This window comes from Mesorhizobium sp. WSM4816 (assembly GCF_055811535.1).
Genome location: NZ_JBVVQR010000003.1, coordinates 55,758 through 168,291 on the forward strand (window position 1 = coordinate 55,758; position 112,534 = coordinate 168,291).

The 112,534-nt window shown below is 63.7% G+C and carries 105 protein-coding genes, 1 pseudogene and 1 riboswitch (2 of these 107 only partly in view); of the genes and pseudogenes, 54 read left to right on the forward strand and 52 right to left on the reverse strand.

Going from position 1 to position 112,534, the window contains the following annotated elements:
* Positions 1-249: pseudogene (locus AC0L3H_RS04520) on the reverse strand (dioxygenase family protein); its annotated part reaches 18 nt to the left of the window's first position; the annotation flags it as partial.
* Between AC0L3H_RS04520 and AC0L3H_RS04525 the strand changes: the two are divergent.
* The 6 genes from AC0L3H_RS04525 to AC0L3H_RS04550 all read left to right on the forward strand — a co-directional run bounded on the left by AC0L3H_RS04525 (position 133) and on the right by AC0L3H_RS04550 (position 6,710).
* A complete protein-coding gene (locus AC0L3H_RS04525) occupies positions 133-528 on the forward strand; it encodes a hypothetical protein (RefSeq protein ID WP_473584648.1) in 396 nt (131 codons plus the stop codon). The pseudogene AC0L3H_RS04520 and the gene AC0L3H_RS04525 sit on opposite strands and share 117 nt — an antisense overlap.
* Before the next feature lie 139 nt (positions 529-667).
* On the forward strand, positions 668-1,711 hold the full coding sequence (locus AC0L3H_RS04530; protein WP_473584649.1) for a CobW family GTP-binding protein: 1,044 nt from the start codon (positions 668-670) through the stop codon (positions 1,709-1,711).
* Between the two features lie 259 nt (positions 1,712-1,970).
* Positions 1,971-2,945, forward strand: coding sequence for a WD40 repeat domain-containing protein (locus AC0L3H_RS04535; RefSeq protein ID WP_473584650.1), 975 nt, complete (start codon positions 1,971-1,973; stop codon positions 2,943-2,945).
* Positions 2,946-3,083: 138 nt separating this feature from the next.
* Positions 3,084-4,466, forward strand: coding sequence for an aspartate aminotransferase family protein (locus AC0L3H_RS04540; protein ID WP_473584651.1), 1,383 nt, complete (start codon positions 3,084-3,086; stop codon positions 4,464-4,466).
* Positions 4,467-4,479: 13 nt separating this feature from the next.
* On the forward strand, positions 4,480-5,901 hold the full coding sequence (locus AC0L3H_RS04545) for a glutamine synthetase family protein (protein WP_473584652.1): 1,422 nt from the start codon (positions 4,480-4,482) through the stop codon (positions 5,899-5,901).
* Positions 5,902-5,987: 86 nt separating this feature from the next.
* The gene (locus AC0L3H_RS04550; RefSeq protein ID WP_473584852.1) at positions 5,988-6,710 is read left to right on the forward strand and encodes a UdgX family uracil-DNA binding protein; all 723 of its coding nucleotides are present in this window, start codon (positions 5,988-5,990) and stop codon (positions 6,708-6,710) included.
* A gap of 3 nt (positions 6,711-6,713) precedes the next feature.
* On the opposite strand, the gene AC0L3H_RS04555 is transcribed toward AC0L3H_RS04550, so the two are convergent.
* The 4 genes from AC0L3H_RS04555 to AC0L3H_RS04570 form a co-directional block, all read right to left on the reverse strand.
* Positions 6,714-7,979 (reverse strand): glycerate kinase type-2 family protein, encoded by a 1,266-nt coding sequence (locus tag AC0L3H_RS04555; protein WP_473584653.1) that lies wholly within the window; start codon positions 7,977-7,979, stop codon positions 6,714-6,716.
* Complete coding sequence (locus AC0L3H_RS04560; RefSeq protein WP_473584654.1) at positions 7,976-8,479, reverse strand: heme-degrading domain-containing protein; 504 nt, start codon at positions 8,477-8,479, stop codon at positions 7,976-7,978. The genes AC0L3H_RS04555 and AC0L3H_RS04560 overlap by 4 nt, the downstream gene beginning before the upstream one ends.
* A 75-nt stretch (positions 8,480-8,554) precedes the next feature.
* Positions 8,555-9,868 (reverse strand): guanine deaminase, encoded by a 1,314-nt coding sequence (gene guaD / locus AC0L3H_RS04565; RefSeq protein WP_473584655.1) that lies wholly within the window; start codon positions 9,866-9,868, stop codon positions 8,555-8,557.
* 2 nt (positions 9,869-9,870) lie between these two features.
* Positions 9,871-11,088: a urate hydroxylase PuuD gene (locus tag AC0L3H_RS04570; RefSeq protein ID WP_473507813.1), complete on the reverse strand. Its 1,218-nt coding sequence runs from the start codon at positions 11,086-11,088 to the stop codon at positions 9,871-9,873.
* A gap of 341 nt (positions 11,089-11,429) precedes the next feature.
* On the opposite strand from AC0L3H_RS04570, the gene AC0L3H_RS04575 reads away from it, so the two are divergent.
* On the forward strand, positions 11,430-12,350 hold the full coding sequence (locus AC0L3H_RS04575) for a LysR family transcriptional regulator (RefSeq protein WP_473584853.1): 921 nt from the start codon (positions 11,430-11,432) through the stop codon (positions 12,348-12,350).
* Between the two features lie 21 nt (positions 12,351-12,371).
* Here AC0L3H_RS04575 and xdhC read toward each other — a convergent pair whose 3' ends face one another.
* The 4 genes from xdhC to uraH all read right to left on the reverse strand — a co-directional run bounded on the left by xdhC (position 12,372) and on the right by uraH (position 17,646).
* Positions 12,372-13,361 (reverse strand): xanthine dehydrogenase accessory protein XdhC, encoded by a 990-nt coding sequence (xdhC, locus tag AC0L3H_RS04580; protein WP_473584656.1) that lies wholly within the window; start codon positions 13,359-13,361, stop codon positions 12,372-12,374.
* Positions 13,362-13,438: 77 nt separating this feature from the next.
* Complete coding sequence (gene xdhB, locus AC0L3H_RS04585) at positions 13,439-15,787, reverse strand: xanthine dehydrogenase molybdopterin binding subunit (RefSeq protein ID WP_473584657.1); 2,349 nt, start codon at positions 15,785-15,787, stop codon at positions 13,439-13,441.
* Positions 15,787-17,268 carry a xanthine dehydrogenase small subunit gene (gene xdhA, locus AC0L3H_RS04590; RefSeq protein ID WP_473584658.1) on the reverse strand — a complete coding sequence of 494 codons (1,482 nt, stop codon included), beginning with the start codon at positions 17,266-17,268 and terminating at the stop codon, positions 15,787-15,789. Before xdhA ends, xdhB begins: the two co-directional genes overlap by 1 nt.
* Before the next feature lie 3 nt (positions 17,269-17,271).
* Positions 17,272-17,646 carry a hydroxyisourate hydrolase gene (gene uraH, locus AC0L3H_RS04595; protein WP_236377917.1) on the reverse strand — a complete coding sequence of 125 codons (375 nt, stop codon included), beginning with the start codon at positions 17,644-17,646 and terminating at the stop codon, positions 17,272-17,274.
* A gap of 192 nt (positions 17,647-17,838) precedes the next feature.
* On the opposite strand from uraH, the gene puuE reads away from it, so the two are divergent.
* The 13 genes from puuE (at position 17,839) to AC0L3H_RS04660 (ending at position 32,354) form a co-directional block, all read left to right on the forward strand.
* Positions 17,839-19,272 (forward strand): allantoinase PuuE, encoded by a 1,434-nt coding sequence (puuE, locus tag AC0L3H_RS04600; RefSeq protein WP_473584659.1) that lies wholly within the window; start codon positions 17,839-17,841, stop codon positions 19,270-19,272.
* Between the two features lie 44 nt (positions 19,273-19,316).
* Positions 19,317-20,165, forward strand: coding sequence for a bifunctional allantoicase/(S)-ureidoglycine aminohydrolase (locus AC0L3H_RS04605; RefSeq protein WP_473584660.1), 849 nt, complete (start codon positions 19,317-19,319; stop codon positions 20,163-20,165).
* The gene (locus tag AC0L3H_RS04610) at positions 20,162-20,665 is read left to right on the forward strand and encodes an ureidoglycolate lyase (protein ID WP_473584661.1); all 504 of its coding nucleotides are present in this window, start codon (positions 20,162-20,164) and stop codon (positions 20,663-20,665) included. Before AC0L3H_RS04605 ends, AC0L3H_RS04610 begins: the two co-directional genes overlap by 4 nt.
* Positions 20,665-21,258 carry a nucleoside deaminase gene (locus tag AC0L3H_RS04615; RefSeq protein ID WP_473584662.1) on the forward strand — a complete coding sequence of 198 codons (594 nt, stop codon included), beginning with the start codon at positions 20,665-20,667 and terminating at the stop codon, positions 21,256-21,258. The genes AC0L3H_RS04610 and AC0L3H_RS04615 overlap by 1 nt, the downstream gene beginning before the upstream one ends.
* Before the next feature lie 84 nt (positions 21,259-21,342).
* Positions 21,343-23,328 (forward strand): CocE/NonD family hydrolase, encoded by a 1,986-nt coding sequence (locus AC0L3H_RS04620; RefSeq protein ID WP_473584663.1) that lies wholly within the window; start codon positions 21,343-21,345, stop codon positions 23,326-23,328.
* 156 nt (positions 23,329-23,484) lie between these two features.
* Positions 23,485-25,071, forward strand: a complete 1,587-nt coding sequence (locus tag AC0L3H_RS04625; RefSeq protein ID WP_473584664.1) for an ABC transporter substrate-binding protein — start codon at positions 23,485-23,487, stop codon at positions 25,069-25,071.
* A gap of 16 nt (positions 25,072-25,087) precedes the next feature.
* Positions 25,088-26,047, forward strand: coding sequence for an ABC transporter permease (locus AC0L3H_RS04630; protein ID WP_473492662.1), 960 nt, complete (start codon positions 25,088-25,090; stop codon positions 26,045-26,047).
* 10 nt (positions 26,048-26,057) lie between these two features.
* Entirely contained in the window at positions 26,058-26,882 is an 825-nt protein-coding gene (locus AC0L3H_RS04635; protein ID WP_473584665.1) for an ABC transporter permease, read from the forward strand.
* Positions 26,882-28,534, forward strand: coding sequence for an ABC transporter ATP-binding protein (locus AC0L3H_RS04640; RefSeq protein ID WP_473584666.1), 1,653 nt, complete (start codon positions 26,882-26,884; stop codon positions 28,532-28,534). Before AC0L3H_RS04635 ends, AC0L3H_RS04640 begins: the two co-directional genes overlap by 1 nt.
* A gap of 8 nt (positions 28,535-28,542) precedes the next feature.
* A complete protein-coding gene (locus AC0L3H_RS04645; protein ID WP_473584667.1) occupies positions 28,543-29,382 on the forward strand; it encodes an alkaline phosphatase family protein in 840 nt (279 codons plus the stop codon).
* 272 nt (positions 29,383-29,654) lie between these two features.
* Entirely contained in the window at positions 29,655-30,221 is a 567-nt protein-coding gene (locus AC0L3H_RS04650) for a sigma-70 family RNA polymerase sigma factor (protein WP_027151444.1), read from the forward strand.
* Complete coding sequence (locus AC0L3H_RS04655; RefSeq protein ID WP_473584668.1) at positions 30,218-30,886, forward strand: anti-sigma factor; 669 nt, start codon at positions 30,218-30,220, stop codon at positions 30,884-30,886. The genes AC0L3H_RS04650 and AC0L3H_RS04655 overlap by 4 nt, the downstream gene beginning before the upstream one ends.
* Positions 30,876-32,354, forward strand: a complete 1,479-nt coding sequence (locus AC0L3H_RS04660; protein ID WP_473584669.1) for a S8 family serine peptidase — start codon at positions 30,876-30,878, stop codon at positions 32,352-32,354. The genes AC0L3H_RS04655 and AC0L3H_RS04660 overlap by 11 nt, the downstream gene beginning before the upstream one ends.
* Positions 32,355-32,483: 129 nt before the next feature.
* Here AC0L3H_RS04660 and AC0L3H_RS04665 read toward each other — a convergent pair whose 3' ends face one another.
* A complete protein-coding gene (locus AC0L3H_RS04665; protein WP_473584670.1) occupies positions 32,484-33,506 on the reverse strand; it encodes a substrate-binding domain-containing protein in 1,023 nt (340 codons plus the stop codon).
* 361 nt (positions 33,507-33,867) lie between these two features.
* Here AC0L3H_RS04665 and AC0L3H_RS04670 point away from each other — a divergent pair, with 361 nt between their 5' ends.
* The 5 genes from AC0L3H_RS04670 (at position 33,868) to AC0L3H_RS04690 (ending at position 40,430) form a co-directional block, all read left to right on the forward strand.
* The gene (locus AC0L3H_RS04670; protein WP_473584671.1) at positions 33,868-35,223 is read left to right on the forward strand and encodes an ABC transporter substrate-binding protein; all 1,356 of its coding nucleotides are present in this window, start codon (positions 33,868-33,870) and stop codon (positions 35,221-35,223) included.
* 230 nt (positions 35,224-35,453) lie between these two features.
* Complete coding sequence (locus AC0L3H_RS04675; protein WP_023796848.1) at positions 35,454-36,467, forward strand: carbohydrate ABC transporter permease; 1,014 nt, start codon at positions 35,454-35,456, stop codon at positions 36,465-36,467.
* Between the two features lies 1 nt (position 36,468).
* Positions 36,469-37,623 carry a carbohydrate ABC transporter permease gene (locus AC0L3H_RS04680; RefSeq protein WP_027151438.1) on the forward strand — a complete coding sequence of 385 codons (1,155 nt, stop codon included), beginning with the start codon at positions 36,469-36,471 and terminating at the stop codon, positions 37,621-37,623.
* Positions 37,624-37,627: 4 nt separating this feature from the next.
* Positions 37,628-39,292 (forward strand): beta-galactosidase BglA, encoded by a 1,665-nt coding sequence (gene bglA, locus AC0L3H_RS04685; protein ID WP_473584672.1) that lies wholly within the window; start codon positions 37,628-37,630, stop codon positions 39,290-39,292.
* Positions 39,293-39,317: 25 nt separating this feature from the next.
* Positions 39,318-40,430 carry an ABC transporter ATP-binding protein gene (locus AC0L3H_RS04690; protein WP_473492676.1) on the forward strand — a complete coding sequence of 371 codons (1,113 nt, stop codon included), beginning with the start codon at positions 39,318-39,320 and terminating at the stop codon, positions 40,428-40,430.
* A 189-nt stretch (positions 40,431-40,619) separates the two neighbouring features.
* Here the strand turns inward: AC0L3H_RS04690 and AC0L3H_RS04695 are convergent, their stop codons facing one another.
* From AC0L3H_RS04695 to AC0L3H_RS04705, 3 genes are all read right to left on the reverse strand, one after another.
* Entirely contained in the window at positions 40,620-40,856 is a 237-nt protein-coding gene (locus AC0L3H_RS04695; RefSeq protein WP_023796852.1) for a DUF680 domain-containing protein, read from the reverse strand.
* Positions 40,857-40,930: 74 nt separating this feature from the next.
* The gene (locus AC0L3H_RS04700) at positions 40,931-41,155 is read right to left on the reverse strand and encodes a DUF680 domain-containing protein (RefSeq protein WP_023796853.1); all 225 of its coding nucleotides are present in this window, start codon (positions 41,153-41,155) and stop codon (positions 40,931-40,933) included.
* 67 nt (positions 41,156-41,222) lie between these two features.
* On the reverse strand, positions 41,223-41,429 hold the full coding sequence (locus tag AC0L3H_RS04705) for a DUF680 domain-containing protein (protein ID WP_473584673.1): 207 nt from the start codon (positions 41,427-41,429) through the stop codon (positions 41,223-41,225).
* 506 nt (positions 41,430-41,935) lie between these two features.
* Positions 41,936-42,137, forward strand: a riboswitch (cobalamin riboswitch).
* 113 nt (positions 42,138-42,250) lie between these two features.
* Between AC0L3H_RS04705 and AC0L3H_RS04710 the strand changes: the two genes are divergently transcribed.
* Together AC0L3H_RS04710 and AC0L3H_RS04715 are read left to right on the forward strand one after the other, a co-directional pair.
* Positions 42,251-43,498 carry an aromatic ring-hydroxylating oxygenase subunit alpha gene (locus AC0L3H_RS04710; RefSeq protein ID WP_473584674.1) on the forward strand — a complete coding sequence of 416 codons (1,248 nt, stop codon included), beginning with the start codon at positions 42,251-42,253 and terminating at the stop codon, positions 43,496-43,498.
* A gap of 23 nt (positions 43,499-43,521) precedes the next feature.
* Positions 43,522-44,652: an FAD-binding oxidoreductase gene (locus AC0L3H_RS04715; protein WP_473584675.1), complete on the forward strand. Its 1,131-nt coding sequence runs from the start codon at positions 43,522-43,524 to the stop codon at positions 44,650-44,652.
* A gap of 113 nt (positions 44,653-44,765) precedes the next feature.
* On the opposite strand, the gene AC0L3H_RS04720 is transcribed toward AC0L3H_RS04715, so the two are convergent.
* The 5 genes from AC0L3H_RS04720 to AC0L3H_RS04740 form a co-directional block, all read right to left on the reverse strand.
* Positions 44,766-45,512, reverse strand: coding sequence for an FAD-binding oxidoreductase (locus tag AC0L3H_RS04720; protein WP_473584676.1), 747 nt, complete (start codon positions 45,510-45,512; stop codon positions 44,766-44,768).
* Positions 45,509-46,120 (reverse strand): molybdopterin-dependent oxidoreductase, encoded by a 612-nt coding sequence (locus AC0L3H_RS04725; RefSeq protein WP_128170384.1) that lies wholly within the window; start codon positions 46,118-46,120, stop codon positions 45,509-45,511. The genes AC0L3H_RS04720 and AC0L3H_RS04725 overlap by 4 nt, the downstream gene beginning before the upstream one ends.
* 95 nt (positions 46,121-46,215) lie before the next feature.
* Positions 46,216-46,935, reverse strand: coding sequence for an MBL fold metallo-hydrolase (locus tag AC0L3H_RS04730; RefSeq protein ID WP_473584677.1), 720 nt, complete (start codon positions 46,933-46,935; stop codon positions 46,216-46,218).
* A 32-nt stretch (positions 46,936-46,967) separates the two neighbouring features.
* A complete protein-coding gene (locus tag AC0L3H_RS04735; RefSeq protein ID WP_473584678.1) occupies positions 46,968-48,134 on the reverse strand; it encodes a diphosphate--fructose-6-phosphate 1-phosphotransferase in 1,167 nt (388 codons plus the stop codon).
* Positions 48,135-48,253: 119 nt separating this feature from the next.
* Positions 48,254-49,021 (reverse strand): L,D-transpeptidase, encoded by a 768-nt coding sequence (locus tag AC0L3H_RS04740; RefSeq protein ID WP_473584679.1) that lies wholly within the window; start codon positions 49,019-49,021, stop codon positions 48,254-48,256.
* 187 nt (positions 49,022-49,208) lie between these two features.
* Between AC0L3H_RS04740 and AC0L3H_RS04745 the strand changes: the two genes are divergently transcribed.
* From AC0L3H_RS04745 to xylB, 3 genes are all read left to right on the forward strand, one after another.
* On the forward strand, positions 49,209-49,832 hold the full coding sequence (locus tag AC0L3H_RS04745) for a LysE family translocator (protein ID WP_023796862.1): 624 nt from the start codon (positions 49,209-49,211) through the stop codon (positions 49,830-49,832).
* 9 nt (positions 49,833-49,841) lie between these two features.
* Positions 49,842-51,164 (forward strand): tetratricopeptide repeat protein, encoded by a 1,323-nt coding sequence (locus tag AC0L3H_RS04750; protein WP_473584680.1) that lies wholly within the window; start codon positions 49,842-49,844, stop codon positions 51,162-51,164.
* Positions 51,165-51,244: 80 nt separating this feature from the next.
* Positions 51,245-52,699 carry a xylulokinase gene (xylB, locus tag AC0L3H_RS04755; RefSeq protein WP_473584681.1) on the forward strand — a complete coding sequence of 485 codons (1,455 nt, stop codon included), beginning with the start codon at positions 51,245-51,247 and terminating at the stop codon, positions 52,697-52,699.
* A 29-nt stretch (positions 52,700-52,728) separates the two neighbouring features.
* Here the strand turns inward: xylB and AC0L3H_RS04760 are convergent, their stop codons facing one another.
* Positions 52,729-53,091 carry a nuclear transport factor 2 family protein gene (locus tag AC0L3H_RS04760; protein WP_236377944.1) on the reverse strand — a complete coding sequence of 121 codons (363 nt, stop codon included), beginning with the start codon at positions 53,089-53,091 and terminating at the stop codon, positions 52,729-52,731.
* 113 nt (positions 53,092-53,204) lie between these two features.
* On the opposite strand from AC0L3H_RS04760, the gene xylA reads away from it, so the two are divergent.
* On the forward strand, positions 53,205-54,530 hold the full coding sequence (xylA, locus tag AC0L3H_RS04765) for a xylose isomerase (RefSeq protein WP_473584682.1): 1,326 nt from the start codon (positions 53,205-53,207) through the stop codon (positions 54,528-54,530).
* 185 nt (positions 54,531-54,715) lie between these two features.
* Positions 54,716-54,922, forward strand: coding sequence for a hypothetical protein (locus tag AC0L3H_RS04770; protein ID WP_023796867.1), 207 nt, complete (start codon positions 54,716-54,718; stop codon positions 54,920-54,922).
* Positions 54,923-54,983: 61 nt separating this feature from the next.
* Here the strand turns inward: AC0L3H_RS04770 and AC0L3H_RS04775 are convergent, their stop codons facing one another.
* The gene (locus AC0L3H_RS04775) at positions 54,984-55,964 is read right to left on the reverse strand and encodes a GlxA family transcriptional regulator (RefSeq protein WP_128244558.1); all 981 of its coding nucleotides are present in this window, start codon (positions 55,962-55,964) and stop codon (positions 54,984-54,986) included.
* A gap of 111 nt (positions 55,965-56,075) precedes the next feature.
* Here AC0L3H_RS04775 and bcoG point away from each other — a divergent pair, with 111 nt between their 5' ends.
* From bcoG to AC0L3H_RS04810, 7 genes are all read left to right on the forward strand, one after another.
* Entirely contained in the window at positions 56,076-56,987 is a 912-nt protein-coding gene (gene bcoG / locus AC0L3H_RS04780; protein WP_023796869.1) for a 3-dehydrocarnitine:acetyl-CoA trimethylamine transferase BcoG, read from the forward strand.
* A 28-nt stretch (positions 56,988-57,015) separates the two neighbouring features.
* Complete coding sequence (locus AC0L3H_RS04785; protein ID WP_473584683.1) at positions 57,016-57,645, forward strand: HD domain-containing protein; 630 nt, start codon at positions 57,016-57,018, stop codon at positions 57,643-57,645.
* The gene (locus tag AC0L3H_RS04790; protein WP_091592618.1) at positions 57,642-58,715 is read left to right on the forward strand and encodes a carnitine 3-dehydrogenase; all 1,074 of its coding nucleotides are present in this window, start codon (positions 57,642-57,644) and stop codon (positions 58,713-58,715) included. Before AC0L3H_RS04785 ends, AC0L3H_RS04790 begins: the two co-directional genes overlap by 4 nt.
* Before the next feature lie 4 nt (positions 58,716-58,719).
* Positions 58,720-59,883, forward strand: coding sequence for an acyl-CoA dehydrogenase family protein (locus AC0L3H_RS04795; RefSeq protein ID WP_128170375.1), 1,164 nt, complete (start codon positions 58,720-58,722; stop codon positions 59,881-59,883).
* Positions 59,884-59,886: 3 nt separating this feature from the next.
* Positions 59,887-61,956: an acetate--CoA ligase family protein gene (locus AC0L3H_RS04800; protein ID WP_473584684.1), complete on the forward strand. Its 2,070-nt coding sequence runs from the start codon at positions 59,887-59,889 to the stop codon at positions 61,954-61,956.
* Position 61,957: 1 nt separating this feature from the next.
* On the forward strand, positions 61,958-62,740 hold the full coding sequence (locus AC0L3H_RS04805) for a carnitinyl-CoA dehydratase (protein ID WP_473584685.1): 783 nt from the start codon (positions 61,958-61,960) through the stop codon (positions 62,738-62,740).
* A 216-nt stretch (positions 62,741-62,956) separates the two neighbouring features.
* A complete protein-coding gene (locus AC0L3H_RS04810) occupies positions 62,957-63,898 on the forward strand; it encodes an alpha/beta hydrolase (RefSeq protein WP_027152011.1) in 942 nt (313 codons plus the stop codon).
* A gap of 5 nt (positions 63,899-63,903) precedes the next feature.
* Here the strand turns inward: AC0L3H_RS04810 and AC0L3H_RS04815 are convergent, their stop codons facing one another.
* The 3 genes from AC0L3H_RS04815 to AC0L3H_RS04825 all read right to left on the reverse strand — a co-directional run bounded on the left by AC0L3H_RS04815 (position 63,904) and on the right by AC0L3H_RS04825 (position 67,716).
* A complete protein-coding gene (locus AC0L3H_RS04815; protein WP_473584686.1) occupies positions 63,904-65,562 on the reverse strand; it encodes an FAD-binding dehydrogenase in 1,659 nt (552 codons plus the stop codon).
* Between the two features lie 39 nt (positions 65,563-65,601).
* Complete coding sequence (locus AC0L3H_RS04820; RefSeq protein ID WP_473584687.1) at positions 65,602-66,588, reverse strand: Gfo/Idh/MocA family protein; 987 nt, start codon at positions 66,586-66,588, stop codon at positions 65,602-65,604.
* Positions 66,589-66,795: 207 nt separating this feature from the next.
* Positions 66,796-67,716 carry a LysR family transcriptional regulator gene (locus AC0L3H_RS04825; protein ID WP_473584688.1) on the reverse strand — a complete coding sequence of 307 codons (921 nt, stop codon included), beginning with the start codon at positions 67,714-67,716 and terminating at the stop codon, positions 66,796-66,798.
* Positions 67,717-67,812: 96 nt separating this feature from the next.
* Between AC0L3H_RS04825 and AC0L3H_RS04830 the strand changes: the two genes are divergently transcribed.
* Positions 67,813-68,808 carry an aldo/keto reductase gene (locus AC0L3H_RS04830; protein ID WP_473584689.1) on the forward strand — a complete coding sequence of 332 codons (996 nt, stop codon included), beginning with the start codon at positions 67,813-67,815 and terminating at the stop codon, positions 68,806-68,808.
* Positions 68,809-68,975: 167 nt separating this feature from the next.
* On the opposite strand, the gene pheT is transcribed toward AC0L3H_RS04830, so the two are convergent.
* The 8 genes from pheT to infC all read right to left on the reverse strand — a co-directional run bounded on the left by pheT (position 68,976) and on the right by infC (position 75,826).
* Positions 68,976-71,384: a phenylalanine--tRNA ligase subunit beta gene (pheT, locus tag AC0L3H_RS04835; protein ID WP_473584690.1), complete on the reverse strand. Its 2,409-nt coding sequence runs from the start codon at positions 71,382-71,384 to the stop codon at positions 68,976-68,978.
* Positions 71,381-71,803: a GFA family protein gene (locus AC0L3H_RS04840; RefSeq protein WP_027152017.1), complete on the reverse strand. Its 423-nt coding sequence runs from the start codon at positions 71,801-71,803 to the stop codon at positions 71,381-71,383. Before AC0L3H_RS04840 ends, pheT begins: the two co-directional genes overlap by 4 nt.
* Positions 71,800-72,885 carry a phenylalanine--tRNA ligase subunit alpha gene (gene pheS, locus AC0L3H_RS04845; RefSeq protein WP_473584691.1) on the reverse strand — a complete coding sequence of 362 codons (1,086 nt, stop codon included), beginning with the start codon at positions 72,883-72,885 and terminating at the stop codon, positions 71,800-71,802. Before pheS ends, AC0L3H_RS04840 begins: the two co-directional genes overlap by 4 nt.
* 95 nt (positions 72,886-72,980) lie before the next feature.
* Positions 72,981-73,382, reverse strand: coding sequence for a 50S ribosomal protein L20 (gene rplT, locus AC0L3H_RS04850; protein WP_023796882.1), 402 nt, complete (start codon positions 73,380-73,382; stop codon positions 72,981-72,983).
* Between the two features lie 37 nt (positions 73,383-73,419).
* Complete coding sequence (rpmI, locus tag AC0L3H_RS04855; RefSeq protein WP_006201248.1) at positions 73,420-73,623, reverse strand: 50S ribosomal protein L35; 204 nt, start codon at positions 73,621-73,623, stop codon at positions 73,420-73,422.
* Positions 73,624-73,797: 174 nt separating this feature from the next.
* Complete coding sequence (locus AC0L3H_RS04860) at positions 73,798-74,454, reverse strand: methyltransferase family protein (protein WP_128244572.1); 657 nt, start codon at positions 74,452-74,454, stop codon at positions 73,798-73,800.
* A gap of 51 nt (positions 74,455-74,505) precedes the next feature.
* Positions 74,506-75,150 carry a methyltransferase family protein gene (locus AC0L3H_RS04865; protein WP_473584692.1) on the reverse strand — a complete coding sequence of 215 codons (645 nt, stop codon included), beginning with the start codon at positions 75,148-75,150 and terminating at the stop codon, positions 74,506-74,508.
* 139 nt (positions 75,151-75,289) lie between these two features.
* Positions 75,290-75,826 carry a translation initiation factor IF-3 gene (infC, locus tag AC0L3H_RS04870; RefSeq protein WP_077374810.1) on the reverse strand — a complete coding sequence of 179 codons (537 nt, stop codon included), beginning with the start codon at positions 75,824-75,826 and terminating at the stop codon, positions 75,290-75,292.
* 211 nt (positions 75,827-76,037) lie between these two features.
* Here infC and AC0L3H_RS04875 point away from each other — a divergent pair, with 211 nt between their 5' ends.
* The 4 genes from AC0L3H_RS04875 to AC0L3H_RS04890 all read left to right on the forward strand — a co-directional run bounded on the left by AC0L3H_RS04875 (position 76,038) and on the right by AC0L3H_RS04890 (position 79,411).
* A complete protein-coding gene (locus AC0L3H_RS04875; protein WP_473584693.1) occupies positions 76,038-76,814 on the forward strand; it encodes an alpha/beta hydrolase in 777 nt (258 codons plus the stop codon).
* A 3-nt stretch (positions 76,815-76,817) separates the two neighbouring features.
* On the forward strand, positions 76,818-77,960 hold the full coding sequence (locus tag AC0L3H_RS04880) for a benzoate/H(+) symporter BenE family transporter (RefSeq protein ID WP_236377961.1): 1,143 nt from the start codon (positions 76,818-76,820) through the stop codon (positions 77,958-77,960).
* Between the two features lie 117 nt (positions 77,961-78,077).
* Complete coding sequence (locus tag AC0L3H_RS04885; protein WP_023796888.1) at positions 78,078-78,548, forward strand: DUF2852 domain-containing protein; 471 nt, start codon at positions 78,078-78,080, stop codon at positions 78,546-78,548.
* Between the two features lie 104 nt (positions 78,549-78,652).
* Positions 78,653-79,411, forward strand: coding sequence for a M48 family metallopeptidase (locus AC0L3H_RS04890; RefSeq protein WP_027152023.1), 759 nt, complete (start codon positions 78,653-78,655; stop codon positions 79,409-79,411).
* A gap of 9 nt (positions 79,412-79,420) precedes the next feature.
* Here AC0L3H_RS04890 and AC0L3H_RS04895 read toward each other — a convergent pair whose 3' ends face one another.
* Positions 79,421-79,639, reverse strand: a complete 219-nt coding sequence (locus tag AC0L3H_RS04895; protein ID WP_023796889.1) for a hypothetical protein — start codon at positions 79,637-79,639, stop codon at positions 79,421-79,423.
* Between the two features lie 140 nt (positions 79,640-79,779).
* Between AC0L3H_RS04895 and AC0L3H_RS04900 the strand changes: the two genes are divergently transcribed.
* The 6 genes from AC0L3H_RS04900 to AC0L3H_RS04925 all read left to right on the forward strand — a co-directional run bounded on the left by AC0L3H_RS04900 (position 79,780) and on the right by AC0L3H_RS04925 (position 85,520).
* Entirely contained in the window at positions 79,780-80,439 is a 660-nt protein-coding gene (locus AC0L3H_RS04900) for a phosphoribosylanthranilate isomerase (RefSeq protein WP_473584854.1), read from the forward strand.
* A 33-nt stretch (positions 80,440-80,472) separates the two neighbouring features.
* Complete coding sequence (gene trpB / locus AC0L3H_RS04905) at positions 80,473-81,723, forward strand: tryptophan synthase subunit beta (protein WP_473584694.1); 1,251 nt, start codon at positions 80,473-80,475, stop codon at positions 81,721-81,723.
* A gap of 2 nt (positions 81,724-81,725) precedes the next feature.
* Positions 81,726-82,565, forward strand: a complete 840-nt coding sequence (gene trpA, locus AC0L3H_RS04910; protein ID WP_023796892.1) for a tryptophan synthase subunit alpha — start codon at positions 81,726-81,728, stop codon at positions 82,563-82,565.
* 95 nt (positions 82,566-82,660) lie between these two features.
* The gene (gene accD, locus AC0L3H_RS04915) at positions 82,661-83,587 is read left to right on the forward strand and encodes an acetyl-CoA carboxylase, carboxyltransferase subunit beta (protein WP_023796893.1); all 927 of its coding nucleotides are present in this window, start codon (positions 82,661-82,663) and stop codon (positions 83,585-83,587) included.
* Between the two features lie 125 nt (positions 83,588-83,712).
* Positions 83,713-85,038, forward strand: a complete 1,326-nt coding sequence (locus tag AC0L3H_RS04920; RefSeq protein WP_473584695.1) for a bifunctional folylpolyglutamate synthase/dihydrofolate synthase — start codon at positions 83,713-83,715, stop codon at positions 85,036-85,038.
* 62 nt (positions 85,039-85,100) lie between these two features.
* On the forward strand, positions 85,101-85,520 hold the full coding sequence (locus tag AC0L3H_RS04925) for a VOC family protein (protein WP_473584696.1): 420 nt from the start codon (positions 85,101-85,103) through the stop codon (positions 85,518-85,520).
* Between the two features lie 38 nt (positions 85,521-85,558).
* Here the strand turns inward: AC0L3H_RS04925 and AC0L3H_RS04930 are convergent, their stop codons facing one another.
* The 13 genes from AC0L3H_RS04930 to AC0L3H_RS04990 all read right to left on the reverse strand — a co-directional run bounded on the left by AC0L3H_RS04930 (position 85,559) and on the right by AC0L3H_RS04990 (position 103,823).
* Positions 85,559-85,840, reverse strand: coding sequence for a cupin domain-containing protein (locus AC0L3H_RS04930; protein WP_023796896.1), 282 nt, complete (start codon positions 85,838-85,840; stop codon positions 85,559-85,561).
* 215 nt (positions 85,841-86,055) lie between these two features.
* Complete coding sequence (gene trxA / locus AC0L3H_RS04935; RefSeq protein WP_091592579.1) at positions 86,056-86,379, reverse strand: thioredoxin; 324 nt, start codon at positions 86,377-86,379, stop codon at positions 86,056-86,058.
* 74 nt (positions 86,380-86,453) lie between these two features.
* Positions 86,454-89,963 (reverse strand): double-strand break repair helicase AddA, encoded by a 3,510-nt coding sequence (gene addA / locus AC0L3H_RS04940; protein ID WP_473584697.1) that lies wholly within the window; start codon positions 89,961-89,963, stop codon positions 86,454-86,456.
* Positions 89,960-93,079 carry a double-strand break repair protein AddB gene (addB, locus tag AC0L3H_RS04945; protein ID WP_473584698.1) on the reverse strand — a complete coding sequence of 1,040 codons (3,120 nt, stop codon included), beginning with the start codon at positions 93,077-93,079 and terminating at the stop codon, positions 89,960-89,962. The genes addA and addB overlap by 4 nt, the downstream gene beginning before the upstream one ends.
* Positions 93,076-93,846 (reverse strand): nucleotidyltransferase family protein, encoded by a 771-nt coding sequence (locus AC0L3H_RS04950; RefSeq protein WP_473584699.1) that lies wholly within the window; start codon positions 93,844-93,846, stop codon positions 93,076-93,078. Before AC0L3H_RS04950 ends, addB begins: the two co-directional genes overlap by 4 nt.
* Positions 93,843-95,354, reverse strand: a complete 1,512-nt coding sequence (gene tsaE, locus AC0L3H_RS04955; RefSeq protein WP_473584700.1) for a tRNA (adenosine(37)-N6)-threonylcarbamoyltransferase complex ATPase subunit type 1 TsaE — start codon at positions 95,352-95,354, stop codon at positions 93,843-93,845. Before tsaE ends, AC0L3H_RS04950 begins: the two co-directional genes overlap by 4 nt.
* 8 nt (positions 95,355-95,362) lie before the next feature.
* Complete coding sequence (locus AC0L3H_RS04960) at positions 95,363-97,942, reverse strand: sensor histidine kinase (RefSeq protein WP_473584701.1); 2,580 nt, start codon at positions 97,940-97,942, stop codon at positions 95,363-95,365.
* Positions 97,943-98,129: 187 nt separating this feature from the next.
* Complete coding sequence (gene ahcY / locus AC0L3H_RS04965) at positions 98,130-99,530, reverse strand: adenosylhomocysteinase (RefSeq protein ID WP_128168861.1); 1,401 nt, start codon at positions 99,528-99,530, stop codon at positions 98,130-98,132.
* Positions 99,531-99,721: 191 nt separating this feature from the next.
* Positions 99,722-100,018 (reverse strand): HPr family phosphocarrier protein, encoded by a 297-nt coding sequence (locus AC0L3H_RS04970; protein ID WP_023796904.1) that lies wholly within the window; start codon positions 100,016-100,018, stop codon positions 99,722-99,724.
* Entirely contained in the window at positions 100,015-100,416 is a 402-nt protein-coding gene (locus tag AC0L3H_RS04975) for a PTS sugar transporter subunit IIA (RefSeq protein ID WP_027152037.1), read from the reverse strand. The genes AC0L3H_RS04970 and AC0L3H_RS04975 overlap by 4 nt, the downstream gene beginning before the upstream one ends.
* 162 nt (positions 100,417-100,578) lie before the next feature.
* Positions 100,579-101,040 carry an HPr kinase/phosphorylase gene (locus AC0L3H_RS04980; protein ID WP_473584702.1) on the reverse strand — a complete coding sequence of 154 codons (462 nt, stop codon included), beginning with the start codon at positions 101,038-101,040 and terminating at the stop codon, positions 100,579-100,581.
* 158 nt (positions 101,041-101,198) lie between these two features.
* Positions 101,199-102,980 (reverse strand): sensor histidine kinase, encoded by a 1,782-nt coding sequence (locus AC0L3H_RS04985; protein ID WP_023796908.1) that lies wholly within the window; start codon positions 102,978-102,980, stop codon positions 101,199-101,201.
* Positions 102,981-103,121: 141 nt separating this feature from the next.
* Positions 103,122-103,823 carry a response regulator transcription factor gene (locus AC0L3H_RS04990; protein WP_023796909.1) on the reverse strand — a complete coding sequence of 234 codons (702 nt, stop codon included), beginning with the start codon at positions 103,821-103,823 and terminating at the stop codon, positions 103,122-103,124.
* Positions 103,824-104,166: 343 nt separating this feature from the next.
* Between AC0L3H_RS04990 and AC0L3H_RS04995 the strand changes: the two genes are divergently transcribed.
* From AC0L3H_RS04995 to AC0L3H_RS05010, 4 genes are all read left to right on the forward strand, one after another.
* On the forward strand, positions 104,167-105,777 hold the full coding sequence (locus AC0L3H_RS04995) for a phosphoenolpyruvate carboxykinase (RefSeq protein ID WP_473584703.1): 1,611 nt from the start codon (positions 104,167-104,169) through the stop codon (positions 105,775-105,777).
* Positions 105,778-105,869: 92 nt separating this feature from the next.
* Entirely contained in the window at positions 105,870-106,307 is a 438-nt protein-coding gene (arfB, locus tag AC0L3H_RS05000; protein WP_023796911.1) for an alternative ribosome rescue aminoacyl-tRNA hydrolase ArfB, read from the forward strand.
* Positions 106,308-106,487: 180 nt separating this feature from the next.
* Positions 106,488-106,967, forward strand: coding sequence for a peptidoglycan-binding protein LysM (gene lysM, locus AC0L3H_RS05005; RefSeq protein WP_287253950.1), 480 nt, complete (start codon positions 106,488-106,490; stop codon positions 106,965-106,967).
* A gap of 112 nt (positions 106,968-107,079) precedes the next feature.
* Positions 107,080-107,697, forward strand: coding sequence for an alpha-ketoglutarate-dependent dioxygenase AlkB (locus tag AC0L3H_RS05010; protein WP_473584704.1), 618 nt, complete (start codon positions 107,080-107,082; stop codon positions 107,695-107,697).
* Positions 107,698-107,927: 230 nt separating this feature from the next.
* Here AC0L3H_RS05010 and coaA read toward each other — a convergent pair whose 3' ends face one another.
* The 7 genes from coaA to hisH form a co-directional block, all read right to left on the reverse strand.
* Entirely contained in the window at positions 107,928-108,887 is a 960-nt protein-coding gene (coaA, locus tag AC0L3H_RS05015; protein ID WP_287051301.1) for a type I pantothenate kinase, read from the reverse strand.
* Between the two features lie 24 nt (positions 108,888-108,911).
* Positions 108,912-109,238, reverse strand: coding sequence for a phosphoribosyl-ATP diphosphatase (locus AC0L3H_RS05020; RefSeq protein WP_023796915.1), 327 nt, complete (start codon positions 109,236-109,238; stop codon positions 108,912-108,914).
* A gap of 91 nt (positions 109,239-109,329) precedes the next feature.
* The gene (hisF, locus tag AC0L3H_RS05025) at positions 109,330-110,124 is read right to left on the reverse strand and encodes an imidazole glycerol phosphate synthase subunit HisF (RefSeq protein WP_473584855.1); all 795 of its coding nucleotides are present in this window, start codon (positions 110,122-110,124) and stop codon (positions 109,330-109,332) included.
* Complete coding sequence (locus AC0L3H_RS05030) at positions 110,121-110,957, reverse strand: arginase family protein (protein WP_473492736.1); 837 nt, start codon at positions 110,955-110,957, stop codon at positions 110,121-110,123. Before AC0L3H_RS05030 ends, hisF begins: the two co-directional genes overlap by 4 nt.
* On the reverse strand, positions 110,954-111,703 hold the full coding sequence (hisA, locus tag AC0L3H_RS05035; protein WP_236377981.1) for a 1-(5-phosphoribosyl)-5-[(5-phosphoribosylamino)methylideneamino]imidazole-4-carboxamide isomerase: 750 nt from the start codon (positions 111,701-111,703) through the stop codon (positions 110,954-110,956). The genes AC0L3H_RS05030 and hisA overlap by 4 nt, the downstream gene beginning before the upstream one ends.
* Before the next feature lie 3 nt (positions 111,704-111,706).
* Positions 111,707-111,997 (reverse strand): DUF1330 domain-containing protein, encoded by a 291-nt coding sequence (locus AC0L3H_RS05040; RefSeq protein ID WP_473584705.1) that lies wholly within the window; start codon positions 111,995-111,997, stop codon positions 111,707-111,709.
* Positions 111,998-112,000: 3 nt separating this feature from the next.
* Positions 112,001-112,534, reverse strand: partial view of an imidazole glycerol phosphate synthase subunit HisH gene (gene hisH, locus AC0L3H_RS05045; protein WP_473492737.1) — the 3' portion only. The gene runs 117 nt beyond the window's last position; the window shows 534 of its 651 coding nt (coding positions 118-651); its start codon lies off the right edge, out of view; it ends in the stop codon at positions 112,001-112,003.

Below are 112,534 nucleotides of genomic sequence, written 5' to 3' on the forward strand. Positions count from 1 at the left end.
GCGATACCAGCCGGGATAGATGGTGGCGAACGAGACGATGCCGCTGTCATCGGTCTTTTGCCAACCGCGCAGAAAACTCTGGCCTGACGTATCGACATCCTGGCCGTCGCCTTGTCCCGGATAGCCTGAATAATGGCCTTGCGCGTCGCAATGCCAGATATCGACCCGCGCGCCGGCAAGCGGCCGGCAGCCTGCGTCGATGACCTGCAGCCGCAGGTTGAGGGCAATGCCCGCTTTGCCTTCGGTGATATCGGCGCGTTCGAGCTTCGGGTCGAAATAGAACGGGCCCTCGGTCGCTTCCGGTGTGATCGCGCAGACGCCGGCGCCGCTATCGAACAGGGCAAGCCCGGCATAGGGCGAGGCCTGCTGCGCCAGCGCGATGCCCGGCAGACACCGCCGCCCGCGCTAACGGCAATGAGGCCAAGCGCCTGGCGCCGGCTCAACGGCAAGGAGGACGGTTTGTCGGACATCCGGCGCCTCTTTTTGGTTTCTGTCGAGGAAGCTGGCTTGGTCTTATCTAGTCAGTGAGACCAGCCAACGCCAATGAAAACCCAGCAATGTTGGGAAAACCCCGCAATGTTGGCGACCTGTTTGGCCCATCGGTTGCCACGTGCAAAAGCATGGCGTGCATCCTATATGGAGCCAACAATCCTTTTCGAGGCCCAACATGAGCGATGCACAGACGATACAAATCCCCGTAACCGTTCTCACCGGCTATCTTGGCGCCGGCAAGACGACGCTGCTAAACCGCATCCTTTCGGAAAGCCACGGCAAGCGCTACGCCGTCATCGTCAATGAGTTCGGTGAGATCGGCATCGACAACGAGTTGATCGTGGAATCCGACGAGGAAATCTACGAGATGAACAATGGTTGCGTCTGCTGCACGGTGCGCGGCGACCTGATCCGCGTCGTCGAGGGCTTGATGCGCCGGCCAGGCCGCTTCGACGCCATCGTGATCGAGACGACCGGCCTCGCCGATCCGGTGCCGGTGGCGCAGACCTTCTTCATGGACGACGACGTGCGCTCCAAGACCAGGCTCGACGCGGTGGTGGCGCTGGTCGACGCCAAGCACCTGCCGTTGCGGCTGAAGGATTCCCGCGAAGCCGAGGACCAGATCGCCTTTGCCGATGTCGTCGTGCTCAACAAGACCGATCTCGTCACGCCGGAGGAACTGAGCAAGGTCGAGGCGACGATCCGCGCGATCAACCCGGCGGCCCGGATCCATCGCACCACGCGCGCCGGCCTGGCGCTGTCCGAGGTGCTCGACCGCGGCGCCTTCGACCTTTCCCGGGCGCTGGAGAACGATCCGCATTTCCTCGAGGCGCGTGACGACCACGACCATCATGACCATGATCATCACGATCATGACGGGCATCATCACCATGATCACGCGCACCCGTCCGATATCCATGACGTGACGGTGCAGTCGGTGTCTCTGCGGGGCGGCGAGATGGACCCGAAAAAATTCTTCCCCTGGATCGAGAAGATCACCCAGATGGAAGGCCCTAACATCCTGCGTCTGAAAGGGATCATCGCGCTTAAAGGCGATGACGAGCGCTACGTCATTCAGGGCGTGCACATGATCATCGAGGGCGACCACCAGCGCGCCTGGAAGGACGGCGAGAAGCACGAGAGCCGGCTGGTCTTCATCGGCCGCGAACTCGACGCCGAGCGGCTGAAGAAGAGTTTTGATGCCTGCCAGGCCGCTTGATTTTCAGGCTCTATAACGCTAGCGCTGCACCTTCTTTCCTTCTCCCCTTGTGGGAGAAGGTGGCCGAGCGAAGCTCGGTCGGATGAGGGGTGTTCCAGCTTGGCAACGACGGCACTCCGTCCAGCACCCCTCAACCGTCTTGGCGCTGCGCGCCAATCCACCTTCTCCCACAAGGGGAGAAGGAGAGCTGCCACTTACCCGCGCTGGCGGCTCTCGCGCGGAGGTAGACGACCAGCCGAAATCTCGAATGGAATCTCCCATGCCCACCGTCGCCCCGCTTGATCTCCAGGGACATTGCATCGCCGCCGTTTTCCTTGGCGACGTGCCGCATTTCGCACTGGCCGACGGTACAATCCATCGGCTGGACCATGGCCACAAGACGGCGCAGGCCAATGACGGGCTTCTCGCCGCCTTCCACGATGCGGCCAACGACCGGCTGATCACCGGCGGCGAGGACGGCAAGATTTTTTCCGTTACCGCCGGCGGCAATGCGGCAGAATTGGCAAGCGCGGGGAAGAAATGGATCACCAGCGTTGCCGCCGGACCACAGGGCGCCATCGCCTATGCCTCGGGCAAGATCGCCTTCGTGCGTTTCTCCGACGGCAAGACCAAGGAATTCCTGCATCCGCGTTCGGTTGAGGGGCTGGCGTTCTCGCCCAAGGGGATGCGCTTCGGCGTCGCCCGCTACAATGGCGCGACGCTGCATTTCCCGGCGGCGAACGGCAAGCCGGTCGAGCTGGAATGGGCCGGCGCCCATACCGGCATCACCTTCTCGCCGGATGGCGCCTTCCTCGTCACCACCATGCAGGAGAACGCTCTGCATGGCTGGAAGCTCGCCGATGGCAAGCACATGCGGATGAGCGGCTATCCCGGCAAAGTCAAAAGCCTGTCATGGGCGCCCAAGGGAAAATGGCTAGCCAGTTCCGGAGCCCCGGCGGCGATCGTCTGGCCGTTTTCGGGCAAGGACGGGCCGATGGGCAAGGCGCCGCTGGAACTCGGCACGCGCGGCAACGCCATGGTGACCTCGGTCGCCTGCCATCCGAGCCAGGAAGTCGTCGCCGTCGGCTATGACGACGGCATGGTGATGGCGGTGCGTTTCGCGGACGCCAAGGAGGTGCTTCTGCGCCGACCGGGCAAGGGCGCCATTACCTCGATGATGTGGGACAAGGAGGAACGCCGCGTCGCCTTCGGCAGCGCCGCCGGCGACTGCGGCGTCATCGATGTTTCGGCATAGGGGAGTAGGGGAGTAAGGGAGTAAGGGAGTAAGGGAGTAAGGGAGTAAGGGAGTAAGGGAGTAGGGCAGTAGGGCAGCAAAGCAGTTAGGCTATTCCCCTATTCCCCTATTCCACTACTCCCTATTCGAGGGCTCTTCATGCATCCAATCGACGATTCAAAGACGGCGATCGGTGGCATCAGCACTGCTCGCATCGCGGATCTGCGCGAGACCGAGGCCGAAGCCTTCCGCAAGGCAAGGCCGAAATCGGCAGCCAAGGTCGGCAACGGCCTGTCGGGTTTCTTCGGCGGCGTGCCGATGCACTGGATGAACGACTGGCCGACGCCGTTCCCGATAATGGTCGACAGCGCCAGAGGCGCCACTATCACTGACATCGACGGCAATCGGCTCGATGATTTCTGCCTCGGCGACACCGGCTCGATGTTCGGCCACTCGCCGCCGCCGGTCGCCCACGCCATCCGTAGGCAGGCCGGACGCGGCCTGACCTACATGCTGCCTTCGGAAGATGCACTCGCCATCGGCCCGCTGCTGCAACAGCACTTCGGCCTGCCGTTCTGGCAGATTGCGACAACGGCGACCGATGCCAACCGCTTCGCGCTGCGCGTCGCCCGCGCCATCACCGGCCGGGGCAAGATCCTGGTCTTCAACGGCTGCTATCACGGCTCGGTCGACGAGACGATGGTGCGCCTGGTCGACGGCAGACCGGCCAACCGGCCAGGACTGGCCGGCGAATTCCGCGACCTGACCCGGGCGACCGATGTCGTCGAGTTCAACGATGTGCCGGCGCTTGAGACAGCACTCCGGGACCAGCAAATCGCCTGTGTCGTCACCGAGCCGGTGCTGACCAATTCCTGCATGGTGCTGCCCGATCCCGGCTTCCACAACGCGCTGCGGCGTCTCACCCGCGCCGCTGGCACCCTGCTTCTGATCGACGAGACGCACACGATCTCGACCGGCCCCGGCGGCTACACCAGGAAACACTTCCTGGAGCCGGACCTGTTCGTACTCGGCAAGCCAATCGCCGGCGGCGTGCCAGCCAGCATCTGGGGCATGAGCGATGGCGTCGCCGCCCGCTATGCCGACTATGTCAGGACCAAGGAACCAGGCTATTCCGGCATGGGCACGACGCTCTCGGCCAATCCGCTGCAGTTCGCAGCGATGCGCGCCACGCTCGAAGAGGTGATGACCGACGAGAACTATAGCCATATGGACCATCTGGCGCGGCGGCTCGACGCCGGGCTGACCGCCGTCATCGACCGTTACCGCCTGCCTTGGCATGTTGCCCGAGTCGGCGCCCGCGTCGAGTTCATCTGCGCACCCGGCCCGCTGAGGAATGGCGGCGAGGCGGAAGCAGCGCACGCACCGGCGCTCGAAGCGGCTGTCCATGTCGCGCTGGTCAATCGCGGCGTGCTGATCGCGCCGTTCCACAACATGATGCTGATCTCGCCGGCGACCAGCGCTGCCCAAGTGAACCGCCTGATCACCGCCTTCGGCGCGGTTGCGGCAAGGCTCGCGGCATGAGACAAGCTTGCACATGAGAGAAGCGCACAAGCAAACTTTGAATGCCATCATCGCCTCCCCTTCGGGCTCGACGCCCGCCGAGGCGCAAACCTTTCTCGACGCCCATCCCGAGATCGAAGCGTTCGACATCGTGCTGACCGATGCCAATGGCGTCGGGCGTGGCAAGATCGTGCGCCGGCACGAGTTGATGAGCATCTTCGAGGGCGGCAGGCATATGCCGATCTCGATCCTCGGCCTCGACATCACCGGCGAGGACGTGCACGAGACCGGACTGATCTGGACGACGGGCGACGGCGACCTGCGGGCATGGCCGATCCCCGGCACGCTGGTGCCGCTGTTCGGCACACAGCCGCCGCGCGGCCAGGTGCTGATGGCGATGTACCATCTCGATGGCCAGCCGATGTCCTCCGACCCGCGCCTGGCGTTGGGCCGTCAGGTGGAGATACTGGCGGCCAAGGGCCTGCATCCGGCCGGCGCCTTCGAGCTCGAATTCTTCCTGCTTGCCAACGAGCGCGACGCCGACGGCAAGGTGCAGCCGGCGCACGCGGTGCTCGACGGCCGCCGCTCGGCCAAGACAGAGGTCTATTCCGTCGACCATCTGCACGGCATGGAGCCGCTGTTTTCCGATATCTATGCCGCGGCCAGGGTGCAAGGAATCCCGGCCGAGACGGTCATTTCCGAATATGCGCCCGGCCAGTACGAACTGACGCTTAACTATCGCAAGGACGTGATGCGGGCCGCCGACGACCTCGTCATGCTGAAGCGGCTGGTGCGGGCGCAGGCGCGCCGCCACGGCGTCACTGCCTGCTTCATGGCCAAGCCGATCGAGAAATACGCCGGCTCCGGCATGCATTTCCATGTCTCGCTGCAGGACAAGGCCGGCAACAACGTCTTTGCCGAAGCCAGCGGCGAGACTTGGTCCTTGCCGCTGCTGCGCGGACTGGGCGGCCTCATCCAGACCATGGCCGAATCGATGCTGGTGTTTGCACCGCACGCCAATTCATGGCGGCGTTTCGTTTCGCAATCCTATGCGCCGGTGGCGCCGACCTGGGGCGTCAACAACCGCTCGGTGGCATTGCGCGTGCCGGCTGGCGACGCGAAACACCGGCGCATCGAGCACCGGCCGTCGGGCGTCGACGCCAACCCCTATCTGGTGGCGGCAACCGTGCTGGCCGGCATCGTCAAGGGTCTCGATGAGGGCCTCGATCCAGGCCCCGAAACCACCGGCAATGGCTACGAATCAGCAATCACGCGCACCACCATGCCGGTGGACTGGCGCGCCGCGATCGAGGCGGCAAGGGCCTCGACATTCCTCAAAGCGGCGCTGGGGGAAGACCTGCACCGAACATTCGTGGCGATCAAGCAATCCGAATATCTGCGGGTGGCGCGCACGGTCAGCGAACTGGATTATCATCTCTATCTGCACGAGGTGTGAGGCATCGCATCGCCGGTCATTCGCCCAGCGAAAGCCGGGTCCCGGCTATTTGAAGGAACCTTTCTGGGGCTTCGCTCATTCCGCATCTGATCGCAGCAGCGGGCAAGGCCGCATCAGCCATGATTGCCAGGATGCAGACAAATTCTCCACACCAGGCCAAGGTGCAGGCAAGACGCTGGCCCAAGCCTGAATTGCCTGAGACGGCAGAAGACGATGGCGCAAGCACCATTCCCGAACTCAGCGAAGTGGCGAAGGCCTGTCGCCGCTGCCCGCTGTGGCGCAACGCAACGCAGACCGTGTTCGGCGAAGGGCCTGACAAGGCCAAGGTGGTTTTCGTCGGTGAACAGCCAGGCGACCAAGAGGATCTGGCCGGCAAACCTTTCGTCGGTCCGGCGGGAAAAGTCTTCGACGCCATCCTGGACGATGCCGGCGTCGACCGGCTGAAAGTCTATGTCACCAATGCGGTCAAGCATTTCAAGTTCGAGCCGCGCGGCAAGCGGCGCATCCACTCGAAGCCGAATACCGGCGAGGTGCAGGCCTGCCGCTGGTGGCTCGACAGGGAGCTCGATCTGATCAAGCCCAATCTGGCGGTGGCGCTCGGCGCAACGGCGGCGCAGTCACTGCTCGGCAAGGTCGTGCCGATCATGAAGATGCGCGGCGCGGTCGTGGATCGGGACGATGGCTTGCCTGTGTTCGTCACCATCCACCCGTCCTTCATCCTGCGTATTCGCGAGCCGGCTGACAAGCAGGCCGAACGCGAGCGGTTCCTGCAGGACATGAAGGCAGTGAAAAAGCTGATGGCCGCCTGACCCCTATCTGATCAGGATTGCCCTCAAATCATTGACGTTCGTCCCGGTCGGGCCGGGCACGAAGAGATCGCCGACGGCGTTGAATGCCGTCCAGGCGTTGTTGCCGGCAAGCATCGCCTTGGCATCGACGCCTGCCGCCCGCATCCGCGACACCGTCGAGCCGTCGGCAAAGGCGCCGGCATTGTCCTGCGAACCGTCGATGCCATCGGTGTCAGCGGCCAGTGCATGGGCGCCCTCCATGCCGCTGATGCCGATGGCGAAGGCAAGCAGAAACTCGGTGTTACGGCCGCCCTTGCCCTTCGCCCGAACGGTCACCGTCGTCTCGCCGCCTGATAGGATCAGCACGGGTTTCGGAAAAGGCCGGTTGCGCGTCGTCACTTCGCGGGCGATTGCCGCATGGACACCCCCAACTTCGCGCGCTTCGCCCTCGATGGAATCGGAGAGGATGGCCGCCTCGATGCCATGGCGCCTGGCTTCGGCCGCAGCCGCTTCCAGCGAGACGCCGGCCGAGGCGATCAGATGCACTTCGTTGCGCGAAAAACGCGGATCATCGACGCGCGGCGCATCGGCGGCCGGCGAATTGATATGCGCCATCACGGCAGCCGGCAGTCTCATGCCATAGCCGGCGATCGATGCCAGTGCCTCTTGGCGGCTGCCGGAATCGGGAACGGTCGGGCCGGAAGCGACCAGCGCCGGATTGTCGCCGGGAATGTCGGAGACGACCAGCGTCACCAGCTTTGCCGGATAGGCAGCTGCCGCCAGCCTGCCGCCCTTGATGGTGGAAACATGCTTGCGGATGGTGTTCATGGCGGCGATCGGAGCGCCGGAGGCGAGCAGCGCCTCGTTGACGGCGATCTCGTCAGCCAGCGTCAGACCTTCGGCGGGCGCCGGCAGCAGCGCCGAGCCGCCGCCTGAGATGAGCGCCACGACCAGATCGTCCGCGGTCAGCCCCTGCACCTTTTCGAGCAGCCGGCGCGACGCTTCGAGTCCGGCGGCATCCGGCACCGGATGCGCCGCCTCGATGATCTCGATGCGCTGGCAGGTCGCGCCATAGCCGTAGCGGGTGACGACCAGCCCTTCGATCGGCCCGTCCCACACTTTTTCGAACGCCGCCGCCATCTGCGCCGAGCCTTTTCCTGCACCAATGACGATGGTGCGCCCCTTCGGCATTGCCGGCAGATGATCCCTGATCGTCCTCTGCGGATCGGCGGCGGCAACGGCGGCATTGAAGATGGCGGCGAGGAAGGATTTGGGATCGAGCGCGGTCATTTTGCTTCCGGCGGCAGTGCCAGCTCGCGCCCGTCGACGCCGAGGTGGCTGCACAGCGCATCGACGACGACGCCGTGATCCTCACGCTCCGGCAGGCCCGAGACCGCGATCACACCGATGACGCCGGCACCTTTGACCGTTATGGGAAAGCCACCACCGGCCAGCACATAGTCCGATATGTCGAGCCCCTCGCCCGGCTTGAAGCTGCGGTCGGGACGCTGCTGCTCCAGCACCATGCGGTAGGTGCTTTTCAGGAACCGCTGCACCACGTTGATCTTGCGCCGCGCCCAATCCGGATTGGAGGCGTTCGAGCCCGGCATTGCCGCGTAAAACAGCGGCCGGTCGAAGGTCCTGATGTCGACGATGATCGGCAGGCCCTGGGCCAGTGCCCGGTCGCGGATCGTCGAGCCGATCTTGAAGGCGACAGCTTCATCGAAGACCGAGAAGACAAGCTCGACTTCCTGTTTCTGGATCAGAGCGATATCGTCTGCAACGGCCATGTCATTCCCCTATCAACGTCGCGGCACGCTTTTGACCGATGGCTGCCGCTGGGTCAAGCGGGACGTGTGGGATAGCTAAACCGCCATATCCGTCTTGGCCGCCCGCCCGGCGACATAGACCTCGCGCACGGCGCGGTCGTCGCCCAGCGTTTGCAGCAGAAACAGCTCCTCCGCCAGCGTGTCCGCCGTCTCCATCCGCAGCCGCATCGCCGGCGTGGCGCGCGCGTCGAGGACGACGATGTCGGCATCGCTACCTTGGTCGAGCGTGCCGATCCTTTCCACGATCGACAGCGCCTCGGCATTGCCGCGGGTGAGCTGCCAGAACGACTGGAACGGATTGAGCTTCTCGCCGTTCAGCGCGATCACCTTGTAGCCCGCATCCATGGTGCGCAGCATCGAGTAGTTGGTGCCGCCGCCGACATCGGTGGCGGCCGCGATCCGAAGAGCTTTGCCACGCGTGCGGTAGCGCTGATAATCGAACAGGCCCGAACCGAGGAACAGGTTCGAGGTCGGGCAGAACACGGCGACCGAGTCCGTGTCCGAAAGCGCATCCGCCTCGCGTTCCGAAAGATGGATGCAGTGGCCGAACAGGCTTTTGCGCCCGAGCAGCCCGTATTGCTCGTAGACATCGGTATAGTCGCGTGCCTGCGGGTAGAGTTGCAGCGTAAAGGCGATCTCGGCGTGGTTTTCCGACAGATGCGTCTGCATGTGCAGATCAGGATACTCGCGGCAGAGCGCGCCCGCCATCTCCAATTGCTCGGGTGAGGAGGTGATGGCGAAGCGCGGTGTGATGGCATAGTGCTGGCGCCCCTTGCCGTGCCACTCCTTAATCAGCGCCTTGCTGTCGTCATAGGCCGATTGCGGCGTGTCGAGCACGCCCTCCGGCGCGTTGCGATCCATCATCACCTTGCCGGCGATGTTGAGCATGTTGCGGTCATGCGACTCGGCGAAGAACGCTTCGGCCGATTCCCTGTGGACCGAGCAATAGGCGGCGACTGTCGTCGTGCCGTGGCGCAGCATCTCGTCGAGGAACAGCCTGGCGATGCGGCGGCCGTGCTGGGCGTTCTGGAATTTGGTTTCCTCGGGAAAGGTGTAAGTGTTCAGCCAGTCGAGCAGCTCGGCGCCGTAGGAGGCGATAACTTGCATCTGCGGAAAATGCGCATGCGCGTCGATGAAACCAGGCAGCAGCAAATGCGGGCGGTGGTCGATCTTTTTTACGCCTTCATCAGCCTTTTTCTCGACGTCGGCATAGGCGCCTGCGGCAACGATCCTGCCGTCGCGGAGCAGCAGGCCGCCGTCATCCTCGTAGCGCCAGGCGGAATGGTCGTCGACGGTTTCAGGCCAGCGCAGGAAGGACAGCGTGCGGCCGCGCAGGAGTGCACTGGTCATGCCTATTTCCCTGCCTCCTCGAACCATGCCACCAGCAGCGCCCGCTCCTTGTCGGTGATATGGGTGACGTTGGCGGGCGGCATCGCGTGGCTGCGGCCGGCCTGCAGGTAGATCTCGCGGGCTTGCCCGGCGATCCCGGCGTCCGTGTCGAGCATCACACCTTTCGGCGCGTGATAGATGCCCTCGTAGGACGGCTCCTGCGCATGGCACATCGAGCAACGGCCAAGCACCGTATCGCGCACTGCGGGAAAATGCGCCGAGGCGATATAGACCTGTGCCGTCGAGGACGCCTTGACTTCGCCGGTCAGCACTTTCGGCGCGGTTGACAGCCAGATGATGACGACGAACAGGACCGCGGCAGCCAGCCAGATCCAGGTCGGGTTGCCCTTGCGCGCATGCATGGTGTTGAAATAGTGCCGGATCAGCACGCCGATGATGAACACCAACGAGGCGATCACCCAGTTGAACTGGGTAGCAAACGCCAGCGGGTAGTGGTTCGACAGCATCAGGAAGAGAACGGGCAGCGTCAGGTAATTGTTGTGCAGCGAGCGCTGCTTGGCGATCTTGCCGTATTTCGGATCTGGCTTCCTGCCGGCGATCAGGTCGGCGACGACGATCTTCTGGTTCGGAATGATGACCATGAAGACATTGGCCGACATGATCGTCGCGGTGATGGCGCCAAGATGCAGGAAAGCGGCGCGGCCGGTGAACAGATGGGTAAGACCCCAGGCGATGAACACCAGCACGCCATAGAGCACCAGCATCAGGCCGGTGTCGCTCCTGCCAAGCGGCGAACGGCATAAGAGATCGTAGACCACCCAGCCGACGCCGATCGTCGCCAGCGACAGCAAGATGCCTGTAGGCACCGACATGGCAAGCACGTTGGGATCGATCAGGAAGAGGTCCGCGCCAGCATAGTAGACGACGCACAGCATGGCAAAGCCCGACAGCCAGGTAGCGTAGGATTCCCATTTGAACCAGGTCAGGTGCTCAGGCATTTCGGTCGGCGCCACGAGATATTTCTGGATGTGATAGAAGCCGCCGCCATGCACCTGCCATTCTTCGCCGAAGGCGCCGACAGGCATGCCCGGACGCTGGCGCAAGCCGAGATCGAGCGCGACGAAATAGAAGGACGAGCCGATCCAGGCTATGCTGGTGACGACATGCAGCCAGCGCACGGCGAAACTCAGCCAGTCCCAGAAAATCGCAAAATCGATCATTGAAAAGTCGTCCCTGCCGATTGGGTGACTTTACGGACTGGAGCGCAAACGGAAAGGGCCGAGCGGCACGATGACTTTCAAAAAAAAATGGAAAATACTACAGCGCCGCGCGTCCCTTGGACGCGCAAAGGACGCTGCAGAACTTTATCTGGTGCATGATCCTTTCCGAAAATCGATTCCGATTTTTCGGGGTCATGCACTAGCGCCGCGCGTCCCTTGGACGCGCAAAGGACGCTGTAGAACTTTATCTGGTGCATGATCCTTTCCGAAAATCGATTCCGATTTTTCGGGGTCATGCACTAGGGTTATCCCTGCGCAGCCGCATGAGAGCCCCAAGCCGCATGGCCTATCTCGACAACATCTCCGTCTTCGTTCGCGTCGTCGAGCTCGGCAATCTGTCGGCGGCGGGGCGCGACATGCGCATTTCGCCAGCGGTCGCCTCCAACCGCATCAAGGAGCTCGAAAAACATCTCGGTGTCAGGCTGTTCAATCGCACGACGCGGCAATTGATGCCGACCGAGCACGGCACGGTGTTCTACTCCGGCGCCAAGCAGGTGCTTGAGGCGGTCACCGAGGCGGAAGCCGCTGTCAGCGCTTTGTCCGGCCAGCCGCGTGGCACCATCAAGGTGACAGCGCCGCTTGGCCTCGGCCGGCGGCTGGTGGCGTCGGGAATCCCCGATTTCCACGACAAATATCCTGACATCGAGGTTCGGCTGAGGCTTTCGGACCACAATGTCGACATCATGAAGGAAGGCATCGACGTCGCGTTCAGACTGGGTATCATCGAGGATTCCAGCCTGAGAATGCGCGGCATCATGGAGTGCGAGCGGGTGCTGGTGGCGGCGCCGACATATCTGGAGACGCGCGGCGAGCCGACCGAGCCGCAGGAACTGATCGCCAGCAAACACGACTGCCTGATGCTGCGCTACGCCGGCGCGCGCGAATATGTGTGGACGCTGCAGACGGCCGACGGTCCGCGGAAATTCGAGGTGCACGGACCCTATGACACCGACGATGGCGACGTGCTGACCGGCTGGGCGCTGTCGGGCCGCGGCATCATCAACAAGCCGCGCTTCGAGGTCGAGCCGTTCATCCGCGACCGGCGTCTGAAGGTGATCCTGCCCGACACGCCACCGACGCCGGTGCAGTTCGCCGCCGTCTACCCGCACAAGAAGCTGCAGGACCCGAAGGTGCGGCTGCTGCTCGATTTCATGGCCGAGCGCTGCCAACGGCTGATCAAGGAAATTCTGGCCGGCAAATGAGCGTTGCTCGAATTCTGGCCGTCAGCCGGCCATTGCCTTGCCACGAGAGACGGGGTGCGGCGCGGCTCGCGCGCCAGCATGGGCGGCCAGTGCCGTCATGATCTCGGCCGCCGCCAAGGCCGCGATGACTTGCGGACGCTTGTCCTTGACCGCATCGCCGCCGATCGGCGAGACGAGGCCGGCAAATTGCGCCTCGCTGCCGTCCGCCGCATTCAGGAACCAGTTCCTGAATGTCGCCTTCTTGGTCTTCGAGCCGATCATGCCGACATAGGCGGCATCCCGGCGTTTCAGTGCCTCGGCGACGATCAGGAAATCCAGTGCGTGGTCGTGAGTGAGGACGACGAATGCGGCGCCAGCCGAAGCCTTGCGCACCATCGCCTCGGGCATTGGCGTCAGGCTGGTTTCGACCGTGTCCGGCATGCCCTCCAGCGCCTCGGCCCGCGTCTCGACAACGACGACACGGACCGGCAGCAAGGCCACCGCCGAGGCCAGCGCCTGGCCGACATGGCCGCCGCCGAAGATGTAGACATGCGGCAGCTGCGCCTGCTCGGCGTCCGCCGCCGCGACCAGCTCTTGCGCCAACGCCGTGTCGACCAGCCGGATCAGCACCTCGACCCTGCCGCCGCAGCACTGGCCGATCTCGGGCCCGAGCGGGACATCGAGCGTCGTGCGCGTATCCCTCCCCCTTGAGGGGAGGGTGGCGGCGAAGCCGTCGGGTGGGGTCGCCGCGGCAGTGCTCGACGCTCTGGCGGTGCCTTCTGAGACGACCCCCTCTGGCCGCTCCGCGGCCATCTCCCCCTCAAGGGGGGAGAAGAGCAGCTGCCGCGCCTTGTCGATCGCGATGAATTCGAGCTGGCCGCCGCCGATCGTGCCAAAAATCGCCGCGCCCGAGACGAGCATGAAGGCACCCTTCTCGCGAGGCGTCGAGCCTTTGGTCCCGGCCACCTCGACCAGGGCAACCCGGCGGGCGCCGCCAAGAAATGCTTTCAGGCTTTGCACTTTCGAGGTCATGTTTTTGCTTTCCCTATTGGGAAACATAGGGTTTTTCGGCCCGGATTGCACGCCTTGTACGAACCCCGGGACCGAGTTCAAGCACCAGCCTTGGCTTCCCTCTTCAGCCGTTCGATCGCCATCAGCACCCGCTCCGGCGTCGCCGGTGGGTCGAGGCGCGGGCAGATCCGATGGCCGGCAACGCTTGCCACCGCATCCGACAGCGCATGCAGCACCGAGATGCCGAGCGGCAGCGGCGGCTCGCCGACCGCCTTGGAGCGGTGCACCGTCGGCTCGCTCGCTTCCGGCCAATCGGCCAGCGTCACATTGAAGATCTTCGGTCGGTCCGAGGCGAGCGGAATCTTGTAGGTCGACGGCGCATGGGTGCGCAGCCGGCCCTTTTCGTCCCACCAAAGCTCCTCCGTCGTCAGCCATCCCATGCCCTGGATGAAGCCGCCTTCGACCTGGCCAAGGTCGATGGCGCGGTTCAGCGAGCGTCCGGTCTCGTGCAGGATGTCGGTGCGCTCGACGACATATTCGCCGGTCAGCGTGTCGACCGAGACTTCCGAGCACGCGGCGCCATAGGCGAAATAATAGAAGGGACGACCCTCGCCCTTGTCGCGATCCCAGTGGATTTTCGGCGTCTTGTAGAAGCCCGCCGCCGAAAGCTGGATGCGCGCCATATAGGCCTGCCTGATGAGATCGGCGAAGGCGATCTCCTGGTTGCCGATGCGCACCCGGTTGGGCAGGAACAGCACCTGGTCGCGCGGCACCTGGTATTTTTCGGCTGCGAAGTTGGTCAACCGCTCCTTGATCTGCCGGGCCGCGTTCTGCGCCGCCATGCCGTTGAGGTCGGAACCGGACGATGCGGCGGTCGCCGAGGTGTTCGGGACCTTGCCGGTCGTGGTCGCGGTGATCTTTACCTGGTCGAGGTCGATCTGGAATTCTTCCGCCACCACCTGCGCCACCTTGACGTAGAGACCTTGCCCCATCTCGGTGCCGCCATGGTTCAGATGCACCGAACCGTCGGTGTAGACATGCACCAGCGCGCCGGCCTGATTGTAGTGCGTCGCGGTAAACGAGATGCCGAACTTGACCGGCGTCAGCGCCAATCCACGCTTGATGAAGCGGCTGTTGGCGTTGAAAGCTTCAATGGTGCGGCGGCGCCTCGCATAGTCGCAACTCGCCTCCAGCTCGGCGACGATGCGGTGGATGATGTTGTCCTCGACCGTCTGGTGATAGGGCGTGACGTTGCGGTCGCTGGTGCCATAAAAATTCTTCTTGCGAATCTCGAGCGGGTCCTTGCCAACGGCAAAGGCGACCTCTTCGATGACACGCTCGGCGCCGACCATGCCTTGCGGCCCGCCGAAGCCGCGGAAGGCGGTGTTCGACACGGTGTTGGTGTAGAGCGGCGCCGATTGCGCATGAACCGCCGGCCAGAAATAGGTGTTGTCGCAGTGGAACAGCGCGCGATCGGTGACCGGGCCCGACAGGTCCGCCGAGAAGCCGCAGCGCGCCGCAAACATGAAATCGACGCCGAGGATATTGCCCTCGTCGTCGAAGCCGACCTCGTAATCGACGAGGAAGTCATGGCGCTTGCCGGTGGCGATCATGTCGTCGTCACGGTCGGGCCGGATTTTCACCGCGCGATGGTGTTTTTTTGCAGCAATCGCGGCGAGCGCGGCAAACTGGTTGCCTTGCGTTTCCTTGCCGCCAAAGCCGCCGCCCATGCGGCGGATCTCGACCGTGACGGCATGGCTCGGCACGCCGAGCGCATGGCTGACCATGTGCTGGATTTCGCTCGGATGCTGGGTCGACGAATAAATCGTGACGTCCTGATCCTCGCCGGGAATGGCCATGGCGATCTGGCCTTCGAGATAAAAATGGTCCTGGCCGCCGATGCGCATTTTTCCTTTCAGCCGGCGCGGCGCCGCCCTGATCGCAGCCGCGGCATCGCCGCGCCTCAGGGTCAGCGGCGGCGTGACCAGCTTGTCCTTCCTGGGATCGAGGACGCCGATGTCGGTGACGAAAGGCAATTCCTTGTATTCGACCTTGGCCAGCCTTGTGGCGCGGCGCGCCTGCTCGCGGGTTTCGGCGATGACGCAAAAGATCGGCTGGCCGAAAAACTGCACCTTGCCGGCGGCCAGCACCGGTTCGTCGTGGCGGCCGGTCGGCGAGATATCGTTTTCGCCCGGCACGTCGCTCGCCGTCAGCACGTCGACGACGCCGGGTGCTGCGCGGACCGCCGCCAGGTCCATGCTGCTGATGGTGGCATGCGTGGCCGTCGAAAGCCCGAGGCAGCCATGCAGCATGCCGGATGATTCCGGCATGTCATCGATATAGACGGCCGTGCCGCGGACATGCTTGTGCGCGGAATCATGACGCTGGTCGGTGGCAACGCCACCAGCGATTTTCTGCGCCTTGAGGTTTGGAGCGTGCTTGGTCATCACGCCGCCTCGTGGCGCGATATCTGGATCGGTGCTTTGGTGCCGCTGGTCTCGGCGAAGAACCGCAACAGCAGGTTGCGCGCCGCCAGCGCCCGGTATTCGGCGCTCGCCCGCATGTCGGTCAGCGGGGTAAAGTCTTTGGCGTACTCGGCCATGGCGGTCTCGACCGTCGGTTCCGTCCAGGGCCTGCCGAGCAGCGCCTTTTCCACGCCGAAAGCCCGCTTCGGCGTTGCCGCCATGCCGCCATAGGCGATGCGCACCTCCGCCACCGTGCCGTCCTTGGCCAGGGCCAGCAGGAATGCGCCAAGTGCGGCGGTGATGTCCTCGTCACGGCGCTTGGTGATCTTGTAGACGGCGAATTTGGTATCCCTGCCCGGCACTGGGACATGCACGGCCTCGACGAATTCGCCCGGCTGTCGGTCCTGCTTGCCATAGGCGATGAAGAAGTCTTCAAGCGAGATCGTCCGCCGCTTGTTGCCGCGGCGCAGCGTCAGCCGCGCGCCGAGTGCGATCAGCGGCGGCGGCGTGTCGCCGATCGGCGAGCCATTGGCGATGTTGCCGCCGATCGTGCCCATGTTGCGCACCTGGTCGCCGCCGATGCGATCGAACAGCGGGCCCAGCGCCGGGATGCGTTTCGCCAGCATTGAGAAAGCCTCGGTGTAGGTGACACCAGCGCCGATCGAGATGATGCCCTTGTCTTCGGAAATCCGGCACAGCCCGTTGAGATTGCCGATGAAGATCGCCGGCGCAATCTCGCGCATGTGCTTGGTCACCCACAGGCCGACATCGGTCGAACCGGCAACGATGGTGGCGCCCGGCTCCTTGTCGAGCACGGCGGCGAGGTCGTCGGCATCGGCCGGCACGACCAGGCGCTGCTTGCCGGCGCCGATCTCGATGCGCGAACCGTCTTTCATCGCTTCGAGCTTGCTCGTGATCGCCTTGCGCTCCGCTGCCAGCGGATCCTTTGCCGCCTTGCCGTAGCTGGAGATGGCACGTGCCGCCCGCATGATCGCCTCGTAGCCGGTGCAGCGGCAGAGATTGCCCTGAAGCGCCTTTTCGATGGCTGCATCCGACGGTTCCGGTGACCGCATCCACAGGGCATAAAGCGACATGACGAAACCCGGCGTGCAGAAGCCGCATTGCGAGCCGTGGAAATCCACCATCGCCTGCTGCACTGGATGCAGTTTTTCGCCGTCGCCGCGCAGATGCTCGACGGTTACGACATGCGTGCGATCGAGCGAGCCAAGGAAGCGGATGCAGGCATTGACGCTTTCATAGACGAGCCGGCCGCCTGACAGCCTTCCGACCAGCACGGTGCAAGCGCCGCAGTCGCCCTCGGCGCAGCCTTCCTTGGTGCCGCGCAGCGAGCGCTCGAGCCGCAGCCAGTCGAGCAAGGTCTCGTCGGGCGCGACCGTAGTCAGCGCAACATCCTCGCCATTGAGGATGAAGCGTATCTCATTGCGTATCTTGAGCCTCGTCATGTCTCAGCTCCCCCGATAGGTCGAATAGCCGTAGGGCGATATGAGCAGCGGCACGTGATAGTGCATCGGCTCGGCCATGCCGAAGCGGATCGGCACGCTGTCGAGGAAGGCCGGTTCCGGCAGTCTCAACCCCTGCCGGCGCAGATAGTCGCCGGCGGCGAAGACCAGCTCGTATTCGCCGGTGCGGAATTCCGCGTCGGCCAGCAGCGGCGCGTCACAGCGGCCGTCGGCATTGGTGACCGCTGTCTTCAGATGCGTCCGCATGTCGTCGTTGATGCGGTAAAGCTCGATCGACAGGCCTGCCGCCGGCCTGCCGGTCGCGGTGTCGAGGACATGGGTCGTCAGACGTCCGCCTTCGGCTTTCGACGTTTCCGCCACTGGCTGCTCCCATTCCGGTACACTCGAACATGTCCGGTACAGTCGAACATGTTTGGCGAATTGTGCGCCCATTAAAGGCGATGCATAAGTCCCGGTCGAGTGAAGTGCTGCAAAAACACTTTCAAAAATTTTCGGGGGAATGCGCAAGCATCCTTTCGACTATCCTGATCACACTATCCGGCAGGAGCTACAATGCGTTACGAACGAGACATGCGCGGCTACGGCGCTAATCCGCCGGATCCGAAATGGCCCGGCAGGGCGCATGTTGCGGTGCAGTTCGTCGTCAATTACGAGGAAGGCGGCGAAAATTGCGTCCTGCACGGCGACAAGGCTTCGGAAGCCTTCCTGTCCGAGATCGTCGGCGCTGCACCCTGGCCCGGGCAGCGCCACCGGAACATGGAATCGATCTACGAATATGGCGCCCGCGCCGGCTTCTGGCGATTGCTGCGCCTGTTCACCGAGGCTGAGGTGCCGATCACCTGCTACGGCGTCGCCACAGCACTGGCACGTTCGCCCGACCAGGTCGTGGCGATGCAGGAGGCCGGCTGGGAGATCGCCTCGCACGGGCTGAGATGGATCGACTATCGCGACCATGCGCCGGAGGACGAGCGCCGCGACATGGACGAGGCAATCCGGCTGCACTACGAGGTGACAGGCGCACGGCCGACCGGCTGGTACACCGGCCGCACGTCGATCAACACCGTGCGGCTGGCGGCGGAAGAGGGCGGCTTCGACTATGTGTCGGACACCTATGACGACGAGCTGCCCTACTGGTTCGAGCATGCTGCGCCGGACGGGTCGGCAAAGCCGCAGCTCATCATCCCCTATACGCTCGACGCCAACGATATGCGTTTCGCCACGCCGCAGGGCTTCAACTCGGGCGACCAGTTCTTCGCCTATCTCAGGGATAGTTTCGACACGCTCTATGCCGAGGGCGGGGCAGGACGGCCGCGCATGATGAATATCGGCCTGCACTGCCGCCTCGTCGGCCGGCCGGGCCGGGTCGCGGCGCTGAAGCGTTTCATCGACTACGTCAAATCGCACGACAGGGTCTGGCTGGCGCGGCGCATCGACATCGCCAGGCACTGGCAAAAAGCCCACCCGTTCCGGCCGCCGGCGCTGCGCCCGTCGAAGATGAAATTCGAGGCTTTCGTCCAGGCATTCGGCGGCGTATTCGAGCATTCGCCGTGGATCGCCGAGCGCGCCTATGAGCTGGAGCTCGGTCCGGCGCATGACAGTGCCGGCGGCCTGCACAATGCGCTGTGCCGTGTCTTTCGCGGCGCCAGCGGGGCCGAGCGGCTCTCCGTGCTCAACGCCCATCCCGACCTTGCCGGCAAACTGGCGCAAACCAAGCGGCTGACTGCGGAATCGGCCAGGGAACAGGCTTCCGCAGGGCTCGAGGCGCTGACCGATAAAGAGCGCGAGCTGTTCTCCAAGCTCAATGCCGCCTACGTCACCAGTTTCGGCTTCCCCTTCATCATCGCGGTGAAAGGCAAGACCAAGGAAGAAATCCTGGCGGAGTTCGAGGCGCGCATCGGCAACAGCCGCGGCGTTGAATTCGAAACCGCCTGCAAACAGGTCGAGCGTATCGCACTGCTCCGCCTCAAGGACATGCTTCCGCAATAGGCCTGGCTTCCGCAACAGGCTCTGAACTGATGGATACGATGAAAATGGCCGACCGAACCTATTACGCGCCGCAGGGCGGCCACCCCGGCCAGAGTGAGCTGCTGACCGGCCGGGCCGTCTTCACCGAGGCCTATGCCGTCATTCCCAGGGGGGTGATGCAGGACATCGTCACCAGCGCCCTGCCGTTCTGGGACGAGACCCGCGTCTGGGTGCTGTCGCGCCCGCTTTCGGGTTTTGCCGAGACGTTTTCGCAATACATCGTCGAGGTCGCGCCCGGCGGCGGCAGCGACCGGCCGGAACTGGATGCCGGCGCCGAGGGCGCCCTGTTCGTGGTCGAGGGCGAGCTGACCGTTTTGCTGGCTGGCGAGAAACATGTCCTGCAGCCGGGCGGCTTTGCTTTCCTGCCGCCGGCCAGCGGATGGACCGTTCGCAACGAGGGCGGCGCACCCGTTCGTTTCCACTGGATCCGAAAAGCCTACGAAGCCGTGGAGGGCATCGATACGCCGCAAGCCCTTTTTGCAAACGAACAGGACATCGCGCCCACGCCCATGCCCGGCACCGAAGGCAGATGGGCGACGACGCGTTTCGTCGATCCTGAAGACATGCGCCACGACATGCACATCACCCTGGTTACACTCGAGCCGGGCGCGGTCATCCCCTTCGCCGAGACCCATGTCATGGAGCACGGCCTCTATGTGCTGGAGGGCAAGGCGGTCTACCGCCTTAACCAGGACTGGGTCGAGGTCGAGGCCGGCGACTATATGTGGCTGCGCGCCTTCTGCCCGCAGGCCTGCTATGCCGGCGGTCCGAGCCAGTTCCGATATCTGCTCTACAAGGACGTCAACCGGCATGCCAAGCTTGGCGGCGCCGGCGTCGCGAGGCGCGCGCCATGAGCCGCATTGTGGCGCGCTCGCTGACCCGCGAGAACTTCGCTGAATTCGGCGACGTCATCGATATGGGCGGCGACAATCACTACCCGATCAATGGCGGCAAGGCGGAACGCTACCACGACCTCGCCACCGCCGAGGCGCAGGGACCGAATGCGCGCGTGCTGATCTCTATGGTGCGCGGCACGCCTTACGATTTTCCGCTGAAGCTCACCATGGTCGAGCGTCACCCGTTCGGCAGCCAGGCTTTCATCCCGCTGTCGCCACGGCCGTTCCTGGTCGTCGTCTGCCATGACAGCGACGAAGGCCCAGGAGAGCCGCACGCATTCATCACCACGCCCGGGCAAGGCGTCAATTACCCACGCAATCGGTGGCACGGCGTGCTGACGCCGATCGGTGAGGCCCAGGATTTTCTCGTCGTCGACCGCGGTGGCGACGGCTCCAACCTCGAAGAGTGCCATTTCTCGCACGGTTACGAGATCGATCTGCCGGACAGGAGCCAATAATGGCCGATACTTCGCTGATCGACCGCCTGCTCGACGTCATCGAGCATGACATTGTGCCGAAGACGGCCGAAGGCGTCGCCCATGGCAACAAGCTGTTCGGCGCGGCGATCTTGAGAAAGGATGACCGCTCGCTGGTGCTCGCCGAAACCAACAACGAGGCGGAAAATCCGCTCTGGCATGGCGAGGTGCACTGCCTGAAGCGGTTCTACGAAATGCCGAAGGCCGAGCGCGTCGACACCAAGGACGCGATCTTCCTCGCCACGCACGAACCCTGCTCGCTATGCCTGTCGGCGATCACCTGGACCGGCTTCGACAATTTCTACTATCTGTTTTCGCACGAGGATTCGCGCGACAGCTTCGCCATCCCACACGACCTGAAGATCCTGAAGGAGGTCTTCACCCTCGACCCTGGCGGCTACAATGCCGAGAACGCCTATTGGAAGAGTTTTTCGATCCGAAAACTGGTGTGGTCGCTGCCCGAGACCGAGCGTGTGCGACTGGAAACGCGGATCGGCAAGATCTCGGCGCGCTACGACGAACTGTCCAGCGCTTACCAGGCGAGCAAGGACGAAAACGACATTCCGTTGAGTTGACGCGGATTGACCAGCCGAATTCGTTGGCTGGCCCACGACGACGTCCCACGGGCTCCATCATTTGGCGGTCCTGGAGTCGCCCGCATGAAAACCGTCACTGAATTTCCCCGCAAGGTCGTCGAGTTTCCGGACATGGGCATCGTCATGCCGGATGGCTGCCGGCTGTCGGCGCGGGTGTGGATGCCGGCCGATGGCGCCGACGATCCGGTGCCGGCGATCCTCGAGCACCTGCCCTACCGCAAGCGCGACGGCACAATTTATCGGGACCAGCTGACGCATCCCTATTTCGCCGGTCACGGCTACGCCTCTATCCGCGTCGACACGCGCGGCAATGGCGATTCCGAAGGGCTGATGGATGACGAATATTCCGAGCAAGAATTGCAGGACGCATGCGACGTGATCGCTTGGGCGGCGGCCCAGCCCTGGTGCAACGGCAGTGTCGGCATGATGGGCATCTCCTGGGGCGGCTTCAACTGCCTGCAGACGGCAGCCAAGCGGCCGCCGGCGCTGAAGGCGGTGATCAGTCTCTGTTCGACCGTCGACCGCTATGCCGACGACATCCACTACAAGGGCGGCTGCCTGCTGGTCGAGAATTTCGGCTGGGCCTCGACCATGCTGTCCTATTCGTCGCGGCCACCGGATCCGCTGCTCGCCGGCGACAACCGCTGGCGCGACCTGTGGTTGACCCGACTGGCGAACCAGCCCTTCCTGGCGCCATTGTGGCTGAAGCATCAGCACCGCGACGCCTATTGGAAGCGCGGTTCGATCTGCGAGAACTATTCCGCCATCCAAGCCGCCGTGCTGTCGATCGGCGGCTGGCATGACGGCTATCGCAATACGATTTCCCACCTCGCGGCCAATATCGAGGCGCCGGTCAAGGGCATCGTCGGCCCGTGGATCCACAAGTACCCGCATTACGCCGCACCGAAACCAGCGATCGGCTTCCTGCAGGAGGCCTTGCGCTGGTGGGACCGCTGGTTGAAAGGCATCGACACCGGCGTCGAGGCCGACCCGGCCTACCGCGCCTATGTGATGGACAGCGTGCGCCCCGCGCGTTGGCATCCCGAGCGGCCCGGCCGCTGGGTTGCCGAAGCAGACTGGCCATCGCCCAACATCAAGGCTGAGGCGATCGAACTGATCCCGGAAGGCGCCAGGCCTGCAATCGTGGCTTCGCCACAAAGCTGCGGCCTCGCCGGCGGCGAATATTTCCCCTTCACCTTCGGGCCGGAACTGCCCGGCGACCAGCGCCCCGACGATTTGCTGTCGGTGTGTTTCGACCAGCCCCCGCTCGGCGAGGCGATCGACATTGTCGGCGCGCCGGAGGTTTTGATCCAGGTCGCCTCGGATCGACCGCAGGCGAACATCGCGGTGCGGCTGTGCGACGTGCATCCTGACGGCGCATCCGAATTGATCTCCTACGGCGTGCTCAACCTGACGCACCGCAACTCGCATGAATTCCCCGAGGCGCTGGTGCCGGAAGAGACCGTTTTGGCGCGGGTGGTGCTCGACCAATGCGCCTATCGCGTGCCATCAGGCCATCGCCTGCGTATTGCCGTTTCGAACGCCTACTGGCCGATGATCTGGCCATCGCCGGAACCGGTTCGGCTCGACCTGTCGGCGGCTACGCTGAAGCTGCCGCTGCGTCCGCCGGCGCAAGGCGACGAAGTCACGTTCCCTACGCCCGAGGCAGCCGTGCCCTGGGCAACCGAAACGGTCCGTGCCGCCAATTCGGAGCGTCATGTTGATCGCGACGAGAAGACCGGAATCGTCACGCTTTCCATTGTCGACGATTTCGGCGAGGTGCGCGACCTGGAGCATGGCCTCGCCAATGGCAGCGTCGCCCGCGAGACATGGGCGATCCATCCTGACAATCCGCTGTCAGCGTCGGGCAAGACCCACTGGACGCAGACGCTGTCGCGAAATGGATGGTCGGTGCGCACAGAAACGTCAGCCGAGATGCGGTCCGATGCGCAAAACTTCATTATTAGCGCCAGAATCGAAGCCTATGAAGGCGAGGAACTGGTTTTCGAGCGTAATTTCGAAGAGAAAATCCCGCGCGATCTGCTTTGAGCGCTTATGCGGATTGGTCCAATTGCGACGTACGATTTACGCCACGGCATGTCGCATTCGGTCTTGCTTACGGCGTTCCCTTGCGGTCATTATTCTCCTCACAAGAAACCATAAAAAACGACCACAAGGTCGAACCAACAGAGTGAGGAACTCAACATGTCAAACGAACTGGAATTTCTTAGCCTGCGCGTCGCATCCGGCAAACTGAGCCGTCGTGATTTTCTCGGCCGGGCGGCAGCGCTCGGCGTCACCGCGACCTTCGCCAACTCGCTGCTTTCAAGTGCAGCGCGCGCCGCGGGTCCGGTCAAGGGCGGCACGTTGAAGGCCGGCCTGGTCGGCGGCGAGTCCACCAACAGCCTCGATCCGGCCCTGTTCATGACGCAGGTGCCGTTCGCCTTCGGCAAGATGTGGGGCGAACTGATCGTCGAGCTTTCCCCGGAAGGCACGCTCGAGAACCGCATCGCCGAGGAGATCGGCTCGTCTGACGACGCCAAGGTCTGGACGCTGAAGATTCGCGACGGCGTCGAATTCCATAACGGCAAGACGGTAACCGCCGAGGACGTCGCCGCCACACTCCAACGCCATTCGGACGAGAAGTCGAAGTCGGGCGCGCTCGGCTACATGAAAGGCATCGAGAGCATCAAGGCCAGCGGCAAGGAAGTCGTGCTGACGCTGAAGGAAGCCAATGCCGACCTGCCCTATCTGCTTAGCGATTACCATTTGATCATCCAGCCCAATGGCGGCAAGGACAAGGCCGACGCCGGCATCTCGGCCGGACCCTACAAGATCACCACCAACGAGCCCGGCGTGCGCCATGGCGGCGAGCGGTTTGCCAATTACTGGCAGGCCGACAAGATGGGCCATGCCGACCAGATCGAGATCATCGTCATCAACGACGCCACGGCGCGCACTTCGGCCTTGCAGGGCGGCCAGGTCAACATGATCAACCGCGTCGAGCCGAAGATCGTCGACCTGATCAAGCGGCTGCCCGGCGTCACCATCCGCAACCATGCGGGTCCTGGCCACTACGTCTTCATCATGCATTGCAACACGGCGCCGTTCGACAACAACGATTTGCGCATGGCGCTGAAGCTGGCGATCGACCGCGAGGAGATGCTCGACAAGATCCTCAGAGGCTATGGCTCGCTCGGCAACGACTTCCCGATCAACGCGTCCTATCCGCTGTTTACCGAGATCGAGCAGCGCAACTACGACCCCGACAAGGCCAAGTTCCACTACAAGAAGTCGGGGCACGACGGCACCGTGCTGCTCAGGACCTCGGATGTCGCCTTCCCCGGCGCCGTCGACGCATCCCAGCTCTTCCAGCAGAGCGCGGCCAAGGCCGGCATCAAGATCGAGCTCAAGCGGGAGCCCGGCGACGGTTACTGGAACGAGGTCTGGAACAAGCAGCCCTTCTCCGCCTCCTATTGGGGCGGCCGCTCGACCCAGGACCAGATGTATTCGACCGCCTATCTGTCGACGGCCGATTGGAACGATACGCGTTTCAAGCGTCCGGACTTCGACAAGATGGTGCTGGCGGCGCGCGCCGAGCTCGATGAGACCAAGCGCAAGCAGATGTATCACGACATGGCTGTCATGGTGCGCGACGAGGGCGGCCTCATCTTGCCGATGTTCAATCAGTTCATCGACGCGACGGGTGCCAAGGTCGCCGGCTGGGTCGACGATCCGCATCAGGAACTGATGAACGGCTACGCTCTGGCGAAGTGCTGGCTCGAAGCTTGAGCCTGGCCTTGCGGATATGTCCTCACCCATTGTGAAACTGGTGGCCCAGCGCGTTGCGCTGGGCATCCTTCTCTTGTTGGCCGTCTCGGTCCTGATCTTCGCCGGCACCCAGATCCTGCCCGGCGACGTCGCGCAAGCCATTCTCGGACAGTCGGCGACGCCGGAGTCGCTCGCCAATCTGCGCGAGCAGCTCGGCCTCAACGATCCGGCCTTTATCCGCTATTTCCGCTGGCTCGGCGGCGTCGTGACCGGCGATCTCGGCACCGCCATGTCGAGCGGGCAGGATATTGCGACGTCGATCAAGGGGCGGTTGTGGAACACGCTGTTCCTCGCCTTCTGGGCGGCGGTCGTGGCCGTGCCGCTGGCGATCATACTCGGCCTGATCGCAGTGCGTTACCGCAATGGCTGGGTCGACAAGCTGATCTCCGGACTGGCGCTTGCCTCGACCTCGTTTCCCGAATTCTTCATCGGCTACGTGCTGGTCTATTTCTTTGCCGTGAAATACCAGATCTTCCCCGGCATCTCGACGGTCTATGACGGAATGCCTTTCGGCGAGCGCATGCAGGCGATCATGCTGCCGGCGGCGGCGCTGACGCTGGTGGTGCTCGCCCACATGATGCGCATGACGCGCGCCGCAATCCTCAATGTCATGCAGTCGGCCTATGTGGAAACCGCCGAGCTCAAGGGGCTTTCGGCATTCGCCGTCATCCGCAGGCATGCCTTTCCCAATGCGATTGCGCCGATCATCAACGTCGTCATGCTCAACCTCGCCTATCTCATCGTCGGCGTCGTCGTGGTCGAAGTGATCTTCGTCTACCCGGGCATGGGCCAATATCTCGTCGACCACGTCACCAAGCGCGACGTGCCGGTGGTGCAGGCGGTGGGCCTGATTTTCGCCGCCGTGTACATCAGCTTGAACATCATTGCGGACATAGCGGCGATCGTCGCCAATCCGCGTCTCAGACATCCGAAATAGGGGAGCGGGCATGCTCGACATAAAACGCATCCCCATCCCTGCGCTGATCGGCCTGGTGCTGACGGCGCTGTTCGTGCTGGGGGCGATCTTCGCGCCCTGGATCGCTCCTTATGGCAATGGCGAGATTGTCGGCGACGTCTGGGGACCGATGTCGGCGACACATTGGCTGGGCACCGACAATCTCGGCCGCGACCTCCTTTCGCGCATGATCTACGGCGCCCGCGTCACGCTGCTCATCGCGGTGCTGGCCACGGCGCTGTCCTTCTCGCTTGGCGCGATCCTTGGCTTCTCGGCGGCGGTTTTCGGCGGCTGGTTCGACACGCTGCTGTCGCGCCTCGTCGATCTCCTGATGTCGATCCCGACGCTGATCATGGGCCTCGTCGTGCTCTCGGTGCTGCCTACCAATCTGGTAACGCTGATCCTGGTCATGGGTATCCTCGACTCGACCCGCGTCTACCGCCTGTCGCGGGCGGTCGCCGTCGACATCAACGTCATGGATTACGTCGAGGCGGCCAAGCTGCGCGGCGAAGGCAGCGCGTGGATCATCTTCCGCGAGATCCTGCCCAACGCGTTGTCGCCGCTGGTTTCGGAACTCGGCCTGCGCTTCATCTATGCGGTGCTGTTCCTGTCGACGCTGTCCTTCCTCGGGCTCGGCGTGCAGCCGCCTAGCGCCGACTGGGGCGGCATGGTCAAGGAAAACAAGGATGGCATCGTCTTCGGTATCGCGGCGGCGCTCATCCCTGCGGCGGCGATCGCCATGCTGGCGATTTCCGTCAACCTTGTCGCCGACTGGGTGCTCAACCGCACGACAAGCCTTAAGGGAGGACGCGGGTGATGGCTGACCAGCGAGCAAAGTCCATGCTGCTCGACATCCGCAATCTGCGCATCGAGGCCACGGTGTTCCCGCCGGGCGAGGCGCCGAAGAACATCGTGCTTGTCCACGACGTCTCGCTGACGCTCGAGAAGGGCAAGGTGCTCGGCCTGATCGGCGAGTCCGGCGCCGGCAAGTCGACCATCGGCTTGGCGTCGATGGGCTATGGCCGCGGCGGCGTGCGCATCACCGGCGGCGAGGTCACCCTCAACGGCCGCGACATCCTCAAGGGCGGCAAGGAAGGCTTTCGCAAGCTCCGTGGCCGCGAGGTCTGCTATGTCGCGCAATCGGCTGCCGCCGCCTTCAACCCAGCGCATAGGCTGATGGACCAGGTGGTCGAGGCGACACTGCTGCATGGCACGGCAACCCGGGCTGCGGCCGAAAAACGCGCCGTTGCGCTGTTCAAGAAGCTCAGCCTGCCGAACCCCGAAAGCATCGGCGAGCGCTTTCCGCACCAGGTATCGGGCGGCCAGCTGCAGCGCGTGATGACGGCGATGGCGCTGTGCTCCGAGCCCGACCTGATCGTCTTCGACGAGCCGACCACGGCGCTCGACGTGACGACGCAGATCGACGTGCTGGCGGCGATCAAGGATGCCATCCGCGACACCCATGTCGCGGCGCTCTACATCACCCACGACCTCGCCGTGGTCGCCCAGGTCGCGGACGAGATCATGGTGCTGCGTCACGGCCGGCTGGTCGAATGGGGCGGCACCCGCCAGATCATCAAGGAACCGCGCCAGGAATACACCAATGCGCTGGTCTCGGTGCATGAGATCGAGCACCAGGAGCAGAAGCCCGGCACGACGCCGTTCCTGTCGGTCAAGAACATCACCGCCGCCTATGGCCGCAGCCATATCAAGGTGCTGAAGAACGTCTCGGTCGACATCTATCCGGGCCAGACGCTGGCGGTGGTCGGCGAGTCCGGTTCGGGCAAGTCGACGCTGGCGCGCGCCATCACCGGCCTCCTGCCGCCCGAAGAGGGCACCGTCACCTTCGATGGACGTCCGCTCGCCAACCGGCTCGCCGACCGGCCCAAGGAGGATCTGCGCCAGTTGCAGATGATCTACCAGATGGCCGACGTGGCGATGAACCCGCGCCAGACCGTCGGCACCATCATCGGCCGGCCGCTCGAATTCTATTTTGGTTTGCGCGGCCGCGAGCGCGACAAGCGCGTCGCCGAATTGCTTGACAAGATCGAAATGGGCAAGGGCTTTGTCGACCGCTACCCGGCCGAGCTTTCCGGTGGCCAGAAGCAGCGCGTCTGCATCGCCCGCTCGCTCGCCGCCAAGCCGAAGCTGATCATCTGCGACGAGGTGACCTCGGCGCTCGACCCGCTGGTCGCCAACGGCATCCTGAAACTGTTGCTCGAGCTGCAGAAAGAGGAAAACGTCGCCTATCTGTTCATCACCCACGACCTTGCCACGGTGAAGTCGATCGCCGATTCGATCGCGGTGATGTATCGCGGCGAGGTGGTGCGCTACGGCGCGAAGAGCCAGGTGCTGGCGCCGCCGTTCGATGCCTACACCGACCTTCTCTTGTCCTCAGTCCCCGAAATGGAGATCGGCTGGCTGGAAAAGGCGATCAAGGGACGGCGCATGGCCAGCGCGGGCAATTAGACATCCCGGTGGCACTGAAGACAAAACTTCTGCTGATCATCCTCGACGGCGTGCCTTACCGCAACTGGCGCCGGCTGATGGGCAATCTCGAAGGCTGGGTGCTATCGGGCGAAGCACGTGTCTGGAAGATGCGTTCCGTGCTGCCATCGACCTCGGCCGGCTGCTATGCCTCGATCCACACCGGCGTGGCGCCTCAGGTGCATGGCATTCTGACCAACGAGAACCGGTTCCGCATCGAGCAACCGGATATATTCTCGGAAGTCAGCAAGGCCGGCGGCAAGACCGGCGCGGTTACCCATTCCTACTGGTCAGAATTCTTCCGGGCCTATCCGTTCGATCTGGTCGAGGATATGGAATTCGACGAGCCGGGCGGGCCGATCACGCATGGCCGGTTCCACACCATGACCGGCTACAATGCCCGCAACCAGATGACACCGAGCGACGTCGACCTGTTCGCGACGCTGACGATGCTGATCAGACGCCACGGCATCGACTACGGCATCCTGCATACCTGCACACTGGACTCGATGGGCCACCGCTTCGGCCACGACTGCCACGAGATGGACCACGCCGTTTATGCGATGGACGGCATGCTGGCCACCTTCCTGCCGAGGTGGCGGGAAGCCGGCTACGAGGTGATCGTCACCGCCGATCACGGCCAGACCGATCGCGGCCATCATGGCGGCCATGACGACGAGATGCAGGATTTTGCTCTGTATTATTTCGGACAGGGCAAGGGTCCGGAGGCCGATACGCTGCTCGACCAGCTGCAGCTTGCGCCGACAGTGCTTGCGCGCCTTGGCGTGCCGGTGCCCGCGACAATGAAGGCACGGCCGTTCTTGAGCTGATGGAGGCGACCACCAACCTTCGCGTCCCCCTCTCCCCGTCCCTTACGGGGAGAGGGGAGGGGCAGCGCGAACGCTCAGTGTGAACAGCGAGCGCTGGCGCCGCCCCTCATCCGCCTGCCGGGAACTTCTCCCCGTATAGAGACGGGGAGGAGGAGATCTCTGGCAACGTTGCCGCTCTTCGGCTAGCTTTCAGAGAATCCGGGCGGAAAGCGGTGAACCTTTTTGGGCCGATCAGCGACAGAGCAGAAAGGAGCCAGGCGGCTCGACCGGCCATGACGGCAGCCGCGGAAACCGATCGCGCGCTTGTCGGCCGGGTCGCCAAAGGCGACCGTGCCGCCGTGCGGCTCCTGTTCATGCGCCACCACGCGCGGGTCTACCGCTTCGTGGTGCGCCAGACGGGATCGGAAATGATGGCCGACGATATCGCCAACGAGGTGTTTCTCGAACTCTGGCGCCAGGCGCCCGGCTTCGAGGGGCGCTCGGAAGTCTCGACATGGCTGCTCGGCATCGCCCGCTTCAAGGCGCTGTCGTCGCTGCGCAAGAAAAAGGAAGACTGGATAGACGACGATGACGCGGCCCAGGTCGCCGACGGCGCCGACTCTCCGGAAGTCGTCACCATGAAGGAAGACAAGGGCGCCGCGTTGCGGCGCTTCATCGATGCCTTGCCGGAAGAACACCGCACGGTGATCGACCTTGCCTACTACCACGGACAGTCGGTGAGCGAGATCGGCGAGGTGCTCGGTATCCCGGTCGCCACCGTCAAGACCAGAATGTTCTACGCCCGCAAGAAACTCGGCGAGGCCCTCAAGGCCGCCGGTTACGACAGGGGGTGGCCATGAGCGCCGCTGAAAAGATGTCGCGCCGCGATCAAATGGAAACGCTGCTGCCGTTCTACCTGAATGGCTCGCTGGAAGGTGCAGAGCTCGAAGCCGTCGAGGAATGGCTGGCGACCGACCCGGCAGCGCTTGCCGCACTTGGCGGGGCCGAAGCCGAATTCTCCAGCACCGCTGCATCCAATGAAGCGATCCGTCCGCCGGCCGATGCGCTCAGCCGCTTCGCCCGGGCGCTCGGCGCTGAGGCCGGCCCGGTGCGCGCGCCGGCGGCGTCGTCCTGGCTGGCGCAAGCGTGGGGCCGCTTCACCGCGGTGCCCGCCGGCGTCGCCTGGGCTGCGGCCGCGGCTCTGCTGGCGCTTGTTGTGGTGCAGTCGTTTGAGCAGCCCGGCGGCATCGACAGCGATTTCGAAATTGCCGGCCAGCAAGGCGATCTTGCGAAAATGCCGTTCGCGCTGGTCACGTTCAAGCCGGATGCGAAGATGGCCGACATTGTCGCTTTTCTTGGCGAGCACCAGCTGAAGATTGCCGCCGGCCCGACCGCCGAAGGTGTCTTCCGTCTTGGCATCCCGGCCGCGACCGCAGCCGACTATGAAAAAGTGCTCGGCCTAATTGCCGCCCAGCCTTTCGCGGAGGCTGTGGTCGAGGGAAGGAAACCGGTCGATGGCGCCTAGGGCGGTCATCCGATTTGCGGCGCTGCTCGTGGCGGCGATGATAATCGGCGCTGTGCCGGCCTTGGCGCAGACCAATGATCCGAACCTTACGCAGACTGAAATCGACTGCCTCAACCGAGGGGCGACGGCGGCCGACTGCATCAAGCGCGACACAAAGGATGGCAGCGGCGAAAGGCCCGGCGCTGGTCCTGCCGCGACAAATGCGGTGCTTCTTCCCGCGCTGATCGTCGACCTGTTTCCCAATCCGATCGGCGGCGGCCAAGCGCCGCTGCCGACGCCCGATCCGCGCCGCGATCCGGCCAGCGGTGCGTTGCCGCCGCCGGTCCCGCCTGCCGGTGCGACAGCGATACAAGCCGCTGCGGCGGGCGGCCCGATCGTTTCGCCCAGCGATCTCGTCGCGGCCGAGCCGCCGCGCGCCGTCGTCGGTGATTTCGTGCCGGACGAGGTGCTGGTGACGGTGGAGGGCAATGCCGTCCAGCAGATCGCTGCCTCCTTTGGCCTCGAAGTGCGTTCGCAGCGCCAGTCTCAGTTGCTCGGCGCCACGCTGGTGCGCTTCGGCATTCCCGATGGCCGCCCGGTCGGCGTCGTGCTGGCGCAGCTTGCCGCCGACGGCCGTACTTTGCGGCGCGAGCCCAACCATATCTACTCGCTGCAGCAGGCAGCCACCATCGTCAACTATGCCTTCGAGCGCATTGCGCTCGATGCGAAAGGGGCGAGCGGCGAGAATGTACGCATCGCCGTCATCGACACCGCCATCGACGACACCAATCCAGCGCTCTCCGGCGTCATCGCCGATCAGTTCGACGCCATGCCCGACGTGCCGATCGAGGCGCGCGATCACGGCACCTCGATCGACGGCCTGATCGCCGGCGTCGGCGCGCTCAAAGGCATGGCACCGGGCGCCAGGATCTACCACGCCCGTGCCTTCGAGGGTGGCAAATCGACGATGGACGTCATCCTTGCGGCGCTCGACTGGGCGGCGGAGCAGGACGTCCGCATCATCAATATGAGCTTCGTCGGCCCGAAGAACGACCTGCTCGGCGTCGCCTGCCGCAATGCTCGCGCCTTGGGCATCGTGCTGGTCGCCGCCGCCGGCAACAACGGACCGAAGGCGCCCTACGGCTACCCGGCCGCCTTCGACGGCGTCATCGCGGTGACCGCCACCGATGCCAAGGACGGGCTGATGCAGCAGGCCAATCGCGGCGCCTACGTCTTCCTCTCCGCTCCCGGCGTCGAGATGGTGGCGCCGAGCGGGGCCGGTTCGGATGTGGTCACCGGCACCTCGTTTGCCGCGGCGATCGTCACCGGCGCGATCGCCAATCTGCTGCATGCCGCACCCGACCGTTCCGCCGACTGGGTCGAGAAAGCGCTGGCCGCCACGGCAAGGGATCTCGGCCCCAAGGGGCGGGACAATGATTTCGGCCATGGCCTGTTGGATATCAGGGCGGCCGAGGCGGCGAAGGAGTAAGTCCGCGTGGGAGGTAAAGCGATGAGGGGCGGCGCGAAGCACCCCCCTCTGTCCTGCTGGACTGTCCGGCAGGACGGAGGGGGGCGAACCGCGATGTCGCATTTCCGGCCCCCCGCCAACATTTGACCCTTACGTCGGCGCGCCGGCGACCGATCCCCTGATGACCAGGTCGACCGGCCAGACTTCGCCGCGGGCGCCCTCCTCCGATCCGGAAATCCGCGCCGCCAGCCGCTCGGCGACGCGCGCGCCGGCCAAGCGGATCGACGAACGCGTCGTCGACAACGGCACCGAAAAATTCTCCGGCTTCAGCCAGGGGAAGACGTCGTCGTGGGCGATCAGCGACAGGTCGCCCGGAATGGTCAGGCCGAGATCGCGCACCGCTCGCACGACGCCGAGCGCCATGATCAGGCTGGAGCAGGCGATCGCGGTCGGCGCATCGCTTTGCTCAAGTAAGCGCCTGGCGGCGCGGTAGCCGTTCTCCTCGGTCATGGCGAGGGAACAGACATCGCCTTCGCCAAGCGCCAGACCGCTTGCCGCCAGCGCTCGGCGCACACCACGCTCGCGGTGAATGGCGAAGGTCTCGCGGCCGTCGCCGTTGATCAGCGCCAGCCGCCGGTGACCGAGTTGGACGAGCAGCCGTGCCGCCTCGTGGAAGGCGCCCTCATTGTCGATGTCGGTGAAAGGGTAATCGAAATCGAGCCCTTCGCTGCGGCCATGGACGATAAAGGGGATGCCGAGCGTGCTGACCAGCGCCACCCGCCGGTCGGCCGGCCTCGGCGAGGAGATGTAGACGGCGTCGACCTGCCGGTTGGCGACGATGCGCCGATAGGTCGTCTCCTGATCGCCGGCATCGGCGGGGGACAGCACCAGGTCGAGTTCGTGCGAACGGGCGTAGTCGCCGAGACCGGAGAGGAATTCGACGAAATGCGGGTCGATGTCGACGGCCGCTCCGGTCGGCAAGACATAACCGATCATCCCGGTCTTGCCGGTAGCCAGCCGACGCGCGCTCGGGTTGGGGCGATAGCCGTGGCGCTTGGCGGCGTCGATCACCCGCCGGCGCGTTTCCTCGTTGACTTCCGGGTAGCCGTTCAGCGCGCGGCTTACCGTGGTCTGCGAAAGCGCCAGCATGTGGGAAAGCTGTTTGAGGTTCACCGGAGGCCTCCAAGCCTCAAAGCGCTTTAACTATGGGTCGCTCGCGCCACGGCGGCAAGCGCTACCGATGCGAAGATCATAAGCACCCTTTCTAACCGGTTTGAAGCAAAATTTGCTGTTGCAGCGCCCAAAATGGTGCTGCAGCACACTTTGTTTGCTGTTGCGGCCGTGAAATTAAATCGATTAGTTTACCAGCCTCTTGACTCCTGATTAATTCAATGGCGTGATTGCAAAGACCAAAGCGCTTTGGAAGACTCTTCGAAAGGTTGCGGTTCCCTTCCGAGTGAGTCACAGTCCTGCTGCGTCGGCGGACGGAATGGAGGTTCCGTCCGGTGTCTGTCACCACTGGGAGGGAATACCAATGAGGAAAATGCTTCTGCTGAGCGCCGCCTTTGTGACGCTCGCCCTGGGCGCACCGGCGCAAGCCGAACTGAAGTTCAAGCCGGGCGAAGACCCCCGCTTCAACTGGGCGAATTACGAAGAGCTCAAGAAAGTCGACCTCAAGGGCGAGACGCTGTCGATCTTCGGGCCATGGCGCGGCGAGGACGAGGGCCTCATCCGCACCGTTCTCGACTATTTCTCGGAAGCCACCGGCGCCGAGGTCAAATACTCCTCGTCGGAAAATTACGAACAGCAGATCGTCATCGACACGCAGGCCGGCAGCCCGCCCAACATCGCCGTGCTGCCGCAGCCGGGCCTGATCCAGGACCTGGCGTCCAAGGGCCTGCTGACGCCGCTCGGCGACGACACCGCCAACTGGATCAAGGACAATTACGGCGCCGGCCAGTCATGGGTCGATCTCGGCACCTTCAAGGACAAGGATGGCAAGCCGGGCTTTTTCGCCTTCCCATACAAGGCCGACGTGAAATCGCTGGTCTGGTACTCGCCGGACAATTTCGAGGAAGCCGACTACGAGGTGCCGAAGACGCAGGAAGAGCTCGCCGAGCTCGAAAAGCAGATCATCGCCGACGGCGGCACGCCATGGTGCATCGGGCTCGGTTCTGGCGGCGCCACCGGCTGGCCGGCGACCGACTGGGTCGAGGACATCATGCTGCGCACCCAGACGCCCGAGACCTACGACAAGTGGGTGAAGAACGAGATTCCGTTCAACGATCCGGCGGTGGTCAACGCCATCGACATATTCGGCAAGATCGCGACCGACGACAAGATGGTCGACGGCGGCGCCAAAGCGGTGGCGGCGACCGATTTCCGCGATAGCCCGAAAGGCCTGTTCTCGGTGCCGCCGAAATGCTATCTGCACCACCAGGCGTCGTTCATCCCGACCTTCTTCCCGGAAGGCACCGAGATCGGCCAGGACGCCGACTTCTTCTACTTCCCAGCTTACGCTGCCAAGCCCGACCTCGGCACCCCGGTGCTCGGCGCCGGCACGCTGGCCATGATCACCAAGGATAGCAAGAGTGCCCGCGCGTTCATCGAATTCCTGAAGATGCCGCTCGCCCATGAGATCTGGATGGCCCAGGGCGGCTTTGTGACGCCGTTCAAGTCGGTCAACAAGGACGCCTATGCCAGCGACGCGCTGAAGAAGCAGGGCGAAATCCTCGCCGAAGCCTCGACCTTCCGCTTCGACGGGTCCGACCTGATGCCGGGCAAGATCGGCGCCGGCGCCTTCTGGACCGGCATGATCGATCTCGTCGGCGGCAAGTCCGCCCAGGATGTCGCCACCGACATCCAGAAGAGCTGGGACGCGATCAAGTAGGCGGTCCCGGCTGAACGTCCGATCCTGCATGGATCCGGGCCTCGATGGCCCGGATCCGAACGGCGGCCCGCACAGCAGCAATTTTTATGAGCACATTCCGGCATGACGCGCGACCAGCAAGTGCAAAACCCTGCCTTGCATCCGATCGCGTTCCAAATAACTGAATCGGCCTGTGATCGCATCGCCAAAGTCATTCCCGACTGGCGGATCATGCGCAGAGGGAGGGACCCGTGGCGGCTCAGATTTTCTCGGCCATATTCGTCATCGTCGTCGGCGTCGGCGGCTGCGTCGCCTATTTCTGGGGCGCCAACAAACTGGTGGACATCATCTTCCCGTCGCGCGGCGTTGCAGGTGCGGCGGCCATCGACAATCTGCGCCGGCAGGGGATGATCCGGCCGTGGCTGTTCGTCGGCCCGGCCATGATCATCCTCACCATCTACCTGATCTACCCGGTCGTGGAGACGCTCAGGCTGTCGTTCCTCGATCGCGGTGGCGCCAATTTCGTCGGCTTCGCCAATTATGAATGGGCGTTCGGCGACCGCGAATTCCGCACCTCCATCCTCAACAACATCATCTGGCTGGCGGTCGTGCCTGCCGCCTGCACCTTCCTCGGGCTGATCATCGCCGTCCTCACCGACAAGATCTGGTGGGGCACAATCGCCAAGAGCCTCATCTTCCTGCCGCTGGCCATCTCGTTCGTCGGCGCCAGCGTCATCTGGAAATTCATCTACGAATACCGCGGTGCTGGCCAGACGCAGATCGGCCTGCTCAACGCCATCATCCAATATTTCGGCGGCCAGCCGCAGGTCTGGATATCGCTGCCGTTCTGGAACAATTTCTTCCTGATGATCATCCTGATCTGGATCCAGACCGGCTTTGCCATGGTCATCCTGTCCTCTGCCTTGCGGGGCATTCCCGAGGAGACGCTGGAGGCGGCCGTCATCGACGGCGCCAATCCGTTCCAGATCTTCTGGAAGATCATGGTGCCGCAGATCTGGGGAACGATCGCCGTCGTCTGGACCACCATCACCATCCTGGTGCTGAAGGTTTTCGACATCGTGCTGACGATGACCAACGGCCAATGGAACAGCCAGGTGCTGGCCAATCTGATGTTCGACTGGATGTTCCGCGGCGGCGGCGATTTCGGCCGTGGCGCCACCATCGCCATCATCATCATGATCGCGGTCATTCCGATCATGATCTGGAACATCCGCCAGGCCAACAAAGAGACGGGAGGACATTGAGATGGCCGTCTCGACCGGAAAGTCCTTTGCCAGCCGTTTCGGCGTCCATATCGCGGTCTTCCTCTTCGTCGCGATCTGGACGATCCCGACGCTCGGCATTCTCGTCTCGTCGCTGCGCGACAAGGACCAGATCATCGCCTCGGGCTGGTGGAACTCGTTCGCCAGTTCCACGCAGACGGAAGCGGGGCGGCTGCCACCCGCCTCGGCGCAAGTCGAGAAGGACGGCAAGTTCGTCCTCGAGGGCAACATCTTCGGCGATGATCCGGCCCGCGACATCAGCGCCTTTGGCGTCAAGTCGTCGGCGCCGACGCAATATCCCGCCGGCACCACAGCCGATCTCGGTGACGGCGAGACCTTGCAGCTCAACCCCGACGGCAGTTTCGTCATGACCTCGACCAAGCCGTTCGAGGGCGAGCGTGGCCAGCGCGTCTACTACGCCTCGTCGGCGCCGCCGAAATTCACCACCGACAATTACAATACGGTGCTGTTTTCGGAAGGTATCGGCCGCTCCTTCATGAATTCGCTGACCGTCACCATTCCGGCGACCGTCATCCCGATCCTGATCGCGGCGTTCGCCGCCTATGCGCTGGCCTGGATGCGCTTTCCCGGCCGGGCGTTGCTCATCGCGGTGATCATCGGGCTCCTGGTCGTGCCGCTGCAGATGTCGCTGATCCCGCTGCTGAAGCTTTACAACGGCGTCGGCAGCTTCTTCGGCGTGCCGTCGAAAACCTATCTCGGCATCTGGCTGGCGCATACCGGCTTCGGCCTGCCCTTCGCCATCTATCTCTTGAGAAGCTACATTGCCGGCCTGCCACGAGAAATCATGGAATCGGCGCGCATCGACGGCGCCAGCGATTTCGAGATCTTCGTCAAGATCGTGCTGCCGCTGTCGTTCCCGGTGCTGGCCTCTTTCGCCATCTTCCAGTTCCTGTGGGTGTGGAACGATCTGCTGGTCGCGATGGTTTTCCTCGGCACCGAGGGCGACCAGATCGTGCTGACCGCCAAGCTCAACGCGTTGCTCGGCTCGCGCGGCGGCGACTGGGAGATCCTGACGACATCGGCCTTCATCACCATTGTCGTGCCGCTGATCGTGTTCTTCTCGCTGCAGCGCTATTTCGTCCGCGGGCTGCTCGCCGGCTCGGTGAAGGGAGGTTGAGATCATGCAATCCGCTGTGAAAGCGACGTTGAGTCCCGACTTCGCCGTCGACCGCGACTGGTGGCGAGGTGCCGTGATCTACCAGATCTATCCGCGCAGCTATCAGGACTCGAACGGCGACGGCATCGGCGACCTCAGGGGCATCATCGGCAGGCTGCCCTATATCGCGGCGCTCGGCGTCGATGCCATCTGGATCTCGCCGTTCTTCAAGTCGCCGATGAAGGATTTCGGCTACGACGTATCAGACTATTGCGACGTCGATCCGATGTTCGGCACGCTGGCCGATTTCGACGCCCTGACCGCCGAGGCGCACAGGCTCGGGCTCAAGGTGATGATCGACGAGGTGCTGTCGCATACCGCCGACATCCATCGGTGGTTCAAGGAAAGCCGCTCGAGCCGCACCAACCCGAAGGCCGACTGGTATGTCTGGGCCGACGCCAGGCCCGACGGCACGCCACCCAACAACTGGCTGTCGATCTTCGGCGGTTCGGCCTGGCAGTGGGACACCAGCCGCCAGCAATATTACCTGCATAATTTCCTAGCCGAGCAGCCCGATCTCAACTTCCACAGCCGCGCAGTTCAGGACGCGCTGCTCGATGTCACCCGCTTTTGGCTGGAGCGCGGCGTCGACGGTTTCCGCCTCGACACCATCAATTTCTACTTCCACAGCCAAGGCCTCGAGGACAATCCGCCGCTGCCGCCCGAACAGCGCAACGACCAGACCGCTCCTTCCGTCAACCCCTACAACTACCAGGACCATCTCTACGACAAGAGCCGCCCCGAAAACCTTGGCTTCCTCGAACGCTTCCGCGCCCTGCTCGACGAATATCCGGCGACGGCAGCGGTTGGCGAAGTCGGCGATTCGCAGCGCGGACTGGAGGTGGTGGCGGCCTATACCGCCGGCAGCAAGCGCGTGCACATGTGCTATTCATTCGACTTCCTGGCGCCCGAAAAGATCAGCGCGGCAAAGGTGCGTTCGGTGCTGGAAGCCTTTGGCGAGGTCGCCAGCGACGGCTGGTCGTGTTGGGCCTTCTCCAACCACGACGTGATGCGCACTGCCTCGCGCTGGGCGGCCGGCGAGGCCGACCAGACCGCTTATCTCAAGGTGATCTCGGCGCTGCTGATGTCGCTGCGCGGCTCGGTCTGCATCTACCAGGGCGAGGAACTCGGTCTTGGCGAAGCGGAATTGCAATTCGAGGATCTGCAGGACCCCTACGGCATCCGGTTCTGGCCGGAATTCAAGGGCCGCGACGGCTGCCGCACGCCGATGGTCTGGAATGGCGCCGACGGCAATGGCGGCTTCTCCACGGCAAAGCCCTGGCTGCCCGTGCCTGCCAAGCACCTTTCGCAGGCGGTCGATGTGCAGCAGGGCGACGACAACTCGCTGCTCGAACACTACCGGCGCTTTCTCGCTTTCCGCCGCCTGCATCCGGCGCTGGCCAAGGGCGAGATCGAGTTCATCGAAAGCCAGGGCGATACGGTCGCCTTCACGCGCCGCGAGGGCAATGAGCAGATCGTCTGCGCCTTCAATCTCGGCAGCCGACCGGCCGAAGTCAATCTCGGCGGACGCTCGCTGCAGCCCTTGCCGGGGCACGGGTTTTCGGGACAGACTGACGCCGGCTTTATCCGCCTCGGCGGCTACGGCGCCTGGTTCGGGCGTATCGACTGAATTTGCAATTCACTGGAGGGAACCCATGGCCGATGTCACGCTAAGGCAAGTGAAGAAATCATACGGCAATCTCAACATTCTCCATGGCATCGACCTCGACATAAAGTCGGGCGAGTTCATCGTCTTCGTCGGCCCTTCGGGCTGTGGCAAGTCGACCTTGCTGCGGTCGATCGCCGGGCTTGAGGAAATCACCTCCGGCGAGCTCAAGATCGACGGCGAGGTGGTGAACGACGTGCCGCCGTCGAAGCGCGGCATCGCCATGGTGTTCCAGTCCTATGCGCTCTATCCGCACATGACTGTCTACGACAACATGGCGTTCTCGATGAAGATCGGCAAGGAGAGCAAGGCCGAGATCGACAAGCGGGTGCGCCAGGCGGCGGAAATCCTGCAGCTGACCAAATATCTCGACCGCCTGCCCAAGGCGATGTCGGGCGGCCAGCGCCAGCGCGTCGCCATCGGCCGCGCCATCGTGCGCAACCCCAAGGTCTTCCTGTTCGACGAGCCGCTGTCGAACCTCGACGCGGCGCTGCGCGTCGCCACCCGCATCGAGATCGCCAAGCTCAAGGAATCGATGCCTGCTACAACGATGATCTACGTCACCCACGACCAGGTCGAGGCGATGACGCTGGCCGACCGCATCGTGGTGCTCAAGGAGGGCCATATCGAGCAGGTCGGCACGCCGATGGAACTCTACAAGAGACCCGGCAATCTGTTCGTCGCCCAGTTCATCGGCTCGCCGGCCATGAACATCCTGCCGGCGACGATCGACAAATCAGGCGACCCGACCATCGTCAGTCATGTCGGCGGGCGCAAGGCGACGGTGCCGATCGCCACGCCGGCGTCGGTGAAGGGCGCTGCGGTGAGCTTCGGCGTGCGGCCGGAAGATCTGACGATCGCCACCGGTGCGGATTATCTTTTCGAGGGAACGGTGGATTATGTCGAGCAACTCGGCGAGGTCCAACTCGTCTATGTCGACATCGGTCGCGCCGACCTGCCGCTGGTCACCAAGCTGCCAGGCAATGTCGGGGTCAAGCGCGGCGCTGCGCTGCGCTTGAATGCCGATGCCGGCGACCTGCATATTTTCGATGCCGACGGACATTCATTCACGCTCCACAAAGCGGAAGCAAAGGCAGCCTGAGAGCAGCAGCCGAACTGATGGATGTTTGGTGACCCAAAAACGAGAGCGGCGGGCAAGCCGCCACTCTTGTGCGTTCCGGTCGCTGTTAGAGCGACGTGCGTCCAAGTGGACGCACAAAGGTACGCTCCAACACTTTAAACCTGCGCATCGTGCTTTCCGAAAATCGGAACCGATTTTCGGGCCGATGCGCTAGCGGCCGAACAGGTTCCGGTCGCTGCCCTGCGGGGCGGACTTCTGTACGTCGCCCGACGAGTTGAGCAGCTTGTAGACCGGCGAGCCGGTATTGCGTACCGAAGACGTCTGCGTGTTGTCGACGTTGATGGTCGCCTGCTTGTTGATGTCGGTTCTGCCAAAGTTGTCGCTACCGGCAAAAGCGCCGCCCGCAGCAATCAAAAGCGCGGCGGCGGTAAGAACGATCTTCTTCATTTTCAAAACTCCTGGATTTTCTTGGTTCCGCCAGCCCGGCGGGCAAATGCCGCCGCCGCTGTTGGAACGAACTGTTAGTTGTTGCCGAACAGGTTACGGTCGCTGCCGTTGACGGGTTTCTCGTCAGCCGGAACCGGATTCTGCGCCGAAGCCGAATTCCGAATCGAAGCCGTGTACGAGTTGCTGTCGACCGCAGCGGCCGGCTGGTTGGCGCCGTTCGATCCAAAGTTGTCGCTGCCGGCAAAAGCGCTGCCGGAGATGGCCACAATGGCGGCGGTGGCAAGAATGAGCTTCTTCATTTCAAATACTCCTGAGTTCCTCAGATCCCGAGCGGCGGACCGCCACTTTGCTGTTTGGGACCAGCTGTTAATTGTTGCCGAAAAGGTTGCGGTCGGCGCCCTGGCCAACGGGCTGCTTTTCAGCGTGAGCCGGCGTCTGGACAGAGGCCGTATACGAGCTGTCGACCGCGACGGCCGGCTGGTTGGCGGCTTTGGACCCATAATGGTCGCTGCCGGCAAAGGCGCTGCCGGTGATGGCCAGAGCGGCGACGGCAGCAAGAGCGATCTTTTTCATTTTAGTACTCCAGTATCTTAGTCTTCAGTCCGTCTAGCGGCGTGTCTTGGGAGGATGCGCGCGTCGTTCGGACAGCCCCGATGTGGGAAGGCCATTCGGCGGATTCCAATCACGAAGTTGTTCCGTGTGGACCAAGAATCTACACCTTGAAATTGTACCAGAGGCATCTACTACCATGGTTTTATGTTTCGTTTTCAATATCTTATTCAAAATTAGCCATTCATGAATTGACGGATTGGCGGATTTGCGTTCACAGCATGCTGTACGCATTGTCAACAGAAACGAACCGTTCGGTTCGATTTTAGAAGCGGCTAATAGTCACTTTTGTAAACTGTTAACCTTCCTGGTCTCCGCCGCGGGTCGGATTCGATGTCACGGCAGCCGACAATGGCCGCCGACAAAGTGGGTTTCAGCCCTGTAGATATAAACCTGCAGGTTTCGCCGGCGGTGTCGCGCCGCATGGATACGATGTCGCTTTCATGCCGGCAGTCAGCCGGCCGGCATGATTAGATCACGCCATCTCAGGTGCCGCTTGGTGACGACGAAGCGGAGAATTGGGAAGCCGGTCAGAACCCGGCGCTGCCCCGCAACGGTGGTGGAGTTCAAGTCGCAACGGGAGACCACTGGGCCACAAGCCTGGGAAGGTGTCGCGACGAGTCCGCAAGGACACTCCAGAGCCCGGAAACCAGCCCGAGATTTTCAGACTCGACTGATCGCGGTGGGCGGTCAAGAGGTGGACGATGCACGTCCGGCCCTGTCGCCGGCGTGCAAACGGTCCTCCCTCCATCACCACCAGTTCAGTCCTTACACGAGGACAGGACATGGACGCGCGCAACGACATGCTGAGGCTCTTGCACGGCCGCAGGCAAGGCTATTCGCTCGAGCAGCCCTTCTACACCGATCCAGATTTCTTCAAGCTCGACATGGAGCTGATCTGGTATCGCGACTGGCTGTTCATCGGCCACGATTGCGAGTTGCCAAAAGCTGGCAGCTATATCACCGCCCAGATCGGCGACTATCCGGTCGTGCTGGTCCGCGACCAGCAAGGCAAGATCAATGCCTTCCACAATTCCTGCCGGCATCGCGGCAGCCGTGTCTGCAATGCCGACAAGGGCACTGCGGCGAAGCTGGTCTGCCCCTATCACCAGTGGACCTACGAGCTGGACGGCCGGCTGTTGTTTGCTCGCCAGATGGCAGACGGCTTCGACAAGAGCCAGTTCAGCCTGAAGCCGGTGGCTTGCGAAAGCGTTGCCGGCTACATCTTTATCTGCCTGGCCAACGAGCCGGCCGACTTCGCGCCGATGCGCGCCATGATCGAGCCTTACCTCCTGCCGCACCGGCTGCGCGAGGCAAAAATCGCCTTCGAATCGACCATCGTCGAGAAGGGCAACTGGAAGCTCGTCTGGGAGAACAACCGCGAGTGCTACCATTGCGCCGGCAACCATCCGGAACTCTGCAAGACATTCCCGGAAGCGCCGACCGTGACCGGCGTGCAGGGCGCCGACAGCGATCCAGAGATGCTCGCGCACTGGGCGAAATGCGAGGCGGCGGGTTTGCCGAGCAAGTTCCGCATCGATCCGGCCGGGCAGTATCGCGCCACCCGCGCGCCGCTGCTGCGCGACGCCGTCAGCTATACGATGACGGGAAGACGCGCGGTGAAGAAGAACCTTTCCGACAGCGTTTCGACCGACCGTATCGGCTCGCTGCTGCTCTATCACTATCCGACGAGTTGGAACCATATCCTCGGCGATCATGCCGTCACCTTCCGCGTGCTGCCGATTAGTGCCACGGAAACGGCCGTCACCACCAAATGGCTTGTCCACAAGGACGCGGTCGAAGGCGTCGATTACGACCTCGCCGAACTCACCCATGTCTGGACCGAGACCAACGACCAGGACCGTCGCATTGTCGAGGAAAACGCCTTCGGTATCCTGTCGAAGGCCTATGAGCCCGGCCCCTATTCGGAACTGCATGAGGGCGGCGTCATCCAGTTCGTCGAATGGTACGCCTCCTTCATCGGGCCGCGCCTTGCCGAGGCCGGGCGGCCGGCGCTGCGCAGCGTCGCCTGAACGAGGTCAAGGGGATGAATGCGATGACGGACCTTGGCCTTTACCGCCATCTCGACGAGATGGCGCCCTGGAACGACAGGCTCCAGGTGCTGGAAGTCATCGGCGTCAGCGACGAGGCGCCTGACGTGAAGACCTTCACCTTCCGCTCTGACAACCAGACCTGGTTCCGCTACAGACCGGGGCAGTTCGTGACGCTGGAACTGCCGACCACCGAGGGCCCGATGATGCGGACCTATACGCTGTCGTCCTCGCCGTCGAGGCCGTTCTCGATCGCGGTGACGGTGAAAGCGCAGGCCGGCAGCCTCGGCACCCGCTGGATGTTCGACAATCTGAAACCCGGCGTTCACGTGAAGGCCTATGGGCCGGCGGGCGACTTTTCGCTGCACAGCCATCCAGCGGCCAAGTATCTGTTCATTTCGGCCGGCTCAGGCGTGACGCCGATGATGTCGATGCTGCGCTGGCTGAACGACTGCGCGCCATGGACAGATGTCGGCTTCGTCAACTGCGCGCGAAAGCCCGAGGAGATCATCTTCCGCAAGGAGCTCGAGCTGCTCGGCAGCCGCATGCCGGGCCTGACGCTCGGCTTCATGATCGAGGAGCGGTCCAGCCGTGAGGGCTGGTTCGGCCATATGGGCCGGATCGACGCGATACGGCTGCCGCTGCTGGCCCCCGATTTTCGCGAGCGCGAAATTTTCTGCTGCGGCCCCGACCCGTTCATGCGCGCCGTGCGGCAGATGCTGGAGGCGGCCGGCTTCGACATGGCCAACTACCATCAGGAGAGCTTTGCGGCCCCGGCGGTGGAGGAAATTCCGGCCCCGTTCGGTTCGCCGGCAGAGGGTGGGCCGGCAAAAGGTGGGCCAGCAGAGGGCGGGCTCGAGGTACCTGCCGAGGCCGCAACGCCGATCCGCTTTTCGCTTTCGGATATTGATGCCGAATGCGTTGCCGGCCAGACCGTGCTGCAGACGGCGCGCGCTTCGGGCGTACGCATCCCCGCAGCCTGCGAGTTCGGCCTGTGCGGAACCTGCAAGGTGAAAAAGGTCTCGGGCACGGTCGAGATGAGCCACAATGGCGGCATCCTCGATCACGAGATCGACGACGGCTTCATCCTTGCCTGCTGTTCGAAGCCGCTGACGGCGATCGAGATCGACGCCTGACCGGCGGGGGCTTAAAGCGCGGTTCGGCTGAATGGATATGCGACGCGCTTTAAGTTATTGTTTTGATGCATGTCGTCATCGCAAAACCGCTGCACACTTTTGCGTGACATGCATTAAACCCCGTAGCGTTCGGTGCGGATGAGGCTTGCCGGCACACCGGCATCGATCAGCGCCTGGGCGGCGGCCGACACGAACGCATTCGAGCCGCAGACAAAGGCGAACCTTGGCGGCGCGGGCAGCCGCGGCATCGATTGCTCCATCATCGCGGCATCGACCCGCCGCGAATAGTCTGACGGGCGCCGGGCGGCCTCGCGGGTCAGCGCCAACACCAGATCGAAGCCGTCCCGGCGATCGTGGAAGTCGATCAGCTCGTCGCGAAAGATCACCTCGTCCCATACCCGTGCGGAAAATACCAATGCCACGGGCACCGCCGATCTGCGCGCGGCGCGATGGCGGATCATCGCCATCAGCGGTACCACGCCAGACCCGCCGCCGACTAGCAGAAGCGGGCCGCCGTCGCTGTCGGACCAGACGAAGTGGCCACCGAGCGGTCCGCGCAACTCGACCTCGTCGCCAACCGCCGCGATATCGTGGAAGAAGGGCGAGATCTCGCCATCATCGAGCCTTTCGATCGCCAGCTCGATCGTCTCGCCGGCTTCCGGCGCCGAGGCGATTGAGTAGGAGCGGCGCGCCTGATAGCCGTCCGGCGCCGTCAGCCTGACATCGACATGCTGCCCGGCACGATAGGCGAAGGGCCGCGACGGCTGGAGGAAAAAGCTGGTGACGCGCGGCGTGCGCTTTTCGATGCGGGCGATGGTCACCGGCTGCCAGGGCGACTGCGCCGCCGGCGCGTCGCTCATGGATCGCCCGTATAGCGCTGCTCGCGCCACGGGTCGCCATAGATGTGATAGCCGCGCAGCTCCCAGAAGCCGGGCTCGTCGCGCTCGGTGAACTGCAGGCCGTTCAGCCATTTGGCCGACTTCCAGAAATAGAGATGCGGAACCAGCAGCCGCGCCGGGCCGCCATGGTCCGGCGTGATCGGCTTGCCTTCGTAAAGCAGCGCAACCATCGCCTTGCCGGCAGTGAGATCCTGCGTCGGCACATTGGTTGTATAGCCGTCGAAGGACAGCGCCAGCGTGAAGGCCGTCGGTGGCTCGATACCGGCATCCGCCAGAATATCGTCGACCAGCACGCCTTGCCACGCCGTGTCGAACTTGGTCCACGCGGTGACACAATGGATGTCGCGGGTCATCTTGGTCAAAGGCAGCGCGTTGAACTCTGTCCAGTTCCACGTCTTGATCGGCCGCGGTCCGTGCTTGAGCGTGAACGACCAGTCCTCGGTGCGCACAGGCGGCGTCGGCCCGGCCGACAGCACCGGAAACCCTTGCTCGAGATACTGCCCCGGCGGGATACGCGCATCCGCATCCGTCGGGGGCTTTCGTCCTGAAGAGAAGCCGCGGGTGACCATCGAGACAATCCGTTACAATCCGTTTGCATCAGGCCGCCTGTCGGCCTTCACCCAATGTTGTCAAAGATACTCTGGCGGGCAACCAGATTCTTGGCTTATGCGCCGTCTGTTCGCCTGAGATAACCGGCGGCGATCTCGCGCATCCGTTTGGCGTCGAAGCTTGGTCCATGGCCGCCATGGCCGATGCTGACAGGCAGATCGAGCAGCCGCTGCATGGTTCGGCGATAGGCTGATCGGTCGCAATCCGGCAGGTCGTGGATCAGCAAGGCGTCGTAGATGACGTCGCCGGCGAACAACAGGCCGTCGGCCTCATCGAACAGCGCGATCGAATCCGGCGAATGGCCGGGCAGATGCAGCACCCGGAATTCCCGGTCGCCAAGGTCGACCAGATCGCCCTCGTCAAGCGTCCGCGTCAGCGGGGCCGGCTGGATTCTGTATTCGGCCGCTCTCCAGCCCGGTGCCGGCAGCTTCGAGACGGCGCCGTCGAGATCATGAAACATGTGGGCGTAGGTGACGGCGTTATCCATGCTGTCGAATTGCGCAGCACTCATCCTCGGCCCGGCTCGCAGCGGGAATTCGTGCAGCGAGCCGACATGGTCGAGGTGGATATGGGTGGCGACGACGAGCAGCGGCTTGCCATCAGGCGTGTCGATCTCCGGCGCCAGCGGGCAAATCCCCATGCCGGTGTCGACAAGCAGGTCGACGTCGCGGCCGCGCAGATGCCAGATGTTGGCGCGCACGAAATCATGCACGAACGGCTCGGTCAGCATCGTCGTATCGGCGTCGATGACGGTCTTGCTGAACCAGTCACGCATCACGAAGATTCCGGCATCAGAAGCGAGCCGGCTCAGACGAACGGCTTTCCGACCTTGTACTTTTCGGGAACCAGCCGCTTCAGATAGGCCATTCCTGCGTCGGAGAGCTGGTTGGCATCCGGCAGCATGAAATCGTCGGGCATGTGACGGGTCTTGCCGGCAACGTTTTTCAGCGGCACCTTGTTCAGCACGGTTTTCTCGCCGTCATATTGCAGTGCCACCGAGCCGCCGCCCTGTTCGGCGACAGCGACCGCAAAGACGCCGGCATCGAAGGCTTCCTGCGCATCCACGGCGTTGATGGCGCCGACATAGCCGCGCGGCATGTAGCCGAGCGCATCGACGCGTGCCCGCTTGCCCGGCAATCCTTCGGCCAGCGCGCGCTCGAGGGCGGCCGGCAGGTCGCTGCCCGACAGCTTGACGTTGCCATGCGCATCGCGCTCCAGTTTGTCCGGCGGGACAAGACTTTCGACCAGCGCCTTGCCGTCGGCTGTGCTGACGCCTTCGGAGACTGCGACGATGCAGCGCTTGTGGCGATCGAGCGTGGCGCGCACGTCGTCGATAAATGCTGAAGCCGAGAACGGTCGCTCCGGCACATAAACGAGGTGCGGGCCGCTGTCGGGATCAAGCTGCCATGCGGCGGCGGCGGCGGTGAGGAAACCGGCATGCCGGCCCATGACGATGCCGACATAGATGCCGGGCAGAGCACGGAAATCGAGGTCGACCGAGAGAAAGGCGCCGGCGACGAACTCGGCTGCCGAAATGAAGCCGGGCGTGTGGTCGTTCTCCTCGAGATCGTTGTCGATGGTTTTCGGCGCATGGACGAATGCCATCTTGCCGCCGGCGGCGTCGGTCAGGATCTGCTGCGTGCCCGACGTGTCGTTGCCGCCGATATAGATGAAGGCGTCGGCGCCGGCCTTCTTCAGGCCGTTGAGGATGATCTCGCAATAGGCGTCATCCGGCTTGTCGCGGGTCGAGCCAAGCGCGGCGCTCGGCGTTGCCGCAATCAGCCGCAGCCGATCATCCGGAATGGCCGAGAGATCGACATAGTTGCCGTCACGAACGCCGCGCACGCCATGGATGGAGCCCAGGACCTTGGCGCCGGGATGCCGCTTGCGGATCTCGAGTGTGGCGCCCACCACCGTCTGGTTGATGACGGCGGTCGGGCCGCCGCCTTGCGCGATGACAAAAGTTCCGGACATGCTTCACGTCTCCCGAGCAGTGGCTTTGCAGGGCACATTCGCCTGTCTTGCGAGATCGCGCAACGGGAGAGTCGAGCGGCCGCGCCAGCAGCCTCGAGTCCAGACGATGACCGGGAGGGTCAGACGACGACGACCGGGTTCTTCCTCGAGACGCGGCTGTAGAGGTCGATGATATCCTGGTTGATCAGGCGAACGCAGCCCGACGACATCGCCTGGCCGATGCTCCACCATTCGGGCGACCCGTGGATGCGGTAGCCGGTGTCCTGGCCGTTCTGGTAGATGTACAGCGCACGCGCGCCGAGCGGGTTGTCGAGGCCGCCGGGCTGCCCGGCCTGCCATTTCACCAGTTCCGGCTTGCGGGCGATCATCTCGGCCGGCGGCCTCCAGGTCGGCCATTCCTTGCCGTACTGGATGTTGGCGCGGCCGGACCAGCGAAAGCCTTCCTTGCCGATGCCGACGCCGTAACGGATCGCGTCACCGCCGGGCTGCACCAGGTAGAGCAGCCGCTCCTGCGAATGGACGACGATGGTGCCGGGCTGCTCGCCGGTCGGGTCGACGACGATCTGGCGGCGGAACTCCGGCTTGACCTTGAGGTAGGGCACTTCCGGCAGCGTGAAGCCGCCGTCGGTGACGGAGGCATACATCACACCAGGGCTGGTGATGTTCTTGTCGACGCTGATGCTCGGGCGGACAGGGGTGATCGCGCCGGTGGTGACGGCGTCGAGTTGCAGCGCCGACAGGTCGAGCGTCTGGCTGCAGCCGGCGACGCCGAGCAGCGCCAGCGCACTGGCGCCGGACAACACTGCGCGGCGGGAAAGCTGGATTTCGGAAATTTCGATTTCGTCGCCATTGTGCGGCGGCGTCAGACCTTGCGGCAACTCACGCATCTACCCAAACCCTACGCTGTCGGCGGGAAACACGGTCCGGCCGGATAGAGTGCATTTTCACCAATCATGGTTGAAAAAGCGTGAAGAACCGTTGCCGATGTTAACCTAGGGGCATTTTCGATTTTTGCCCTTTACATCTTCGCGAGCCCAAGGATTTATCCTCTTCTTTGAGCTCAAGGAGACGAGCATGTCCTTCGAAAACTGGGCTGCCTTTGCCGCCGCCTCGACGATCCTTCTTGTGATTCCCGGCCCGACTATCCTTCTGGTCGTGTCCTATGCGCTCGGCCAGGGCTGGCGCACCGCGCTGCCGATGGCGGTTGGCGTGGCGTTTGGCGATTTTACCGCGATGACGCTGTCGATGCTTGGCATCGGCGCGCTGCTGGCGGCGTCGGCCACCGTGTTCACGGTGCTGAAGGTGGTCGGCGCCGGCTATCTGATCTATCTCGGCATAAAGCTGTTTCGCGCCGGTGGCACGCTCAAGGCCGAGCCGCGCCTGGATGCGGTGTCCTCGGCCAAGATGACGGCGCATGCCTGGCTGGTCACCGCGCTCAATCCGAAAAGCATCACCTTCTTCGTCGCCTTCCTGCCGCAGTTCCTCGACCGGCATGCCGATTTCTGGACGCAGATGCTGATCTTCGAGACGACTTTCCTGGCGCTCGCCTTCGCCAATGCCTTCGGTTACGCGCTGATCGCCGCAAGGGCACGCAACGTCGTTCGCAACCCGAAGGCGATCCGCATCTTCAACCGCACCGGCGGCACGCTGCTGGTCGGCGCCGGTATCGCCACAGTGGCGATGCGCTCGGGCAATTGAGGACATGACGTGGCAGCCAGGGACGCATTCGGGCTGACGTTTTCGGGCGCGACTGAGGCCGGGTTCTCGTCTTACAGCCAGGCCGTGCGCGAACTGCAATGCTTCATCGGCGATCCGGTCGGCTCGGTCGATCGCGCCATCGCCGAGGATCCCGGCTTCGTCATGGCGCATGTGTTCAAGGGCTATCTCTTCGGCCTCGCCACCGAGCGCGAGGCGGCAGCCGTGGCCAGGACATGCCACGAGGCGGCACTGCCGCTTGCCGCCACGCCGCGCGAGCAGGCGCATGTCGCAGCACTTGGCCATCTTGCCGCAGGATGCTGGCATGAAGCCGCTCGTCTGCTCGAGAATATCGCCATCGAGTTTCCGCTCGATGCGCTGGCGCTGCAGACCGGGCACCAGATCGATTTCTTCACCGGCAATGCCCGCATGCTGCGCGACCGCATCGGCCGCGCGCTGCCGTCGTGGCAAAGCGGCATGCCGGGCTACCACGCCGTACTCGGCATGCAGGCGTTCGGACTGGAGGAAATGGGCGACTATGCGCGCGCCGAAAAGCTTGGCCGCATGGCAGTCGACATCGAGCCGCGCGACGGCTGGGCGCAGCACGCCGTCGCCCATGTCATGGAAATGCAGAGCCGGCAAAGGGACGGCATCGCTTGGATGCGCGCCAACCCCGACGCGTGGACGCGTGAAAGCTTCCTGAAAGTGCATAATTGGTGGCATCTGGCGCTGTTCCACTATGATCTCGGCGAGACCGACGAGGTGTTGGCGCTCCATGACGGCCCGATCTACGGCGAGCGCTCGACGCTGGCGCTCAACATGGTCGACGCCTCGGCGATCCTGTGGCGGCTGCATCTCGGCGGCGTCGATGTCGGCGGCCGCTGGGCGGCGCTCGCCGCCAACTGGGCGAAGGCCAGCGCCGGCAACTATGCCTTCAACGATGCCCACGCAATGATGGCCCTCGTCGGCGCCGGCCAAGAGACGCCGGCTCGCACCTTGCTCGAAACACAGCGCGAGGCCATGCACGCCAACGACGACAACGCCGCCTTTACCCGGGATGTCGGCCATCCCCTGACGCTCGCCATCAAGGCGTTCGGCGACGGCAATTTTGCCGAGACGGTCCGCCTGATCCGACCCATCCGGGCGATCGCCCACCGCTTCGGCGGCAGTCATGCGCAACGCGACGTCATCGACCTGACGCTGATCGAGGCGGCGCTGCGGTCGGGCGACCGTGCGTTGGCAAGGGCACTTGCCGCGGAACGCGCGCTGGCGCGGCCCGCCAGCCCGCTGTCGGCGCTGCTTTCGCGGCGCGCTGCCGATTTGTCGGAGAATTGACCGGAGGCGGATCTTGTCTTAAAAACGCCAAGTCAGATTTTTTCGAGATCCGAAAAAATTAATGGCAATGGGAGGACACCATGTATCTCGGCCTCGATCTGGGCACGTCGGGCGTCAAGGCGCTGTTGATCGATGCCGGGCAGAGCATCATCGGCTCCGGCCACGCGTCACTCGACGTGTCGCGGCCGCACCCCGGCTGGTCGGAGCAGAACCCCGCCGAGTGGATCCGCGCCTGCGAGGGAGCGATCGTCGAGCTCAAGGTTTCTCATCCAGAACAGCTCGCCGCCGTCAAAGGAATCGGCCTCTCCGGCCAGATGCATGGCGCTACATTGCTCGATGCCGGCGACCAGGTGCTGCGCCCCTGCATCCTGTGGAACGACACGCGCAGCCATGCCGAGGCCGCCAAGCTCGACGCCGACCCGCGCTTTCGCAAGCTGACCGGCAACATCGTGTTTCCCGGTTTCACCGCGCCAAAGCTGGTCTGGGTGAGAAACAATGAGCCGGATATTTTCGCCAAGGTGACAAAGGTCTTGCTGCCAAAGGATTTTCTGCGGCTCTGGCTCACCGGCGAGCATATTTCGGAGATGTCGGACTCGGCCGGCACGTCCTGGCTCGATGTCGGCAAGCGAGGCTGGTCATCCGACTTGCTTTCCGCCACGTCGCTCGATGAGAAGCAGATGCCGTCACTGGTCGAAGGCACTGAGAAGGCCGGCGCCCTGCGCAGCGAACTGGCCTCGAAATGGGGGATGCAGGCGGGCATCCCGATCGCCGGCGGCGCCGGCGACAATGCGGCGTCGGCCTGCGGCATGGGCACGGTCGCCGCCGGCCAGGCCTTTGTCTCGCTTGGCACGTCAGGCGTGCTGTTTGCCGCCAATGCGTCCTATCTGCCCAACCCGGAAAGCGCGGTGCACACATTCTGCCACGCGCTGCCCGACACCTGGCACCAGATGGGCGTCATCCTGTCGGCAACCGATTCGCTCAACTGGCTGTCCGAGATTTCAGGCAAAGGCGCCGGCGAGCTGACCGCCGAGCTCGGCGATACGCTGAAGGCGCCGACCGGCGTGTCCTTCCTGCCCTATCTCTCGGGCGAGCGCACCCCGCACAATGATTCGGCCATTCGCGGCTCGTTTACCGGGCTTGCGCATGAATCGAGCCGCGCCGTGTTGACCCAGGCCGTGCTGGAGGGCGTGGCTTTCGCCTTCCGCGACAGTCTCGAAGCCCTGGCCAAGGCCGGCACGACGCTGACGCGGGTGACGGCGATCGGCGGCGGCTCGCGCTCGCACTACTGGCTAAAGGCAATCGCCACCGCGCTCGGCCTGCCCGTCGACATTCCCGCCGACGGCGATTTCGGCGCCGCCTTCGGTGCAGCGAGGCTTGGCCTGATCGCGGCGACGGGCGCCGATCCGCTCAGAGTGTGCACGGCGCCGGCCACCGATGCCACAATCGAACCGGTCGCCGCGCTAAGCAACGCCTATGCGGATGCCTATCAGCGCTACCGCTTGCTTTACCCAGCTATAAAGGCGGCCACGGCGTGAGTGGTTTCACACCCCCGCCGCGGCCCGAGTCACTGTGCCGGGACCTTGTCGAGAAAGCCGGTGACGCTTTTCAGGCGGCCATTCTCGACGACGCCGATGTCGGTGCCTTCGATGACGGAATCGGTGCCTTCCGGCCCGAGATTCCACGAGAAGCGGATCGTGTCACCAAACCCGTCCGGCTTGCCCTTCAGCGAGAACCGGAAGCCGGCAAAACGTTTTTGGACACCATCGATCAGTGCGGCGAGGCCATTGTGGCCGTCTCCCTGCATGATCGGATCGCGGTAGCTGACGTCATCGGTGAAGGCCGCCTTGAGCAAGGCTTGCCGGCGCGCGGCGTCGCTCTCGTTCCAGGCGGCGATGTAGTTTTCGGCGATCGTGTTGAGGTCGGTCATGGTCTGTCTCCGTTGTTGATTGGCTTTGACATGACCTTTTTCATCCAGCGCCAGCGCGAAACCAATTACGCCTGAGGTAATCAGGACCGAACCCTGCGAGAGGACAGACAGACATGACCAGCGGCTTTTTCGGCGACATCCAGAAGATCAAATACGAGGGGCCGGATTCGACCAATCCGCTGGCCTACCGGTTCTACAATCCCGATGAAATTGTCGCCGGCAAGCGGCTGGAAGACCATTTGCGCTTTGCCGTCGCCTACTGGCATTCCTTCGCCTGGCCAGGCGGCGATCCGTTCGGCGGCCAGACCTTCGAGCGGCCGTGGTTCGCCGAGGCCGGTGGCACCGACACGATGGAACTGGCCAGGCTCAAGGCCGATGTCGCCTTCGACATGTTTTCGCTGCTGGGTGTTGCCTATTTCTGCTTCCACGATGCCGATGTGCGGCCGGAGGGAAAAGATTTTTCTGAAAGTGCCGCGCGGCTCGATGAGATATCAGACTATTTTGCGGCGAAGATGAAGAAGACCGGGGTCAAGCTGCTTTGGGGCACGGCCAACCTGTTCTCCAATCGCCGCTTCATGGCGGGAGCCGCCACCAATCCCGACCCGGACGTCTTTGCCTATGCGGCAGCGACGGTCAAACACTGCATCGACGTCACCAAGCGGCTGAAGGGCGAGAATTATGTGCTGTGGGGCGGCCGCGAGGGCTATGAGACGCTGCTCAACACCGACCTTGCCCGCGAACAGGAACAGGCCGGCCGCTTCCTCAACCTGGTCGTAGACTATAAGCACCGGATCGGCTTCAAGGGCACCATCCTGATCGAGCCGAAGCCGCAGGAACCGACCAAGCACCAGTACGACTATGATGTCGCCACGGTCTACGGCTTCCTGAAGCGCTTCGGGCTGGAGAAGGAGGTCAAACTCAACATCGAGCAGGGCCATGCGATCCTGGCCGGCCATTCTTTCGAGCATGAACTGGCGCTGGCCAATGCGCTCGGCATTTTCGGCTCGATCGACATGAACCGCAACGACTACCAGTCGGGCTGGGACACCGACCAGTTCCCCAACAATGTGCCGGAGATGGCATTGGCCTATTATCAGGTCCTGCAGGCCGGTGGCTTCAAGACCGGCGGCACCAATTTCGACGCCAAGCTTCGGCGACAGTCGCTCGATCCGCAGGATCTGCTGATTGGCCATATCGGCGGCATGGATTGCTGCGCACGCGGCCTCAAGGCCGCTGCTAAAATGGTGGAGGACAAGGCGCTGTCGGCCCCGCTGGCCGAGCGCTATGCCGGCTGGAATTCGGCCGAGGCCAAGGCGATGCTTGCCGGCAAGCGCACGCTGGAGGAGATCACCGAGCGCGTCGTCAAGAAGAGGATCGAGCCGCAGCCGAGATCCGGCCGCCAGGAACTGCTTGAGAATATCGTCAACCGGTACGTCTGAGGTGCCGCACCGGCGGGTCTGTTGACCGACCCGCCGGCCCGGAACAGCTTTGCGCGAGGGCGGAACCGACGACAAGGTTTTGCCTCGCACCGCCCCTCAATCGCCTCGCTCTTGCCTTCAAACAGCCGTCACGAATCTCGTATATGTGGTTCGTGGCGGGAACAGAAAGAAGGAGGCGAACCGATATGCAGCACGAACGCGAAATCGACGCCCTGCTCTCATCTGGCGAGGGATCGATCATCGACCGGCTGATGGCGCTGCCGCATCCGAAGGATGGCGCGCGCGGTGCAAACGAATGGGACCGCGCGGTCGCCAGCCGCTTCGAGACCCACCTTGCGAGACAGATGCGCTCGCAGATCGACGGCAAAAGCGACCGCCAGGACGCTGCCTGATCCACCTTTGTCTATGCATGCCGTTACCCCAAAACCGCTACGCACTTTTGGGCGACATGCATTATCCCCGGCGCAGCCTGACCGGCGCTTCGCCGAAAGCTCTTGAGAACGCCCTGGAAAATGCCGCGGCGGACGAGAACCCCGTTCGCCCGGCAATATCGGCCATGGCCACGCGCGTGTCGACCACCAGCCGGCGCGCTGCACCCAGCCGCAGCCTGAGATAATAGGCGCCCGGCGTCTCGCCGATCGACTTGCGAAAGATGCTTTCCAGCGTACGTGCCGTCACCCCGGCACGCTTTGCCACCGCGGCGATGGTCAAGGGCTGGTCGACGTGGGTTTCCATCAGCCGGATGGCTTGCGCAAGCCGCGGATCGTAGCCGTCGAGGCGGCCGAGCGAGACCAAAGGCTGCGCGTCGGTCGCGGCGCGTGCCTGGTCGTAGATGAAGACGCTTGCCACATCGAGCGCGACCGCCATGCCGAGCCGCGTGCGGATCAGATGCAGCATCAGGTCGAAGGTTGGCGAAGCGCCACCGGAGGTGAAGACCGGCCCATCGATGACATAGCGGTCGGGGCGAACGTCGACCTCGGGAAAGGCCGAGGAGAAATCCTCCATGTCCTCCCAATGGGTGGTGGCGCTGCGCCCTTCCAGCAGACCGGCGCGGGCGACCAGCCAGGTACCGGCTTCGACGCCGCCGCAGGCGCGTGCGGCGCGCCCCGCTCGGCGCAGGCCGGCAAGGAGGGCCGACGTGGCATAGTTCTGCGTGCCGAAACCGGCGACGACGACAAGCACATCCGTCGTATCCGCCGCATCGAAGCGGCCGCTGACCGCAACCGGCAGGCCGCATGTGGTGACTGGCGCTTCGCCGGTCACCGAAACCAGCCTGAAGTCGAACAGCGTCTCGCCGGCAATACGGTTGGCGGCGCGCAGCGGATCGACGGCCGAGGCCACGCACATGATCGACGACCCGGAAAACACCAGCAGCGTCACCTTGAGCGGCAACCGTTCGGCGCGAAAGATCGACGACTTTTCGTTCTTCATCATACGCACTTCGTAAAATGCAAAACAGTTTCCGGCAAGTCAGGCATTGTTGCCATCTGTTCGATTGGGCCCATGTTTGATCGGGACCATCTGTGCTGATTGGGAGAAAAGTCGATGCCGCTTGCGATGAACCGTGAGGTCTTCATTACCTGTGCCATAACCGGGTCCGGCAGCTCGCAAGACCGCAGCCCGCATGTGCCGCGCTCGCCCAAGCAGATCGCCGATTCGGCCATCGACGCGGCAAAGGCGGGTGCGGCGATCGTCCACTGCCATGTGCGCGACCCCGAAACCGGCAGGCCGCGCCGCGACGTGCAGCTTTATCGCGAAGTGACCGAGCGCATCCGTGCGGCAGACGTCGACGTGGTGCTGAACCTGACCGCCGGCATGGGCGGCGACATGGTGTTCGGCTCGCCGGAAAACCCGCTGCCGCTGAACGAGAAAGCCACCGATATGGGCGGTGCCACCAACCGCGTGGAACATGTGCGCCAGTGCCTGCCGGAGATATGCACGCTCGACTGCGGCACCATGAATTTCGCCGAGGCCGACTATGTCATGACCAACACGCCAGGCATGCTGCGCGCCATGGGCGGCATGATGACGGCGCTTGGCGTCAAGCCGGAGATCGAGGCCTTCGACACCGGCCATCTGTGGTTTGCCAAGCAATTGGTCGAGGAAAAGGTGCTGGACCCGGATGCTCTCGTGCAATTGTGCATGGGCGTGCCATGGGGCGCGCCGGACGATCTCAACACTTTTATGGCGATGGTCAACAATGTGCCGTCAGGTTGGACCTGGTCGGCGTTCTCCATCGGCCGCAACCAGATGGCCTATGCCGCCGCCGCGGTGCTGGCCGGCGGCAATGTCCGCGTCGGGCTCGAGGACAATCTCTGGCTCGACAAGGGCGTGCTGGCAACCAATGCGCAGCTGGTCGAGCGGGCGGTCAGCATCGTGTCGAACATGGGCGCAAGGGTCATCGGCCCCGATGAAGTGCGCAAGAAGCTCAATTTGACAAAGCGCGCGCCGCTTTGAACAAGCAATCGGTAGGGAGGAGCCGCCGATGAAGACCGTGAAATTCACCGCAATGAAGGATGGCGACCGCGACGATTACGCGTTCCTCACCGAGCACGAGATCGACTATGCGGCGAAGACCGGCGAACGGCTGCTTGACGCGCTTGTCCAACTCGACGAAGGCCTGTCCGGCTACAAGATCACCCGGCTCGGCCATTCGCTGCAGGCGGCGACGCGCGCATGGCGCGACGGCGCCGACACCGACTGGATCGTCTGCGCCCTGCTGCACGACATCGGCGACGTCTACGCACCGTACAATCACGACGAATATGCAGCTTCGGTCCTAAAACCTTTCGTGCGCGAGCAGTGCACCTGGGTTGTGGAAAAGCACGGCGACTTCCAGCGCCTCTATTACGCCCACCATCTCGCCGGCAATCCGCATGCGCGCGCCCGTTTCGCCGGCCACCTTTATTTCGACGATTGCGACCAGTTCTGTGAGCGCTGGGACCAGTCGAGCTTCGACCCCGACTACGAGACGTTGCCGATCGACTTCTTCCGGCCCTTCGTGCTCGAGGTGTTTGCGCGCAGGGCCTATGACCCCACCGTGATCCGCGCCGGCGAGCGCGTGCCTCTCATCGACCTGGAAAAAGCCAGGACAAGAACCGGAGCCTCCGCATGAGCATCATCACCAAGGCAGCTGCAATCGGCGGCGGCGTCATCGGCGCCGGCTGGGTGGCGCGACTGCTCTTGAACGGCATCGACGTGTCGATTTTCGATCCCGACCCCGAAGCCGCGCGCAAGGTCGGCGAAGTGATGAAAGGCGCGCGCCGCGCCTACAAGCAGATGCTGCCCGACGGCCTGCCAAAAGAAGGCAAATTGACCTTTGCCAAGACCATTGCCGACGCCGTCGCCGATGCCGATTTCATCCAGGAAAGCGTGCCGGAACGGCTCGACCTGAAACACCGCGTGCTGGCCGAGATCGACCTCTATGCGCCGGCCAATGCCATCGTCGGCTCCTCGACTTCCGGTATCAAGCCGACCGACATGCAGGTGGCGATGAAGAAGCATCCGGAGCGGCTGGTCGTCGGCCATCCGTTCAACCCGGTCTATTTGCTTCCGCTGGTCGAGATCGTCGGCGGCGAGCAGACCTTTCCCGAGGCGATCGAGGTCGCCAAGGAGATGTACGCCTCGATCGGCATGAAACCGGTGGTGATCCGCAAGGAGATCGAGGCGTTCGTCGGCGACCGCCTGCTGGAGGCGGCATGGCGCGAGGCGCTGTGGCTGATCAAGGACGGCATCTGCACGGTCGAGGAACTCGACGACATCATGCGCTATGGCTTCGGCCTGCGCTGGGCGCAGATGGGCATGTTCCAGGTCTACCGCGTCGCCGGCGGCGAGGCCGGCATGCGCCATTTCATGGCGCAGTTCGGGCCGTGCCTGAAATGGCCGTGGACCAAGCTGATGGATGTGCCGGAGTTCAACGACGAACTGGTCGACCTGATCGCCACGCAGTCGGACGATCAGGCGGATGGCCTGTCGATCCGCGAGCTTGAAAAGATCCGCGACGACAATCTGGTCGCCATCATGGATGCGCTGTCGAAGCAGAACAAAGGCAAGGGCTGGGGCGCCGGCGCCTTGCACAAGGACTATACCAAGCAGCTCGCCAAGCTTGCGGCGAAGAAGCCCACCGCTTCCAAAGCGGCCGAGAAGGCCAAGGCCGAAAAGCCGAAGAAAAAGAAGAAAGGCTGAGACCATGGATTTTGGCCTCTCCGAGGAACAGAAACTGATCGTCGAGACGACGCGCGCCTTCGTCGAGAACGAGCTTTACCCGCATGAGCGCGAGGTGGAACGCACCGGCGTGCTGCGCCGCGAGCTGATCGATGAGATCAAGGCCAAGGCGATCGAAGCCGGGCTCTATGCCGCCAACATGCCTGCGGAGGTCGGTGGCGCCGGCCTCGATACGGTGACCTGGCTGCTTTACGAGAAGGAGCTCGGCCGCGCCAATTACGCACTGCACTGGACCTGCGTGGCGCGGCCATCCAACATCCTCTTGGCCGGCACGCCGGAGCAGCGCGAAAAGTATCTTTATCCCTGCATTCGCGGCGAGAAGTGGGATTGCCTGGCGATGACCGAGCCGGGTGCCGGCTCCGATCTGCGCGGCATGAAGGCAACCGCAGTGCAGGACGGCGACGACTGGGTGCTGAACGGCACCAAGCACTTCATCAGCCATGCCGATCTTGCCGATTTCGCCATCGTCTTCATGGCTTCGGGCGAAGAGGAGACGCCGCGTGGAAAACGCAAGAAGATCACCGCCTTCTTCGTCGACAAGGGCACCAAGGGTTTTACGGTGCGTGACGGCTACCGCAACGTCTCGCACCGCGGCTACACCAACGCCATCCTCGAATTCGACGATTGCCGGCTGCCCGGAGCCCAGGTTCTGGGCGAGGTCCATAAGGGTTTCGACGTCGCCAATTCGTGGCTTGGCGCAACCCGCCTGCAGGTCGGCGCGACCTGTCTCGGCCGGGCCGAGCGGGCACTTGGCCACGCCATCGAATACGCCGCGCAGCGACAGCAGTTCGGCCAGCAGATCGGCAAGTTCCAGGGCGTTTCATTCAAGCTTGCCGATATGGCGACCGAACTGAAAGCGGCCGACCTGATGGTGTTCGAAGCCGGCTGGAAGTACGATCAGGGCACCGTCACCGATCAGGACATGGCCATGGCCAAGCTGAAGGCCACCGAAATGCTTGCCTTCGTCGCCGACGAGGCGATCCAGATCCATGGCGGCATGGGGCTGATGGATGATCTGCCGCTGGAGCGCATCTGGCGCGACGCCCGCGTCGAGCGCATCTGGGAAGGCACGTCGGAAATCCAGCGCCACATCATTTCACGGGCGCTGCTGCGCCCGTTCGGGGGCTGATAAATGCACAAACTTGAGCGCCTCTTGCGCCCGCGAACGATCGCCGTGTTCGGCGGCGCGCAGGCCGCCGCCGTCGTCGCGCAGTCGATCAAGATGGGCTTTGCCGGCGAGATCTGGCCGGTGCACCCGACCAAGGATGAAGTCGCCGGCCGCAAGGCCTACCGCTCGGTGGCCGACCTGCCCGGCGCGCCCGACGCCGCCTTTGTCGGCGTCAACCGGCATTTGACCATCGAGGTGGTCAAGGCGCTGGCCGAGCGCGGTGCCGGCGGCGCCGTCTGCTTTGCCGCCGGCTTTCTCGAGACCGAGGCTTATGACGAGCATGGCGAGCGATTGCAGGCGGAACTGGTCGCTGCGGCGGGCCAGATGCCGATCATCGGGCCGAACTGCTACGGCCTGATCAATTATGCCGACGGCGCGCTTTTATGGCCCGACCAGCATGGCGGCATCAGGCTGGCCGAGGGCGGCCGCGGCGTCGCCATCATCACCCAGTCGTCGAACATCGCCATCAACATGACGATGCAGAAGCGCGGCCTGCCGATCGCCTTTCTGATGACCGCCGGCAACCAGGCACAGACCGGCCTTTCGGAAATGGCGCTCGGCCTGATCGAGGACGATCGGGTCACTTCGCTCGGCCTGCATATCGAGGCGTTCGATTCGGTAGCCGGCTTCGAAAGGCTGGCCGCGCGGGCGCGAGAGCTGAAGAAACCGATCATCGCCATGAAGGTTGGCCGCTCCGAGCAGGCGCGGCTAGCAACGGTGTCGCATACCGCGTCGCTAGCAGGCTCGGACGCTGCCTCGGGCGCCTTCCTGAAGCGGCTCGGCATCGCCCGCGTCGATTCCATCCCTGCCTTCATCGAGGCGCTCAAGCTGCTGCACGTCACCGGCCCCCTGCCCGGCTACCGGCTGTCGTCGATGAGCTGTTCGGGCGGCGAAGCGTCTGTCATGGCCGACAGCGCCGAAGGCCGCTGGGTCAATTTCCCGGCGCTGACCGACACCCACCGCGCCCACGTCAAATCGACGCTCGGGCCGCTGGTTGCGGTGGCCAACCCGCTCGACTACCACACCTTCATCTGGAACAACGAGCCGGCGATGACCGCCACCTTCACCGCCATGGTGTCGGGCGGCTTCGACCTCAACATGCTGGTGCTCGATTTCCCGCGCCCCGACCGCTGCTCCGACACCGACTGGTGGACGACGCTGCGCGCCTTCGAATCGGCGCTGAAGACCAACAAGGCGCAGGGCGCAATCGTCTCCTCGCTGCCGGAGAACCTGCCCGAGGAATACACCGCCGGCCTGATGGGACGCGGCATGGTGCCGTTGTTCGGCATTTCCGAAGCCATGGACGCCGCCCAGGCGGCCGCCTTCATCGGCTGGGCCTGGCGCGAGCCGCAGGCGCAGCCGATCGACACCTCCGCTTCCGGGGCGCCGGCCGGCGACCATGTCACGCCTGATGAGGCCGAGGCGAAAGCGCGGCTGATCGAGGCCGGGCTCCCCGTGCCGAGGGGTGAACGCGCCGGCAATGCGGTCGAGGCGGTCATCTCCTCGATGGCGCTCGGTTTTCCGGTTGCGCTGAAGGCTTTGGGCGTCACCCACAAATCCGAGCTTGACGCGGTTCGGCTCAACCTCAGGGACGCCGAATCCGTCAGCACGGCGGCCCATGATCTCGATGCGCTCGGCACCGGCCTCTATGTCGAGCGCATGGTGCGCGACGGCGTCGCCGAACTGCTCGTCGGCTTCACCCGTGACCCGATGTTCGGCGCGGTGATGACGCTGGGCACCGGCGGCGTGCTGGTCGAGCTGCTGCGCGACAGCGTCACGCTGATGCTGCCGGCGACCCGCGACGACATCGAGGCGGCATTGCGCGGGCTCAAATTGTTCCCGCTGCTCGAAGGCTATCGCGGCCGGCCCAAGGCCGATCTCGCGGCGGCCATCGAGGCGATATCAGGCATCGCCGCCTTCGTGCAGAAAAATGCCGGCGAGATCGAGGAGCTCGACATCAACCCGCTGATCGTCTGCGCGCAAGGCAAAGGCGCCTGGATCGCCGACGCGCTGCTGGTGCTTGGAGAAAACTAGAATGTCTGACGTCATCACCACCCGCCGCGAGGGCACGATCCTCGAAGTCACGCTCGATCGACCCAAGGCCAACGCTATCGACCTCAACACCTCGCGGCTGATGGGCGAGACCTTCAAGGCGTTCCGTGACGATCCGGATCTGCGGGTCGCCATTGTCAAGACCGCCGGCGACAAGTTCTTCTGCGCCGGCTGGGACCTGAAAGCCGCGGCCGGCGGCGATGCGGTCGACGGCGACTATGGCGTCGGCGGGTTCGGCGGGCTGCAGGAGCTGCGCGATCTCAACAAGCCGGTCATCGCCTGCGTCAACGGCATGGCGGTCGGCGGCGGCTTCGAGCTGGCGCTGTCCTGCGACCTCATCTACGCGTCGGATCACTCCTCCTTTGCGCTGCCGGAAATTCGCGCCGGCACGCTGGCCGATGCAGCGACGATCAAGCTGCCGAAGCGCATTCCCTATCATGTCGCCATGGACCTTTTGCTCACCGGCCGCTGGATGGATGTCGGCGAAGCGCATCGCTGGGGTCTGGTCAACGAGGTGCTGCCCAAGGAGAAGCTCGAGGATCGCGTCTGGGAGATCGCACGACTGCTCGCCGGCGGTCCGCCGCTGGTCTTTGCCGCGATCAAGGAGACGGCGCGGGTCGCCGAAGCACTCACCTTCCAGGACGCGATGAACCGGGTGACGCGCCGCCAATTGGCGACGGTTGACGCACTGTACGGCTCGGAGGACAATCTCGAGGGTTTTCGCGCCTTTGCCGAAAAGCGCGACCCGGTGTGGAAGGGGAAGTGAAGGTATTGTTGAAATGACGGCGCCCACCCCCCTCTGGCCTGCCGGCCATCTCCCCCTCAAGGGGGGAGATTGGCAGCTTCGGCCTTGCAGCCCATCTTGCAACGTTGGAGATTGGCGAAAACCGAAGCGACATCCGATCTCCCCCCTTGAGGGGGAGATGCCCGGCAGGGCAGAGGGGGGTGCCCAGGCGCTGTCGTCAGATCGCGTTCAGCGTCCATGACCGACTACAAAAAACTCATCGACGCCGAGACCTGGGCCTTCATCGAGCGGACCAATTCCTATTTTCCGCCTGATGCGATCGACTACACCATCGATCAGCAGCGCGACATCTACGACCGCATGTGCCGTGAATTCTCTGCCGGCCACCCAGACAACGTTACGGCGGAGACCACCGCCATTGCCACGCCTTCGCATCCCATCCCGATCCGCATCTACCGCACACCCGCGCCGGAAGCGGCGGCGATGGTGCTTTATTTCCATGGCGGCGGTTATATCCTCGGCGGGCTCGACAGCCATGACGACCTCTGCGCCGAGCTTTGCAGCCGCACCGGCTATGAGCTGGTTTCTGTCGATTACCGGCTGGCGCCGGAACATCTGCATCCGGCCGGCTTCGACGATGCCATCAGCGCCTTCGAATGGGCGGCGACGACCTACAAGCGCCCGATCCTGCTTTGCGGCGACAGCGCCGGCGGCAATCTTGCCGCCGCGGTCAGCCATGCGACGCGCGGCCATGCACGAAGGCCGATCGGCCAGGTGCTGATCTATCCCGGCCTTGGCGGCGACCGCTCGCAAGGCTCTTACGTGACCCATGCCGAGGCGCCGATGCTGACGGTCCGCGACCTCGATTTCTACACGAATATCAGGACCGGCGGCGAAGACCGCACCGGCGATCTCACGCTGTCGCCGCTGGCCGATGCCGATTTTGCCAATCTGCCGCCGACTGTGCTGATCACCGCCCAATGCGACCCGCTGTCGTCGGACGGCGAGGCCTATCGCGACCGCCTCGTCGCGGAGGAGGGTCACGCCTACTGGTTCGAAGAGCCGGGGCTGGTGCATGGCTATCTCAGAGGCCGGCACACGGTCGGTCGTGCGCGCTCGAGCTTTACCCGGATCGTTGACGCGGTATCGGCTCTGGGACGCGGCGAATGGATCTGGTGAGGATCCTACCCCACTGCCCGCGACGCCGCCCGGCCGGCGCTGCGGCCTGAAAAAATGCAGCCGCCAAGAAACGTCCCTTCCAGCGCCGCATAGCCATGCATGCCGCCGCCGCCGAAACCGGCGGCTTCGCCGACCGCGTACAATCCCTCGACCGGCTGGCCATCGGTACCCAGGACACGGCTGTCGAGATCGGTCTGCAAGCCGCCCAGCGTCTTGCGGGTGAGGATGTTGAGCCTGACCGCGATCAGCGGCCCATTGGCAGGGTCGAGCATCTTGTGTGGCTTGGCCGTGCGGATCAGCCGGTCGCCGAGATAGGCTCGGGCGCCGCGCAAGGCGGTGATCTGCATATCCTTGGAGAACGGATTGTCGAGCTGCCGGTCACGGGCGCGGATTTCGTGCTCGACCTGCGCCAGTTCGAGCAGCGGCTCGCCGCCGACAAGCGCGTTCATGCGGGCGACCAGCGCCGGCAAATCAGGCTCGACGATGAAATCCTCGCCCTTCTCCATGAACGCCTTCACCGGACCGGGAACGCCCGATGTGGCGCGGCCAAGCACTTGGCGCCAGCTTTTTCCGGTGAGGTCGGGGTTCTGCTCGGAGCCCGACAGCGCGAACTCCTTCTGGATGATCTTTTTGGTCAGGATGAACCAGGAATAATCGAAGCCGGTGCTCATGATGTGGCTGAGCGTGCCCAGCGTGTCGAAGCCGGGATAGAGCGGCACCGGCAGGCGCTTGCCGCGGGCGTCGAGCCACAGCGACGACGGGCCGGGCAGGATGCGGATTGCATGGTCGGTCCAGAGCGGCGCCCAGTTCCTGATGCCTTCGACATAGTGCCACATGCGGTCGCGGTTGATGATGCTGCCGCCGGCCTGTTCGGTGATCGCCAGCATGCGGCCGTCGACATGGTCGGGAACGCCAGAGATCATGCACTTGGGCGGCGTGCCGAGCCGCTGCGGCCAGTTTTTGCGGACAAGCTCGGGATTGCCGCCGATGCCGCCGGAGGCGACGATGACCGCTTGCGCCTTGAACTCGAAGTCGCCGGCGACGTCGCGCGAACTCCTGCGGCCGCGCTCGACATCGCTCGGCTCAAGCATGTCGCCGCGCACGCCATTCACGACGGCGCCTGTCCGCGTCAGTTCGTTGACCCGGTGGCGGAATTTGAAGCGGATCAGCCCGCTATTCTCGGCCTCGCGTACGCGCCGTACGAACGGGTCGAGCACGCCCGGCCCGGTGCCCCAGGTGACGTGAAAGCGCGGCACCGAATTGCCGTGGCCGACGGCGTTGCCGCCGCCGCGCTCGGCCCAGCCGACGATTGGGAAGAACTTCATGCCGTGCTGCGTCAGCCAGGAGCGCTTCTCGCCGGTGGCGAAGCCGACATAGGCCTCGGCCCAGCGGCGCGGCCAAAAATCTTCCGCACGGTCGAAGGCGGCGGTGCCAAGCCAGTCCTCGAGCGCCAGATCATGCGAATCGCGGATGCGCATGCGCCGCTGCTCCGGCGAATCGACGAGGAAGATGCCGCCAAGCGACCAGAACGCCTGGCCGCCGAGCGACTGTTCAGGCTCCTGGTCGACGATGATGGTCTTCTTGCCGGCCTCGGCCAGCTCGGCCGCCGCGACGAGCCCGGCAAGGCCGGCGCCGACAATGATCACATCCGCATCGTCAGCCACTTTCTCCTCCCCCGGCTCTCCTCCCCGGCTTGACGATTGTCAGACCGTCTCCCAGCCTTCCTTCTCGCCGGCGCGGAAGATGGCGTCGATGACCTTCTGGTTGAGCACGGACTCTTCCAGCGTGAAGACGCGGTCGGTGCCGCCCTGTGCCGCCCGCGCGAAGGCCTCGACCTCCAGCCGGTATTGCTGCATGCCGGGGAAGCGGAACACTTGCGCCTCGCTGTGGTTCTGGTTGTGCAGCTCGATGCGATGGTGGTCGTAGATGCCGGCGTTGAACGGCGAAAGCACCTCGATGAAGCCCTTCTCGCCGTGGAACACCATCGCCTGCCGCGCCGCCATCTGCGTCGACAGATAGAACGACAATTCGAAGTCACCGAAATCGGCGCGGATCGAGGAGTAGTTGTCGGTGCCGAATGTCTTGTCGCGCTCGATCGTCGCCTGGACGCGCAGCGGCTCCTTGCCCGTCGAAAAGCGCGTCGACACCGTCGGGTAGACGCCGATGTCGGGCAGCGCGCCGCCACCGAGGTCGAGCTGGTTGCGCATGTTCTTGGGATCGACATTGTAGTAGGAGAACGCGCCCTGGACATGGCGCAGCCGGCCGATGGCGCCGTTGGCGATCAGCTCGCGCACCTTGACCCATTGCGGGTGGTAGACGACCATGAAGGCTTCGCAGACCAGCACGTTTTTGGCGTCGCGCAGCTTGATCAGCGGCGGAATGTCCCTGGCGTCGAGCGCCAGCGGCTTTTCGACCAGAACATGCTTGCCGGCCTCGATCGCCTTGGCGGTCCATTCGACATGCTGGGCGGTCGGCAGCGGGATGTAGACGCCGTCGACATCCCTGGATGCGAGCAGCTCGTCATAGGAGCCGAAGGCATGGGGGGCGCCGAACCGATCGGCCAGGGCACGGGCTTTCGACAGGTCGCGGCTGGCGATCGCCGACAGCACGCCGTTCTCCGCCTCGACCATTGCAGGCAAAAGATGCTCGCGGCCGATCTTAGCCGTCGACAAAACACCCCATCGAAACATCAGGCTTCTCCCTCTTCAAATTGCAGGCGTGGAGGTTTGCCTGAAATCGGCAAAAAAGCCAATGCGAAGCATGGCAGCGAGCAAGTCGATCGTCTGCGGCTTGTTCGGATGCCGGCGCTGCCCTCCGCAGAGCTTGGTTTCCTCGTCTCCGCAAAGGGGGCGAGGAAGCCAGGTCCTGAAAAGGCTATCCCCTTCTACCTGTATGCGTCATGTCGAAGCCGACGACGCTCCCACAAACCGGCTTTCTATCTTGAAGAAATCGACAAAGGCTCGCAGCGCCGGCCGCATCTGGCGGCGGCTCGGGTAGTAGGCGAAGAAACCGTCGAAGGGCGGGCACCAGTCTTCCAGCACGCGAATGAGCCGGCCGGTGGCCAACGCCTCGCGGACATAGTCCTCGAACAGGAAGGCAAGCCCAGCGCCGTCGGCCGCCGCATTGGCGATCAGATGGTCCTCGTCGAGGATCAGCGGCCCTTGCACCGCCAGCTCGATCTCCTCGCCGTCCTTCTCGAATTCCCAGCGGTAGAGGATGCCGCTGGAGAAACGGAAGCGGATGCAACGGTGACCGACGAGATCGTGTGGATGGCGCGGCCTGGGCATGGTCGCGAAATAGGATGGCGCGCCGACGACGGCGCCGCGAAGGTTTGGACCGATGCGCACCGCGATCATGTCGCGCTGCAGGCTCTCGCCGAGCCGGACGCCGGCGTCGAAGCCGCCTTCGACCACATCGGTGAAGCGGTCTTCGATGACGATCTCCAGCACGATGTCGGGATAGGCCGATGCAAAGGCACCGAGCCGCGGCGTCAGCGCCAGGTGGGCGGCGGTGCGCGGCACGGTCAGCCGGAGATTGCCCGCCGGCCGGTCGCGCGCCTCGACCGCCGAGTCCAGCGCCAGATCGATTTCCGACAGCGCTGGCCTCAGCCGCTCGAGCAGCTGTGCGCCTGCCTCGGTCGGGGCGACGCTGCGCGTGCTGCGCGCCAGGAGCCGCACGCCAAGACGCGCCTCCAGGCTGGAAACCGCGTGGCTGACTGCCGATGGCGCGATGGCGAGCTCCTTGGCCGCGCCGCGAAAGCTGCCGCACTGGGCGACGGTAGCCAGCACTGCGAGTTGCGAGAGATGTGTTCGATTCATTGATCTATCTTTTAGAACAGCCCGTGCGAGTAAGCGCCGATTACCGAACGCAGTGCAAGGCGCTATCTCTGCCGCATCACAACAAGGAGACGCGTGATGCAAACCCGCAAGCTTGGAAATGAACTTGACGTCTATCCGGTCGGCCTCGGCTGCATGGGGATGAGCTTCGGCTATGGCGGCCAGCCGGAGGTGGACGCGATCGCCACACTGCGCCGCGCCGTCGATATCGGCGTCAATTTCTTCGACACGGCTGAGGTCTATGGCCCGTACGAGAATGAGATCCTGCTCGGCAAAGCGCTGAAGCCGGTGCGTGGCCAGGTGACGATCGCGACGAAATTCGGCTTCAGGATTCTTGAAGAAGGTAACGGCGTCGAGCGCATGGCGGGTGTCGACAGCCGCCCCGAACACGTCAAGGCGGTGGCCGAAGCGTCATTGAAGCGGCTGGGCACCGAGGTGATCGACCTGTACTACCAGCATCGCGTCGATCCCAATGTGCCGATCGAGGATACGGTCGGCGCCATGGCCGAGCTGGTGTGCGAGGGCAAGGTGCGCGCGCTCGGTCTGTCGGAGGCGAGTGCCGCGACCATCCGCCGGGCGCATGCGGTGCATCCGATATCAGCCGTGCAGAGCGAATATTCGCTGTGGAGCCGCGATCCGGAGGAAGAGGTGTTTGCCGTCTGCCGCGAGCTCGGCATCGGCTTTGTCCCCTACAGCCCGCTCGGCCGCGGCCTGCTTACCGGCACGATCGCCAAGCCAGAGGTGCTCGGCGCCGATGACTGGCGGCGTGGACTGCCGCGCTTCCAGGCCGACGCCATGGCGGCCAATGCAGCTGTTGTCGCGACGCTGGAGACAATGGCGGCGGGCAAGGGCGTGACGCCAGCGCAGCTGGCGCTCGCCTGGGTGCTGCATCAGGGCGATTTCATCGTGCCGATCCCCGGTGCGCGAAAAATCCGCCATCTCGAGCAGAATGCGGCAGCAGCACAGATTGCGCTGAGCCAGGCGGAAGTGGCGGCCATTGGCGAGGCCCTGTCGCCGGAGAAGGTCGTCGGCAAGCGCTACACCGAAGAAATGCTGGCGCTGGTCAATGGATGAACGGTGATCTACGGAGTAATCAAAACGGGGCGTTTCGATGCGCCTTTTTCGAGCCCCGCGCGACAATTGCGAGACGTGGGCGCGAGACACCCCCCTCTATCCTGCCGGACTTCTGCGGAGAATACTCGACTCACCACGGCACAGTGATCGCCATGTGCCCGCAGCCGTCACGCTCTGAGCACGCCACCAGTCTGCTTGTGCACATTCTCGACGATGCGCTTTGCCAGCGCCTCGAAATCCTCGTCGGTCAGCGTCTTTTCGACCGGCTGGATCGACACTTCGATGGCGATCGATTTCTTGGCGGCGCCGAGTGACGCCCCTTCGAACACGTCGAAGACCGAGACGTTGGTGATCAGCTTCCTGTCGGCAGCAAGGGCTGCGCGGGTCAGCGTGCCGGCTTCGACCGCCTTGTCGACGACGAAGGCGAAATCGCGCTTGACCGCCTGGAAGGCGGACAGTTCCAGTCTCGGTTTTGTCCGCGTCGGCTTGGCCTTCGGCTCGGGCACGGCATCGATGAAAACCTCGAAGCCGCAGACCGGCCCGGAGACGTCGAGTTCCTCCAGCGTCTTCGGGTGGAACTCGCCGAACGTGCCCAAAATGACCTTCGGCCCGAGCTTGATCGTGCCGGAGCGGCCGGGATGATACCAGGCCGGGCCGCCGGCCTCGATCTGCAGCCGCTCGACCGGCGCGCCGCAGGCTTCAAGTGCTGCGATCGCGTCGGCCTTGGCGTCGAACACGCCGACCGGACCGGCATTGCCGGCCCAGTGGCGGCCGGAGCCTTCGAGCCTGGCCGTGCCGCGTCGCACGCCGGCCGCGACGCGCCGCTGCTGGTCGGCCGCATCGCCCTCGTAGGTGCCGGACACTTCGAACAGCGCGACATCGCCGATGCCCTTGTCGGCATTGCGCTGCGCGGCGGCGATCAGGCCCGGCAGCAGCGACGGCCGCATGTCGGACATGTCGGCAGCGATCGGGTTTGCGAGCTTCAGTGCGGTCTGGCCGCCGCCGAACAGTTCGGCATGTTTTGCCGGAATGAACGACCAGGTGACCGCCTCCATCATGCCGCGCACCGCCAGCGCCCGCTTGGCGGCGCGGGTGCGGACCTGCAGGACAGTCAGGATCTTGGCGTTGACGGCATCGTGCGCGCCGAGCGGCTGCGGCGCGATGTTGTCGACGCCATGGATGCGCATGACCTCCTCGACCAGATCGGCCTTGCCATCGACATCCGGCCGCCAGGACGGCACCGCCACATCGACGACATCGCCCGCGCCTTCCGGCTTGAAGCCGAGGCGCGAAAGAATGGCGAGGCTCTCCTCCATGGGCACCTCTGTGCCGGTCAGCCGCCTCACTTCCGACAGCGGGAAGGAAACGATCTTCGGCGCGTGACCGGCATAGCCGACGACTTCGGTTTCGGTCGGCGTGCCGCCGCAGAAGTCCAGCACCAGCTTGGTCGCCAGTTCCACGCCGGGCACCATGAATTCCGGGTCGACGCCGCGCTCGAAGCGGTAGCGCGCATCGCTGATGATGCCGAGCGTCCTGCCGGTGCGGGCCGTGGTGATCGGATCCCAAAGCGCCGATTCGATCAGCACGTCGGTGGTGTTCTCGTCGCAGCCGGAATGCTCGCCGCCCATGATGCCGGCGATCGATTCGACGCCGTCCTGGTCTGCTATCACGCACATGTCAGGCGTCAGCGTGTATTCGCGGCCGTCAAGCGCCAGCACCTTTTCACCGTCACGCGCCCGGCGCACGGTAAGATTGCCGGCGACCTTGTTCGCGTCGAACACATGCAGCGGCCGGCCGCGATCGAAGGTGACGAAATTGGTGATATCGACCAGCGCGCTGATCGGCCGAAGCCCAATGGCGATCAGCCGCTGCTGCAGCCATTTCGGCGACGGACCGTTGTTCACGCCTTTCACCAATCTCAAGGCGAAGCCGGGGCAGAGCTCCGGGGCTTCGATCGTCACCTTCACCGGGCACATGCCGCTGCCGGCATGCGGCATGATCGCGCCGCCGACGAGGCGGCCGAGCCCGCTCGCCGCCAGATCGCGGGCAATGCCGTAGACGCTGGTCGCGTCCGGACGGTTCGGCGTCAAATTGATCTCTATGACCGGATCGTCGAGATGCGTATAGGCGGCGAAGCTGGTGCCGACCGGCGCATCGGCCGGCAGATCGATGATGCCGTCATGCTCTTCGGAAAGCTCAAGCTCGCGCTCGGAGCACATCATGCCGTGGCTTTCGACGCCCCTGATCTTGCCGACCGTCAGCGTCACGTCGATGCCCGGAATATAGGTGCCGGGTGCTGCAAAGGCGCCGATCAGGCCCGCGCGGGCGTTCGGCGCTCCACACACAACCTGCACGGGTGCCTTGCCGTCGCCGGTATCGACCGTCAGCACGCGCAACCGATCGGCATCGGGGTGCTGCACCGCCGTCAGCACCTTGGCGATGACGAAGGGTTTTAGGCTCGATCTGTCGTCGACATGCTCGACTTCGAGGCCGATCGAGGTCAGCCGCTCGACGATCTCGTTGAGCGAGGCGTCGGTCTCGAGGTGGTCCTTGAGCCAGGAGAGGGTGAATTTCATGACTGTGTTCCGTCTGGTCTGGGCACGCTGGTCTTCAGATGTCTCGGCAAGTCATCCGGCATATGCACGAAGGGAAGCTGCTCGCGCACATGGGCGTGGTGCGTCGGCTTGAAATAGGCCGGCATGTCCATGGCGCCGAGCATGAAATAGATGTGGTCGGCCAGCCGCTCGTCGACATAGGCGATCGGCGAGCCGCAGATGCCGCAAAAGGAGCGCGTCACCGGTCCGTTCTCGAACATCTTCAGCGCCTTGCCCGTGAAGGCGACCTGCTCGGTGATGAAGCCGACGAAGGCCGATACCGGCGCGCCGCTGGCCCGCCGGCAATCGCCGCAATGGCAATAGCTGACATGGTGCGGTTCGGCCGAAGCCTCGAACCGCACGGCGCCGCAGCGGCAGCCGCCGGTGTGGGCCGCTGTCATGTGCTCAAGCCTGCGAACAGCGTCGGCATGTCGAGCGGCCGGAAGCCGTAATGCGACAGCCAGCGCACATCGGCGTCGAAGAAGGCCCGCAGGTCCGGCATGCCGTATTTCAGCATGGCGATGCGATCGATGCCCATGCCCCAGGCAAAGCCCTGATATTCGTCGGGATCGAGCCCGCCATATCTCAGCACATTGGGGTGGACCATGCCGCAGCCGAGGATCTCCATCCAGTCTGATCCTTCGCCGAAGCGCACCTCGCCCGGCCGCGAACGGTCGCACTGGATGTCGACCTCCATGCTGGGTTCGGTGAACGGGAAGAAGCTCGGCCGGAAGCGCATCTTGACCTGCGGAACCTCGAAAAAGGCCTTGCAGAACTCCTCCAGCACCCATTTCATGTTGGCGACGTTGGCTGATCTGTCGATCACCAGCCCCTCGACCTGATGGAACATCGGCGAATGGGTGGCATCGGAATCCTGGCGGTAGGTCTTTCCGGGAATGACGATGCGGATCGGCGGCTTCTGCATCTCCATGGTACGGATCTGCACCGGCGAGGTATGGGTGCGCAAAAGCTTGCGCTCGCCCTTCTCGTCCGACTGGAAAAAGAAGGTGTCATGCATCTCGCGCGCCGGATGGCCTTCCGGGAAGTTCAGCGCAGTGAAATTGTAGTAATCGGTCTCGATATCGGGACCTTCGGCGATGGCAAAGCCGAGGTCGCCGAAGATCGCGGCAATCTCGTCGCTGACCTGGCTGATCGGATGGATGCGGCCGCGCTCGGCCGGCGATCGCCGCACCGGCAGTGTGACGTCGACCTTTTCCGCCGCGAGCCGTGATGCGATCGCTGCGTCCTTGAGTTCGGCGCGGCGCGCGGTAAGCGCCTCGGTGATGCGGTTCTTGAGACCGTTGATCGCCGGGCCTTTTATCTGGCGCTCTTCTGCGCTCATCGAGCCGAGCGTCTTCAGCATTTCGGAGACCGAGCCCTTCTTGCCGAGCGCTGAAACACGCACGGCTTCGATCGCCTGCTCGTCGGCGGCCGACGCAATGTCGCTCATCAGGGAATTTTCGAGAGTTTCCATGTCACTCATGTTTCAGACTCGATTGAAGGCAAAGAAAAACCCGCGCCAGCCCTGCCAGCGCGGGTTTCCCAAATCAAGTGTCGATGTGCTTGGGAAGGCGCTGGTTAGGCTACAGCGCTTTCAAAAGCGTTCGGCGTGGTGTTCTTGAGGTACTCGAGCGCGACCTTGGCCTTGGCCACAAGGGCGGCAAATGCCTGCGGCTCGTGGATGGCCATGTCCGACAGGACCTTGCGATCGATCTCGATGCCGGCCTTGTTGAGACCGTCGATGAACCGGCCATAGGTCAGGCCATGCTCGTGGGTCGCGGCATTGATGCGCTGGATCCACAGAGCGCGGAACGAACGCTTGCGGTTCTTGCGGTCGCGGTAGGCATACTGCAGCGACTTTTCCACCGCCTGCTTGGCGATGCGAATGGTGTTCTTGCGGCGGCCGTAGAAGCCCTTGGCGGCTTTCAGGACCTTTTTGTGCTTGGCGTGCGAGGTGACGCCTCTTTTTACGCGTGCCATGTCATGATCTCCTTAAAACTTGTCCAGACCGAATGCCTTAGAGGCCGTTCGGCAGAAAATTCTTGATGACCTTCTTGCCATCCGGTTCAGCCAGAACCATCGTGCCGCGGGCATTTCGAATGAACTTGTTGGAACGCTTGATCATGCCGTGACGCTTGCCGGCCGCAGCCGACAGGACTTTACCCGTACCTGTGATCTTGAACCGCTTCTTGGCGGCTGACTTGGTCTTCATCTTGGGCATTTTGCTACTCCGTTTATGTGCGCATCATCGCGCTTTTGTTCGCTTCAGGCCGACCAAAGCCCGAAAAGCAAATGAAACCGCCACGGCATGCCCTGCCGGGCGGTTTTTGGGAACGGCGGTGCTATACGTCAAAGCGGGCCGGCGTGCAACACCCTGTGCCGACACACAATGGGCCTATGGGAAACGGAACAGCACCGGCAGTATGCCCGATTGCTGGGCGGCGTCGATCGATTCGAAAAACGGCATGGCGACGAGGAACACCAGTCCGTCCAGCAGCGTCGTCCGCAGCAGGCGCGGCTTGAAGCCGCCGGTGTCGCCTTCCTGATACAGCGAAAGCTTCGGGAAGAAGCGCGGCACTCGCGCCATATAGGCCTGGAATGGCGTTCCGAAGGCCTCCTTCAGAAACGTCTCTTCGCGCAGGATGACGACATGAAAGGCGGCGGCGCAAATCACCGCGAAGCCGATCGCCGCAGTGATCGAGCCCATCTGCGCGCCGACGCCGGCGGCAGCTATCGAGGAGAAGACATAGAGCGGATTGCGGGTGATCGAATAGGGTCCGCCGGTAACCACCTCGGAGGATTTGCGTCCGCCGATATAGAGCGTCGACCACAAGCGCCCGACAATGCCGAGAAAGATCAGCAGGACGCCGACCATTTCGATCGTTTCGTGCGGCACGCTTTCGGGAGGAAAAGCAGACTGGCCAAACAGCAGCGCTGCGAACATGACGACCACGAGGGCGGCAAGCACCATCCTGCGCGCGTGCTGATACCTGCCCAGCGCACGCCTGGCCTGCGCTTGTTCGGCCTGCGCCGATTTAACTTCATTGAGCATGTCGGGAATCCAATCGTCGAGGAACTTGCCGGCGATCGCGGCATCCGCAGTTCAATACAGCCAGAAGAGGACGGGAATTACACCGCTTTCCTGTCCGGACTCGATGAGTTCGAAAAACGGTACGGAAGCCACGAACATCAAGCCGTCGCGCAGCGTGTGATTAAAAATGCGCGGTGTGAAGGTGACCTCGGCCTGATCGCGATAAAGCCGGGGATTGGGAAAAAACCGCGGCACCCGTGCGATGTAGTCCTTGTACGGCGCCCCGAGCACGGTCGTCAAATGCAGTTCCTCGCGCAGCGTGACGATGTAGAACGCGGCCGCGCACAAAACCGCCGACGCCACCGAGACGATCACGCTGCCGGTCTGGGCGCCGATGCCGGCGGCCCCTATGGTGGAGAAAAAATACAGCGGGTTGCGCATCACCGAATATGGGCCGGTAGCAACCAGTTCGGCCGACTTGCGGCCGCCGATATAGAGGATCGACCAGAGCCGGCCGCCGATCCCGATCAGTATCAGGGCGATGCCGTATTGCCCCTCTATGCGTTCGTGGCCTAGTTCATCGTGCGTGGAGCCGCCGAAGATCAGCAAAGCGCAAAAAGCACCGATCAGCAGCGCCAGCAGGACGCGCCGGCGCCGCTGATAGCGGGCCATTTCGTCGAACGATCTTTCAATCGGAGAACGTGCCGCAGCGGCCATGGACAATCCTTTCGCCGCGAGGACCGGCAACCGGACTCCTTGTCGATGCAACTTGCGGAGAAATCATGGCGGCGACAAAACAAACAAAAGGCCGCCGAAGCGGCCTTTGCTTTGACGGGACCGCTTTAGCGGAATCGCTTTAGCGGGGCGCCAGCACCATCATCATCTGGCGGCCTTCGAGCTTCGGTTCGGCTTCGACCTTGGCGATCGGTGCAACTTCCTCGCGAACCTTGTTCAAAAGCTGCATGCCGAGTTCCATATGCGCCATCTCGCGGCCGCGAAAGCGCAATGTCAGCTTGACCTTGTCACCCTCCTCGAAAAACCGCCGGACCGCTTTCATCTTGGTCTCGTAGTCATGGCTGTCGATGTTCGGGCGCATCTTGATCTCTTTGATCTCGATGACCTTCTGGTTCTTGCGCGCCTCGGCCGCCTTCTTCTGGTTGGCGTATTTCAGCTTGCCGAGATCGAGAATTTTTACGACGGGCGGCACTGCGTTGGGCGATATCTCGACCAGATCGAGCCCAGCCTCTTCGGCGAGCAGCAATGCGTCGTTGATGGAGACATCGCCATGGTTGTGGCCTTCGGCGTCGATAAGCTGGACCCGGGGAACCCGGATGTCACGGTTGGAGCGCGGGCCCTCCTTGGTGGGCGCCGTTGCTTTGAAAGGTCTGCGAATGGTCGTGGTCTCCTTGAGCCGTTTCGTTCGGGGTTTTCAATTCAGAATTGCGAACGCGCCAATGTGGTGAGCGCGCGGCCGGAGTCAATAGCACAGCGCTCACAGGAAATCACCTGTTCCCTGACTTCTGCCTGCACCAAACGAAGAAAGTTGCCGAGCACTTTTCGTTGAACCGTCCGCTGTGTCAAAAGACCTGCGTGAGGAGTGAGCCATGACCGCACCGGTTTTTCTCGACGTCGACGGAACCAGCATCGCTGTCAGGCGCGCTGCGGGTGCCGAGCCAGGCATTGTCTGGCTCGGCGGCTACAAGTCGGACATGCTGGGCACCAAGGCCGAGAAGCTGGCGGAATGGGCGAGCGGGCAAGGCCGGGCTTTCCTGCGTCACGACTATTCCGGTCACGGCGAATCGGGCGGCGCCTTTGCGGACGGCACCGTCTCGAACTGGCTTTCGCAAAGTCTCGCCGTCTTCAATCATTTCACGCAAGGCAGGCAAATCCTGGTCGGCTCCTCGATGGGCGCATGGATCGCGCTGCGCATGGTCCAGGAATTGCGCCAGGAATTGCACACACCAGGCGAGAACCGCATCGCCGGTCTGGTGCTTCTAGCGCCGGCGCCGGATTTCACCGCCGAGTTGGTCGAGCCGGCGCTGACCAAAGCGCAGAAGCGCGATCTTGCCAAAAAAGGTTTTTTCGAGGAGCCGTCGGACTATTCGGCCGAGCCTTACATCTACACCCGAGCGCTGATCGAGGACGGCCACAACAACCGGGTGCTGACCGGGCCGATCGACACCCACTGCCCCGTCCACATATTGCAAGGGCTGGCCGATGCCGACGTGCCGCCGAGCCATGCGCTGAAACTGGTCGGCCTGCTGCCGGCCGACGACGTCACGCTGTCGCTGATCCCCGACGGCGACCATCGCCTGTCGCGGCCTCAGGATCTCGACATGCTGGTGCGGGCGGTCGATGCCATCGTGCGGCAGGCAGGCTAGGACATGCGCATTTCCATTCCGGTATCCGCCTTCGTTGCAGCGATTGTCGGCTTCGGCGGCACGTTGGCCATCGTCATCGCCGCCGCCAAGGCAGTCGGCGCGACGCAAGTCGAAACCGCGAGCTGGGTGACGGCGATCTGCCTCGCGATGGCGATCGAAAGCCTGTGGCTGTCGTGGCGCACCAGGATGCCGGTCATCGCCGCATGGTCGACGCCGGGGGTGGCGCTGATCGCGGCATCGAGCGGCTTTTCGATCAACGAGGCCGTCGGCGCCTTCATCGTCACCGGGATTTTGCTGATTGCCACCGGCCTGTTCAGGCCCTTGACCAAGCTGATCGCCAGGATACCGGCCTCGGTCGCGTCGGGGATGCTCGCCGGCATCGTCGTCACCTTCGCCATCAATGCGGTGAAGGCGATTCCCGTCGACCCGTGGCTGATCCTGCCGCTGATCGCCGCCTTCTTTGTCATCCGCCTGTTCAATCCGGCGCTCTCGGTGCTGGCGGTGCTGATCGGCGGCGGCGCTGCCGCGTTCCTGACCGGCCGGGTCGGTGGTCTGCCGACCCCGGAACTTTCGACATTGACGCTGATTGCGCCGCAGTTCACCGTCACGGCGATCATCGGCCTGGCGCTGCCGCTTTATCTGGTCACCATGGCCTCGCAGAACCTGTCCGGCCTCGCCGTGCTGAGGGCGGCGGGCTATCACCCGGAACCCGGCCCGCTGATCGGGGTCACCGGCCTGCTTTCGCTGCTGTCGGCGCCATTCGGGGCCTCGACCACCAATCTGGCGGCGATTTCGGCGGCGATCTGCACCGGCCCCGACGTGCATCCCGATCCGGGCGAGCGCTGGAAGACCGGTCCCTTCTACGCGCTTGCCTACCTCGTCTTCGCCATTTTCGGCGCCTCGCTGGTGGCGATCTTTGCCGTGCTGCCGCAGAGCCTGATCGTGCTTGTCGCCGGACTGGCGCTGATGGCGCCGCTCGCCAACGCGCTGTCGATCGCCTTGAAGGAAGACGGCGAACGCATGGCCGCTACCGTCACCTTTGCCGTCACCGCCTCGGGGCTGACGCTGTTCGGCGTCGGTGCGGCGTTCTGGGGGCTGATTGCGGGCCTGGTCGTCCTTTTCCTTGAAACGCTCAAAAAGCGATAATCATTTCAAACGCTTGTCCGGTTTTGGTCGACACTGTCTTGAATCGCCGTTTTTCTCATCCCATTTCGATTCCACGCAGCCGGGATTGGCTGTCTCCAACTGAAGGATTGGGAGAAAATGAACACATCTGCATTGATCCGTCCGGCCTGGACGCCGGCGACCATCGCTCTGATGGTGATCGGTTTTATGGTGTTCTGGCCGCTCGGCCTCGCCATGCTCGCCTACATCATCTGGGGCGACCGGCTTGACGGCTTCAAGCGCGACGTCAACCGCGCGACCGACGGCATCTTCGCCGGCTGCCGCCGCGGTTCCGACAAAGCGGCGCGCTGGGGCCACGGCTCTGCCCGCACCGGCAACGTCGCTTTCGACGACTGGCGCGAAAAAGAACTCGAGCGACTCAATGAAGAGCGCCGCAAGCTCGACGAGATGCTGAGCGAGTTCGACGAATACGCCAGGGAATTGCGTCGCGCCAAGGACCAGGAAGAGTTCGACCGCTTCATGGCGAACCGCAACAAGTCGACGTCACCCACAACCGGCGGGCCCACAACCGGCGGTGGCAAATCCACGCCAGGCCTGCTTGACGAGTAAGGCACTTGCCTCGACATAAATAATAATCAAAAACGGCGTCGCGTCAGCGGCGCCGTTTCTTTTTTGTTCTATTCGTTTTCCTCGAATCACGTATCGTCCCGGCCATGTCATTCGGCTTCTTCCGCAACCTGACCAAACCCAGGCCCGCCCCCGTCGTGGAGCGGGAGCATTGTGTTGCCGGCCGCACGCTGCCGCTCAAGATCGTCGAGAGCGACCGGGCGCGGCGATTGACGCTGCGCATCGATTCCGGTGGCCGGGGCCTGCGCATCACCGTGCCACCGGGCCTGCGGCGAGGCGAGGTGGAAAAATTCCTTGACCGCCATCAGGACTGGCTGGAGCAGCGGCTGGCCAAGGTGCCCAACCGGCCGCAGGTGCGGCCCGGTATCAAAATACCGGTGCGCGGCGTGCCGCATCGCATCGTTCATGAGCCCTCGAAACGCGGTACCGTCACTCTGTCGTGCGACGAACGCGGTCCGCTGATGATCGTTCATGGCGAGCGCGTGCACCTGCCGCGCCGCATCGCCGATTTCCTCAAGCGCGAGGCCAAGCGCGAGATCGAGCGGTTGGTGGTCAGGCACACCGGGACGATCGGCAAGCGCGCCAAGGCAATCCGCTTCAAGGACACGTCGAGCCGCTGGGGGTCATGCACGTCGGACGGCAACCTGTCGTTCTCCTGGCGCATCATGATGGCGCCGCGACCGGTCATAAACTACCTCGTCGCGCATGAGGTGGCGCATCTCAAGGAGATGAACCACGGCCCGAAATTCTGGAAATTGTGCGAGCAGCTCTGCCCCGACACCGAGCGCTGCAAGGACTGGCTCAAGCGCAATGGTGGCGCGCTGCAAGCGATCATGTTCGAATAGATCGCCCGGTCAATCATCATTCGCCGCGTTCAACTCCTCCGGCCGCAGCCCCTCGTCGGTATGGCGCGGCCATGGCAGGAAGTCCTTCTTGAAGGCGTTGCTGCCGAAATAGTCGAGCGCGCGGTGTGCCTCGGCGCCGTTGAAGGCGGCCTTGTCCATCAGATGGGCAATGACCTCGCGAGCCTGGGCGACTTTTTGCCTGAGTTGGGCGACGGTATCGTCTGCCATGCTTGTTTGCTCCCGCCTGTATTATCTGAAGTAAGTGGCCCGTTCCGCTCTCTTGTCTTAGGAAGGTAGCGCGTTCCGCGCCGGTGGCAAACATGCGCTTTTTCTCGACTCTTTTGCCGTTTCATGCCAATCCCCGCGTCATGGCGCTCGACATCAAGATATGCGGACTGAAGACCGACAAGGCATTGGCCGCGGCATTGGCCGGCGGCGCCAGTCATGTCGGCTTTATTTTCTTTGCCAAAAGCCCGCGCTATGTCGAGCCGGCGGAAGCCGGCCGCTTGCGCGAAGCGGCAATCGGCAAGGCCAGGGCGGTTGCCGTGACAGTCGACGCCGGCGATGCGTTTCTGGATGAAATCGTCGAAAAAATGCAGCCCGACATGCTGCAGCTGCATGGCTCGGAAACGCCGGAGCGGGTGGCCGAGATCAAGGCCCGCTATGGCCTGCCGGTGATGAAGGCGCTGCCGGTCAGCGAGGCTGCCGACCTGGAGCGGACAAGACCGTTCGTCGGCATTGCCGACCGTTTCCTGTTCGACGCCAAGCCGCCGAAGGGTTCGCAACTGCCGGGCGGCAACGGCGTTGCCTTCGACTGGCGCCTTCTGGCCGGCCTTGACGCAGGCGTCGATTACATGCTTTCCGGTGGGCTCAACGCCGCCAATATCGGCGATGCCTTTCGGCTTGCCAACCCGCCCGGACTAGACATTTCCTCGGGCGTGGAAAGCGCGCCGGGCGTCAAGGATCCGGCGCTGATCGAACAGTTTTTCCGGGCCGTCAAGGCAGCACGCGACAGCCGCGCCGCCTGACCGTGCTTCAAACCACAAGCTAGGAGATCGGCGATGAACAAGCCGGCGATACCCAATTCCTTCCGCACCGGACCCGACGAGCAGGGCATGTTCGGCATCTTCGGCGGTCGTTTCGTTGCCGAAACATTGATGCCGCTGATCCTCGACCTCGAGCGGCACTGGAACGAGGTCAAGGACGATGCGGATTTCAAGGCCGAACTGACTGACCTTTCGACCCACTATGCCGGGCGGCCGTCGAAGCTTTATTTCGCCGAAGGCCTGACCAGGCATCTTCGCGAGGTTTCCGCGGCTAAGGGCCTCGGGGGCGGCGCAAAGGTCTATTTCAAGCGCGAGGATCTGAACCACACCGGCTCGCACAAGATCAACAACTGCCTCGGCCAGATCCTGCTGGCCAAGCGCATGGGCAAGAAACGCATCATCGCCGAGACCGGCGCCGGCCAGCACGGGGTGGCGTCGGCCACCGTGGCGGCGCGTTTCGGCTTTCCGTGCGTCGTCTATATGGGCGCTACCGACGTCGCCCGGCAAAGCCCGAACGTCTTCCGCATGAAGCTGCTCGGCGCCGAGGTGCGGCCGGTGAGCGCTGGCCACGGCACGTTGAAGGACGCCATGAACGAAGCTCTTCGGGATTGGGTGACCAATGTCGAGGACACCTACTACCTGATCGGCACCGCCGCCGGCCCGCACCCCTATCCGGAGCTGGTGCGCGACTTCCAGTCGGTGATCGGCATCGAGGCGCGCGCCCAGATGCTCGAGCAGGAAGGCCGGCTGCCGGACACCATCATCGCCGCCGTCGGCGGCGGCTCCAACGCCATCGGCCTTTTTCACCCGTTCCTCGACGACCGCAGCGTAAAGATCATCGGCATCGAGGCCGGTGGCCGCGGCCTCGACGGCATCGAGCATTGCGCCTCAATGAACGCCGGCGCGCCCGGCGTGCTGCACGGCAACCGCACCTATCTCCTGCAGAACGCCGACGGGCAGATCATGGATGGGCATTCGATTTCGGCCGGCCTCGACTATCCCGGCGTCGGGCCGGAGCATTCCTGGCTGCGCGACAGTGGCCGCGTCGACTATGTGCCTGTTCTCGACGACGAGGCGCTGGAGGCGTTTCAGTTGACGACACGCGTCGAAGGCATCATTCCGGCGCTCGAATCCGCCCATGCCATCGCGCATGCGGTGAAGATCGTGCCCGCCATGGACAAGGACCAGATCGTCATCGTCAACCTGTCCGGCCGCGGCGACAAGGACGTGCATACGGTGGCCAATATGCTGGGCATGGAGATCTGATCATGACCACCCGCATCGACCGCCGTATGGCCAAACTGAAGGCCGAAGGGCGCCCGGCACTCGTCACCTATTTCATGGGCGGCGACCCGGACTACGACACCTCGCTGTCGATCATGAAGGCGCTGCCCGGCGCCGGCAGCGACATCATCGAGCTCGGCATGCCGTTTTCCGATCCGATGGCCGACGGCCCGGCGATCCAGGCGGCCGGCCTGCGCGCGCTGAAAGGCGGGCAGACGCTGGTCAAGACGCTGAAGATGGCTTCGGAATTCCGTGCCACCGACAATGAAACGCCGATCGTTTTGATGGGCTACTACAATCCGATCTACATCCACGGCGTCGACCGCTTCCTCGGGGATGCGCTGGCCAGCGGCATAGACGGGCTGATCGTCGTCGACCTGCCGCCGGAAATGGATGAGGAGCTTTGCATTCCAGCGCTGAGGGCCGGCATCAATTTCATCCGGCTGGCGACGCCGACCACCGACGACAAGCGCCTGCCCAAGGTGCTGCAGAACACCTCCGGCTTCGTCTATTACGTGTCGATGACCGGCATCACCGGCTCAGCACTTGCCGACACCGGCAAGGTGGCGGCGGCGGTCGGGCGCATCAAGGGCCATACCGACCTGCCGGTCTGCGTCGGCTTCGGAGTCAAGACCGCCGAGCAGGCGCGCATCATCGGAGCGTCGGCCGACGGCGTCGTCGTCGGCACTGCGATCGTCAATGCGGTCGCCAATGTTCTGGGGCCGAAGGGCGAAAAGACCGCCGACCCGGCCGAGGCGGTCGCCACGCTGGTCAGCGGGCTTTCGCAAGGCGTGCGCGCGGCCCGCCTTGCTGCCGCCGAATAGTCTTGATCTTCTGGTTGACCATGATCTCCACCGAAAACCGGTTTCCACTTTTCGGGATCATGATCTAACTCTTCGTCAGGACAGGAGCCGAAGCGATGAACTGGATCACCAACTACGTTCGACCGAAGATCAATTCGATGCTCGGCCGGCGCACCGACATGCCTGAAAACCTCTGGATCAAGGATCCGGAGACCGGCGAGATGGTCTTCCACAAGGATCTGGAGCAGAACCAGTTCGTCATCCCGTCCTCCGGCCATCACATGAAGATCTCGGCCAGGGAGCGGCTGAGATTCTTCATGGACGACGGCAAGTACGAGATGCTCGAAAACCCCAAGGTGGTGCAGGATCCGCTGAAATTCCGCGACGAGAAGCGCTACACCGATCGGCTGAAGGACGCCAAGGCCAAGACCGGGCTGGAGGACGCGATCATCAATGCGCTGGGCACCGTCGAAGGCCTGCCGGTGGTGGTGACCGTGCAGGACTTCGCCTTCATGGGCGGCTCGCTTGGCATGGCCGCCGGCGACGCCATCGTTCGTGGCTTCGAGGTCGCAGTGCAACGCAAGCGGCCGCTGATCCTGTTCGCGGCCTCCGGCGGCGCCCGCATGCAGGAGGGCATCCTGTCGCTCATGCAATTGCCGAGAACCACGATCGGCGTCGATCGGCTGAAGGAAGCCGGTCTTCCCTATATCGTCGTTCTGACCAACCCGACTACCGGCGGCGTCACTGCCTCCTACGCCATGCTGGGCGACGTGCACATCGCCGAGCCCGGCGCGCTGATCGGCTTTGCCGGGCCGCGCGTCATCGAGCAGACGATCAGGGAAAAGCTGCCCGACGGCTTCCAACGCTCCGAGTATCTGATGGAGCACGGCATGGTCGACATGGTGGTGTCGCGGCTGGAGATGCGCCAGACGATCGCACGGCTCCTGAAAATGCTGCTCAAGCTGCCGGAAGAAGAAAAGCCGCTGGAACCGGAAATCCTGCCGCCGGTGGCGGTCCCGGCGGAAGCACGCCCGCAAGCCTGACGCGACATCCGTCGTCGCGAACCGCGTTGCGCGCCATCTGTGGCGCTGTAGCATCTTGATTTCACGCATGATTCCTTTCCGAAAATCGATTTCGATTTTTCGGGGTCATGCGCTAGGATTCTCCCATGAGCACGCTTGCCGCCGACCGCGAAATCGAAAGCCTGATGTCGCTTCATCCGAAGGGCTTCGATCTTTCGCTCGACCGCATTTCGCGGCTGCTGGAGCGGCTTGGCAATCCGCAGGACCATCTGCCGCCGGTCATCCACATCGCCGGCACCAACGGCAAGGGCTCCTGCGCCGCGTTTTCGCGGGCGCTGCTCGAAGCGGCCGGCCACCGCGTCCATGTCCACACATCGCCACATCTGGTGAACTGGCATGAGCGCTACCGGCTGGCCGCCGACGGCGGCGGCAGGCTGGTCGAGGACGAGGTCTTCGCCGATGCCATTGCCCGCGTCGCCAAGGCCAATGAAGGCCAGAAGATCACCGTCTTCGAGATCCTCACCGCCGTCACCTTCCTGCTGTTTTCCGAACATCCGGCAGATGCCGTCATCATCGAGGTCGGCCTTGGCGGCCGGTTTGATGCCACCAATGTCATCAAGGAACCGGCGGTGTCGGTGATCATGCCGGTCTCGCTCGACCACGAATCCTTTCTCGGCGACCGTGTCGAACTGATCGCAGCCGAAAAGGCCGGCATCATCAAGAGCGGTTGCCCGGTGGTCATCGGCGCGCAGGAAAGCGAAACGGCGCTTCAGGTGCTTATCGAAACCGCCGAGCGGCTCGACTGTCCCGCCTTCGTTTATGGCCAGGATTTCCTCGCCTTCGAGGAAAACGGCCGGATGGTCTATCAGGACGAAGACGGGCTGATGGACCTGTCGCCACCGCGGCTGCCAGGGCGCCACCAGTTCGCCAATGCGGCGGCGGCGATTGCGGCGGTCAAGTCGGCAGGTTTCGAGATCAGCCATCGCGTCGCCGACAAGGCGATGGCCAATGTCACCTGGCCGGGGCGGATGCAGAAATTGCCGCAAGGCAGGCTGACGGAACTGGCGCCAAAGGGCGTCGACATCTGGCTCGACGGCGGCCACAATCCCGGCGCCGGCGTGGTCGTCGCCGAGGCATTGGCCGAGCAGGAGGAAAAAAACCCGCGGCCGCTGTTCTTGATTTGCGGCATGATCAACACCAAGGACCAGAGCGGCTATTTCCGCGCCTTCAAGGGCCTGGTGCGGCATGTCTACACGGTGCCGGTGAGCCTCAGCGAGGCCAGTGTGCCGAATGACGAACTGGCGATCCGCGCCGTCGAGGCCGGCCTGTCGGCCGAACCGGTGAGCTCCGTCGCCAATGCGCTGATGCTGCTGCGCGACACGTGGGACGGACCGCCGCCGCGCATCCTGATCAGCGGCTCGCTCTATCTGGCCGGCGCGGTGCTGGCCGAAAATGGCACGCCGCCGGTTTGAGGCGCGTGTTCACCAGGGCACGATGACGCCGGACTTCGTCAGATCACCGCGAGGAGCCAGTCATGATCAAGGTAAAGCAGCTCGCTCACGTTTGCATCTTCGCAGATGATCTCGAAGTGACGCGAAGCTTCTATCGGGACGTCCTCGGCATGGACACCCAGTTCAACTTCCTGCGCGACGGCAAGATTTTCGGTTTCTACCTCAATTGCGGCAGCCGCAGCCACGTCGAGGTGTTCCAGAAAGACGGAGCTAGCTATAGCGACCTGAACCAGATCAACCCCTTCTGCCTTGAAGTGGAAAACCTTGACACCGCGATCGCCCACGCAAGAGCGAAAGGCGTTGAAGTCACGTCAAAGAAACACGCATGTGATGATACCTACCAGGCGTGGATTCGCGATCCTAACAACGTGAAGATAGAACTGTTTGAATACACAGAGAAAAGTGCGCAGTTCGTCGGAGGCGATCGCATCGCGGATTGGTGATCGCCTCACGCCTATGGCGGAGACGGCCTCGGTGGGGACTACTTCAGCTCAATTTCGATGAAGGCATACTCGCCCTCATTGGCATTGATGACGTCATGCTCCACGCCCTCCTTGCGGAAATAGGGCGCCCCCTTCTTCATTTCGGCGAAGGATTCGCCGTCCTTGGTCAGGAGCTTGAGCTTGCCGTCCATCAGCGGCACGACGACATAATCATGGCCATGGCGGTGCCAGCCGGTATTGTCGCCCGGCGCGAAGCGGTATTCGGTGACGATGACGCGCTCATTGTCGATGAAGACGGTGGCCTTGGCAGATCCGGTCATGTCGTTCTCCTGCTTTAAGCCAGACAAGAACATGGGCCGGCAAGTGGCGAGTGCCACGGCGGACCAGCCGCATGACCCAGAAAATCCCGATCCGATCTTCGGTCAGATCAAGTGCAGCAGCGTCCTTCGCGCGTCCAGGGGGGAGCGCGGTACATTAGATGACGAAGCAAAAAGCCCGGCGCGAGGGCCGGGCTTGTCTGCGGATTTCCGCCGGATCAGGCGAGATTGCCGTTGATCCAGTGCGACAGCGCCGTCTTCGGCGCGGCGCCGACCTTCATGTCGGCCATTTCGCCGCCCTTGAAGATCATCAGCGTCGGGATCGAGCGCACGCCGAACTGCGCGGCCAGCTCGGGATTCTCGTCGATGTTGAGCTTGGCGATCTTGACCTTGCCGCCGAGTTCGATGGCGATGTCTTCCAGTGCCGGCGCGATCATCTTGCACGGGCCGCACCATTCCGCCCAGAAATCGACGACGACCGGCTCCTTGGCGTCAAGCACATCGGTCTGGAAATTGCTCTTGTCGACCTTGACGGTGGCCATGCGAAAATCCTTTCGAGAGTTATTGTCGCACCAAATGTGGTGGTGATCGCGCCCTTCTTCAAGCAGCTGTTGTGTCACGCTCCCGTGAGTCGGGCAAGAGCGTCGTCCATCACCGCCGGTGGCAGCTCGATCAATCGCGGCGCTTCAGTGAACAGCAGCGCCGCCGAGACCTCATGTCCGGGATAAAGCGGCTGGAGCAGTGCGCGATAGAGCGCGAGTTGCAGGACATAGGCCGGTGGAACGTCCGCCAGCGCTGCAGGCGCCGGCCGGTTGGTCTTGTAGTCGACGATCGACACCCTGCCTGATGTGACCGCCAGCCGGTCGATCTTGCCGGAGATCGAGCGCAGCTTGCCCTTGACCTCCAGGCTGCCCATGACCGAGACCTCAGCGCGTGAATTCGGCGCAAACAACTGATCGAAGCGGCTGTCGGCAAGGATCGCCGCCACCGAAGCCAAGGCCTTGTCGCGCTCGCTTTCAGGCCATTGCGCGCCAGCGCGCTTGAGGTAGCGCTCCGCAGCATCGCGGCGTTCGGTCTCGGCAATGCCGGGCAGCATCTGCAGCAATTTGTGCAGCGCCAGCCCCCGCATGACCGCAAAGCCAGGTTCTGCCTCGGTGTCCAGCACCGGCGAGCCGGTGTCGATTACGGCTTGCCTGGCCTCATCGATCAGCGCCGAGGCGCCGGACGGCGACAGCGGCCGCGGCAGATCCTCGAAGGGCGGCAAGGGCTGGAACAGGCTCTTTGGCAGCGGCTCGAACTGTTGCGCCTGCCGCGCCGCTTCGGCGGCCGCCTGTGCGACGGGCGGCAATTTTGTCACGTGAAAGCGATGCACCGTCTCGCCGGTGGCGGGATGCTGCCGCTCGATGCTTTCGGGCGCGCCGACCAGCGCGCGGCTGACGATCGAGTGCCAGGTGCCGGCATTCGGCACCCGCTTGCCGTGATAGCCGCAGACGATCAGCCGGTCCTCGGCGCGGGTCATGCCGACATAGAGCAGCCGGCGGTATTCGTCGTCGGCCAGTTCGCGCGCGCGGACCGAAGCGGCCCGCGAAAAGCCATTGGCGACATCGCCAGCCGAACGCCAGAGATAGCCCTTGCCGTCCCAGCGTTGGCCCGAGCCATCGAACGGCATCAGTCGCGGCAGATGCTGATCGCTGAACGGCGCCGAGCCACCATCGACCAGGAACACAACGGGCGCCTCGAGGCCCTTGGCGGCATGCACGGTCATGACGCGAACCTCGTCGCGGGTCTGGTCCATTTCGCGCTTGATCTCGGGGCCGGCATTCTCCAGCGTCGACAGGAAGGATTCCAGCCCCGGTAGGCCGGTCCGCTCCTCGGCCAGGCAGAAGCTCAGGAATTCGTCGAGGATGTCGCCGGCTTCCGGCCCGAGCCGCGCGATCATTTTCTTGCGCAAGCCGTCGCGGGCGAGAGCCCCGGCATAGAATTCGAACACCGGCCTGAATGCGGCTTCATCAGACCATGTGTCGAGCTGGGCAGCGATTGCGGCCAAGGCGGCGCTTTCGCCGGCTTGCTGCCTGAGCGAAGCGATCAACGAGAGGCCGGACGGCCGCTCGCCGGCGAGCGCGAAAAGCGTCTCTTCCGAAACATCGAAAATCGGGCTGCGCAGCACGGCGGCAAGCGACAGATCGTCCTCAGGCTGGACAAGAAAGTGGCCGAGCGCGATCAGGTCCTTGACCGCGATATGACCGGGCAGGCTGAGGCGGTCGGCGCCGGCGACCGGGATGTCGCGTCGCTTCAGCGCGCGCGTCAGCGCATGGACAAAACGATCGCGCTTGCGCACCAGCACCAGCACGTCGCCGGGTCGAAGATTTTTGCCGCGGCCTTCGATGACCTCGCCGGCGCCGATCCAGCCGGCAATGGTTGCCGCGACGTTTTCGGCAACACGCACCGCCGGTGCATGGGCGTGGTCGACGGCTTGCGTCCAGTCGTCGGGTTCGTCGACGACGTCGGCGCCGATCGACGGCCAGACCTCGACATATCCCGGCGCATCGCTGCGGATCGCCTTGTGGGTCAGCGGGTCGGGATCGTGGCTGATGCCGCGCCGCACGAGCGGGTCGGCAAAGACACGGTCCACTGCCGCAAGCACGTCTTCGGTCGAGCGGAACGACCAGGTCAGCTTGAGATCGGCGAAGGCCGCTTTGGCGTCGCGCACCTTTGCGGAAAACAGCAGCCTTGAGTCGGCGAAGGAGTCGGGCGCCGCTCCTTGAAAGGAATAGATCGACTGTTTTTCGTCGCCGACGGCGAACACCGTGCGGTGAACATTGTCGCGTGCGCCGAGCCCGGCAAAGAATTCCTCGGCCAGTCGCTTCACCACCTCCCACTGGTCGGGACTGGTGTCCTGCGCCTCGTCGAGCAGGATATGGTCGATGCCCTGGTCGAGCTTGTATTGCACCCAGGGGCCGGCGTCGGGCCGCGCCAGGAGATTGACCGTCCGGATGATGAGGTCGTTGAAATCGAGGAAGCCGCGGGCGCGCTTCAAGTGCTCGTAGCGGGAGATCAGCCAGTCGGCGATGGTCAGCGCCGCACGTGTGCCCTCCAGCATCCTGAACAAGGCCAATCGGTCGGAGATTTCGAGAATGGCATCGACCGCTGACAGATAGCGCTCGGCAAGATCCGGCAACCGGTCGAGCAACGCCTTCTTGAACATTGCCGGCTCATAAGGCTCGCCATCGCCTCGCAGGAAGGCTTTTGCCAGCAGATGCAGCCGGCGAACCGGATCATCCTCGGCGAAGGCAAGACGCGCATAGGGCAGAAGGTTGTTGAGTACGGTGCGGGCGTCGGCGGCTTCAGCAGCACGGGCGAAGGTGATGAAATAGTCCGGCAGGAAGCCCGGCAGCGGCCAGACGGACGCCGCCAGGCCATCGGCAGTCTGGCCGGCGCGAAACCTGAACTCGTCGAACAGCGCCTGAAAACCACCGCCGCCAGCCGCGCTGATGAAGGCGCGCAGACCTTCGCGCTTGCGCACGATCTCGGCCAGCAAGGCGTCAAGCCCGTGTTCGCCGCCGCGTTCCAGAATGGTGGCGAAGGCCTCGGCCAGCTCCGCATCGCCGGCGGCCGTGCCCGAGATCATGTCGCGGCGGGCGGCGGCGAAGAGCGACGCCTCCATCTGCGGATCGAGCATTTCGAAATGGGCCGGTATGTTGGCTTCCAGTGGAAACTGGTGCAGCACCGATTCGCAGAAGGCGTGGATGGTCTGGATCTTCAGCCCGCCGGGCGTCTCCAGCGCCTCGGCGAACAGCCGGCGGGCGCGGCGCATGGCTTCGCGATTGGGCTGGCGACCGTCCAGCGCCTCTATCCTTGTCGCCAGTTCTGCGTCGCCAAGCGCCGTCCATTCCGACAATGTCGAAAACACCCTGTTCGACATGTTGGCGGCGGCGGCGCGGGTGTAGGTCAGGCACAGGATCTTCGACGAATCGGTGCCACGCAGCAGAAGACGGATGACACGCTGGGCCAGCACATGTGTCTTGCCCGATCCGGCGTTGGCCGATACCCAGGCGGAATTTTGCGGATCTGAGGCGCTTGCCTGGCTGACGGCGGTATCGGTCGGGATGGGATAGGCCTTCTTCATGCCTCCCCTCCCTCGTCGTCGGCGTCGCCGCCGGCAGACCATTCGAGCACGCGGGCGAGATGGTCGTAGTCGCCGTCGGTCTCGCCCTCGCGGAACGGCAACGCCCGCGACAGGTATCCGGTAGCGGGGTTGGAATAGTGGATCAGTAGTTTTTCGAGCCGCGCCCAGGCCTCCTCGGCGAGGTCTGCGGCGGTTCGCGGCTTGCGATTGTATTCGAGGATGGATTCCTCGAACACCTCGCCGTTCGGCTTCAGCCTGATGAAGGCCAGCTGCGACGGCTCGCGCGCGCCAAGCCCCTTGAAGGCGCCGCGCCTGAGCAGCGCGCCCTCGAGCGCCAGTTGCGGCGAAAGCAGCGTATGGGCCTGCGCCTTCGACGGCGAAGAGCCGGTCTTGTAATCCAGGATGTCGGCCATGCCGCCGGCCAGGAGATCGACACGATCGGCATAGCCGGACAGCGTCACGCCGGACTGGCCAACGCCTGTTTTCTCGGCGTGCTCCTCGGCATGCCGCATTGTCACGGCGAAGGCGCGGCCGCGCTCCCATTCGATGATGCCGGCGGCGAGCTTTTCGAAGCGCGGCCACCACACCGCCTCGACATCGGGAGGAAGGGCCGCCTCGGCAAAGCATTCGCGGCCGGCGGCAATGAGACCGTCCAGCGCCTCCGGCACAAGCGGATCGGCCACGGTCCGCGAAAAGAGATGCAGGATGGCGTGAAACAGCGTGCCGCGTTCGGCAGCACCCGGGTCGAGGATGACCGGGTCGAGCGGCATCAGGCGGAGGATCCTCCTGGCATAGATCGCGTAAGGGTCGCGGCGCAGCGTTTCGATCTCGGTGACCGAGAAATGTTGCGGCCGCACATCCAGCGGTGGCTTCGGCTGCGGCCGCGGCGCGAGGTCTCTTCGTTCGCCGGCATCGAGCGCACGGGCCCAGGACAGGAATTCATCACCACGCCGGCGAAGCACCGCCGCATGGTCCTTGCCTATGAAGGTCAGCAGGCGCTGCAGCCAGCGCGACGGCACCGCCGGTGCGTCGCCGGAGCGGGCGGAGCGCGCCAGCACCACTTTCTTCGCCCCCATCGCCATCTGGAAATCATGGGCGGCCAGGCCGATGCGCCGTTCGGGCGGCTCGAGGTCGATGCCGGTCTTCATCAGCCGGGACATGAAGCGGTCGCTTTCCGGCTTGCGCGGCCACACGCCTTCGTTGAGCCCGCCGACGACCAGCGTGTCGACGTTCTGCAACCGGGCTTCCAGCGCACCCCAGATGGCGATGTTCCTGTCGGTGCCTTGTGCCGGCTTGACCGTCTCGGGTGCGATCAGCGCCTCCATCACATCGGGCCATTCGTCGGCTCCGAAGGAGAACGACGCCGAGGCAGCGACCAGCCCGCGCAAGAGTTCGGTGAGCTTTTCGCCGGCGTCGCCGGCATAGAGTTCGCTCAGACTGCCATCCGCGGCGCGGCCGAGACCTTCGAGCGCGACGACGCCGGCCCGGGTCAATTCGGCAAGGTCGGCTTCGGCTTGACTGCGAAAGGCAATCAGCGGCGCCAGCGCAGCAGTAAGGCGGACGAGCAGTTCGCGGGCGCCTTCGATGTTTCGCACGGTCAGGCGGGAAAACCAGAACGGTGGCCGGGTGCTGCCCAGGCCGGTGAGGCGGGCCTCGAAGAGCTCCGGCAGCGAGGCGGCGTCGGGGCGGCCGGTGCCGCCGCGCAGCGCCACCAGTTCGACGATCTCCGCCGCGTGACGGACGCTTGTGCGTTCCAGACCGAGGCCAAGCAGCGGGTGCTTGAGCAGCGACAGCAGGGCCACGGGATCGCCGGGGCGGAACGCCGCCTGAAGCGCCAGTCTGAGCAGGCTGGCGGCTGGCGTGTTGATGAGCGGTGTGCCGCCCGAATCGTCGGCGACGACACCAAACCGCAACAGCTCGACCGAGACGCGCCGCGCCAGGGCGCGGTCGCCGGTGACGAGCGCGGCGCGCTGGCCGGGCTGTTCGACGGCGCGTTTCAGCGCGACGGCGATCGCCACCGCTTCGTCGCGCTCGCCGGCGGCTTCGAGCAGCGTCACGTCGGCGAAGGCCTCGGTGATATCGCCGGCCGTAAAGCGGGCGCGCGTCTCGACCCACAGCTCGGTGGTCTCCGCCGGCCGCAGCGCCTCGCCGACAAGTGCGGCGCGCAGCGCGAGCGGCCTTTCGGCAACGGCGATCTCCTCGACATCGCCGCGCAGCACGCCGATCTTGCCGATCAGTTTTGCCAGGCCGTATTGCGGGTGGCCAAGCAAGGCCGGCCGCGCGCCGGGCACCGCAATTGCCTGGAATGACGGCTCATCCAGCATCAGGTCGAGGCCGGGCAGCACGACCGCGCCGCTGGGCAGGCCGGCGATCACCGCAAGCAATTCAGCGGTGGCGGGAATGGACCCGGTGGAGCCGGCGGCGATCACCGGCCCGGTCGGCGGATTGCGCTTCAGCCGCGCTGCTTCCAGCCTTATCAGCGCATTGCGATGCGCAGCCGGGTTGGAGCGATTGCGTTCTTCGAGGAGATTCGGCCAGTTTTCGGTGACGATGCTCAGGAAGTCGAGCGTCACTTGCCACCAGCCGGCGAGGTTGCCGGTCACCAGATCGGCGAGCCTGGTCCAGTCCGTGCCTTCCGTCTCGATCTCGTCCATCAGCCGGGCCAGGTCGCGCGCCAGCCAGATGGCATCGGCGGCCGACGCCGGCACAACGATCTCCTCGTCGAAAAGTGCCGCGACATGCGCCGGCAGGCGGCGTTTCCAGGCGCGCACCAGCGGCGCCAGCAGCAGCAGGCGCTCGATCGCGGCGATCGGCGGCGCGAGGTCGATGGCGGCCGATGCGTCGGCCTCGAACGCGGCCTCGTCCTCGTCGAACTCGCCGAGCGGGCGGATGACCGGCAGTATCGCCGAGCGGCCACCCAGACAGTCGACGAAGACGCCGCGCAGCGCCCGCGCGGCGCGGCGCGTCGGCACGTAGATGGTGGCGTCGGCCAGCGCCAGCGGATCGCCGTTGAAGCGGAAACCGGGAACAAGCCGCCCTGACAGCAGGGCCTCGGCCAGCGTCGGCAGAAACGGCGCTCCGGGCGGGATCGAGAAAACGCGGCGGGAGCCGCTCATTTCAACTCGGTGAGAGCGCTGGTCAACTCGGTAAGAGTGCCGGGCGACTCAGCAAGAGCGGTGGCAACGACCGCTTCGGCAAGCGGAATGGCGTCGGGCGTGCCAACGGTGATCCAATGGCCGTGCATCACCATGCCGTACAGGCGGCCGGCTGCGATGGCCGCATCGAAATAGGCGTTGAGCGAGTGTGGGCCGGCCGGCGCATCCTTGAAAAGCCTGGGATGGACGATCGCCGCGCCGGCATAGATCAGGCCTGTCGGGTCGCCTTTCGAACGCCGCAAGGTGCCGTCCGGCGCCATCAGGAAATCGGTGCCGCCGCTGTGTCCGGTTGCCGACTGGGAATCCGCGAGCATCAGCAGAATATCCATTTTCGCCGCGTCCCATGCAAGGGCGAGGCGGGCAAGGTTGGGCACGCCGCTGTCGATCCAGAAGGTGTCGGCGTTGACGATGTAAAAGGGAGGCCCTCCTAGTTCCGGCAAAGCATGGACGATACCGCCGGCGGAATCGAGCAGTGTTTGGCTTTCGTCGGAAATAACGACGCGCGGCGCGCGGCGCGCGGCGACGTGGGTGACGATCTGCTCGGGAAAATAATGGACGTTGACGATGGCCTTGTCGACGCCGGCCCGAGCCAGGCCGTCCAGGCTCCAGTCAAGCAACGTCTTGCCTGATATCCTGACCAGCGGTTTCGGCATTGTGTCGGTGATTGGCCGCATGCGCTTTCCCAGCCCGGCGGCAAGCACCATTGCGGTTTTGGGGCGTGTCGTCACAGCGGCCGCTCCTCCAGCAGCCCGTGGGCGGTGTAGAAATCCCGCAGGCCGGCAAGTGCCGGATGCGCCAGCGCCCGCCGAAGATAATCGCGAATGCGCGGCAGGTGTTTTAGATAATAGGGCTTGCCGTCGCGCTTTTCGAGCCGGACGAAAATGCCGAGGATCTTCGAATTGCGCTGCGCTGCCATGATCGCATAGGTCTCGACGAATTCGTCTTCGTTAAAAACGCCAGCCTTGTGGCGAGCGGCGATATAGGCATCGAGCGTCCGCCGCTCGATCTCAGGCGAGATCGTAACCCGGGCATCCATGGCGAGAGAGGCGAGATCATAGGCGGAGGGGCCGATCAGCGCGTCCTGGACATCGACGATGCCAAGGCGATCGTGACCGGAACGATTGCCGCGCCAAATGATGTTCGGCGAATGAAAGTCGCGCAGCATGAGCGTGTATTCGCGCCCCTCCAGCCGGTCGAGAGCCGCGTTCCATTGCTTGGTATAGCCGGCGCGCAAGGCATCGCTTGCCGGGCCGCCTGTGATCGCCGGCACATACCAGTCGAGCAGCAATTCGGCTTCGATCATCATGGCGTCGCGGTCGAAAGGCGGCACATCGTGAAAGACGCCGGGTGCGGCGTTGATGCGATCGGGCCACGTCTTGCCATGCATCATCGCCAGCAGTTCGGCCGCCGCCGCGTAGCGCTCCGCCAGCGGCTGACCGTTCTGGCCGAGAAACCCCTCCGAGCCGAGATGCTCCATGAGAAGAAAGCCCTGGTCCAGGTCCTGCGCGTGGATTTCCGGGGCGCTGACGCCGCCGGCCCGCAGTGCCCGATCGATGGCGACGAAGGCGGCGACGGATTGTGCGGTGTGGGCGATCACCGCATAGGGCTTGCCGTCGCGGACCGGAGGCCCGAGCACCAGCCGCGGCGAGTTCATCAACACGCGCGGCGGCAGGCCGGCCAGCGAGGCGACCTCATAGGAGCGGGCCGAGGCGTCGCCGATAAAATAGCGTCTCTGCGCTTCACCCCAGCCGGTTTTTTCCAAAAAATTGCGCATGGCCAACGAGCGCGCCGCGCGCTCGAAGGCAGCGCCTTGTCCCGACAGTCTCGCCAGGCGTCCGTCGTCCTGATGGACGAGTTCGATCAGCACCGAAGTCTTTGGCAAATAGGCCTCTGCCCGCTCCGGCCATTCGACCAGGGCAGCACCTTGCGCCAGCGCCTCGTCAAAACCCAGTTCGTCCAGTTCGGACGCCGCGGACAGGCGATAGAGGTCGAAATGATGGACGGGGACGCGCGCCTCATAGCTCTGGACGAGCGTGAAGGTCGGGCTCGGCACGTCGAGACCAGCATCGTCGGTCATTGCCCTGATCAACGCCCGCGCCAAACTCGACTTGCCGGCGCCGAGATCGCCTCTGAGAGCCAGCACGTCGCCGGGGCGCAGCGACATGGCCAGATCCTCGCCCAGCCTTGCGGTCGCAGCCTCGTCGGCGAGAAAACGCTCCAGCACCATGCCTGCCATCGAGCGCGCTACTCGGCCGCCGCGCGGATGCCGGACGGCGTGTCGGGAAAGGCACAAATGACGGTGGTGCCGATGTCCTTGCCGGTTTCGATGCGGACACTGCCGCCATGCAGCTCGACAAAGCTCTTGACGATCGACAGGCCGAGGCCGGGGCCGCGCCGGCGGCCGCCATTGGTGCGCGGTTCGAAACGGCGGAACACCGAATCTAGCAGGTCCGGCGGCATGCCGGGACCATCGTCGTGAACGGAGAATTCCACGCCTTCGGCAAGCGAGCGGCAGGCGAGCGTGATGGTGCTCGCCTCCGGTGCGTAGTTCGCGGCATTGCTCAGCAGGTTGTAGAGGATCTGGCGGATGCGGATTTCGTCGCCGTGGAACGTCTTTGGCGCAGTGGCCGCATCGATCTTGAGCCTGATCGCATGCTCCTCCAGCCGGTCGGCAACAAGCTCGGCAGCGGCAGCGATGGTCCGGTCGACGTGAACTTCGGAGATATCGAGTTCCATGATGCCGGCATCCACGGTCGCCAGGTCGAGGATGTCGTTGACGATGGTGAGCAGGACCGAGGAAGACGAGCTGACATGCTCGACATATTCGCTCTGCTTCTGGTTCAACGGCCCGGTCGAGGGCTGCGAAAGCAGCTCGGTGAAGCCGATGATGTTGGTCAGCGGCGAGCGCAGCTCGTAGGAGACGTGCTGCACAAACTCGTTCTTGAGCTGGTCGGATTTTTCCAGTGCCTCATTCTTGTCCTTTAGCGCCCGCTCGACATTGACGCTGTCGGTGACGTCGACGAAGGTCATCATCACCTGCCCGTTGGGCAGCGGGATCATCGCGTAGCGCAGCACGGTGCCGTTGTTCAGCTCGGTCTGGCCGTGGCGGTCGCGGCGCTCGTCGTCGAAACCGGTGACGGCGGCAACGAACCCGCGCCAGGGGCTGTCGGCGGCGCGCCGGTCGCACAGATCGCGGATCGTGGAGACGTGAACGTTGGGCTTGGCGGCATCGGCGTCGAGCCCCCAAAGTGCTGCGAATGCCGGGTTCGACAATCTGAGCCTGCCGTCGGGGCCGAACACGGCCACGCCTTCGGCAAGATTGTCGAGCGTCTCGCCCTGGACCCGCACCGCGGTCTGGTAGCGGCTTTCAAGGTCCATCTTCTCGGTCAGGTTCTCGAACACCCAGGTGACGCCACCTTTGGGCTGCGGATTGGCGACGACGCGGATGGTCTTGCCGTCCGGCAAATGCCACCAATGTTCCTGCGACTCGACCGCGCGATAGGCGCCAAGCAGGCTTTCCTTCCAGCGCCGCCATTCGGGCTGCTCGGCGATCTTGCCTTCGCTGCGCAGCCGGTCGAGCAACAAGGCGTTGTCCGGAGCGCTGTGCAGGAAGCCGCTGTCGAGACCCCATAGTTTCTGAAATGCCTGGTTGAAAAACCGCAGTTTTTCGTCGGTATCGAAAATCGCCACGGCGGTGTTGAGCTGGTCGAGCGTGTCGGCATGGCTGCGCACGGTCCGCTCATATTCGCTACGGATCGTTTCGATGGCGCTGGTGTCGCAGGCGAGACCCGCCGAGCCGTCCGCGCCGGCGAAGTCGGTCACGGCGAACATGCGGCGGTCGCCTTCGATCACGGTGGAAAGCGCCTGCTCGAAGACGCGATGCGACTTATGCTGCGCAGCGATCGCATCGCGCGCTTGGCCGCCCAGGAACTCCTTCGCGTCGCGAACCGCAGCTTCGGCGTTTTCCGCCTCGACCGCCCTGGCATAGGCGCGGTTGACCCATTTCAGCCGCCCGTCCGCCGAGCGCAGCCAGGCTGGCATGCTGAGTGCGTTGAAAAGACCGAGCATGGTGTCATAGTCGGCGGCAAGGCGCTGGTTCTCGATTCTTAGCCTGGCCTCGCTTCGCTCCGTTTCAGAAAGCGAGACGAAGCGGACGAGCACGTGTGCTGCGCTCTTGCGGCCGTGCACTTCGAGCGGCGCCCCGGCCTGCGATTCGATGACGAGATCGAACGGCTTCGCCTTTTCCCGCAGTCCCGCCACGGCATTCTCGAGCGCCGCCGCCGAGCGCGGCATCAGCCAACGGCCAAAGGCGAGGAAGGCGGCACGGTCTTCCGGAGCCCCGCTTTCAACCGGCAATGTCCCGACGAGCTCGGGCTTTTTGTTTTCCGATGCCCATACGATGACACGCTGGTCGCGCAGGTTGAGCAGCGCCTCGGAGCGCTGCAGCGCAGCGTTGACGTCGGCCAGGCGGGCTCTGAGTTCGCCATTCTGGGCCGAGGTGCGCGCCCGTTCGCGGATCAGGAAAATGGCGGAGACAAGTGCCGCGCCCATGACGCCGACAAACATGGCGAGTTGCATGACCTCGACCGTGCTGACCGACAGCCCGGCTTTGGGCGCAGCCGCGTGGGATGCAGCAGCCGGTCCAGCATGCGCCGAAAGGCCAAGCAGCGGGCCGGCGAGCGCGGAAGAAGCAAGCAATTTTCCGACGCGGGCGCCAGCGCGCCATAAGAGGCTTCCGCCTCTGGTAGCGGAACCCGTGGTCGCCATATCGTTGTGGCCGCCGGAAACGGCCTGTCCCGCGCAAGGCGGGTAATCCCCCGGCATGTCCTGGTCCTCTTCGCCGCCTGAATGCAAGACCGCCCTGATGCGGGCCTCGGCCCTCGTCCCCGGGCCCGCGAATCAGCACCATAGCGCTTGCGCGAATCGGCGTGAAGAATCAATCAGCGCAAAAATAAAGCCGGGCGAAAGTCAATCGCCCGGCCTCAATATCTAGTGGTACTTTCCGCTGTGGTTAATAGCGGTAGTGTTCCGGCTTGAACGGTCCCTGCGGGGTCACGCCGATATAGGCGGCCTGTTCGCCGGACAGTTCGGTAAGCCGGGCGCCGAGCTTGTCGAGATGCAGGCGCGCGACCTTTTCATCGAGATGCTTCGGCAGGACATAGACCTGGTTCTGATACTGGCCGGGCTTGCTGTACAGCTCGATCTGGGCCAGCACCTGGTTGGTGAACGACGCCGACATGACGAAGCTCGGGTGGCCGGTGGCGTTGCCGAGATTGAGCAGGCGGCCTTCCGACAAAAGGATCATCCGCTTGCCGTCCGGGAAGGTGATCATGTCGACCTGCGGCTTGATGTTGGTCCACTTCAGATTGCGCAGCGACGCCACCTGGATCTCGTTGTCGAAGTGGCCGATATTGCCGACGATCACCATGTCCTTCATCGCCCGCATATGGTCGATGGTGACGACATCCTTGTTGCCGGTGGTGGTGATGATGATGTCGGCGGTCGGGGCGGCATCTTCGAGGGTGACGACTTCGAAGCCGTCCATTGCCGCCTGCAATGCGCAGATCGGATCGACCTCGGTGACCTTGACGCGGGCGCCGGCGCCCTTGAGCGACGCCGAAGAGCCCTTGCCGACGTCGCCATAGCCGCAGACGACCGCAACCTTGCCGGCCATCATCGTGTCGGTGCCGCGGCGAATGCCGTCGACCAGCGATTCCTTGCAGCCATATTTATTGTCGAATTTCGACTTGGTCACGCTGTCGTTGACGTTGATCGCCGGGAACGGCAGCAGGCCCTTCTTCTGCAACTGATAGAGCCGGTTGACGCCGGTCGTCGTCTCTTCGGTGACGCCGCGGATCGCCTCCTTCTGCTTGGCGAAGAAGCCGGGCGATGCCGCCATCCGCTTCTTGATCTGGGCAAACAGGATTTCTTCCTCCTCGCTGCCTGGATTGGAGAGCACATCCTCGCCGGCTTCGGCGCGCGCGCCGATCAGGATGTACATGGTGGCATCGCCGCCATCGTCGAGGATCATGTTGGAGGTGCCGCCATCGGCCCACTGGAATATCTTGTCGGTGTAGACCCAGTAGTCCTCGAGCGACTCGCCCTTGACCGCGAAGACCGGAATGCCGGCCTCGGCGATGGCCGCGGCCGCATGGTCCTGGGTCGAAAAGATGTTGCAGGAGGCCCAGCGGATCTCGGCGCCGAGCGCCTTCAGCGTTTCGATCAGCACCGCCGTCTGGATGGTCATGTGCAGCGAGCCGGTGATGCGCGCGCCCTTGAGCGGCTGCGCCTTGCCAAATTCTTCGCGGCAGGCCATCAGGCCCGGCATTTCGGTTTCGGCGATCTCGATCTCCTTGCGGCCCCAGCCGGCAAGCGAGATGTCGGCGACCACATAGTCATTGCTACCCGTCATGGCAGTGCTCCGATCAAGAATTGTCTTCGGGATGCGCCCGCGCCGGAAGGCGTGTCGAAGGGCGCGAGTTGCCGGCCTGACTAGCAGATCGTCGGTCGGACGACAATGGGATATAAAGAAATCTTTATCCGTGCATGTCCTCAGATGCGCGCCGGCGCGAAATCGGGTTCAGCCGCGACGCGCTCCAGGCGTCAGGACTCTTCGCCGAAGCGGGAGGCGACCAGTTGCTCCAGCGCGTCGATCACCTGCTCGGCCTCCGGGCCGCTGGCGGTGACGCGGATCGAATAGCCGGGGCTTGCCGCCAGCATCATTAGGCCCATGATCGAGGTGCCACCAACCGTGACGCCGTCCTTCTCGACCTGGACGGAGGCGTCGAAGCCGCTGGCAACCTGAACGAATTTTGCTGAGGCGCGGGCATGCAGGCCACGCTGGTTGACGATTGGAAATTCCCGGACGATGTCACCCTTGTTGGCCGACAGCGCGCTCATTTGCTGCTCAGAAGCTGGCTGGCGACATTGATGTATTTGCGGCCGGCCGCCTGCGCCTCGTCCAGCGCTGCGCTCATATTGTCGCCCTTGCGAATGCTGGACAGCTTGATCAGCATCGGCAGGTTCATGCCGGCAATGACCTCGGTGCGACCGGATTCCATCACCGAAATTGCAAGATTGGACGGCGTGCCGCCGAACATGTCTGTCAAGACGATGACGCCCGCTCCCGTGTCGACACGGGCAACGGCATCGATGATGTCGCTGCGGCGCTGCTCCATATCGTCATCGGCGCCGATCGCGACGGTCTCGAAACTGTCTTGTGGCCCGACGACATGTTCCACGGCATGGCGGAATTCGGCGGCCAGTTGACCGTGCGTTACAAGCACGAGTCCGATCATTCTTTGGTGGCTCCCGTCATCGCCGCTTCACAGGCGTTTCATGCTCGCCGGCCTTTTCAGGCGGCGGGAGCGCTATCTTGTCGACGCGAGGCGCGTTGACAAGCCCAAAATTGCACAGGCGCAGGCCATTTTGACGCATTGCAGCAACAATTCGAAATCGCATCATACGAAAGGCGCAATTGGCAGCCGCGCCATCACGGCCGGCAGGGCCGCCGGAACATTGCGTTCGGCAAGATCAATACGCGGCACCGGACAGCCCGCGATGAACTCGCTGGCATCTTCCTGGAAGCGGTCCATTTCGCTTGCCGGGACCAGCCGGATGCAAAGGTCGATGACGCCGCCGGGCTCGAACGACAATGGCCGCGGGCCGAATCCGGGGACCTCGGCGAGGCCGGCGATGGGAGCGGGCACCCGGCAGACCAGCCGCCCCGCGTGATCGGCCGCGAGGAGCCTGTCGTCACCGATCAGCCGCGAAAACAATCCACGTTGACGGCAATGATCGATGAGGGCGAACGCCAGCGTCGTCTTGCCCGATCCGGACGGTCCCGTGATGAGGACACCACGCTCGCCGATCAGGATCGCCGTGCCGTGAATGTTCTCAGCCTTCACAGTCGGCTCACGCATGAGTTCCTGTCCGGAAACCGGTCGCCACTTTTCGGGATCATGCTTTTTGGTTCACGCATGATCTTGTCCGAAAACCGGTTCCCACTTTTCGGGATCATGCTTTTTGGTTCACGCATGATCTTGTCCGAAAACCGGTTCCCACTTTTCGGGATCATGCGTCAGCCTTCCGCCGGCAGTGTCACGACGAAACGCGCGCCCTTGATCTCGCCGGGTTTGGTGCCCGGGATGTTCTCGGCGGTCAGCGTGCCGCCATGGGCTTCGACGATCTGCCTGCTGATCGACAGGCCAAGACCCGAGTTCTGGCCGAACGCCTCGCCGGCCGGCCGGTCGGTGTAGAAGCGCTCGAAGATGCGGTCGATGTTGTCGGCCCTTATACCGGGACCATTGTCGTCGACGGTGATGATGTTGACCTTGCCGGCGCGCGCCAGCGATATGGCGATGTGGCCGCGCTCCTCAGGAACGAAGGAGCGGGCATTCTCGATCAGGTTGGTGATGACCTGGCCGATCCTCAGATCATGGCCGGCGACGAAATAGCCTTTGACGCCCTGCGGCAGTTTGGCGACCTTGAACTCGATGTCGACCGTCTTCTTGTTGCGCGTGGCCGTGCGCGAAACGTCGACCAGATCGGTGATGAATTTCTTGAGATCCACGGTTCCTGCGTCTTCGCGCGCGAGCTCGGCGTCAAGACGGGAGGCATCGGAAATGTCGGTGATGAGACGGTCCAGCCGCCTGACGTCGTGCTGGATGATCTCCATCAGCCGGGCGCGCGACGCCTCGTTCTTGGCCAGAGGCAGGGTCTCTACCGCGCTGCGCAGCGAGGTCAGCGGGTTCTTCAATTCGTGCGAGACGTCGGCCGCGAAACTTTCGATCGCCTCGATGCGGGCGTAGAGCGCATTGGTCATGTCGCGCACGGCGATCGACAGATTGCCGATCTCGTCCTGCCGATCGGAGAAGTCCGGGATTTCCTCGCGATTCTTGACGCCGCGCCGCACCCTGACCGCCGCCGCCGACAGCCGGCGCAGCGGGTTGGCGATGGTCGAGGCAAGCAGCATCGACAGGATGGCGGTGACAAGGGCGGCGATGCCGAAGACGCGCAGGATCGCCTTGCGCTCGGCCGCGACGATCTTGTCGATGTCGCCGCCTTCCGTCGACAGCATCAGCACGCCGAGGACGGCGCGGAAGCGCTGGATCGGCACGGCGACCGAAACAATCTGCTCGCCCTGTTCAGAGATCCGCACGATGGTCGACGGGCTGCCGGTAAGCGCCTTGACCACCTCCGGAAATGCAGCGCCGTTGCCGCCCGGCTGCTCATGGTAGACCGGCAGCGCGGTGTTGCGGAAAAAGTCGAAGACGAATTTCTGGATTCGCTCGAGAAGATCGGGCTCTTCCTTGTCGGTCGGCGGCAGATCGTAGCGAAGGATCTGGCCGCGCGAATAGAGGTGGCGCGAATCGAGCAGCAGATTGGCGTCGCGGTCATAGATCCGGGCGCGCGTCCGCGTCGGCGAAATCAAGCGCCTGAGCACCGGCGCGACGCGCTCAGGATTGATCGGAAAGTCCAGATTGTCGAGCTGATCGGAGCCGGGGCCCAGGCTTTCACCGGCCTGCAGTTCAAGCAGCTTTTCCGGATCGATGCTGATCGAATCGGTCTCGACCGTCGCCGATGCGGCGATCGCGCCGGCGATGATCTCGCCCTGGGTCATCAGGCTCTCGACGCGGGCATCGATGAGCCCGTCGCGAAACGTGTTGAGGTAGAGAATGCCGGTGACCAGGACGGCCAGGCCGGCGAGGTTGAGGAAGAGAATGCGCCGCGTCAGGCTGGAAAAGATATGGTGGCCGAGGAAGCGGCGCATCGGCACCGTGATCCTCGACAGGAATGCGGGCAGAATCCGCGACGGGCGCCGGGCGCCCGTCCGTCTCACTCGCTCTACGTCCACTGCCATCGAATAGCAGCCCCCGCTTAGTAATTAGTGAGTAGGCAGTAGGGAATAGAGAAATGGTTGGCCGAGGTCGCGGCGATGCTGAGTGGCCGTTCGCACCATTCAAAACTTACTACCGACTATTCCCTACTGCCTATTGCCTATTTACGCTTCGCGAAACCGATATCCGACTCCGTAAAGGGTTTCGATCATCTCGAAGTCATCATCGACGGCCTTGAACTTCTTGCGAAGGCGCTTGATGTGGCTGTCGATGGTGCGGTCATCGACATAGACCTGCTCATCATAGGCCGAATCCATCAGCGCATCACGGCTTTTTACCACACCGGGGCGTTGGGCCAGAGAATGCAGGATCAGGAATTCGGTGACGGTAAGCGTCACCGGCTCGCCTTTCCAGGTGCAGGTGTGGCGCTCCTGGTCCATGACAAGCTGGCCGCGCTCAAGCGAACGGGCCTGCTGGTTGGGCGTCTTGGCCGACGCCTCGCGGGCGCTGGCACGGCGCAGCACGGCGCGAACCCGCTCGACCAGAAGACGCTGCGAGAAGGGTTTGCGGATAAAGTCGTCGGCGCCCATCTTGAGGCCGAAAAGCTCATCGATCTCGTCGTCCTTGGACGTCAGGAAGATCACCGGCAGGTCGGATTTCTGGCGCATCCGGCGCAGAAGTTCCATGCCGTCCATGCGCGGCATCTTGATGTCGAGAATGGCGAGATTCGGCGGGCGCGCCGCCAGGCCTTCCAGCGCCGACGCCCCATCCGTATAGGTTTCGACGCGATACCCCTCCGATTCGAGGGCGATCGACACCGAAGTCAGAATGTTGCGGTCGTCGTCGACAAGCGCGATTGTTGCCATTTCAAGTGGCTCCCTCATGAGCTGTCCCTTCTTTGGTCGAGAAGGGGCTTTTGCAGGACAAATTAGGTACAAAATGTGGCACAGGCTTCGTCCGCTGTCACGAGCGGCATGCCGGCGGCCACAATCTCACCTCAACATGGATTGGACCGATACAGACCGCCAATCCTTTGGGCACCCGCCTGATTTTTCGCACATATAAACGATTTAAACAACTTTCAAATTATTTAAATCGATTAAATATTTGATATCATTTGGCTTTTCTGGTTCTGACCGTTACAGTCTCCATCGTTGGGGGCTCCGGAAGTTCGCCGGCCAGGATGCTGCAATCGAAGAAGGAACCCTCATGTCGGAAGCCGGCAAACGCAATCCCGCATGGGCGATCGACCGGATCGGCCTGAAAACCACCGGCGCGGTGCGCTATAATTTCGGCGAGGCCGTCCTTTACGAGGAGGCGATCCGCCGCGGCGAGGCCCGGCTTACCGCGCATGGCGCGCTGGTCGCCGAGACCGGGCAGCACACCGGCCGCTCGCCCAAGGACAAATTCGTCGTCCGCGACGAGACCACCGGGCCGCATGTCTGGTGGGACAACAACAAGTCGATTTCGCCGGCCCAGTTCGACACGCTGCTCGCCGATTTTCGCGCCCACGCGGCGGACAAGGATCTTTATGTGCAGGACCTGGTCGGCGGCGCTGATGAGGACTTGAAGCTGACGACCCGGGTCGTCACGGAGCTTGCCTGGCACTCCTTGTTCATCCGCAATCTGCTCATTCGCCCGCAAGCCGCCGAGCTCGAGCAGTTCGTGCCCGAGTTGACGATCATCGACCTGCCGTCGTTTCGCGCCGATCCCGTCCGCCACGGCACCCGAACCGGAACGGTGATCGCCGTCGATCTGACGCGCATGATCGTGCTGATCGGCGGCACCTCCTATGCCGGCGAAATGAAAAAATCGGTGTTCACGGTGCTCAACTATCAGTTGCCGGCGAAGGGCGTGATGCCGATGCACTGCTCGGCCAATGAAGGCGCCGGCGGAGACGCGGCCATCTTCTTCGGCCTCTCGGGAACCGGCAAGACGACGCTGTCGGCCGATCCGTCGCGCACGCTGGTCGGCGACGACGAGCACGGCTGGGGTCCGCATGGCATCTTCAACTTCGAAGGCGGCTGCTATGCCAAGACGATAAAGCTCTCGGCCGAAGCCGAGCCGGAGATCTTCGCCACCACCCAGCGCTTCGGCACGGTGCTGGAGAATGTGGTGCTCGACGCCGGCCGCGTGCCGGATTTCAACGACGGCAATCTCACTGAAAACACGCGCTGCGCCTACCCGCTCCACTTCATCCCCAACGCCAGCAAGACGGGCCGCGCCGGTCACCCGAAAAACATCATCATGCTGACCGCCGACGCATTCGGCGTGATGCCGCCGATCGCCCGGCTGACCCCGGCGCAGGCGATGTATCATTTCCTCTCCGGCTACACCGCCAAGGTGGCAGGGACCGAAAAGGGCGTCACCGAACCCGAAGCGACGTTTTCGACCTGTTTCGGCGCACCGTTCATGCCGCGCCATCCGTCGGAATACGGCAATCTGCTGCGCGAGCTGATCGCCCATCACAGCGTCGATTGCTGGCTGGTCAACACCGGCTGGACCGGCGGCGCCTACGGCACCGGCAAGCGGATGCCGATCAAGGCAACGCGGGCGCTGCTCGCCGCAGCGCTCGACGGCTCGCTGAAAGGGGCCGATTACCGGACCGACGCCAATTTTGGTTTCGAGGTGCCGGTGGCGGTCGCGGGCGTCGACCGTGCCATTCTCGACCCAAGATCGACATGGGCCGATACCTCAGCCTATGACCTGCAGGCGGCAAGGCTGGTCGGCATGTTCGCCGTCAATTTCGAAAAATTCGAACCGCATGTCGACGCCATCGTGCTCGGCGCCGCGCCGCGCATGCGCGAAGCCGCGGAATAGTCGCCAGCCGGCTAGCAGAGCCGGGATCGGGATCGGGAAGCCCCGACCCGGGGGGCCTTTTCTTTTTTCGTTCGCCGCGCCATGACTCCGGCATGAACGCCGACGACAAGATCATCATTGCCGACGATGCGGTGATCCATCCGGATGACCTGCACGAGGACTTCATCCGCTCGTCCGGCCCCGGCGGCCAGAACGTCAACAAGGTGGCGACGGCGGTGCAATTGCGCTTCGATGCGGCGAATGCGCCTGGCCTGTCGGAGCGCGTCCGCGAGCGAACCATAAGGCTGGCCGGCCAGCGCGCCACCAAGGACGGCGTCATCGTCATCGAGGCCGGACGCTTCCGCACGCAAGAGCAGAACCGGGCGGACGCCCGGGCGCGGCTTGCCGAACTGGTCGCCAAGGCCGCCGAACCGCCGCCGCCGCCGCGCAAGAAGACGAGGCCGTCGAAAGGCGCGGTCGAAAGGCGGCTGAAGACCAAGGCTGGGCGCGGCACGATCAAGAAGCTGCGCGGTCGCGTGGACGACGATTGACACGCGTCGACCCGGACGCAAAGGGTGCGCGCTCGGGCAGTCACGCATGGTGCTTTTCCAAAAATCGATTCCGAATTTTGGGCCGATGCGGCGGGCACGACATCGATCGCGGTCGAGACCGCTTCCAATTCGAGGTTGCAGGTGGCAAGTTCGGCATTCGTCACAGCAAGGAGACCGCAGATGGGCATGTTTGATTTCGTCAAGGACGTCGGCAAGAAGCTCGGCTTCGGCGACGATGAGCCGGAGCCGACCGCCGATACGCTGAAGAAGGAACTCGATTCGCACGCGCTCGGCACCGACAATGTGGAAGTCGACGTCAAGGGCGATACGGCTGTGCTGAAAGGCGTAGTCAAGGACCAGTCGATCTTCGAAAAAGCCATCATCGCCGTCGGCAACACGCTCGGTGTGTCCAAGGTGCAGGCGGATGAATTGCAGGTCGCCGCGCCCGAGGCTGGCACGCCCGCAGCCCCGGCCAAGCAACCGACCTTCTACACGGTCAAGAAAGGCGACAATCTCTGGAAGATCGCCGAAAAGAGCTATGGCAAGGGCAAGGGCGCGAAGAACACGGTCATTTTCGAGGCCAACAAGCCGATGCTGACCGACCCGGACAAGATCTATCCGGGGCAGGTCCTGCGCATCCCGGATCTCGACCAGGCCTGACCAGATCGAGCCAGATCTGCAACAGCAATCGACAATGGCGGCGGCTTTCGGGTCGCCGTTTTCGTGTGATGGTGGCATTCTGGTCGTTTGCAGACCAACGGATCAAACGACCATGCTCGTTCTGCCCAAAGGCGTCCGCCACATGCCCCTCTGTCTGTCCCGTGCGGTGCAGGAAGCGCTCGTCGAGGATGTGAGGCAGGTCGTGCAGGAAGCGCCGCTGTTCGTGCCGGCGATGCCGCGCACCGGCAAGGAGATGAGCGTGCGCATGACCAATTGCGGTTCGCTCGGCTGGGTCACCGACAAGCAGCACGGCTATCGCTACCAGCCGACGCACCCGGTAACCGGAACGCCCTGGCCGCCGATCCCGGACGTGCTGCTGGAGCTGTGGCGCGAGGTGTCTGCCTATCCCCATCCGCCGGAGGCCTGCCTGGTCAATTTCTATTCGCCCGACGCGAAGATGGGCCTTCATCAGGACCGCGACGAGATCGATTTCTCCGCGCCGGTCGTCTCCGTTTCACTGGGCGACGATTGCCTGTTCAGGGTCGGCCAGAGCACGCGCGAAGGCGGCACCAAATCGTTCAGGCTGAAAAGCGGCGACGTCGTCGTGCTTGGCGGCGAAGGCCGCCTGTGTTTCCACGGCGTCGACCGTATCTATCCATCGACCTCGGCACTGCTCAGGAACGGCGGGCGGATCAATCTGACGCTGCGGCGGGTGACCTATCCTGGCTAATGCTGTCGCGCAGGAGCGGTGGCCGGCGCAATGCAGGCATATTGATCACCGGCTGCTCCCGACAAATGCTCTGGAATTTGCAATCGAACGATAGCGGGCACTGCCTAAAGCGCGTCGCGTTTGACTGGCCTCATGCGACGCGCTTCAGGTTATTGTTTTATGCATGTCGTTATCGCAAAACCGCTGCACACTTTTGCGCGACATGCATCAAAGCGCCGTTAACCGCTTCGTTACAGCTTCCTGAGCGCCACTTCCTCGACCAGATGATTGGCGCCCTTGCGCAGGATGAGATCGGCGCGGGCTCGCGTCGGCAGAATGTTCTCGCGCAGATTCTTCAGGTTGATGTTGGCCCACAGGCCTTCGGCGATGGCGCGGGCCGCTGCTTGCGAAAGTTGCGAATAGCGGTGGAAGAAGGAGTCCGGATCGCGGAAGGCGGTCTCGCGCAGCCGCATGAAGCGGGCGATGTACCATTGATGGATCAGCTCCTCTTCGGCATCGATATAGATGGCGAAGTCGAAGAAATCCGACAGGAAAGGCACGATCTTGCCGTCCTTTGGCAGCTTGCCCGGCTGCAGGACGTTGATGCCTTCGAAGATCAATATGTCCGGCCGGTCGATGGTCTGGAACTCGCCGGGAACGACGTCGTAGGTCAGGTGCGAATAGACTGGCGCGCGGACATTGCGCTGCCCCGATTTGATGCCCGACAGGAAACGCAGCAGGGCGCCGACATCGTAGCTGTCGGGAAAGCCCTTGCGCTCCATCAAATTGTTGCGGCGCAGGATTTCATTGGGAAGCAGGAAGCCGTCGGTGGTGATCAGATCGACCTTGGGGCTCGACGGCCAGCGCGCCAGCAATTCCTTGAGGACGCGCGCCGTGGTCGATTTGCCGACCGCGACGGAGCCGGCAATGCCGATGATGAAGGGCGTCTTGACGACATCCACCGCGTTGAAGAAGGCCTGGCGCTGCCTGAACAGCAGCTGGCTGGCCTCGACATGGGCCGACAACAGCCGAGATAGCGAAAGATAGATGCGCTTGACCTCTTCGAGGTCGACCGGGTCGTTGAGCGAACGCAGGCGACGGATCTCGTCCTCGCCGAGCGTCATCGGCGTGTCGGCGCGGAACTGCGACCATTCTTCCGCCGAGAAAAAACGGAAGGGCGAATATTTCTCGGTGGGGGCGAGCTGGTCCATCGAGTTTCCTGCCCTCCGCAGCGATCAGCCCCGGTCCTGCCGAGACGCCTTTTCGGCGATGCCCGAACGACCGGTGCGGCGCTCGAGTTCGGTCAGGACATCGGCAAGCGGAACGCCGGCGACGCCCAGAACGACGAGCCAATGATAGATGAGATCGGCGCTTTCCGAAACGAGGGCTTGTCTGTCACCGCCAACGGCCGCGATCACCGTTTCGACCGCCTCTTCGCCGAGCTTCTGCGCCGCCTTGTCGATGCCGCGCGCGAACAGCTTTGCCGTCCACGAATCCGGATCGCCGGAATGCGCGCGTTCCCTGATGATTGTCTCCAGATCGGAGAGCGAAAACTCAGCCATGGCGCCATCTATCTGCTTGTTTAAGCATGATCTTTTCCGAAACCGGTTCCCCCTTTTTGGCTGGCGCGGACCTTCGGTTCGGGATCATGCTTTAGAGCCGATCCCCTGACGAGTCCAGTCGCATCGGCAGGCCGGCTCGGGCCATGTGCGACTTGGCTTCAGCAATGCTGTACGTGCCGAAATGGAAAATCGATGCCGCCAGCACCGCGCCGGCATGGCCGTCGCGAATGCCCTCGACCAGGTGATCGAGCGTGCCGACGCCGCCGGAGGCGATGACCGGCGCACGCACGGCGTCGGCGACCGCGCGGGTGAGCGCGATGTCGTAGCCGGCCTTGGTGCCGTCGCGGTCCATCGACGTCAGCAGGATCTCGCCGGCGCCGCGATCGACCATCTGCTGAGCGAATTCGACCGCGTCGATGCCGGTCTTCTCGCGGCCGCCATGCGTGAAAATCTCCCAGCGGTCGGCCTCGCCTTCGCCTGACACCATCTTGGCATCGATGGCGACGACGATGCACTGGTTGCCGAACTTGTCGGCCGCCTCGGCGATGAAATCGGGATTCCTCACTGCCGCCGTGTTGATCGACACTTTGTCGGCGCCGGCCAAAAGCAGCTTTCTTATGTCGGCGACCTGGCGCACGCCGCCGCCGACGGTCAGCGGCATGAAGCATTGCTCGGCGGTGCGGGCGACGATGTCGAAGATGGTCTCGCGATTTTCGGACGAGGCGGTGATGTCGAGGAAGCAGAGCTCGTCGGCGCCGGCGGCATCATAGGCCATGGCCGCTTCGACCGGATCGCCGGCATCGATCAGGTCGACGAAATTGACGCCTTTGACGACGCGGCCGTTCTTGACGTCGAGACATGGGATGACGCGGGCTTTCAGCATCAGATCCTCGCATGCGCGGCAAGAAAATCGCCAAGCAATTGCCCAACGACAGGCGGAACCTCGCCTTTGGCGTCAAAGGCAGGATCATAGGCGGACAGGGTGATGCCGACGATCGGGATCGACTTGGCCAGCCCGCAAACCAGTTGCCGCAGCTGCTCCGGATTTGGACCTCCCGGCAGCGCATAGCGGTTCACTTGCAGCACATCCGGATCGTGAACATCCAGATCAAGATGCAAATGCACTTGGGCCGCGCCGGCCGCCTTGAGCTTTCCCACATTGTCGAGTGCATCGGTCCACTGGGCGCGAATGATCGGCAACGTCTCGAGAAGCCGCCTTTCATCTGGATCGAGGTCGCGCGCGTCGACCAGCATGCAGCGCGACGGGTCGATCGCCTGGAAGCCGGGAATCGCTGACGTCATCGGCCGCCAGCAGAGCCCCAGCGTCGTCGCCAGCGCCATGCCGTCGAGAAAGCCGTAGGCCGACGTCTCGGGCGTGTTGAGATCGCCATGCTGATCGATCCAGATGATCGAATCAGCGGCGTCGCCAGCCACCGCACCGGCGGCGGTCAGGCAATTTCCGGCGAGCACGATGGGAAAACGCTCATCGTCGCGCGCCATGTCGACCTTGGTGGCGACTGCCCGACAGACCGCGAAACCTGTCGCGATTTCGCGTCTCTGGGCATCGCCGACCTCGCCGATGTCCTCGACGATGACATCATGGCCGCGCAAGGCAAGTTCATCGACAAGGCCGCCGGCAATGATGGCGTCGGGGCCTTGGCCAAAGCCGGCGTGGTAAAGGCCGCTGTCATAGGGTGCGAGGATGATCGAGAGTTTCATCGCGCCCTCGCCTTCTCCGGTCCGGCCGCCAGGATCGCCAATGCCTCGGCCGGGTCGATACGTCCGTCATAAAGTGCACGCCCTGAGATGGCGCCTTCGAGCTTTTGCGCATCGGGCATCGTCATGCGCACGATGTCGGCGATCGAGGCCAGCCCGCCGGAGGCGATGACCGGGATGGACACGGCGTCGGCAAGATCGATGGTGGCGTCCCAGTTGATGCCGGTCAGCACACCGTCGCGGTCGATGTCGGTGTAGATGATGGCGGCAACGCCGGCGCCCTCGAACTTCTTCGCCAGTTCGATGACGCCGAGACTAGAGGCCTCGGCCCAGCCCTCGACCGCCACCTTGCCGCCCTTGGCGTCGATGCCGACGGCGATCTTGCCCGGGAATGCCTTGCAGGCCTGCCTGACCAGATCCGGATCGCGCACCGCCACCGTGCCGAGAATGATGCGGGCCAGGCCGCGATCGAGCCAGTCCTCGACCTGCGCCAGGGTGCGGATGCCGCCGCCGAGCTGCACCGGGTTTTTCGTTGCCTTGAGAATGGCGCCGACCGCCGCGCCGTTGACGCTCTGGCCCTTGAAGGCGCCGTTGAGGTCGACGACATGCAGCCATTCAAAGCCTTGTTGCTCGAAAGCCCTGGCCTGCGCGGCCGGGTCGTCATTGTAAATCGTCGCGGTCGCCATATCGCCGTGCTTCAGGCGCACGCACTTGCCGTCCTTGAGGTCGATGGCCGGGAACAGGATCACCGTTCAGGCGCCTTCAACAATGACGAAGTGACCGGTCGAGGCGGCAAGCCTGTACTTCAATGCCTCCCGGTATTCAGGCGATTCGTAGCATTCTATCGCCTTGTCGTAGGACTCGAACTCGACCAGGACGTGGCGGTTGCCTGTCGGCCCTTCCGGGTTCGCATAACGCCCCGCCCGCACAGGAAACTTCGCGCCATATTTCGCAAAAGCCGCCGCGTTCGCCTCGATATACTGCTTGTAGCCCTCGGGATCGCGGACATCGACCATCGCCATCCAGTAGCCTTCCTTGCTCATTTCTTAGGGCCTCCAGCGCAGGAAATTGGTGATCAGCGCCAGGCCAAGCGCCTGGCTCTTTTCGGGATGAAACTGCGTGCCGGCGAGATTGTCGCTGGTAACAGCAGCTGTAACCGGACCACCATAGTCGGCAATCGCCAGCACCTCGTCCGGCTTCTGCGCGTCGAGATGGTAGGAATGAACGAAATAGGCGTGCAGCCCCTTGCTGCCTGTCGGAATGCCGGAAAACAGCGGATGCTTGCGCGTGAGCTCGATCGTGTTCCAGCCGATCTGCGGGATTTTTAGCGCAGGATCGGCCGGGGTGATCTCCTTGACATCGCCGGCGATCCAGCCAAAGCCTTTTGTGACAGTCTTTTCCAGGCCCCGCTCCGACATCAGCTGCATGCCGACGCAGATGCCGAGGAACGGCCGCCGCTTGACGATCGCGACCTCCTCGACCGCTTCCCACATGCCGGCCACGGCGCGCAGCCCGGCCGCGCAATCGGCATAGGCGCCGACGCCGGGCAGGACGATGCGGTCGGCGGTTCTGACACGCTC

Coding starts and splice junctions, on each gene's coding strand:
- AC0L3H_RS04525 (WP_473584648.1), top strand. CDS start 133: ATGGCCTTGCGCGTCGCAATGCCAGATATCGACCCGCGCGCCGGCAAG.
- AC0L3H_RS04530 (WP_473584649.1), top strand. CDS start 668: ATGAGCGATGCACAGACGATACAAATCCCCGTAACCGTTCTCACCGGC.
- AC0L3H_RS04535 (WP_473584650.1), top strand. CDS start 1,971: ATGCCCACCGTCGCCCCGCTTGATCTCCAGGGACATTGCATCGCCGCC.
- AC0L3H_RS04540 (WP_473584651.1), top strand. CDS start 3,084: ATGCATCCAATCGACGATTCAAAGACGGCGATCGGTGGCATCAGCACT.
- AC0L3H_RS04545 (WP_473584652.1), top strand. CDS start 4,480: ATGAGAGAAGCGCACAAGCAAACTTTGAATGCCATCATCGCCTCCCCT.
- AC0L3H_RS04555 (WP_473584653.1), bottom strand. CDS start 7,979: ATGACCGCGCTCGATCCCAAATCCTTCCTCGCCGCCATCTTCAATGCC.
- AC0L3H_RS04560 (WP_473584654.1), bottom strand. CDS start 8,479: ATGGCCGTTGCAGACGATATCGCTCTGATCCAGAAACAGGAAGTCGAG.
- guaD (WP_473584655.1), bottom strand. CDS start 9,868: ATGACCAGTGCACTCCTGCGCGGCCGCACGCTGTCCTTCCTGCGCTGG.
- AC0L3H_RS04570 (WP_473507813.1), bottom strand. CDS start 11,088: ATGATCGATTTTGCGATTTTCTGGGACTGGCTGAGTTTCGCCGTGCGC.
- AC0L3H_RS04575 (WP_473584853.1), top strand. CDS start 11,430: ATGGCCTATCTCGACAACATCTCCGTCTTCGTTCGCGTCGTCGAGCTC.
- xdhC (WP_473584656.1), bottom strand. CDS start 13,361: ATGACCTCGAAAGTGCAAAGCCTGAAAGCATTTCTTGGCGGCGCCCGC.
- xdhB (WP_473584657.1), bottom strand. CDS start 15,787: ATGACCAAGCACGCTCCAAACCTCAAGGCGCAGAAAATCGCTGGTGGC.
- xdhA (WP_473584658.1), bottom strand. CDS start 17,268: ATGACGAGGCTCAAGATACGCAATGAGATACGCTTCATCCTCAATGGC.
- puuE (WP_473584659.1), top strand. CDS start 17,839: ATGCGTTACGAACGAGACATGCGCGGCTACGGCGCTAATCCGCCGGAT.
- AC0L3H_RS04605 (WP_473584660.1), top strand. CDS start 19,317: ATGGCCGACCGAACCTATTACGCGCCGCAGGGCGGCCACCCCGGCCAG.
- AC0L3H_RS04610 (WP_473584661.1), top strand. CDS start 20,162: ATGAGCCGCATTGTGGCGCGCTCGCTGACCCGCGAGAACTTCGCTGAA.
- AC0L3H_RS04615 (WP_473584662.1), top strand. CDS start 20,665: ATGGCCGATACTTCGCTGATCGACCGCCTGCTCGACGTCATCGAGCAT.
- AC0L3H_RS04620 (WP_473584663.1), top strand. CDS start 21,343: ATGAAAACCGTCACTGAATTTCCCCGCAAGGTCGTCGAGTTTCCGGAC.
- AC0L3H_RS04625 (WP_473584664.1), top strand. CDS start 23,485: ATGTCAAACGAACTGGAATTTCTTAGCCTGCGCGTCGCATCCGGCAAA.
- AC0L3H_RS04630 (WP_473492662.1), top strand. CDS start 25,088: ATGTCCTCACCCATTGTGAAACTGGTGGCCCAGCGCGTTGCGCTGGGC.
- AC0L3H_RS04635 (WP_473584665.1), top strand. CDS start 26,058: ATGCTCGACATAAAACGCATCCCCATCCCTGCGCTGATCGGCCTGGTG.
- AC0L3H_RS04640 (WP_473584666.1), top strand. CDS start 26,882: ATGGCTGACCAGCGAGCAAAGTCCATGCTGCTCGACATCCGCAATCTG.
- AC0L3H_RS04650 (WP_027151444.1), top strand. CDS start 29,655: ATGACGGCAGCCGCGGAAACCGATCGCGCGCTTGTCGGCCGGGTCGCC.
- AC0L3H_RS04655 (WP_473584668.1), top strand. CDS start 30,218: ATGAGCGCCGCTGAAAAGATGTCGCGCCGCGATCAAATGGAAACGCTG.
- AC0L3H_RS04660 (WP_473584669.1), top strand. CDS start 30,876: ATGGCGCCTAGGGCGGTCATCCGATTTGCGGCGCTGCTCGTGGCGGCG.
- AC0L3H_RS04670 (WP_473584671.1), top strand. CDS start 33,868: ATGAGGAAAATGCTTCTGCTGAGCGCCGCCTTTGTGACGCTCGCCCTG.
- AC0L3H_RS04680 (WP_027151438.1), top strand. CDS start 36,469: ATGGCCGTCTCGACCGGAAAGTCCTTTGCCAGCCGTTTCGGCGTCCAT.
- bglA (WP_473584672.1), top strand. CDS start 37,628: ATGCAATCCGCTGTGAAAGCGACGTTGAGTCCCGACTTCGCCGTCGAC.
- AC0L3H_RS04690 (WP_473492676.1), top strand. CDS start 39,318: ATGGCCGATGTCACGCTAAGGCAAGTGAAGAAATCATACGGCAATCTC.
- AC0L3H_RS04695 (WP_023796852.1), bottom strand. CDS start 40,856: ATGAAGAAGATCGTTCTTACCGCCGCCGCGCTTTTGATTGCTGCGGGC.
- AC0L3H_RS04700 (WP_023796853.1), bottom strand. CDS start 41,155: ATGAAGAAGCTCATTCTTGCCACCGCCGCCATTGTGGCCATCTCCGGC.
- AC0L3H_RS04705 (WP_473584673.1), bottom strand. CDS start 41,429: ATGAAAAAGATCGCTCTTGCTGCCGTCGCCGCTCTGGCCATCACCGGC.
- AC0L3H_RS04710 (WP_473584674.1), top strand. CDS start 42,251: ATGGACGCGCGCAACGACATGCTGAGGCTCTTGCACGGCCGCAGGCAA.
- AC0L3H_RS04715 (WP_473584675.1), top strand. CDS start 43,522: ATGACGGACCTTGGCCTTTACCGCCATCTCGACGAGATGGCGCCCTGG.
- AC0L3H_RS04720 (WP_473584676.1), bottom strand. CDS start 45,512: ATGAGCGACGCGCCGGCGGCGCAGTCGCCCTGGCAGCCGGTGACCATC.
- AC0L3H_RS04725 (WP_128170384.1), bottom strand. CDS start 46,120: ATGGTCACCCGCGGCTTCTCTTCAGGACGAAAGCCCCCGACGGATGCG.
- AC0L3H_RS04730 (WP_473584677.1), bottom strand. CDS start 46,935: ATGCGTGACTGGTTCAGCAAGACCGTCATCGACGCCGATACGACGATG.
- AC0L3H_RS04735 (WP_473584678.1), bottom strand. CDS start 48,134: ATGTCCGGAACTTTTGTCATCGCGCAAGGCGGCGGCCCGACCGCCGTC.
- AC0L3H_RS04740 (WP_473584679.1), bottom strand. CDS start 49,021: ATGCGTGAGTTGCCGCAAGGTCTGACGCCGCCGCACAATGGCGACGAA.
- AC0L3H_RS04745 (WP_023796862.1), top strand. CDS start 49,209: ATGTCCTTCGAAAACTGGGCTGCCTTTGCCGCCGCCTCGACGATCCTT.
- xylB (WP_473584681.1), top strand. CDS start 51,245: ATGTATCTCGGCCTCGATCTGGGCACGTCGGGCGTCAAGGCGCTGTTG.
- AC0L3H_RS04760 (WP_236377944.1), bottom strand. CDS start 53,091: ATGACCGACCTCAACACGATCGCCGAAAACTACATCGCCGCCTGGAAC.
- xylA (WP_473584682.1), top strand. CDS start 53,205: ATGACCAGCGGCTTTTTCGGCGACATCCAGAAGATCAAATACGAGGGG.
- AC0L3H_RS04770 (WP_023796867.1), top strand. CDS start 54,716: ATGCAGCACGAACGCGAAATCGACGCCCTGCTCTCATCTGGCGAGGGA.
- AC0L3H_RS04775 (WP_128244558.1), bottom strand. CDS start 55,964: ATGATGAAGAACGAAAAGTCGTCGATCTTTCGCGCCGAACGGTTGCCG.
- bcoG (WP_023796869.1), top strand. CDS start 56,076: ATGCCGCTTGCGATGAACCGTGAGGTCTTCATTACCTGTGCCATAACC.
- AC0L3H_RS04785 (WP_473584683.1), top strand. CDS start 57,016: ATGAAGACCGTGAAATTCACCGCAATGAAGGATGGCGACCGCGACGAT.
- AC0L3H_RS04790 (WP_091592618.1), top strand. CDS start 57,642: ATGAGCATCATCACCAAGGCAGCTGCAATCGGCGGCGGCGTCATCGGC.
- AC0L3H_RS04795 (WP_128170375.1), top strand. CDS start 58,720: ATGGATTTTGGCCTCTCCGAGGAACAGAAACTGATCGTCGAGACGACG.
- AC0L3H_RS04800 (WP_473584684.1), top strand. CDS start 59,887: ATGCACAAACTTGAGCGCCTCTTGCGCCCGCGAACGATCGCCGTGTTC.
- AC0L3H_RS04805 (WP_473584685.1), top strand. CDS start 61,958: ATGTCTGACGTCATCACCACCCGCCGCGAGGGCACGATCCTCGAAGTC.
- AC0L3H_RS04810 (WP_027152011.1), top strand. CDS start 62,957: ATGACCGACTACAAAAAACTCATCGACGCCGAGACCTGGGCCTTCATC.
- AC0L3H_RS04820 (WP_473584687.1), bottom strand. CDS start 66,588: ATGTTTCGATGGGGTGTTTTGTCGACGGCTAAGATCGGCCGCGAGCAT.
- AC0L3H_RS04825 (WP_473584688.1), bottom strand. CDS start 67,716: ATGAATCGAACACATCTCTCGCAACTCGCAGTGCTGGCTACCGTCGCC.
- AC0L3H_RS04830 (WP_473584689.1), top strand. CDS start 67,813: ATGCAAACCCGCAAGCTTGGAAATGAACTTGACGTCTATCCGGTCGGC.
- pheT (WP_473584690.1), bottom strand. CDS start 71,384: ATGAAATTCACCCTCTCCTGGCTCAAGGACCACCTCGAGACCGACGCC.
- AC0L3H_RS04840 (WP_027152017.1), bottom strand. CDS start 71,803: ATGACAGCGGCCCACACCGGCGGCTGCCGCTGCGGCGCCGTGCGGTTC.
- pheS (WP_473584691.1), bottom strand. CDS start 72,885: ATGAGTGACATGGAAACTCTCGAAAATTCCCTGATGAGCGACATTGCG.
- rplT (WP_023796882.1), bottom strand. CDS start 73,382: ATGGCACGCGTAAAAAGAGGCGTCACCTCGCACGCCAAGCACAAAAAG.
- rpmI (WP_006201248.1), bottom strand. CDS start 73,623: ATGCCCAAGATGAAGACCAAGTCAGCCGCCAAGAAGCGGTTCAAGATC.
- AC0L3H_RS04860 (WP_128244572.1), bottom strand. CDS start 74,454: ATGCTCAATGAAGTTAAATCGGCGCAGGCCGAACAAGCGCAGGCCAGG.
- AC0L3H_RS04865 (WP_473584692.1), bottom strand. CDS start 75,150: ATGGCCGCTGCGGCACGTTCTCCGATTGAAAGATCGTTCGACGAAATG.
- AC0L3H_RS04875 (WP_473584693.1), top strand. CDS start 76,038: ATGACCGCACCGGTTTTTCTCGACGTCGACGGAACCAGCATCGCTGTC.
- AC0L3H_RS04880 (WP_236377961.1), top strand. CDS start 76,818: ATGCGCATTTCCATTCCGGTATCCGCCTTCGTTGCAGCGATTGTCGGC.
- AC0L3H_RS04885 (WP_023796888.1), top strand. CDS start 78,078: ATGAACACATCTGCATTGATCCGTCCGGCCTGGACGCCGGCGACCATC.
- AC0L3H_RS04890 (WP_027152023.1), top strand. CDS start 78,653: ATGTCATTCGGCTTCTTCCGCAACCTGACCAAACCCAGGCCCGCCCCC.
- AC0L3H_RS04895 (WP_023796889.1), bottom strand. CDS start 79,639: ATGGCAGACGATACCGTCGCCCAACTCAGGCAAAAAGTCGCCCAGGCT.
- AC0L3H_RS04900 (WP_473584854.1), top strand. CDS start 79,780: ATGGCGCTCGACATCAAGATATGCGGACTGAAGACCGACAAGGCATTG.
- trpB (WP_473584694.1), top strand. CDS start 80,473: ATGAACAAGCCGGCGATACCCAATTCCTTCCGCACCGGACCCGACGAG.
- trpA (WP_023796892.1), top strand. CDS start 81,726: ATGACCACCCGCATCGACCGCCGTATGGCCAAACTGAAGGCCGAAGGG.
- accD (WP_023796893.1), top strand. CDS start 82,661: ATGAACTGGATCACCAACTACGTTCGACCGAAGATCAATTCGATGCTC.
- AC0L3H_RS04920 (WP_473584695.1), top strand. CDS start 83,713: ATGAGCACGCTTGCCGCCGACCGCGAAATCGAAAGCCTGATGTCGCTT.
- AC0L3H_RS04925 (WP_473584696.1), top strand. CDS start 85,101: ATGATCAAGGTAAAGCAGCTCGCTCACGTTTGCATCTTCGCAGATGAT.
- AC0L3H_RS04930 (WP_023796896.1), bottom strand. CDS start 85,840: ATGACCGGATCTGCCAAGGCCACCGTCTTCATCGACAATGAGCGCGTC.
- trxA (WP_091592579.1), bottom strand. CDS start 86,379: ATGGCCACCGTCAAGGTCGACAAGAGCAATTTCCAGACCGATGTGCTT.
- addA (WP_473584697.1), bottom strand. CDS start 89,963: ATGAAGAAGGCCTATCCCATCCCGACCGATACCGCCGTCAGCCAGGCA.
- addB (WP_473584698.1), bottom strand. CDS start 93,079: ATGAGCGGCTCCCGCCGCGTTTTCTCGATCCCGCCCGGAGCGCCGTTT.
- tsaE (WP_473584700.1), bottom strand. CDS start 95,354: ATGGCAGGCATGGTGCTGGAGCGTTTTCTCGCCGACGAGGCTGCGACC.
- AC0L3H_RS04960 (WP_473584701.1), bottom strand. CDS start 97,942: ATGCCGGGGGATTACCCGCCTTGCGCGGGACAGGCCGTTTCCGGCGGC.
- ahcY (WP_128168861.1), bottom strand. CDS start 99,530: ATGACGGGTAGCAATGACTATGTGGTCGCCGACATCTCGCTTGCCGGC.
- AC0L3H_RS04970 (WP_023796904.1), bottom strand. CDS start 100,018: ATGAGCGCGCTGTCGGCCAACAAGGGTGACATCGTCCGGGAATTTCCA.
- AC0L3H_RS04975 (WP_027152037.1), bottom strand. CDS start 100,416: ATGATCGGACTCGTGCTTGTAACGCACGGTCAACTGGCCGCCGAATTC.
- AC0L3H_RS04980 (WP_473584702.1), bottom strand. CDS start 101,040: ATGCGTGAGCCGACTGTGAAGGCTGAGAACATTCACGGCACGGCGATC.
- AC0L3H_RS04985 (WP_023796908.1), bottom strand. CDS start 102,980: ATGGCAGTGGACGTAGAGCGAGTGAGACGGACGGGCGCCCGGCGCCCG.
- AC0L3H_RS04990 (WP_023796909.1), bottom strand. CDS start 103,823: ATGGCAACAATCGCGCTTGTCGACGACGACCGCAACATTCTGACTTCG.
- AC0L3H_RS04995 (WP_473584703.1), top strand. CDS start 104,167: ATGTCGGAAGCCGGCAAACGCAATCCCGCATGGGCGATCGACCGGATC.
- arfB (WP_023796911.1), top strand. CDS start 105,870: ATGAACGCCGACGACAAGATCATCATTGCCGACGATGCGGTGATCCAT.
- lysM (WP_287253950.1), top strand. CDS start 106,488: ATGGGCATGTTTGATTTCGTCAAGGACGTCGGCAAGAAGCTCGGCTTC.
- AC0L3H_RS05010 (WP_473584704.1), top strand. CDS start 107,080: ATGCTCGTTCTGCCCAAAGGCGTCCGCCACATGCCCCTCTGTCTGTCC.
- coaA (WP_287051301.1), bottom strand. CDS start 108,887: ATGGACCAGCTCGCCCCCACCGAGAAATATTCGCCCTTCCGTTTTTTC.
- AC0L3H_RS05020 (WP_023796915.1), bottom strand. CDS start 109,238: ATGGCTGAGTTTTCGCTCTCCGATCTGGAGACAATCATCAGGGAACGC.
- AC0L3H_RS05030 (WP_473492736.1), bottom strand. CDS start 110,957: ATGAAACTCTCGATCATCCTCGCACCCTATGACAGCGGCCTTTACCAC.
- AC0L3H_RS05040 (WP_473584705.1), bottom strand. CDS start 111,997: ATGAGCAAGGAAGGCTACTGGATGGCGATGGTCGATGTCCGCGATCCC.